The following is a 109,508-nucleotide window of genomic DNA, read 5'->3' as shown; positions in this document are numbered from 1 at the left end:
AAACCGTCGTTCGGTCTTTCGGCGTCTGCTCAACTACATGGGCAATCACCGGCTGACGTTTTTGCGGTCGGCCTTCTGGTTACCGTTTCCGGTCTGGCCAATCTGGCTGGAACGTATATGATTCGCCCGATCGTCAATACAGCCGGCGAGGGCAATACGAACGGCGTGATCCGGCTTCTGGTGATCATGGGCGTCATTTATCTGACCGGCGTACTCAGTGCGTGGGGCTATACGCAGCTGATGGCCAAAGGCGCCCAGCAGGTCGTCAAGGAAATCCGGCACGATCTGTTTGTCCATATGGAATCTCTGCCGATCCGCGTATTCGATACGATAAAACAGGGCGATCTGATGGCGCGCTTCACTTCGGATGTCGATACAGTCAGCGATGCACTCAACAACTCGTTTGCATCCATGATTCAGAACTTCATTCAGGCATTTGGTACGCTGCTTCTGCTTTTCGTGCTCAACTGGAAGCTTTCGCTGATCGTCGCTGTATTCTACCTGTTCATGTTCGCGTACGTTCTTCTCGCCAGCAAGACGAGCCGGAAATACTTCTCTTCCAGCAGAAATACATCGGCGCGCTGAACGGTTTTGCGCAGGAAGCCATCCACGGTCTTCGCGTCATCAAAGTATTCAATCATGAAGACGCCAGTATGGAGCAGTTTAAGAAATACGATAAGAATCTCTATGCGGCTTCGAAAAAGGCGCTGTCCTATTCGCAGACGATGGTCCCCTTTATCGTTTCTGTTTCCTATATTAATTACGCCATTGTAGCGATTACCGGCAGCTACATGGTTCTGCAGGGTCAGGCGGACGTCGGTTCGCTGGCCAGCTATCTTGTCTTTGTTCGGCAGGCAGCAGCACCGATTAACCAGTTCGTTTCCCAGGCAACGCTTCTGCTTTCGGCCCTTTCGGGTGCGGAGCGCATCTTTGATTTTATGGACATTGCGCCGGAAGCCGATCAGGGACACGTGACCCTCGCTTACGGAATTCAGGACGAAAATGGCAAATGGATGGAAAGTTCCATTCCGCAGAAAAACTGGGTGTGGAAACATCCGCGCCCGAACGGTTCCGTGGAATGCGTACCTCTTCGCGGGGATGTGCAATTTCGTCATGTCGATTTTGGCTATGTTCCGGAAAAGCAGATTCTTAAGGATGTTTCGCTGTTTGCCAAGCCCGGTCAGACGATTGCTTTAGTCGGTGCGACTGGCGCCGGAAAAACGACGATTACCAACCTGCTCAACCGTTTTTATGACATTTCCAAAGGAAGCATCTTGCTGGATGGCATCGACATCAAACTGATCGCCAAAGACGATCTGCGCCGGTCGATGGCCATGGTTTTGCAGGATACGCATCTGTTTGCGGGAACGATTCTCGATAACATTCGCTACGGCCGTCTGAACGCCAGCGATGAGGAAGTCATCGAGGCAGCCAAACTGGCGAATGCCGATTCCTTCATCCGTCGTCTGCCGGAAGGCTACCATACGCGTATCAGCTCCGATGGAGCGAGCCTTTCCCAGGGTCAGCGGCAGCTGCTTTCCATTGCGCGAGCAGCCATTGCAGATCCGCCGGTGCTCGTTCTTGATGAAGCCACATCGAGCATCGATACCCGAACGGAAAAACAGATTGAAGAAGGCATGAAGCATCTGATGGATGGACGAACGACGTTTGTGATTGCGCATCGTCTGTCGACCGTGCGCAACGCCGACTGCATTATCGTGCTCGATCAGGAAAAATCGTTGAGCGCGGCAGCCATGAAGAATTGCTCGAACAGAACGGCTTTTACGCCAGACTGTATAACGGCATGTTCGAACTCAGCTGATTGTTTTTGCAATTAGTAATACAGATCTCGCATGCGAAAGCGGCGGTTCCATACGACTTTCCCTAGGAAAGCGTGAAACCGCCGCTTTTTACAGGATACAATGCACGGGGAAATGCTGCCGGAATGCCGGCGGCTGCGGAGAATTTCCGGAAGATTCGTTTCACACGTAGATCGGGCACGTCTTGCAAATATATACAGACGTTTAGTCTGAAAAAGCCGGTCCAGGACCGGCTAAATGAGAAATCGATGAGAGTTAAATCCAGGTTACTTTGCTTTCCTTGCCGGCGCGAACTTTAAGAATGTTCGATTTGTGCCGGTAGATGATCAGCGCGGTCAGCATCCAGCTCCCGGCGATCAGGAGCAGATCCTGCGAATTGGTCGACCAGTTCATGGAAAGAATCTGCAGGGAACTGGCGAGTGCCGCACAGATGGAAGCCACGGACACCCATTTGTATAAATACAGAATGATGAAGAACATCAGAAACGGAATGAGGAAATACAGTCCGTTATGGAAGACAAACAGGGAAATGCCAAACAGGAAGCCGTACATGCTGGCGACTGCCTTGCCGCCTTTGAAATGAGCAAAGATCGGATAGCAGTGACCGATGCAGCAGGCCAGTCCGCTGACCAGCGCGCAGGCCGGAGAAACGAGGGCGCCGATGCCAATGGCAGCAACAACTTTTAAGGCATCCATGAAAATGACGAGAACGCCGACCTTTTTGCCGAGAACGCGTCCCGCATTGGTACCGCCAGGATTGCCGGATCCTTTTACGCAGATCGGTATGGAAGAAGACTTTTCCGATGACCAGCGCGAACGGAATGGACCCCAGCAGATAGCCGATGATAAGACAAAGAATAAACCAGAAAATTTGCACAGATATTCACCTCTAAATATTCGTCTATCCCGATGCAGAGCATCGAATGCAGTTCCTGTTTCGAAAAGAAGCACAGGATCAAACGCGGGCAAAAGCCGACTGGAAAAGATGGCCTCCTGCTGCTTTAGACAGACAATTTACTGTACACCTATTGTATCAGTCCGAGCGATTTCTAGCCGTGCAGAAGGAAAAACAGATTTCCTGGTTTTCAGAGATCCTCGGGAAGAACCTGCTGCAGGACGCGAAAAACGTTTTCGCCCATGACTTTGGCAATGTCTTCTTCACTCCAGCCCGCTTTTTCTAAGGCGTCCGCCAGCTTCTGCATCTGCGAAGCGTCTTCAATTTCGACTTTGGAGTGAATGCCGTCAAAATCTGTACCGATCGCGCAGACGTCAATTCCGCCGGCTGCCCGCAGATGTTCAAGATGACGAATCATGTCTTCAAGCCGCGAGAGGTCTTCATCGTTTTCCCGTAAAAAGTCGGCACAGAAATTGAGACCGATCACGCCGCCCGTTTTGGCAATGGCGCGAATCTGCTCATCGCTGAGGTTGCGGCTGACTTCGCATAACGCCCGACAGTTGGAATGAGAAGCAAGGACGGGTTTAGAGGCCATTTCCATCACATCCCAGAACGCCTTGTCTCCAAGATGCGAGACATCGATTAAAATGCCGAGTTCTTCGCATTTGTGAACGAACTGTTTGCCGTGTTCGGTCAGTCCCTTTTCTGTTTCTACGCGAAAAAGGGAGCCGGTTTTCGGTAATCGACATCCGCAAGATCCGCAAAGGAAATGTTGGGGTGACCGATCGCGTTTGGATAGTTCCAGGTCAGCGCAATGAGCCGAACGCCCATGCGCTGCCAGAATTCGAGCAGGTCCAGATCCTGAAACATCACATCGCCTTCTTCCAGAGAAAGCAGAACGCCAGTTTTCGAAGAGTTTTGTAAAGCATCCAGATCCTTGCGGGTAAAGATCGGAAGCAGAAAAGCACGATGTATGTGCATCTGCTTCTGAAATTCGTTCAGCAGACGAAGCGCTTCGTGTTCGGGCTGACGGCCGTTGCCGCGATCAGTAAACAGCGCAAACGTCTGCAGCGCCACGCCGCCTTTTCGAAGTTTTTGAATATCGATGCAAAGATCGTTTTTGCCAGAGAGGCGTCCTGATTCTGATCGCGGCGTTCGCGCAAAGCGAGAATGGTATCGCAGTGCAGATCGCATACGGGATACGTTTTTGTCATGGATCGTTTTTCCTTTCCTGCCGGGTATGAAATCGAATCGAGAGGGATATGGACCCGGCTTAAACCGTGTTCGTCTTTGATTTTAACGGCTGCACAAAAACAGGCGATCCTCTCGAAGCAAAATGACAGAATTGTCTGAACCTGTACATTATCCAATCTCGTGTCCGTCCAAAAGAGTTTTCCTTTTTCGAGGGCGTGTAACGCGCTACTATATTTTCTAAAGTTTCTCTTTGTGTTGTCCTTTCACGGACTGTACCCCGAAAAGTGGACACGAAAGAGAGGATCATCCTGGATCCTGCATATTTACAGAATTCCATAGAAAGGAAACAGTCCCTTAAGACCTTAAGAAACGCCAATGTATACGATTCGATTTGCGAAAAAGGAAGAGGCCAGAAGACTTCTGGAAATTTATAGACCGTATGTGGAAAACACGGCGATTACGTTTGAGTGGGATGTACCTACCCTCGAAGAGTTTGAACACCGTATTGAAACCATTCAGAAGCACTATCCGTATCTGGTTCTAGAAGAGAAAGGCAAAATCATGGGCTACGCCTATGTCGCTCCATTTAAGGAAAGACAGGCATACGCCTGGAGTGTCGAAACCAGCATTTATCTGGATCGAAATTCCCGTCACAAAGGGTATGGCTCCAGACTTTATGAGGCCCTCGAAGAAGAATGCCGCAAAGCTGGATTCATCAATTTTTACGCCTGTATTGCCATCCCTTCCTGTAAGGACGATCCGTATCTGAATCTGGACAGCGTTCGTTTTCATGAAGCCAGAGGATTTAAGGAGTGTGGCCGCTTTGACAACTGCGCGTTCAAGTTTGATCGTTCCTACGGCATCGTCTGGATGGAACATCGCATTCAGGACTATACGCTTCCTCCCAAACCGGTAAAGACGATCGGCTAAACCTGCCAGTCGAAACTTTGCACAGGCAAAAGAAAGGGAAGAAAAGAAAGGGAAAAGGGAAGACAAAAAGAAAAGAGGCATAAGAAAAGGCTGTTCATGCAGGAATGCACGGGCAGCCTTTGGCATTATTTTGATCTGAATAAGATTTTGTGCTGGCTTATTCTGGATGGGAAATGGATTGGAATTATTCAACAACCCACCAGGCAACGCCTTCACCGAGCCATCCGCTGGAAATGAGGAATACATTTTCCTTGCGGCTTGTTGTGAAGTGGTGCGAGCCGGCCTGATCGGCGTTCGGATTGTATGTACGGAATACAGGTACGCCTTTTCCAAGCGCGTTGGAGTACCAGGCGATGCCTTCATATTTCCAGCCGAGATCGGTAAGAACGTTCATTTCCTGCTCATCGAGCGTGAAGTGATGATCGCGGTTGTTCGGGTTGTACAGACGGTAAACCGGTTCGCTGGATGTTTCCGGGGAAACCCAGGCCAGACCTTCATCATACCAGCCGATCGCGGACAGGTAGTTTTTCTCGCGGACATCCTGAGTAAAGAGGTGTTCGCCCGTGTTCGGGTTGTAAACGCGGTAGAGGTTTACCGTTGGGCCAACTTCTTCTTCTCCGCCGGTATCCACGGTTTTGTCGAAGGTATAGGTGTAGGCAGCATCGTATTCCTCATTGGAGAGAACAATGCCGTTTTCATCGGTGTTGATTTCTTCGGTCCAGCGGCCTTTGCTCTGGTCAAAGCCTTCGAGAGCAACCATGCCGGTTGGAATGAGAGACGCATCGAGGGTACCAGCAGCGTGTGCGCCGTCATTGGTTTTCACCATGTCCATGTCGATCTCTACGACTTTCGCATCGGCGGAACCGTCATCCCAGTTACCGTTTTCTACATGGAAAGCCACTTTGCCGGACGGTACGTCCAGTTCGAGACCGGTCTGGTCAATTACGCCGGTGAAGCGAATCGGAACGATCAAGGCCATCCAGGGATCCAGGTCAATGTTTCCGTGGAAGGTTGAGGTGCTCAGAATCGCCTGACCGCCTTTCTGGAAGTTTTCGTCCTTAATGAAGAGCGCGCCTTCTGGAGAGTAGGCATGGATTGTTTTCGGCTGTGTTGTTTTGTCGTCATCGAGCGTCTTGCAGGATACTTTGCCTGTTCCGTTTTCGTTGATTTCAAAGCGAACGGTGATTGTACCGGTCGTCGCATCATAAGAAGCCTGGGTACATTTCATGAACTTGAAGAAGCCTTCGGCAGCTGCGCCGCTTCCTTCTTCAAATACCTTCTGCCATGCCGATGTGTCGCAGAGAATGTCTTCGTTTACCGATACGATTTCCGGATTGATCTGGAACGTATAGGTGTAGCTTCCCTTGAGGGATTTTGTGTAAAACTGAGGTTTGCTGTTGGCCATGATGTACGCCAGACGGAAGGTTCTGTAGCTGTTCCATACGTTGGTCATGTCCAGATCGCCGCCGATCTGCACCTGACTCTGACCTTTACCTGGCTGATAGAGCAGGGAGTCCATCGGAGTGCCATCTACTAGCGTATCGATCGTCAGATCGCAGTTTACGTCGGTACCTTCGCGGTATGTCGCAGGAAGGTCACTGGCCAGAATCATTTTTCTTCTTCCGAAAGCGTTTCGTTGATGTCAGCCTGGCTGTTTTCCGACAGGGTGAAACTTTCCATCTGAGTCATTTCCTCTTCCTGAGCAAACGCCTGAACCGGAGAGAGGGTCATTGCAGCGGTGCTAAGGATCATAGAGGTACTCAGAGCAAGTTGTAAAAATTTGTTCTTTTTCATATCATTTCTCCTATAAATCGCTGTATTTGAATTGAACTTGCGTAAACAAGTCGCAATCACTTCGTATTCTAAGTATTATAATATAATTTAATATTCATTCATCGATGCGACGCAAATCATATCATGAAGCCATACTCCATGCGACATGAATACTGCATTTGAAAGCGGATCATATAATTTCACACAAAGGATACAAAATTGTTCGAATAGCAAATAAAGATCACATTAATGAAAAGAAGCGCAGCCGGCCTGCGCTTCTTTTTGAAGAATATGGGAAAGACGACAGTCCGAAAGACTCGCCTGTGCCCGGAACATCCTTCTCAAAACCAAAGAAAAAGATCGGCCGTTTCCATTGCCGATCTTCTGGTCTGTCTCATTCCTGTTTGGTCGGTTCGAACAGACGGGAAGTGCTGTTTAGATTGCTGATTCCGGTATCCAGGAAAAGCCGTCTGTTCAATTTCGATCTTCGGACTGGATCCATTTTCTATTTTCCGAATGCATCCATCAACAGACGGAATTCCTCTTGTGCCTGGCGTTATTTCCGATCTGTCTCATCCCGTTCGTGGATCGGACCTTATTTCGCTGCGCTTACTGTCTCAGGCTTGTTTCTCTCCGTTGGCAGAATGAGCGTCGGACTGATTTCGTATCAGGCGATTTTTTCGTCGGTCCAGCCGGCATCGCGGGTATGTCAAAAATTTTGTGTAAATTCGTTTTTGGTAGTTGAAACATTTGGCCGTTTCGAAGGCTCAAAACACCTCGCTGGACGAGGAGCGAGTGAAAATTTCTGGAGCGGCCCTTTATAGCGGGCGCCCCCTGCTAGACTTGTGACGTCCCTGCCAGGGTGGCATTTTTCGACGGCGGGGACGTCTTCAGGGGGCAGGGGAGCGGGGACCCGCTGTAAAGGGTTTAAGCGGAAGAAAATTTCATGAGCGGATTTCGGATCTGCCGCTTATCTGGCTGAGTACTTCTCCAGCCTGGCGCCCAGTTCTTCCTCGCACAGGAGCTGATTGCGTACCATTGCCCAGTTTTGAACCGTTCGTCCCTGCCATTTCTTCTCAAGCTCCACAATGCGTAGATACAAAGCCTTGTAAACTGAATCCTCATTTGGAAACGAGCCCTTTTTGTTACTTTTCGCAGGCTGGAGTTAACCGACTCAATCGCATTGGTTGTATACATTATCTTTCGGACAGCGCTGCCGTGGTTAAACAGCTGGAGTACGTGATGAAAGTTACGTTCCCAGACGCTCACGGAACCAGGATATTGGCTCCATTTCTCCTTAAATTCATCGAAAGCACCCTCTGCTTCTTTAGCGTTCAAAGCACCGTAGACTCTCTTGATATCCTTGCAGAAACCAGCTCTTTCTTTGTTTGGAATATATTTAAGCGAGTTACGAAGAATATGAACAATGCAGCGCTGCACAGTAACGTTCGGAAATACAGCCTTAGCGCCGCTTTCAAGCCCGCTTACACCGTCCATGGACAGGAAAAAATGTCTTCTATGCCTCGTGCCTTCAGTTCGTCAAAGATCTCCATCCAAAAGTGCCTGGATTCGCTCTCGCCGATCCAGATGCCAAGGATATCTTTGCAGCCTTCCGTGTCATAGCCAAGAACCACATATACAGCCTGTTCTTTGGCACCATGATCGGTTTTCACTGATACGTAAAGGCAGTCAACGAATACGAAAGGATAGCACTTCTTCAGGGGACGATGACGCCACTCATCAACAACCGGATAGACACGATCAGTGATGTTTGAAATCGTATCCGCAGAGACCGGGAAGCCATAGATATCCTGGATGATGTCGGAGATGTCGCGCTGCGACATGCCCTGGCCATACATACGGAGTATTTTGTCCTCGATATCTGAAATATCCCGACTGCCTTTAGGAACTGCCTGAGGCTGGAATGTACCAAGGCGATCACGAGGAATACGAAAAAGTTCAGACCAAACTGAGCGAAGAATACAATGCACTGGAAAACCCGGATGAAACGGTCGTTCTTCGCTACTCGCTCAGTGAAGAAAACAATCTGGCCAATACGCAGTACGAACCGAACACGGATATAAGTTCTCGATTACGTACCGCATCTGGATCGTCTGCTGATCTTCAACTCGCCGCAGGAAACGGACGCTTACTACAGTGCAGCTGCCAGGAGGAGGGTCATGCCGTTAAGCCGCTGTCGAGTTTTGTCAACGTAGCCAAACCAGTCAACCAGCCAAAAGAGATACAGTTTCGATTCCTGTAGAAAAACAATGGAAGGGAACGAAACAGCAGAAGTCAACATCGAACTTTTGAGGGATGGCGTGCTTCAGTTCAATACGCTGACTCTGAACGATAAGAACGGCTGGAAAGGCACGTTCGAAAATCTGGATGCGGTCTATGAAAACGGCAACGCGTACGTCTATACCGTTCAGGAAGCCGGAGAAGAACCGAAAGAAAAAGCGGATCATCCGCAGGTTCTGCTCGAAGGCGTCCTGTATGAAGTCGAAATCGCCGGCGATGCCCAGAACGGTTTCGTCGTTACGAATGCCGAAACGCTGCACACACCGAATAACGACATCGAGGACAGTGAGGACAGTAGCCACTCCTCTTCTCAGAGCTCCGAGGATTCCAAAAGGACACGTCCGACAGCAAGTCCCCTACAGAAGATAAGTCCAGCACATCGTCTTCTTCTTCCAAATCGACTTCGCAAAGCAGCGATTCCAGCCAGCGTGATCCAAAATCGAGTGCGAACGCTTCGAAAAACAGCGTTCACACCGGTGTAGGAAACGACGTATTCGACTATGCGGCCGCCTTTGGCGTCAGCGCAGCCGTCCTGGCCTTTGCGGTTGTCGCGATGAAGAAACACTAAATCAAAATACAGTTTTTGATGAAAACAGAGAAATGCTCTTCTGGAAAGAACCTCCCGCATTGGAGCATGAATCTCTGCTGAATCAAAAACCAGACCGAAAGCCCCAGTGCAGCCGCGCTTTCGGTCTTTTATAATGCTGGAGATCACAGAAAATGACTATGGTCGGAAAATCGTACGAATAGACAAAAAGATTTAACTTCCATACATAAAATCGAAATGACTGTTTCAGTTTATAGACGCACCCCGGTATACTGTTTTCAGGAAAACAGGAACCGCTATGAAGAAGAACAGAAAGAAAATCATTTTATTTCTGCTGAGTGCCGTGATGATGACCGGCTGCACGTCGCCTTCTGCCAGAACGGACGATTCAAAATCGTCAGACCAGAAGAAAACCGAAGAACAGATCGACAAAACGACATCGAGAGACGCATCCAGTACGGAATCTAAGACGGCTTCAAACACGGAATCCAAAAATGCGTCCGACAGGGAATCGAATTCGAAAACGGAAAGTATCGGATCGGATGAAAACGAGCCAAGCGATATGGAAAGCCCGATCGTTACTCCTGACGTTAGAGAACAGCCTGCCTCCGCCGATTCGATCCGGCTGGCCGTCCCGCAGTTCGTTCAGGAAACGAATTATTACTGTGCGGTTGCCTGCCTCCAAATGGTCCTGGCGTATCACGGTATCAATGTCAGCCAGAGTACGCTGGCAGCCGGTCTGAATACGAGTCCGGTTTCCGGTACCGAATATGCGGATCTGGCAAGAGAAGCATCCAAATACATTTTTGGAAAAGCACCGGAAAATGACACGGAGCCCGGCTATCGTGCGCTCCTCTGGACGCGCAATGCGGGCACAGACCAGATGAAAGAGCAGTTCTTCGCTCGAGCTGTGGCAGATCTGCGCTCCGGCGATCCAGTCTTTGTTTCCATCAACCCGCATCTGGCGTATGGAGAAAGCGTCGAAACCGTCCATGAACTCGTTTTATACGGTGCAGACTTTGATGAACAGGGAAACGCGACGCATTACTACTGCATTGATCCGTATGGAAAATATCAGGACAGCGCGTTTGGCGGCAAAAGTATTTACAGCCGATGAGCTGTGGAATGCCATGAACAATAACCCGGAACCAGGCTACGTCTGGTAAAACCGGGATGACCCACTTTCTCAATTTTCATAAAAACGATAAAAACCCGATCAGAAGCAGCGGATCCTCGTGGAAGGAGGCGTCGCTTCTGACCGGGTTTGTTTTATCTGAAAATAAATCGTGTGAGGACTGGATAGATCCTGTATCCCAGGCATACCTGCATGTATTGAATTACATGTGCAGGAGATTGATCAGGAAAATCCAGGCCAGACCATAGTAGGTGACTACGCCGACCATATCGTTGACGGTTGTGATCAGCGGTCCGCTGGCTACGGCCGGGTCAATGCCGATTTTCTTGAAGAAGATCGGGATCGTCGTACCGGTCAGCGAAGAGATGATCATCGCCAGCCAGAGGGAGAGGCCGATGCAAAGAGAAATCGCGTAGGCAGGGCCCCAGGCATAGCTCTTCGCAAAGTGAACGTACAGACCGAGCAGAAGGAAGGCGCACGTACCGATAATCAGACCGTTCATGGCGCCGACCCGGACTTCTTTCCAGATCAGGTAAAGCTTCTGCTTGCGCTCGAGCGTATCGTCCATCAGGACGCGGATGGTAACGGCCAGCGACTGGGTACCGACGTTACCGGCCATGCCGAGAATCAGAGACTGGAACGCCATGACGATTGTCAGCTGGGCGACGACGGTTTCAAACATCGAAACAACCGTCGAAACGCAAAGGCCTAAAAACAGCAGGATGAGCAGCCAGGGAAGACGCTTTTTCAGCGACTGGAACAGAGATTCTTCCAGGTCTTCTTCAGCGGCCAGACCGGCGAGTTTGGCGTAGTCTTCGCCCATTTCCTCATCCATGACTTCGAGCAGGTCCTGCGAGGTGATGACACCAAGAAGCAGGTTGTCGTTGTTTAGGACTGGAATGGAGTCTTCGTTATAGTCTTTCAGTTCTTCGACGACCCGGTCGATCGGTTCGCCGGCGTAAACGTACGGATAGCTGGTCGCAATGATTTCATCGAGCGGGAGATCCGCACGGGAAATGATCAGATCCTTCAGGAAATGGCACCGTAGTACATGCCGTTTTCATCGCGAACGTAAATCGTTGTGATGTTGTCGTTTTCCTTTGCCTGATTGATGACTTCGCGCGTGGCCTGCTTTACGGTCAGGGCCTTGTCGACCTCGATGTAGTTGGTCGTCATGCGCGAACCGATTTCGTCTTCATCGTAGGAGAATATGACCGAAATCTTTTGCGGACTTCCGGTTCGAGCAGTTCGAGAATGATTTCGCGTTTTTCCTTATCGATTTCCTTAAGCAGATCCGCCGCTTTGTCCGTCTCCATTTCGTTGATGATGGCGATCGTCTTGCGGATGTTCATTTCGCTCAGGAACTTAGCGGAATCGTCTTCATCCATGTATTCGAGAATTTCGGTCAGACGTTCCGTTCCGAGCATGCGATAGAGCTTTTCGCGTTCAAACTGAGTCAGTTCGGAGAAGGCTTCGGCGATATCGTTGGCGTGGTAATCGTCGAGCTTGTCGCGAAGCAGCTTGGGCGAGTTGACGGTCCGGATAATTTCCAGAATTTTCTGCTCGTAGCGCGGGCGGGAATGAACGACTTCTTCGGCGGATGTTTCCTGTACGGATGCGGCTTTGTTTTCTTCCATACTTCTCGCCCTCCTTTAAATGTGCAGCATCTGAATCAGGAAGATCCAGACCATGGAATAGTACGTGGTGGCGCCGATCAGGTCGTTTAATGTCGTAATTAACGGACCGGACGCGGCAGCCGGGTCAATGCCGAAATGCTGGAAAAGAATCGGGACGGCCGTACCCGTAAACGAGGAAATGACCATACTGACGATCATCGCAACCGCAATGCAGCCGGAAATCGCATACGATTCCATCCAGCCGTACCCGGCGGACAGGTGAATGAAAATGCCAAGAACCAGTGCAGAGCCGGCGCCGATGATGACGCCGTTCACAAAACCGGTACGCATTTCTTTCCAGACCAGAAAGAGCTTCTGCTTTCTTTTCAGATCCGGATCGGCCAGAACGCGAATGGAGACGGCCAGCGACTGGGTACCGACGTTTCCGGCCATGTCAAGAATCAGCGACTGGAAGACGACCGCAATCGTCAATGCCGCAACAACGGATTCGAACATGGAAATCACAGCGGAAACGCCAAGGGAAAGTGCCAGCAGCAGAAGCAGCCAGGGGTACGCTTTTTCAGAGATTCAAACAGAGTTTCTTCAAGATCTTCTTCAGCAGAAAGACCGGCCAGCTTGGCGTAGTCTTCGGAGTTTTCCTTTTCGGCCAGCTCAAGAAGATCCTGACGGGTAATGATGCCTTCGATCTGGTTGTCGTTGTTGAGAATCGGGATCGAGTCTTCTTCGTAGTCTTTCAGATCGTCCATGATCGAGTCGATCGTTTCCGACGCGTAGACAATCGGGAAGTTGACTTCGATGATGTCCTCAAGCGGTGTGTCCGCACCGGCCGCAAACAGATCCTGAATGTGGATGGCGCCGTAGTAGACATTGTTTTCGTCCACGACGTAAAGAATCGAAAGGTTATCGGTATTGCTGATGCGGGCCTGATCGCGCAGGGAGCGCATCGCGGCTTTTACATCGGAATTTTTACGGATCTTAATGAAATCCGTACTCATTTTCGAACCGATCTCATCTTCGCCATAGGCGGCGATACGGGCCAGCTTGCTGCGCAGTTCTGGATTGAGCAGTTCAAAAATGACATCCCGGCGAGTGCGGTTCATATTGCGCAGGACTACGCCAGCATCCTGGGGTTCCATTTTGGAAAGGATGGCGATCGCCTTACGGATGTTGATTGCCGAAAGATAGTCGGCCTGTTCGTCTTCTTCCAGATACGGAATGACTTCAGCCAGACGCTCGACATCGAGAAGACGGAAGAGCTTTTCCTTGCGCGTATCGTCGAGATGACTGAAGGCATCGGCGATGTCGCTGGCATGGAATTCTTCCAGCTTGTAGTGCAGCGCTTTGGGAGAGAGATTCTGGTCCATCAGCTGCACGATTTCAACGTCGTAATCGGGACGCACGGCAGGCTCTGTCGTCGTCACGCGTTCGTTTTCGCTCATAAAAACCTCCTTGGGGCAGAAGGTCCATGGGGAATACAAAATGGTCAGTCGGTTTAGAATCCATCTGGAAAGAAAAGCAGACACGGCGAAATACCGCAAAGGAATTTTGCCTGGAAACGAAGTATTTCCGTGGCTGCAAAGATTAAAAATTCTCATTTTCCTCTGGAAAAACGTTTTGCGAAAAGCTGGAAAAAGACCAGACGGCTCAAAAATTATAACGGCAGCCGGACCGTAAAATGCGCGATTTTTCAGAGAAAAAGGAAGGATCGGATTTATCGATCGTTGAACAGATGGAAAAAGACCTGAGGTTCTGCCCCTGAATTTGTCGTGACAGGAACAGGGGCCGGATCATCATTTGTCATGGGGCATCACCTCCTTTACGCTCTTTTCATTATAGGTCACAAAATGGGCAATTACGGGTAAATTGCCGGGCGGAAATTGTTCTTTTCTTGCCAAACGTGCGATCAAAAGAGAGCTCATTCAGTACGAGATCTAAATCGCTTTCTGTGCACAGTTTTGACTCGAAAACCGGGCAGAACGCGGACGAATGCCTGCCATTGAAAGTCGGATCACCGTTTCATCCTCGTCTTCCGACCGGGTTACGGCAGAGAAAAGGGCTAAATGAATTCGATTTTCTGCATCTATGTCAAAATAAAATCGTCTGAACCCCAGAAACGGGGAAATCCCCCAAACTGCATGGCGAAAACGGAAGGAATCTTGCCTAGTATTCCTCCATCCATTTTTCGGACCATCCAGTTTTTCTATGCTTCAGGACAGAAACGATTCAAATCTGGAAAGGATGAATATCCAATGTTTAAATGTCCCGTTTCCAAACAGTGCGGCGGCTGCGAACTGCTGCACGTTCAATATGAAAAGCAGGCTAAGCTCAAGCAGGAGCAGGTACAGGATCTGCTTGATCAGGCACGGCTGAAAATGACGGCCATGCCGCCGATCATGGCCGAAACTTCGATGTACTACCGAAACAAAGTCATTTACGGCTTTGCCAAGGATAAAAATAAGAAAGTGTATTCCGGCCTGTATGCGCCAAAATCCCATCGCGTCATCCGCACTTCCGGATGTGCGATGCAGCCAAAGCTGGTAAACGACATTCTCGATGAAATTACCAAGCTGGTCGATTCGATGAAAATCGAACTGTATTCGCCAAAAACCGGAACCGGTCTGCTCCGGCATGTGCTGATTCGCTACGCACAGGAAACCGATCAGGTCATGGTCGTTTTCGTTACGTCGCGCAAGGAATTCCCGTCGCGCAAAAATATGGTCCGGGCCCTTCGTGAAAAATTCCCGCAGATCAAAACGATTTTGCAAAACGTCAATCCGCGCGATACGTCCATCGTCCTGCAAAACGAAACCCTGATTCTTTACGGAACTGGAACGATTACCGATATTCTCTGTGGTCTGCAAATTACGTTTGGACCGTCTTCGTTTTATCAGATCAACCATGACCAGTGTCAGGAACTGTACACCAAGGCCCGCAGCATGCTGCAGCTGAAGAAAACGGATACCGTTCTCGATACGTACTGCGGCGTCGGAACGATCGGTCTGGTCATGGCGGAAGACGCAAAGGAAGTTACTGGCGTTGAACTCAATAAGGACGCGGTCGAAAACGCGCGTCTGAACGCCCATTCCAACGAAATCGAAAACATTCGCTTCCTGGCCATGGATTCCACCCGCTACATGCAGGAAGCTGTCCGCAATCATACCCATTACGATGTGATCATTCTTGACCCGCCTCGTGCCGGTACGACCAGAGACTTTATCCAGGCGGCATCCCGTCTGAATCCGGAAAAGATTCTCTACATTTCCTGCGATCCAAAAACGCTCGTCCGGGATCTGGTCTTCTTCAGACAGAACGGCTACACATCCAAAACGGTTGAGCTGGTGGACATGTTCCCAAATACCAGTCACATTGAATCGCTCGTACTGCTTCAGAAAGATCCAAAAGCTGCAAAGAAGCCGGAAAAAGCCGGAAACGCTAACGGAGGAAGAGCCCAAAGAAAGCCGGGTCCATCCTGCGGCAATACAAAACCGGAATCCCGTCCGGCAAGAGAGCTCAATCCGTACGAAAAGGCACTGGCCGAATATAAAGCGTCTTTACGCAATAAGCGAAAGAAATAAGAAAGAAATAAAAGGAAAGAAATAAAAGAAGGAACAGAAAAGGAACTGCAAAACGGAATACAGAAAAAGCCGAGCCGTTTTGCCGTTCTGCTTTGAACTGGAAGACAATTCCAGGTTTTCTTTTCGTCTTTATGGCGGCAGAATTTTTCACCTGCTTTTTAGGAAAGGACAAACGTTCGTTCCAATACAATCAGCACGTTTTCTCGGACAGATCCTGCCTCAGATATTCTGGAAAACCGTGCAGGAAAATCCGAAAGATAAAGGAGTTATGTATGATAAAAGCCGCTTTTTTGATATTGATGGAACACTGCTTTCGCACGAGCTTCATGATGTACCGCAGTCTGCCAGGGACACGGTAGAAAAAATGAAGGAAAAGGGCATTCACTGCGTCATTGCTTCGGGCCGTTCGATGGTCGAATACGAAGCACTGAAAATCGGAAATATGAAATTTGATGCCTACATCCTGCTGAATGGGCAGCTGATTCTCGATGCCGGCAAGCAGGTTCTTTTGAACATCCCATTACAGGCGAAAGCAGGGAGAAGATTCTGAAGCTTTTTAACGCGAAGGAAATTCCGATGGTTCTCGTGGAAAAGAGAGGATTTACATCAGTTTCGTCAACGATCACGTCCGCTTTGCGCAAAAGGCGATTTCCACGCCGGTTCCGGAAGTCCTCGAATACACAGGCAATCCGATTTATCTCGCAATCGCGTTTATTCCAAAGGAAATGGAAAACGAAATGCGCGCTAAACTGCCGGACTGCATGCTGACGCGCTGGAATGACTACGCGATGGATATCGTTTCGAAAGAAGGCGGAAAGAAAGCCGGCATTCTTGAGTATCTGCGCCAAATGCACATTGATCCGTCCGAGACGATCGCGTTTGGGGACGGTGAAAACGATTTTGAAATGGTTGAAAGCGCGGGAATCGGTGTGGCCATGGGCGATGCGGAACCCCATATTCGAGAAATCGCCGACTATGTTACCGCAGCGGTCGAAGACGACGGCATTGAAAAAGCCGCTCTGCATTTTGGACTGATCGATCCAGAATAAAACAAAACAGCGGGTGGAGATTTTTATGATTTATGTCACGGGCGATACGCATGGGCGAAAGAACAAATGGACAGAACAGATTGAACCGGTTCTACACGATGGCGATACTGTGATTGTCTGCGGCGATTTTGGCGTCGGCTTCTGGGCTGAAGACAGAGAAGGGAAGAAGCCTTTTACGATCATCTGGCCAGTCAGAACTATACAGTTCTTTTTCTCGATGGAAATCATGAAAACTTTGATCAGCTCAATGACTATCCGACGCAAGTGCGGTATGACGGAAACGTTCACGTCCTCCGAGACAACGTTCTTCATTTGATGCGCAGCGAAATGTATGAGATCGAAGGGGTGAGGATTTTTGTCTTTGGCGGCGGTCATTCCATGGATCAGGCGTTTCGAAAGGAAGGCGTTTCCTGGTGGCCGCAGGAAATGCCCAGTCTGACGGAATACGAATACGCAAGACAAAATCTGAAAAAGGCCGAAAATTGCGTCGATTATATCCTGACGCATACCGCACCGTCTCAATCCGTTTATTACCTGTCTACCATCCGCTCGCTTGGCATCAAAAGCGTCAATCCAAACGAGATGGAACTGACGACTTTTCTCGATGAAATTCAGCGCAGCGTCTCCTATATGCACTGGTATTTTGGCCGTCTGCACGTCGATTTCGATTTATGGAGGGAGCAGACGGCTTTGTTCAACACGGTGCGCGAAATGAAAAGCGGCTGGATCGTTCGTAAATGGTCCGCCTATGAAGAGCAGTAGCACCCGAATATCGCTGCTGCAGACCTACAGCTCATTCGATCAGAATCCCGAATCCATATTTGAATCCTTAAAAGAACAGACAGAAAGGCGCCGGACGGCACGCTTTTTCATTGGAAAGCGAGAAGTCGGACGCCCGTTTTCGTCTTTGAAGGGCAAAGGCAAAAGGACTTCTTTCGCACACTCAAAACGAAAGAAGTCCTGGAGAAAAATTATATAAAAGGGAACAGGCCGTCAGACAAGTCCCTCGTAAAAGGAGATCAAAGAAAGCTTTCAAAATCAATCCAAGAGATTTCGTAAGCTTTCGAATCGGACCAGGATTGGACAGATTGGTCCAGGGCAAGCCGTCGGTTCGGGCAAAACCGGACGGTTTAAATTGAAATCTTGCAGATGATTAAAGGAAAAATGAGAAATTAACAAATGAGAAACAGAAAGGGTGGAAACTTCCATTTACGCTGCGCTCGGGCAATTAGCGCTGTACGCGTCCGGAACCGTCTCCGCCAGCGAGTTTGAGTACTTCATCTTCGCTGACAAGGTTGTAGTCGCCTTCGATGGAGTGCTTCAGGGCAGAAGCAGCTACCGCGAATTCGATTGCCTTCTGATCGTCGAAGTCGCTCATCAGGGCATGGATGAGGCCGCCGCCGAAGGAGTCGCCGCCGCCAACGCGGTCAACGATGTTCAGGTCATACTTCTTGGAGAAAACAGGAGTTTGTGTTTTGCCGTCGAAGAGCATGGCAGACCAGAGGTTGCGGTTGGCGTTGATGGACTCACGCAGGGTGATCGCAACTTTGTCGAAACCGAACTGGTCTTTCATTTTTTCGCTACATCGATGTAGCCTTCGTGGTTCAGAGCACCGCTTGTGATGTCTGTGTTTTCTGCTTCAATGCCGAAAACGTCTTTTGCATCTTCTTCGTTGGCAATGCATACGTTTACGTATTTGCAGATTTCGGACATAACTTCATTGGCTTTGGCTTTTGTCCAGAGCTTGTTGCGGTAGTTCAGGTCGATGGATACAGGAATGCCTTTTTCCTGGCATTTCTTAACAGCTTCCAGGGTGATGGCTGCTGCGTTGTCGCCAAGAGCAGGCGTGATTCCTGTCGTATGGAACCATTTAACGTCCTTGAGAATTTCATCCCAGTTGAAGTCAGCTGGATCAGCAAGCGCCATAGCGGAGTTTGCACGGTCATAGATGACTTTGGAAGGACGCTGAGAAGCACCTTTTTCAAGAAAGTAGATACCTACGCGATCGCCGCCGCGAACGATATCTTCGGTGTTTACACCGTATTTGCGCAGAGAGTTTACTGCAGCCTGTCCGATTTCGTGAACAGGGAGTTTGGTAACGAAGTGCGCATCATGACCGTAGTTGGCCAGGGATACAGCTACATTGGCTTCACCGCCGCCGTAAGTTGCTCCGAAACGGTCAGCCTGCACGAAACGCAGGTAGCCTTCCGGAGCAAGACGAAGCATCAGTTCGCCAAAAGTAACAACTTTATCTTTGTTGGACATGTTTATAAACCTCATTTCAGACCGGATCATTGCCGGGAATCGATTCAGACTGGGCAAGTCTGCTTAGAGTATACACAATAGAAGGTATTCAGACTTGCCCGATGCTGAATCACAACTGGATAGTTCCAGAAAATCCTGACGGACTTACTTGTTTACCGCTTCGTGAACGGTTTTGCGGATTGCGCCTTTGCCGTTGGTCAGAGCGGTTACGTATTCAACGACTTTGTCGCCGAGTACGGTTTCGGTCAGATCCAGACCAAAGATTTTTTCGTTTTTGAGCAGCGGTTCGATAATGGACGCTACATCCTGATCTTCTTCCAGGCTCAGCTGATCGGCGATCGGCTTCACTTCAGAAATCAGTGGATCCGGGGAAAGGTCGAAGACGTTTCCGTTGTCATCGAGACCCATCAGGTAACGAATCCATCCAGCCTGTACGAGCGGAATCAGGTTCAGATCGTTCAGGTCGCGGTTTTCACGCAGGTAGGACTTGATGGTTTCGCCGAAGCGAACAGCCAGTTTCTGCGAAGTATCGGTAGCGATACGCTGCGGAGTATCCGGCATGAACGGGTTCGGGAAACGAACGTTGATTACGGTATCGATGAATTCTTTCGGATCGAGTACGCCTGGGTTTACAACTACAGGCAGACCTTCGGTGTAGCCGATGCCGGAGATCAGTTTGGTCAGATCTTCGTCTTTCATTTCTTCGCTGATCTTGTCATAGCCAAGCAGGCAGCCGTATACAGCCAGAGCGGTATGCAGCGGGTTCAGACAGGTGGTAACCTTCATCTTTTCTACTTTTTCAACCGTGTCGCGGTCGGTGTAGATGATTCCGCCTTCGTCGAGAGCCGGACGGCCGTTCGGGAAGGAGTCTTCGATTACGAGGTATTCGGTTTCTTCCGCGTTCGTGAACGGAGCAACGTAGGTGTTCTTGGATGTGATAACCGGTTCGAGTTCTTCGATGGCATCAGCAGCCAGCATTTTTCTACGCCAGCGTCAGGACGCGGAGTGATTTTGTCGATCATGGTCCAGGGAAGGAAACCATGTTCGGGTTTTCGAGGTAGTCTACAAAGCCCTGTTCGGCTTTGCCGTTTTTAACCCAGGCTTTTGCGTAGGCAAGGATGGCATCTTTCAGACGGTCGCCGTTATGGGAGCAGTTGTCCATGGAAACCATAGCCAGGGGAGTTTGCCGTTCTGGTAGCGAACGTAGAGCAGAGCAGTAACTTTACCGAGGTAGGAAGCGGCTTTTTCCGGGCCATTTTCGAAGTCTGCAGCGATTGCCGGCAGGATTTCGCCTTTCGCATTGGTGAGCGAGTAGCCTTTTTCGGTAATGGTGAAGCTGGCCATCTGCAGGGAAGGCGCTTTGAAGATTTCCTTGAGACGATCGAACTGTTCTTTGTTTGTTTCGTCGAGAACAAGGGATTCAGCAACGGAAGCCACAACGTCCTTGTCGATGGTTCCGTCGGATTTCAGCGTTACGACCAGAGAAAGGCTGTCGTGCGGCCAGTTCATTTTTTCAACGATTTCGTAGTCGAAACCTTCAGCGGCAATAATGCCTTTGTCCATTTTGCCCTGGTTGAGCAGTTCCTGAGTCAGACGGGTGTGGAAAGCCTTGAACAGGTTTCCGGCACCGAAATGGATCCAGGTCGGCTCTTTACGGGTGTTTTCATGAACTTCAGTGATATTGAATTCAGGCAGGTTGTAGCCTTTTTCTTCCCAGGCTTTACGGTCCTGAATTCCTTCAAGATTAAGTTTCATTGGTAATCCTTCTTTCCAAGCCGGCAGACCGTTCCCAGACACAAATCACGATCTGGTCTGGAACGGCTATCGGCAAATGGTAATGCAGGAAGGAAGCGATACGCGATCGCTTCCTTCAAAGAGACAGGTTCAGAAGCTGCCCAAATTGGGGAAGGCCGGTTCTGTTCCTGGTTTAAAACGTGTTCCTCTGATGGCTGCTGCGCATCGATCGAGCGCTCAGACGGTTTGGGCGAGGTGACCATTTCAAAGCTTTTGTTCGGTTTCTATTGTCTGGATCCTTATCTGTACAGTTCGAGTAAGTTTCGACGGGGGCCTGTGCGGATCCAGATCGGGCGGTTCAAATTTCAAGCGGGAACACCATGGGGTGATGTTCACTTTGCGTCCTGCGAAAACTTACTTGGAAAGTTTTGCAAGAGCGTCGGCGTTGGCGCCTTTTACATCCGCATGGTCTCTGGCTTCGGATTTGTCAACCGCTTCCCAGAGGCCGTTGATGTAGGTTGCACCGAGCGCGCGGTCATACAGACCGTAGCCTGGCATGCCGATTTCGCCCCAGATCATGCGGCCGTGGTCCGGACGGATCGGTCCGTCGAAGCCGATGTCGTGGAGGGCTTTTACGATTTCGTACATGTCGAAGTTGCCGTCTGTGGAAAGATGTGCAGCTTCTTCGAAATCATCCTCGGAGTTGAACTTCAGGTTTCTTATGTGCGCGAAGTGGATGCGTCCCGGGAGGGAGCGGATCATATCCGGCAGGTCGTTTTTCAGGGAAGTTCCGTAGGAACCAGCGCAGAAGGTTACACCGTTGTGCGGGTTGTCTACAGCGTTCATAACTTTCAGGATGTTTTCCTTGGAAGTGATGATGCGGGGCAGACCGAAGATTGGCCATGCCGGATCATCTGGATGAATCGCCATGTCGATGTTGTACTGATCGCATACCGGCATGATGCGGTTGAGGAAGTAGATCAGGTTTTCGCGCAGAGTTTCTTCGTCAACGTTTTTGTATTTTTCGAAGAGATCCTTAACGATTGCCATACGTTCTGGTTCCCAGCCTGGCATAACGGTTCCGTTCATGTCGCCGGCTACGGATTCAAACATTTCTTCCGGGTTCAGGTTGTCTACAGCTTCCTGGGTGTAAGCGAGAACCGTTGAACCGTCTGCTCTTTACGAGCGAGTTCTGTACGTGTCCAGTCGAACACAGGCATGAAGTTGTAGCATACGAGGTGGATGCCTTCTTCACCGAGGTTCTTCAGCGTTTCGATGTAGTTGTCGATCAGCTGATCGCGGTTTGGACCAGCGTATTTGATTTCGTCGGCAACGTTTACCGATTCGATACCGGACAGGTTGAGACCGGCATCTTCAACGATTTTTTCAGGTCGCGGATTTCTTCGCGTGTCCAGACTTCGCCAGGTTTCTTGTCGTAGAGCGTAGTGATTACGCCGGTAACGCCCGGGATCTGGCGGATCTGTTCAAGGGTAACCGTGTCATGACCAGGTCCGTACCATCTAAGTGTCATTTCCATGTGTATATCCTCCTGGCAGCCTTAGCGGCTGTCTGTTTTTCTGCTGGCAATGAGAAATACAATTCCATTTTTTTCTAGACCTTTTTAACGGGGAAATCTGAAATTTCTGGAATGGGCTTTCATTGCTGAGATTTATCATCTGTTTAACGATGTTTATTATAGGAATCCGGTTTATTTCAGGGTATTTCTAAATTTGAGTTGTACTTTGCAAAAATTGCGTGAGCACGGAATGATCCCAAAATAAAGTCGGACTTATACTTGGGGTATGAAGAAAAACCTATCTACCCCTTTTCTAAGAGGCAAACGATGCAGAAACCGCGTTATGAGGTTTACTACTACAGCGATAAATCGCTTTCGCATGTGGAAGTGCATAAGCACGACTTTTTCGAACTGACCGTTTTTCTCTCCGGCAAGGTTCGAATGAATATCGCAGGCAAGGAATACATCTGCCGCAACGGCGATACGGCGCTCATTCCGCCTGGACTAGTTCATGAAAACGCCATTGATCCAAGCGTTTCCTATGAGCGCTTTGTCATATGGCTTTCCAAAGACTATGTCGACGAGCTCTGTACCAAGAGCGATGACTTCAAAAACTGTTTGATGCCTGCCGCAGTACGAGAAACTATGTGAAGCATTTCGAGTTCGCGATTTTCTCGACCCTCTGCAGCCTGATCAGCGCCATTCTGGAAGAACAGGTTCGATTCGGGTTTGGATCCCGCGAAATCCAGGACTGCTCGCTTGAGATTCTGCTGCTGTGGTGGAGCCGTTATTTCTTTGACTTCACCGCGCAGGTTCAACCCGATCGGCAGAACGTTCTCGTTTCCGGACTGCTTTCCTATATTGACGATCATCTGGGCGATGACCTTTCGCTCGATGCGCTGGCTTCGCGTTTCTTTGTTTCGAAGTACCATCTGTCCCATCTTTTCCGTTCTTCCATGGGAACGACCATCCATCAGTATGTTCTGAAAAAACGTCTGAAAGCGGCATCGGCAGCCGTTATGGCCGGCGATGATCTGAATAAGGCAGCCGTGGACTGCGGCTTTGAAGAATATTCGAGTTTCTATCGGGCGTTTTACAGAGAATTCGGCATGTCGCCGTCCAAATGGAGAGCAGAACAGATCGATCGCTACAAACGCCTCGATGCCATGAAAACCCAGACTCAGAAACTGGATCAGGAAGCCGAAACAGCCAAATAATACCGGCGTGGGTGCAATATACTGACTTAATCCTTTTCAAGTATAGATCGATTTGAAAATCTGTACTAATGTGATGAATAACTATCCTTACTGCTTTATTTTGCAGGGCAAAGACAGGGATTCATCTTTTTATTGCCCGAAAGAGAACTGCCCAGTCAGCTCACAGTACGGACTACGCAGGACATTCAGTTTTCGGCTGGTTTCCTTTCCGCTTTTTGATTATGTCTTTCCTCTCTTGCAAAGGAAAAGCCGGTCTTCGTGAGCAAAACGGCTTCAGAAGACCGGCTTTGAATTTCTCCATTCCCATTTTGAAAATTCGGCGGAAATACAGGGTGCGGAATACGGAATACGGAATGCGGAATATGGAATATGGAATAGGGAATATAGAAAAGAGAAAGGCGAGATGCGATATTCGGATTATGGAATCGAGATACGGATTAAGAAATATTAAAAGAGCAGGGATAAACGAAGGCGATCCGCTCTAGCGGAAGGCGTTCGTATAAAATTCGTCGATTTTCGCGAACGGAATGATAGCCATCTGATCGTACAGATCGGTATGGGAGGCGCCTGGAATAATCAGAAGCTCCTTGTTCTCCCCTTTGAGATGCGAGTACGCTTCTTTGGAATAGGACAGGGAATGCGCCTTTTCTCCATGGATCAGAAGGACAGGGGCTTCAATTTCATCAATATACGTATTGAGCCGCATATTCAGAAAGGAAGCTGTACCGGTCACGTTCCAGCCGTCGGTACAGTTGCCGGAACGGGGGTGATAGCCTCGCGGCGTCTTGTAGTAGTCGTGATAATCCTTTATAAACTGCGGTGCATCTGTGGGAACGGGATTGACGACACCGCCGCCGCGTTTCTGGTCACGGTTTTTAAAATCGATCGTTCTCTGTCTTGCGATCGCGGCACGTTTCGCGTTGCGTGCTTCTTTGGAATCTTCCGTGTCGAAGTAGCCTTTCGAAATATTTTCGGACATGTTGTACATCGTGCTCGTTACGGCAGCTTTGATATGGGGATCATTGCTGGCGGCATTTAACGCCATACCGCCAAATCCGCAAATGCCAAGAATGCCGATCCTTTCTGGATCGACTTTGTCGGTATTGGACAGGAAGTCAACGGCGGTACTGAAGTCTTCCGTATTGATATCCGGGGAAGCCACACGACGCGGGAAGCCGCCGCTTTCTTTGGTAAAGGACGGATCAAAGGCCAGGGTGCAATAGCCCATTTCGGCAAGTTTCTGCGCGTACAGTCCAGAGGCCTGTTCTTTCACCGCCCCAAATGGGCCGCTGATGGCAATGGCAGGCAGTTTTCTCTCTGCCGTCTTCGGTTCATAGACGTCGGCAGCCAGAAGGATGCCGTAACGGTTTGGAAAGACGACTTTATGATGGTTTACGCGATCGCTTTCTGGGAAGACTTTGTCCCAGTCTTCGGTAAGCGTCAGTTCAGTACTGGATACTGTGTTCATAAGTTCCTCCTTGTATGATGACGAGCAAAGGGTATACCCTGAACCTGACTTCAGCTCAAGGAGGAAGCACTCGAAAAATGAAAAAGACAGAAGCATCGATTGGACAGGTCAGCGCAATGTTTGGGATACCAATTTCCACGCGGCACTATTATGACCGGCAAAACCTGATTCCGAATCTGTAAAAGACCAATGGAATCCGTTCATTTTCAGAAGAGAATATTGAATCGATTCGCGTCATTCAGTGCCTGAAAGCGAGCGGACTGGAAATTCGGGACATTCAGACGTTCATGGAGATGGCTGGACAGGGAAGCAAAACGTTCGCAAAACGCAAAGCGCTTTTTGAAAAGCGAAGAAGCGTACTGGAAGAGAAAATCGCTGAACTTCAGCAGGAAATGAACATGATTCAGTTCAAGTGCTGGTATTACGAGATGGCTCAGGAACTCGGCAGTGAAGAAGCGGTAAAAGCTATGATTCCCGATCAGCTGTCCGAAGAAGTCCGTACGTATTATGAAAACAGTCATGGACAGGAATTCATGAACCTCCCAGGACAGGGCAAACCAGAGGAAACCTCCGTCGTTTCAGTTTTAGACGCGGAAACTGTCGAATACAGTTAAAAGACAGCTTTGAACCAAACCGCAGACTGGAAAAGGCGAAAGGGGAAAAGCAGAAACCGGCAAGTCCAGAACCAATTAGAACAGGAAAATACAGAAAAACGGCCCGCAAAAATGCGAGCCGTTTCGTTTATATGGGGTGAGATTCAGTCCGTCTGCAGTTTGGATGGAGCGAAAACTCCCTTTGATTTCTTCTGATTACTTCTGTTCGAGATCGAAGCCGAAGTAGCGAAGGGTGTTGTTGTAGGAGATGCCTTTGATGATCGGAGCAAGCAGATCATCGTCTGCCGGGAACTCGCCGTTTTCTACCCATCCGCCAACGAGGTTGCAAAGAATGCGGCGGAAGTATTCATGACGCGGGTAGGAAAGGAAGCTGCGGGAGTCGGTGAGCATGCCGATGAAGTTGCCAAGCAGACCAAGGTTGGCCAGGGCAGTCATCTGCTTGATCATGCCGCTCTTGTTGTCGTTGAACCACCATGCAGAACCCTGCTGGATTTTGCCGATGGCATCGCTGTTCTGGAAGCAGCCGATCACGGTGCCGATCATTTCATCATCGGCTGGATTGAGGGAGTAAAGAATGGTCTTGGGCAGGCCGCCGTTGGATTCCACATGGTTGAGGAAACTGGTGAGCTGGCTGGCCGGGGTGTAGTTGGAAATGCAGTCGTAACCGGTGTCGGCGCCAAGCTTTTCAAACATCGGGGTGTTGTTGTTGCGCAGGCAGCCGTAGTGCAGCTGCATCACCCAGCCGCGGTTTTTGTATTCTTTGGCCAGAGCGGCAACCAGAGCGGTCTTGAACTGATCCGCTTCCTGAGTGCTGAGCGCTTCGCCGTTTCGTTTCTTCGCGAAGATCGCTTCCACTTCTTCTTCACTTGCCGGCGCATACATTACGTAGTCCAGACCGTGGTCGGATACGGAGCAGCCGTTGGCAGCGAAGAATTCCAGACGCTTGGAGAGCGCTTCTTTCAGATCGGCATACGTTTTGATTTCCATTTTGGAAACTTCAGCTAGCTGATCGATGTAGCTGTTGAAGTCATCCTTGTTGATGTTGACGGCACGGTCCGGTCTCCAGGCGGGAAGAACCTGCACGTCAAAGCTTTCGTCTTCCTTGATCAGCTTGTGCCATTTGAGATCGTCGATCGGATCGTCGGTCGTGCAAAGCAGGGTAACGTTCGCTTTCTTGATCAGGTTGCGTGCGGACATTTCCGGGCTCTTGAGCTGTTCGTTGCAGAGCTCCCATACCTCTTTCGCGGTCTTTTCGCTCAGTACGCCTGTGCAGCCAAAGAAGCGCTGAAGTTCGAGGTGAGACCAGTGGTAGAGCGGATTGCCGATCGCCTTGTCGAGAGTTTTCGCGTAGGCGAGGAATTTTTCCCAGTCCGATGCGTCGCCGGTGATGAATTTTTCATCGATGCCGTTGGAACGCATCTGGCGCCATTTGTAGTGGTCGCCGCCCAGCCATACCTGAGCGATATTGTCAAACTGACGGTCTTCGTAAATTTCCTGCGGATTGATGTGGCAGTGGTAATCCACAACCGGCATCTGCTCGGCAAAGTCATGGAAAAGATGTCTGGCTTCCGGGGTTTCCAGCAGGAAGTCTTCATCCATAAATTTTTCATAGTGAACTCCTTTAATTCGTAATTCGAAATCGGGTACAGCATTCCTTGCTGCGCTTGAAACGATCCGCACCTTCAGACATAAGATCTCTCGATGCGAGTGTATCGCTTCAAGCGGCAGCGGCGAGGGCATCCTGCAGAAAACGGTTTGGAAAGCCTTTTTGAAATGCGTTTCGGAAAGGCTTTCTTGAAAACGTGTCCACTGGAAACGGAAAAATTCGAAACATCATCCGTTTTGCAAAGCGGCTTCTGACGGATCGACGCGATTTTCGCATGGCCCGTTTTGCCTTCCTTTGTCGCGGCAGCGAGCGGTCTGTACAAATTCGGCAATCGTTGCGTAGGAGGAAAACAATACATACGGGTACGTTTAAGCGCGTTTTTTGCCCTGTCTGCTGGTACTTACAATAAAAGGGCCGTTCAATGCCTGAAAGGGGCACGGATTTCTCTCGCAAGAATTTCAAGGCATCACGCAAAGAATGCGATGAATTTCCAAAGGGAAATGAGTAGAATACAGACATTGCCAATGCCCGTAATACAGCCGGCAATCACATCAGGCAAGTTATGCGCGTTCACGATGTACTATTAGTACAGGCTTTTAGTACAGGCTTTCGAAGCCGGTGCAGGCGTGATTTGCCATGCTGGCTGTCGATGTTGGATAAAGAAAGAATCAGGTGACCCATATGAATGCAACGTTTGAAAAATTTGAACAGATCGGAATTATCCCTGTTGTCGTACTCGAAGATGTAAAAGATGCCGCTCCCTCGGCAAGACTCTGCTGGCCGGCGGCCTGCCTGCTGCCGAAGTAACCTTCCGTACCGCAGCAGCTAAAGATTCCATTGCCGTTATGCGCAAGGAATGTCCGGAACTGCTCGTTGGTGCCGGAACCGTTCTCACAACCGCTATGGTTGACGAAGCTCTCGAAGCTGGTGCTCAGTTCATCGTATCCCCGGCGCTTGATGCAGACGTAGTAAAATACTGCATCGAAAAGAACGTACCGGTTCTCCCAGGAACCTGCACCCCGACCGATATTCAGCAGTGCTACGTACTCGGTCTGCGCGAAGTAAAATTCTTCCCGGCTGAAGCTTCCGGCGGTCTGAAAATGATCAAGAACATCGCTGCTCCGTTCAACATGATGCGTTTCATGCCGTCTGGCGGAATCAACGAAAAGAACATGGAAGACTACCTCAAGGATGACTGCATCTTCTGCGTAGGCGGAAGCTGGATGGTTAAAACGGATCTGATCAAAGAAGGCAAATTCGACGAAATCGAAGCCCTCTGCAAAAAAGCCGCTGACAAATTCCACGAAATCAAGAAGTAAGCCTTAAACCAGACCTGTAAATACAAAACCGAACCATAAGAACACGAAGACCTTTTCTGGATCCATATTTCCGGAAAAGGTCTTTTCTTTATGCCAAAAGGCAGGGAAGACTCAGCTTTCTCTTTGTCCAAAAACCAGCTTCGCAACGCTTACGGGTTTACATAGATTTTACAAAAGCTTTTCCAAACGCAGATAGAGCCGAAAATGGGGATTTTTACTATGGGAGTACAAGGAGGGATCCAGGTGAAAGAAATGATCTTCGTGCTTGTCGTCTTTTCTGTGATCGGCTTTTGTGCTCTGCTCATTGAACTTCTGTATCGCAACGTAAAAAAGCAGGACCGGCTTCAGCGCCTCTGTCGCGAAAACGCGCAGAGCCGGCAAAAGGAAAAACCAGACGGTGCTGTATACAAAGGAGCGCCGCAAAGCAAGCTACCTTGTCATAAGGACGCCCTGCGGGCGGACCGAGGAGTGTAATTCATGAATTTAGAAATGATCAAGACCCTGCTGCTCTTTGCGGGCGGTCTGGGGATGTTCCTGTATGGAATGGAACTGATGGGCGAAGGCCTGCAGAAAGCCGCGGGCGACAAGACCCGGCGCCTGCTCGAATCGCTGACTAAAAATCCACTGATGGGTCTGCTGGCCGGCGCGCTCGTGACCGCCATCATTCAGTCTTCTTCCGCAACGACGGTTATGGTCGTCGGTTTTGTAAACGCATCGCTGATGTCGCTGACCCAGGCGTGCACGGTCATCATGGGCGCTAATATTGGTACGACCATGACCGGATGGATCGTCTCGATGGGCGAGTGGGCTTCCTTTCTCAAACCGGAAATGATTGCCCCGATTCTGCTCATGAGCGGTGTCATTCTTTCTATGACGGTCAAATCGAGCCGTCTTAAGGACGGAAGCAAAATTCTGATCGGCTTTGGCATTTTGTTTCTGGGGCTTTCGTCGATGTCCGGATCGATTACGCCCTATGCCGATTCGCCGGTTTTCACCAAAGTGTTTGAAGTGCTCGGATCGAATCCGCTGCTCGGCGTTCTGGCCGGCGTTGGCGTTACTGCCATCATTCAGTCTTCTTCGGCTTCGATGGGTATTTTGCAGACGATGGCTATGGCCGGCGCGGTCAACTGGGGTTCTGCCGTATTTATCGCGTTAGGTCAGAACATCGGTACCTGCGTGACCGCTCTGCTTTCTTCGCTTTCCGGCGATACGAACGCGAAGCGCGCCGCGATGATTCATCTCGAATTCAACGTGATCGGGGCACTCATTGTCGGCGCTGCCGCGGTGGTATTTTTCATGTTCCAGCCGTCGCTTATGATGGCCGGGGTCAGTTCGTCTTCGCTTGCGCTGTTCCATACCGGCTTTAACGTGGCGGTAACGGCCATTCTGTTTCCGTTTCGAAAGCAGCTTGTGGAACTTTCCAAAATTCTGATCAATCCGGCCAAGCACCAGAAAAAGCATTCCGCCGCTCTGCTCGATCCGCGTCTGCAGTCCATTCCGAATGCGGCGATTCAGGCTCTGTTCGCCCAGCTCGACGTTCTGAAAGGCAAATGCCTCTCGTTAATTGATCTTTCCCGGGAAGTGCTGATCGATTCGAAAGACAACGGCAAGCTCCACGAAAAGGGTGCGAAAATTCTTGCCGACTGCATCAAGGTCAAGGAATACTGCAGCGGCGTCGATTTACAGACACTGAACGAATCCGAGCAGAAACAGCTGCAGCGCATTCTGCTTTCCGCCAGAGACCTGCACCAGATTGCCATGAACTGCATTGCGATCGGTACGATGAAAGAAGATTCTCTGGGCGATCACGCCCTCAGTGAATCGATGAAAGAAGATATCAATACGCTCTCCACACTGTGTAAAGAAGCGCTCTTTCGGCTGCAGATCGGCCAGGAAAGAGTATGCAGACTTCGCCTGAAGCGAAAGAAGCGATTTTGCGCGTTCAGCAGGAAGTGGTTTCCATTCAGTCCAATATCGAAGAACGCCGGCGCGCCCATTTCCAGCGGGCACAGAAAAATAAGGAACATGCCGAAACGAGCTGGCTGTTCTTCGATGCTGCAGAGTGTTACGAACAGATCGCCCTGCGTACCCTGCGTCTGGCCGATGAAGATGCCTGGCAGAATACTCTGCATCGTCAGCCGGAGCTCGGAGCGAGCGCAGATTCTGCTGGACTGGTTTCTTCCGCATCGCCGGCGTCCTGTGCCCTCGTGCGCATCGAACGCTGAAATCATATAAACCGGTTCCACAAAGAATAAAACCGTATATCTGAATCGGATCTGAAAGAATACGCCGTACTGGATCCGTTTCTCTGCACTTTCTCACCTTTGGGAAAGTGCTTTTGCACGTTATGAACCCGCTCAACGGAAAGCCGGACGGCTCTCTGCCCATGGCCGTTTACCATACGCTTTATACTGAGAAATAGATCGGTTCTGGATTCGCGCAAATGCGATTTCTCTCTACCCGTGTTTATACAAAGCAAATCTGTACGCTTTCGATCTGCAAGAATGCAGAACAGCCCGTCCTGTTTCGGGGCAAAGGAGGAAAAATGGAACAAAACCGTATTTGGTGCGTCGAAGACGAAACCAGTATTCGAGATATTCTGATCTACACCCTGAAATCCTGCGGATTTGACGCCGAGGGATTTGAAGACGGCGCAGCGTTCTGGCAGGCGATGAACGAAGCCGAGACAAAACCGGATCTCGTGCTGCTGGACATCATGTTATGGCAGAGCGATGGCCTGACGATTTTGCAGCAGCTGCGCCAAAATCCGGACACCGCACAGATTCCGGTCATTATGACGACCGCCAAAGGGCGGGAAAGCGACAAGGTCAAAGCGTTTGAATATGGAGCGGACGACTATCTGGTCAAGCCCTTTGGAATGATGGAAATGGTTGCCCGGATCAAAGCGGTCCTGCGCCGCTGTCAGAATGCGGGTTCTGCCGAAAGAAAAATTCGATTCTAGCGCTGGGGATATCCGCCTCGATCCTTCGAGTCATAAAGCGTGGCTGGAAAAGAAGGAAGCGGAGGGAAAACCAGGCGAAGACAGGAAAATCGAACTCGAGCTGTCCCGCAAGGAATTTGATCTGCTCGCCCTTTTTCTGGAACATCCGCGAAAAGCGTTCAGCCGCGACGATCTTCTTTATGAAGTATGGAAAACGGATTTTGCGGGCGAAACGCGGACGGTGGACGTTCACATTCGATCCCTTCGCAGCAAGCTGCTCTGGGAAGGCGATCGAATCGAAACGGTACGCGGGATCGGCTATCGCATGAGGGAAGACGCATGACGCGCAAAATCTTTCAGTCGATTTTCGGCGCCTGTCTTCTCGTGCTCTCTCTGGCGGTTCTCATCTCGGTACGGATCATGTATCGCGGCTTTGTAGACGAACAGATCGGCAATCTCGACAGCGAAACCGCCCGGGTCGCTTCGGTACTCAACCGATCGGACGTGCAGGAACAGATCGATCTTCTGGATGAAGATTTTGAGCTGTTCAACCAGGGCGACCTGCGGCTGTGTCTGATCGATCCAGACGGGGAAGTCGTCTACGATTCCTTAAATATCGCCCACGAGAGCAATCATAAGGACCGTGAAGAAATCGCCGAAGCCAGAGAAAGCGGCAAGGGATTTTCGATTCGTCACTCCTCGACATCGAATACGGAAACGTACAACGCAGCCATGCGTCTGGCCAACGGAAGAATTCTCCGGCTGTCCCAGACCCATTCCTCGCTGATCATGCTTTTTGGACAGATGGTCATGCCGGTTCTGATTCTGATTCCACTTCTGCTGCTTCTCAGCTATATTCTGGCTCGCCTTTTATCGCGGCACATCGTGACCCCGATCAATGCCATCGATCCCGCGAAACCGCTGGAAAACATTCCGTATGAACAGCTTCGTCCGCTTCTGGAACGTCTGGATGAAAACAACCGGCAAATTGCCGAGCAGATTGACGCGCTCGAAGAAAGCCAGATGGAATTTGATGCGCTGAGCGATTCGATGGATGAAGGGCTGATCATGGTCTGGAAAACGGGACGGGCAACGCTGATCAATCAGGCAGCCCGTGAGATTTTCGCTCTGCCCATGCAGGAAAAAAACAAAGGCTGGAAACGTAGCGTATGCAGCAGCTCAAAATCTTGATCCTTTAAACGATCAGTACACCCAGGCAGGAGAACAGACCGCCGAAGGGAAAGCCAAACCGAAAGGAAGGCTGAAAACGGAAGACGGTATTGATCTGTACGGTCACAGCCGTCAGCTCCGTCAGCTCATTCAGTGCGCGCTGGCAGGAGAAAGCCTGAAGGAACTTCGGCATAAAAAGGAAAAATCTATTCGCTGGAAGCCCAGCCGATCTGGAAAAATCAGGAAGTGATCGGCGCCATGGTTCTCGCTCTGGATATTACGGACCGCCAGCAGGCAGCGATGCGCCGTCAGGAGTTTACAGCCAACGTCACGCATGAGCTCAAAACGCCGCTGCAGACGATTTCCTCAAGCGCAGAACTTCTGGCCAGCGGCATGGTCCGCAAGGAAGACGAATCCAGATTCCTTGGCTACATTCTTAAGGAATCCCGTCGTATGACGGAAATGGTCAGCGACATCATTACGCTTTCCCGGCTGGAAAACGAAAGAAAAGAAGGCAATCCCAAATCCGATCTGTATGGGGCGGCCAAAGAGATCAGTGAAAATCTGAAAAGCGCAGCGGATCTGAAATCGATGACGATCGAATGCACCGGTGCATCAGTGGATGTCTGCGCCACCCGCACAGATCTGGAACGGATCCTGAAAAATCTGATGGAAAACGCGATCCGCTACGGCTTTGAAAACGGGCATATTCAGGTTTGCGTATCCGTACTGGACGCGAATACCGCCCTGGTCGAAGTGGCCGATGACGGGCCGGGCATTGACGAAAGTCTGCAGGATCGAATTTTTGAACGCTTTTTACCGCCGACCCTTCCCGATCGAAAACGGGAACCGGTCTTGGTCTGGCGATTGTAAAACATACCCTCGAGAAGCTTTCCGGAACGATTCGTCTGGATTCCCAGCCGGGAAAGGGAAGCCGCTTCTTTGTGGAAATTCCGCGCTGGAAGCCGGAAGACGACATTCTGTACTGATTCCGAACAATTGAGACCAGAAGAAAAGTTCTGTCCCTCGCAATCGACGGGCAGAACTTTTTTGCGGCGGTTTTTCGATTTTTGAAGCGGCATTCTGGGCGCAATCCGCCTGGAACAGGGAAGAAACGCTGGCCGGACGGAATCGCTCAGTCCAGTGAATCTCTCTTTCGTGCGATTCGTTTCTGTCTGAATTTCTCTATGCCGTTTTTGTAGACTATGTACATAAAGCCGTCTCCAGACTGCCAGGCGCATACTTTCAGAACGTTCAGACACTGCTCCAGATCGAACAGCAGGTCCTGGGATTCGAGTTCCTTTCGAACATCCAGCAAAATTACCAGAGCGTTCCAGGCGTTCTCTTCCGCATCGGCATATTCCTCCTGTTCAAGAGCAATTCTGGCGAGCAGATTCCATGTCCTGCCGGCCTGAAAATAGTGAAAGGAGGTTTTATTGATGTCATACATCATCGCGAAGAGACTGAGAGCCTGACTGGCGTGTTCATCGGCCTGCTCATACAGATGAAGATCGGTTTCGATGCAGACCTGCCGGTAGGTAATCCGGTCAAACAAAAACAGTCCGCGTAAATCTGTGATCCCAGATTCAGTCATTCCGCCTGATCCAGGGCAATCCGATTGATGCGCAGCGCCTGTTCAAGATCGTTCAAGGACAAACACGCTTTGACAAGACGATCGAGCTGGATGCAGAGCGATCGGGTGCCTTCCACTGTACGGTTTTCTCCATAAAGCGACTGAAGAATCGTGCAGCTCTTCTGGTACAGTTCAATGGCTTCTTCTGTTTTCTGGCGGGCTCAAACGACATCCCCCAGTCCGGCGAGACTTTCTGCTTCATAACGCTGCAAATCCAAAGAGGGGCTGTTTTCCTTAAGCTCGCCGTACATCCGCAAAGCCCTGGAATAATACGCTTCGGCTTTATCCCAGTTTTTAGACAGCGCCTGGGCCTCGGCTGCCTGCAGACAGGCACAGGCAAATTCCTGTCTGGTTTTCAGACTGCAAAATTCTTCCATATTGGATTTGGCCATCTGCAACCCCCGGTACGCAAAATACACGGACACGATGAAAAGATCCTGGTCCCTGTAAATCCAGCTGAGTTTAAGAAAAACTGCACGCAGTCGACGGAGCATCATGCACCGGGGATAAATCCGATGTTCGAGCAGTCTCTGATAATTCGAAAGCGCGTTCTCGTAATACGATTTCGCCTTGATCAGCATGTCCTCACGGTGCTGGACATACAGCGTCTCCCAGTAAAAATACAGGTCGCCAAAACATTCCTGAGCATACGAAAAATGATACAGAGCCAGAGAGGAACTGTCGTGTCCAAGTACAGTGACGCTAAGCTCATCCGCATGCCGATAGCTGCGTTCGGCTTCCAGATTTCGGCCGTTCTGGCGCGCAATTTCTCCTAAAGCGAGATATGTCGCCCACAAGTGCTGCCGGATTCGATCCATTTCCTCGTTATTTGGAACGATCAAATCGGCATTCTCTGGCCAGATGGACTTGTTTTGCCCATTCGACTCCCGGATCTTCAAGATTTCTTGATCCAGTACGAGCGACTGATTGATGTAATATTTCGAAACGGAGAAATCCTTCTGTCTCATGCAAAGTTCGGCGATAAAACGAAAAAGCCAGGAAGACTTCTGCTTCCATTCCAGAACGACCGGATCATCTTCTACAAAACGGGAATGGGGATCCGGATTAGCGGAGTCTAAACACGAGAGGGCATCCAGTGCGTGGAGAACGGCTTCATGAAGCTGGTCTTTTTCAGTTCGAAGCCGGGCTGCAAGCAGATGGGAAGGATAGTCGGGGTGCACCTCCACTCGTTTTTCGGCCCATTGTATCGCCTCATTGAGACTTGCCGGGACGCCTTTTCCGTAGAGATGAAGGAAAATCATTTCGTCCATTGCACTCGTGTGGTTCATTTCAGCTGCTTTTTGAAGGCAGGCGATGCCTTTTTCATAGTCGATCGGTCTTCCAATTCCGTTCATGCAGGCAAGACCCGTTCGGTAAAGCTGCTGAGCGCTGTCGGTAAAGGGATTTTGGGGTCAGCCGGATTAAGTACAGGAAAATGGAGACTTTCGTTTTCCTTTTGGTTCTGGAAACCGAAAGAGTCCTCCAGGCAAAAGATGCGGCAAGGATCTGCATCCAACATCTTTTTCTGGGTAAGCTGCCAGACGGGGATGAGCATTGCGTCCTGTTTCAGAAACAGGAAGCACCGCATTTCCCAGCCCGGATTTTTCTGAAAACGAAGCGAAAAAAGGCGGTCGGAAATGGATCAGATAGAATCGTTTCCTGTGCAGCGGTGCGGCTTTCTGTCCTTTTGGCAAGGAGGTTCGAATACTTTGAATACAGGAAACGGGCAGCCTCAGGAAACCGATAGCAGAGAGTTTCGCCGGAGTCGTTGAATGGATCGGAACAGCCCGTATCGACATTTTGCATCCACAGATTTTGAGACAGAGCGGCCTGAACATCCTGGATCTGTCTGGAAGAAGGAAAAAGCGTATTGAGATAGTCCTGAAGCTTTTGTAAAAGGACGGCTCTTTCGGATCTTCGCAAAAACGGGCGAGGGCGTGAAAAGCCGGAATATATTTCTGGAGAAAAGGAAAAACGTCCTGGTCGGCACAGATCGGAAGAAAGGGCAGGTGCAGCTTTTCAATCAACCGAAGAATCCAGTCGTGCGCAAAGCTTTCTTCACGTAAAAATTTCTGCGTGATCGGCAGGATAATCAGATTCATCTGCGAAAGATCCGAGACAAAACGGGAAAGGTCTTCGGGATGATCGGGATCTGGATCGTAATAAAGAATACATTGAGTAAGATCAAACAGATCTTGCCGGATGCTTTGAAAATGCGCCTGGAAATCTGCTGGATGCGCAGAAATATAAATCATTGGCCGGTACTCTCTCGAATAAACAAAATTTTGAATCGATTTCATGAAAATATCCTTTCTCCATTCCGCGCGCTTTCTCTTACAAAAGAATACCGATATAAACCATCAAAAATAAAGCCAGTTCATTTATGGATAATAAAGGATTAAGAATTGTCCTGTAATCGGAGGAAAGCGATCTGCACATTTCCAGAAAACAAAAGAGTCAGAAATTTTCATTTCATCAAAAGAAAAGCACCAGATATCCAGTCCCGTCTTCCATTCACAACCTGCAGAACCGGTCTGCAAAGTCTTGAACAGAGACAGAGAAAGGAAATCTGGTGCTTTGTTTTGTCAGCGGCTAAAGGGCTGTTCCTCGTGCACAGGATCGATCGAGATTCCAGACCGTCTGGAAGGGAAAGCCGGTATTCTCAAAACAGCGTGTATGCCGCGTAAGCAGAAAGGAAATTAGAAGCGCAGACCGAATCCGTACTCGTAGTAGCTGCCTTCGGAATCACGGTAAGCGTATGCTTTTCCGTTTTCATCCTTGAGTTCTTCCGGCATGAATTCGTCTTTGGCATAACCCGGGATGTCGTTGTGGGAAATGCAGACACCTTCATTGTTTACTGCGATGACTTCATCGTTTTTCGGCAGCGTGATCGGCATTTTGCCAACCGGGCTGAAGCGGTTGAAGATGACATCGAGGTAAGCGCTGGTGTATGTATCGAATCCGGCGAGCAGAGCGTCACAGAACGGTTCGAGGTTCCCCGGCATCCAGGGCAGGGAAATGTTCAGCGTGCCGATGACTTTGCCGCCATGCGCATGAACGGCTTCAGCAACAGCCGGAATGAGGTTGATGCCGGCAGCTGTCGTTTCTTCGTGCGTGGTTTCGAGCGGTTTGCCGTCTTCGCTGAAGTCAGCAACAACTTTGCCATCGCAAAGATCGATTTCGAGCAGACCTTTGGTTGCGGAGAAGTAGTTGCCGGACTGCGGGAAACCATCAGAATCGCGTAATCGGCTTTCGCATAGTCATCCGTAAGGGTGACGTTTTCCTTAGCGAATTCTTCTCTCAGGCTTGCGGTCCATTTTTCGCTGGCTTCAGCGGTCTGGTCGAAGCCTTCGATGTAGAACAGCTTGCCTTCGGTTTCCACAACGGGAAGGGTATTGTTCGTGTTCTTGAGCAGAACCACAGACTGACGGTGAACGTTCATCGCCTTGTCCCAGTCATTGCTGTGGGTGATGGCCTGTTCGGATACCTGCGGATCGCGGTATGGGTTTTCGAACATGCCCAGCGCGAATTTTTCTTCGAGCGTCTTTTCAACGGCACGGTTCAGTGCATCTTCACCGAGAGTGATCTGTTCGATCGTGTAGCCTTCTGGGATCGGGTGCGTATCGTAGTAGCCGTTTGTCGCGCGTTCCATCGCTTCTTTTGCGTAGGAAACGCCGTAGGATTCGGAAATCATATCTACGCCGTTGTTAATGGCCAGCGCAATACGTTCCGGACGGTCGAGAGCTTCTACGCCCCAGCCCATGTTGTCGATGATACCGGAGTCGGAGTTGATGTAGCCTTTGAAGCCGTGCTGATCTTTGAGCAGGTCGTTGATCATGTAGTCGTTGAACGCAAAGCCAACAGGAATCCAGCGGATTTCCTTGCCGTCCTTGCCGTACTGCGGTGCGCTCTTCTCTTTAGAAGGCTTCGCGTAGTAAGGCATGATCGAGCCGGCGTTGTAGCGAATGGCTGGGCCAAATCCTTTTGTGTGGTACTTTTCGAGAGATCCTTCGGTTGCGTATACGTTCCACTGACCTTCTTTGTAGTGCGGGTCGAAGCCGTTTTCACGAGCTCCGCCGCCTGGCCAGTGCTTGATCGTGAGCGCTACGCCATCCTGGGTAACGCCTTCCTTGGATCCCTGAACTGCAGGTACGAGTTCTTCGAAGATGGACTCGATCAGTTCTGGATTTTCGCCAAAGGTACCGTAAATACGCTGCCATCTTGGATCGGTAACGACGTCAGCCATGTACATGTAGCCTTTGCGCAGACCGGCTGCGTACCATTCCTTGCGGATGGATTCGCCAAATTCTTTTGCGATGCCCGTATTGTCGGTGCCAAGTACGGCAGCGGCAATACCCATTGTTCCAGGCCATGCCGGGAACGTACCAACGGAATCGTTCATACCGAATACGACTTTACCGTTTTCGTTACGGGAGTTTGTGGTCACCAGAACCGGGATAAAGTGTTCGTTGTTTTCCGCCTTGTTCTGCATCTGGTTGAGCCAGTCGGTCAGCTGTGCCGGTGTCGGGTTCGTACGCAGGATGAAATTTCTCATTCTGTCCTGACGTACGGCCTCGGTGGTTCCTGGCAGACGGTAGCCGGCGAAAATGGATACATTTTCGAGAATGTTTTCATCGAGCAGTCCGGTTTCGTCACTGAGGTTTTTCCCATCGGAACCGCCGGCAGGACGGCCCATGTACCCTTCGGTCGTGTACGGGTTGCGGCTGGTAACGAAAATCTGGCCGATTTTTTCCTCAGTGCTCATGGCATAGGTGAGGGCTTTGGCACGGGTTTTCGGATCAAGACGCCAGTCGGAGAAGGCTTTGAGCTCGCCGGATCCGTCAACGTCCTTAAAGAAAAGTCCTTCGGATTCGATGACCGGCTGATCGACAGTTGTGATGTCCGGTCCGTTTTCGTTATGGAAAGTTCTGATTTGTTCTGTTGCTTTCATTTTTACTGTTCCTCGCTTTCCGCTCTCCTGCAAGGGCTGCAGAAGAGTTTTATTCTGGCAAGACCAGAACTGAATCCGGAGTTTTACAAAGCTGCCAGAAGATTAAAGACAGCTAAAGAAGCCGTCGATATACGTTCTGTACAGCCTGAAAAATCCCTGAAAAAATGAATGATTCCTGAGATCTAGACAGCTGAGAATGTCAAGAAAATACTGATTCATCGGATTCGCTTTCATTGTAGACATTCACGGGCAGAATCTCTTTTGCAAGCCTGCTCGAAGCAAGAAATGCAAGGTTTTGAGCAAGTCTTTACAAGTGGAAAACGCGAACGAATTTCCATTTTCGGCTGCGGATTTTCCACAAAGGGACGGAACTGGAAAGTCAGAGAACGGAAGGCGGAAAGACAGCGGACAGGATGTCAATTCGAATGTTCTGGAAAAAGAAACCGATTTCCGTAGTGAAGTCCGGTCTGGACTTCTCATGAGATTCACATAGTTCAACCTTGCAGAAACGGCTCAATTGTTTGGAAAAGCAGTCGAGTCGTTTTGCTTATATATAGATCAGCAAACGGAGCCATTTTCTTTTCGTAAAGTCAATGTGCTCGACACATGCCCGACTTTGTGGAAAGCAGGACGAAAGAAGGAAGATGACCTGTGCAGCATGTAAACGGGCAGTCGTAAGCAGGGAAACAATAGAACAAAAAATAATGGACTTGTTCGATTCGAATAACGGGATTTCAAAATACTGTTTAAGAGATCGGATGATATCCAATCCCAATCCGCAGACAGTAAATAAAATTCAACGCTCGTATTCCTTTTTTGGCCCAGAACGCATGTCCGATCAAAGGGGAATTCTGGAAAGCCAGACGGAATCGGCGACATTTCTTCAGGAGACTGGATATCCTTTTTCCGATCATAAGTTCTCGAAGAAAATGGGAGGTGCTGTGTCCGATGGCAAAAATGCCTCCTGTATGAAAGGGGAAACAGGAAACTGTAAAAGCCAGGAATCCATATCAGCAGACGCTTGGAAGTGCGCAGGAACCGCAATATACACAACAGGAAACACAAACCCGAAAATTCGCGAAAAGACGCCAAATCCGCCTTCTGCACGCCTGCAGAAGACGGATTTTTCAGGTGCGGTACTGGACTTTTTCGAAGGATTTCAAAAGCCGGTCTGCAGCCGGGGCTTCGTTGACAAAACGGAAACAAGGGAATCCCTCCAGGAATGCCCGCAGCAAAATTCCCTTGATCCGTTTTTTCTGTACTCAAATGGTTTGACGGTGGGATAGCACAATCTGAAACAATTTAATTCACAATCTCATAACAACAATAAAGTATGTAAATAAATTAAGTTTTATAAACGGAGCGACTATAATCGGAACCGCAGGAAAATGAAACGATCGGCACAAAATGCAGTTCGTTCTGGGAAGGACATAACCCCCAGAAAACGGCACAAACGTTCACATTTTTCAAAAATGACAAACCCTTTCATTTCTTTCCCTGGCCAGCACCGTTCAACTTCGGCGGCCTGGATGTGCAATCCGGATATCAAACAACTCGAATAGAACTAATTAAAATTCAAAACGTCGACAAATACGGAAATCCAGTGGGAATCCCGCCTTAGCTGGCGCAAGAAATTCAATGTTTGGCACAATTTAAACAATTTCGATAAAGCGTTTGCACTTTTAGAATGTGAACATAAAGTTAATGAACAGGAATAATAAAAGCGGTTACAAGGCTGTTTCACTCAGCAGCATTCAGCTTTACTTCTCTTTAACTTTTTAGAACAAGTACAGACGTACAGAAAGGACAGAACATGAGAAATTACCTCACCTTAAACGAAGGCTGGCAGTTCTCTAAAGAAGCTCCCAAAAATTTTGTGGAAGTTTCCGAAACTGCTTACTCGGTAGATCTGCCTCACACTTGGAACAAGTATGACGGAACAGACGGCGGTTCGGATTATCAGCGTGGAACTTTCTACTACACGATTGATGTTCCGACATTCGAAATGAAACCGGGAAGCCGCGTTTACATCGAATTCAAAGGGCAAACTCCTCGGCAGACATTTATGTCAACGGAACGAAGGCCGGACGTCATGAAGGCGGCTACTCCACTTTCCGCTTCGACATCACAGATCTGCTCAACAAGCAGCTCGGTGCTGACAACATCATCACCGCTGCAGTGGACAACTCCGCAAATCACATCTACCCCCAGACAGCGGACTTCACGTTCTACGGCGGCCTCTACCGCGGTGTAGATCTGATCGTTGTGGAAGACACTCACTTTGATCTGGATTACCTGAGCGGACCTGGCTTCGCAATGGATTCCAAAATCCTCAACGAAAACAACGATGCAAAAGTCAATGTAACCACTTATGTAACGAATCCGAAAAAGATCAACCGCGCAGAAGTAACCATCTACGACGAAGAAGGAAACATTGCTGCAACACAGACCAAACCGGCGAAAGAAACGACTTCCTTCGAGTTTGATCTGAAAAACGCGCACCTCTGGAACGGCGTAAAAGATCCTTACCTCTACACCGTTGTATGCCGCGTGATGGAAGACAACGAAACGGTTGACGAAGTTTCCGGCCGCCTCGGTATCCGTGAATTCCACGTAGATCCGCAGAAAGGCTTCTTCCTGAACGGTGTTCTTACTCCGCTGCGCGGCGTGAGCCGTCACCAGGACCGTGCCAGCAAAGGCAACGCACTCGATTACGAAGATCATCTGGAAGATGCGCTTCTGATCAAGGAACTCGGCGCCAACACCATCCGTCTGGCTCACTACCAGCACGCTCAGGAATTCTACGATCTCTGCGATGAACTCGGTCTGATCGTATGGGCAGAAATTCCATTCATCTCCGCGGAAATCGCAGGCGAAAACGCCTTCGAAAACGCGAAAGAACAGATGAGAGAGCTGATTGTTCAGAACTACAACCATCCTTCCATCGTTACCTGGGGCATTTCCAACGAAATCACCATCGGCGGTGAAAACGAAGGTCTCTACGAGCACCTCTGCGAGCTGAACGACATCGTTCACGAAATGGATAAAACCCGTGTTTCCACAATGGCACAGGTTTCTCCGCTTCCTATGACGAGCAACCACAACCAGCTCACGGATATCCTCTCCTACAACCATTACTTCGGCTGGTACGGCGGAACCGTGGAAGACAATGACGGCTGGTTCGACACATTCCACGCAAACTACCCGGAACGTGCCCTCGGTATTTCCGAATACGGCTGCGAAGGCAACATTTCCTTCCATTCCGACAAGCCTTGCCGCGGCGACTACTCCGAAGAGTATCAGGCTCTGTACCACGAACACATGGCCAAAATGATCGACGAGCGTCCATGGCTGTGGGCTACTCACATCTGGAACATGTTCGACTTCGGTGCGGACAACCGTGACGAAGGCGGAGTAAAAGGCCGCAACAACAAAGGTCTGATGACCTTCGATCGCAAAACCAAGAAAGACTCCTACTTTGTTTACCAGGCGTACTGGTCTGAAACACCGATGATCCACATCGCTTCCAAACGTTTCAGAAACCGTGCAACAGACACCATCAATATCAAGGTTTACACAAACCAGAATGCTCCGGTTGTTCTGCTGCGCGACGGCGAAGAAGTAGCTTCTCTGCCTGCTGCGAAAGTTGTTGAGTTCAAGGACATTGCTCTGCACGACGGCGAAAACCATTTCACGGTTCAGTGCGGCAATCTGACAGACCGTGCTGTCTTTGAAAAAGTGGCTGAACCGGAAGAAAGCTACATCTACGTGGATGAAAACCCAGGCGGCGTAACCAACTGGTTCGACGATCTGAACCTGGATGAAGTAGAAGCCGTAACCATCAACCCGGACTTCTACTCCCTCGAAGACACCTTTGGCGACATCCTCAAAACGAAGAAGCTACGCTGGTTCTTTCCAACGGACTTTCTTCCCTGGCCAACATGAATATGAAACCGGCTATGCTCGGCATGTTTGTAACGAAGAAATTCTCGGATCTTGCCACGATGATGACTGGCTTTGGAGGTCAGGCACCGGATCCAAAAGTGCTCGAAGGCAAGATCAACTACATCAACTCTCAGCTTCAGAAAATTATGAAATAAGGGTAATCCCGCAGTTTCATTAATGCGCACGTTTTACCGCTTTACGTCTGCCGTCCTGGCCGGAGCTGCTGATGACTCCAGAACTCTAGTCAGGAAAAGGCGGGCTTACAGATTGATTCAATCCGCATCTTAAATACGAAAGGTTATATCGCATGAAAATTGAAAATCCTGCAAATATTACCCTGAAGCCGTTCGGTCTGAAAGACAAAATCGGCTACATGATGGGTGATTTAGGCAACGACTTCTTCTTTATCATGGCGTCCAGCTTCCTGACGATTTTCTACACAAACGTCCTGGGTGTATCGGGAGCCATTGTCGGAACTCTGTTCCTCGTAGCACGCTGTGTTGATGCCTTCACCGATATCGGTATGGGTCAGCTCGTAGACCGCGCTGTCGCTCACGCTGACGGCCGCTACCGCGTTTGGATCAAACGCATGATGATCCCGGTGGTATGCTCCGGTATCCTTCTGTTCGTACCATGGGTAGCTAACCTGCCTATGGCATGGCGAATTGTTTACATCTTCGTTACTTATATTCTCTGGGGAAGCTTCATGTATACCTCCATCAACATTCCTTACGGATCGATGGCTGCTGTACTGACTGACGATCCTGTTCAGCGTTCTTCTCTCTCTACCTTCCGCTCCCTTGGCGCTGCGTTCGCCGGTGCTATCGTTGGTTCTCTGACACCGATGATCATCTACGACAAGCTGCCAGACGGCGATCAGGTTATGAACGGCAACAAAGTCTTCATGGTTGCCTGCGTATTCGCGGTACTGGCTCTGATCTGCTACTACCTCTGCTACTCCTGGTCCACAGAGCGCATCGTTGTAGATAAGCCGGAAGGCAAGAAACAGACGATGGGTGACATTGTTAAAGCGCTCGCTACAAACCGCGCGCTCGTTTCCATCATCGCTGCAGCCATTCTCCTGCTGCTCTCGATGCTTCTGACTCAGTCTTTCAACATGTATCTTTACCAGGACTACTTCCGTGATATCACGGCAATGTCCACTGCCGGTCTGCTTTCCACAGCCTGCACGCTGATTCTGGCTCCGTTCTCCGGAACGCTGACCAAAAATTCGGTAAGAAAGAATCTGCATCCGCTGCCCTGATTTTTGCCGGCGCCCTGTATCTGATCATGTTCTTCCTGAAGATTTCCAACCCATGGGTATTTGTTGGATTCCTGCTCTTTGCAAACATGGGATCCGGTCTGTTCAACCTGATGATCTGGGCGTTCATCACCGACATCATTGACTACCAGACGTATAAAACAGGCCACAACGATGGCGGTACCATCTACGGCGTATACTCCTTCGCTCGTAAAATCGGTCAGGCTCTGGCCGGCGGCCTTGGCGGTTTCGTACTGACCTGGATCGGCTACCAGTCTTCCACAGCTGGTCAGGTTGTTACGCAGACTCCGGAAGTTCTCAACAGCATCTACAGCGTTGCGACTCTGGTTCCTGGCATCTGCTACATTCTGATCGCTCTGATCCTCATCTTCTGGTACCCGCTGGGCAAGAAGAAAGTACTCGAAATCAAAGAAGCGCTCCACGAAAGAGCACAGGCTTCGAAGTAATTCGATTGCACAAACTGAATTCTCACTGAAGGCGTTCCCTGAAAAGGCGAATGCCTTTTTGGATCTCCAGAACTTCGCAGCAGGTTTACCTGCGGCTGTGAATGTTCATGCCTTTTCCTCTAGCCTGTCTTCTTGTCGCGTTTAGTGCGTTGTCCGCCTCTCCGGTCTGCTTGCTTTGCCGCTTGTGGCCCGTCTTTGAGCGAAACTTCGGACGCAATTCGAAAAGGTCAAAGTAAAGCAAAAAGTCAGATGGGCGATTTATCATAGAAGACAGGAGGGAAACCAGGATGGAACAAATTCAAAAATCAATTCGCGAAGCTTTAAGTGAAGAGATCTTAAAGCAGGTCATCGCGGATACGTATAAAGCGATGGAAGCCAATTACAAGGCGATCAGCTCCAAAGCTTCCGGCATGGCGGATGTGCACACCTATCAGGAACTTCTTGATTACTGCTACCAGCAGGTCGGTCTGTATCTCGACAACCCAGATAATATGAAAAAGGTACTGCTCGAGACCAATAACATTCCGACTGCCTATCATTCCATGACCGAAGCGGAAGCCTTCAAGGAAATCTGTACCGAAGAATACCGCGGCTTTCCGCGTGTCATTATGATGACGGTTCTCGCCGGCAGCGAAGCCGCAGCAGCGTATGCGGCTGCGCAGTACTTCGAAGACAACGGCTTTGATCTTTCCTTTGTCGAATACGAAGACCGCATGGGCGCCACCTATCAGAAATACGTGAAAGATGCGATTGCCTACGGCCGCGGCGACGACAAGAAAGTCGTTTTCACCGGAGAACAGCAGTAAGAAGAAACGATCGGCATGCCGGAACTGCCTGCCGGATCCCGCTAAGAAGTTAAACAGCGAAGAGCGTATGCAAACCGTCTCTTCGCTGTTTTCGTTTCTGTTCAACAGACAGAAGATGCCCGCAAATACAACCCGGATCCAATCGAAAAATACGGGTTTGCCTGATCGTCGGACCAGGGCAGGAAAAGCAGATCTGTCCATGGGAGATTATCGGTTTCCATTCGGTATGCAAAAGTGAATTTCTTTGACTGAAAGGTCTGGAAATTCCTTTAGATTCCCTGTAAACTCTGAATCCTGACCGTTATTTTTCATCGCCCTGCGTGTATGATTTTCTTTACATTTTTCGGTGGGTTTCCTCTGAAAAAATGAGGGGTTCCGTTATGGAATTTATGAAAGATTTATCCTGCCGTAAGAAAAAACAGACTCCGGGCGTCAGAAAATTTTCTTTTTGTCTATCTATACTGAACACTGCCAGTGAGGCAAAAACAGCGGTTCAAATCGTCCAGTTCAGAAAAGCGTTTTCTGAATTCAATTCTTTACAGAATAATATTCAGTAATCCGTCGTTTAAAATAATCCAAATCCGTAATGTTTTCTTTTCCTTAGGAAAGCGCGTCTCATTTCTGCGAAAATCATGATTCCTGAACGGGAAATACGCATTTTTCTTAGATACCGGCATTTTGACCGTCATTTTATGGCGTCTGTAATAATTAAAGATTATATTGAATGTAAAGAACGGATAAAAACTGGAAGGAAGAAAAGGAGGGGTGGCAATGAAAAAGTCCAGCAGCCCTGCCGTTCAACGCTTTTTTCAGGTTCTGGTCACTCTGGCTGTCTGTGCGGCAGGCATTCTGATCGGACAGCTGCTTCGCGAAACCGGCGCCCCGGCAGAAACCATCGTCTGCATTTACATGCTTGTCGTCGTGATCTGCGCTTCCGTTAGCACCGGTTACGCGTATGGAATTCTCTCTGCGCTGATCTGCACGTTCGCCTATAATTTCTTCATTAGCGTACCGCATTACTCTCTGGCTCCGATTTCTCCCTATTTCATTCTGGCCGCCAGTGTCATCTTTATCGTTTCCATACTGATTTCTTCCATCACCAGCAAAGTCAAGGAAGGGGAAGTCCTTGCCCGCAAGTGGGAAGAGGAAACGAACGTTCTCTATCATCTCGCCAGAGACCTTTCCGGCGAGATGTCCATCGATGCTGCCATCGAAATTACCCTTACCAATATAGCCAGCGTATTTCAGACCGACTGCCGCATGCTTCAGTTTGACGAAAACGAAGTTCCGCTGCGCACGTTTGTTCTTCTTGAAGACTCCCGACTGAATAAGGAGGCTGTGACGAATGTCGATCGCGATTTTGCGGAATATAAAAGCCGTCCGGCAAAAGGCTATTACGTTAACGAAACACAGTACGAATGGCCGATGTATTCCCAGAACGGAAAAGTCATCGCCGCGGTCGCCATTCCCGTCGAGACGATTCATCGCATGACTCCTCTGGACATTCAGATGGTTTCTACGATGGTCGAAACAGCCGCTATTGCCTTTGACAAAATCATCCTGGCGCGTATTCAGCAGCACGACCAGCATCTGGTCAGCCAGGAACGCTATCGCACCAACCTGCTGCGCTCCATCTCGCACGATCTGCGAACGCCGCTGGCCGGCATTTCCGGAACCGCGGAAGTACTTATGGAAGAGCTCGAACCGGGAACATCGCCGTACGAGATGGCCCATAACATTCGAAAGGAAACAATCTGGCTTTATAATCTCGTCCAGAACGTTCTGTCCTTAACCAAGCTTCAGAACAGCAACTTCGCCATCAAGGCACAGGTCAACATTTTGGAAGAAGTCGTAGATTCGGCTGTGGAAACGATGGAAATTCGACTGCCGGAACGCAAGCTCAACAAGATTTATACCGACGAGCTGATCGCCTGCAAGCTCGATCCTTCGCTGCTCAAGCAGGTCGTGATCAACCTGATCGATAACGCCAACAAGTATTCGCCGGTCGACATGCCGATCGAAATCGTCATTCGCCGCTCAAAAGGAAATCCAGCGAGGGCCGAAATTCTCATCCGGGATTTTGGCGATGGTCTTTCCCAGGCGGAACTCGATAAGATTTTTGAAATGTTCTATACGACGAAGGCGAAAAATAAGAAAGCCATTCGCGGCTATGGACTTGGTTTGCCGATCTGCGATTCCATCATGAAAGCGCATGGCGGGTCGATCCAGGCCCGCAACCGGGAAGACGGAAAGCACGGCGCTGTGTTCATTCTTGAACTGCCAGTCGCCGATCTTTCTGGAACAGTCGCTCAGGCCTGAGTCGCTTCTTCGCCGCTTTTCTCTTATTGTGAAACAAAACAGCCGCTCGATTTGCGCGTGCATCGTCTCTTGACGATCTGCATTCGGATCGAGCGGCTTTTTCTATGCTACAGATTCCATATGAATCGTCGTCAGAAATTAAAACGAGAATGCCGCTGAAACAAAAATAGGGTGAATTATAAACAGGATTGGACAAAAGAAATATCGCAGGCAATCTTCAGGAGAATGTAAAGTGTTTTCATAAATTTATGTATTTTTAACGAGTTCTTTAAAGATCCCAAGTAAAATGAACTCATCCTATAATTATTCGTCCTGAGATTTAAGGACAAGAAAGGTGTTTTATGACGAGTTTCAAATCCGCCTGGAATCAGGCGATGAAACAGAAGAAAAGTTTCTTCCTGTTTATTGGACTGGCCGTTGCAGTCAGTTTTCTCATGGGCCTGTGGAGCCTGCTGCTGAACTGGATCTTTGGCAAGTCCAGCTTCTTAACGTTTTTTCTGTCTGTGCTGAACTTCTGCGTCAGCTACTTCCTGGTTGTATCTGCCTTCCACATTCTCAAGGAGACCGTTGTGGATCAGAAACCGATGGATTTTCAGCAGATGATTACTGCGTTTTTCGAATATCCGTGGAAAAATCTGAAAACGTTCGCGGGTACCTATCTGATCTGGTTTCTCGCAATTCCGTTTGTGGTCGAACTGCTGATCGGCGTATTCTGCGGCGTGTTTATCGTCCTGATTGCCTCCCTTCTGGGCTATGGCTCGATCGAATATTATCTGTATTACTTTTTAAATGATCCGTTTTCAGGAATGCTGGGCGGAGCGACCGTTCTGATTCTTCTGATGGTCTTCCTCTTCCTAGCGCTGAATATTTTCACCGTGACGATCGAGTATTACGGTCTGTATAAGCTCGGTGCCATCGCAAATGAGAATAAAGGCTATAAGCCGTCCGTCTCCGAATGCCTGAAGCTTGGCCTTGTTCCGCTGGCTATAGTCGCGATCAGCGTTGCGCTTGCCGTCGTACTGATTCTGCTTGCAGCTCTTCTGGGCCTGCCGGCCGTACTGGTCGTTCTGATCATGTCATTTCTCATCGTCCTTTGCGTGGCGATCTGCGTATTCGCACTGATCTATCGCTACGCTGCCATGGTAAAAATTCTCATGGACACAAAGCCTTCCACAGAAGCTCCAATGGCTCCTCCAGTGATGAATCCGAATCATCCTGTTCCAAACGGCGGACAGGCCGTTCCTCCAGTCAGAGAAGAAGTGAATTCTGCTCCGGCTTCGAATCCTTTACCGGTTATTCCCACATCAGACCATGCGGCATCAGAAAAGAAAGCGACGCCGGTTTCTGAAGAGAAAAGCCGGAATCCATCAATCCGTACGCGCTGCACGCACAACCTGCTGCAAACAATCCGGCTGCAAACAATCCGGATCCAGACAAACCAGCCAAATCGGATGGAAAACCGGATCTGACGAAAACGGCCGAAGAAGAAACAGATGTCGCTGCAGTAGAGCAGACCGATCTGGAAACTCTGACCAGCGGCAAGGAAATTGAGATCGAAGAATCGGCAGCTGTCAAAGAAGAGACAGAATTCAGCCATCCTGCAGAAGATCCAGAATCGGGAAATTCTTCCAAACACGAGCAGCACGCTGCACGTCTTGCACCGCGCGATGAAGCAGCCAACGCCGCTGCAAGTTCCTTTGGTCTTCATAACGATCAGGGAAACTGATTTCAGGCTTAAAACTTGTTACTAATCCTTGTCGAAGGATCGAAATTCCATTTCAAAACCAAAGCGGGCGGCTGGCCAGTAAACCAGTCGCCCGCTTTTCTTATGCATTGGGAAAGAATGCCTCCTTATGCCCAAATTTTCAGGATTGAACGATTCCTTGCAACAGGACTGCATTTTGCAGAAGCGCTAATATATCGCTTAATGAGCTGTTGAAAGGCACAAAAAAGCTGGGATCAGCCAGCCAGAAAAGTCTGCAAAGATGTCCATAATGCGGGAAGAAGATCTTTATACCAGAACAGCACAATGAAAATGGCGGCGCCGGCGATAATCGAAGAAGCGAGCTTGCTGAAGCAGTTGATCGATAGATACAGGATGCCGCAAAGAAAGCAGACCGTAATCAGTTTGGCCTGCGGAATGGACTGAATGAAGCTGTTTAAAAGGGGATAAAGGAAAGCACGTTGGAAGCCCGTACACCTAGTACGCAGAAATAGATAACGACAGCCAGAAGGGTGGCGTTCACAATGCCTTTCAAGAGAGGTTTTTCTTTTCTTTCCTAACCCTTATCATACAAGGGAATAATCAGAACGCCTAACTCAAAATCGTGTTTGGAAACAATGGCCGCCTTTGTCACAGCAGAGCGGATTTCCATGGCGCAAAGAAAAGCTCCCGTAAGGGAGCAGAATCTGTGATTGGATTTTCGCAGCGACAGGGAACCTACGCGTTCTTTTCGTCGACTTTTTCGTCTTCCTTGAGTGCTTTCAGAACGGACTCGCTGTCACCCAGAGCATGCTCGAGTTCATCGTATACCGCAACCAGGGAGTTGAGTTCGGATGCCAGATCCAGTTTATTATCGGCGTTCTTTTCTTCGATGGAATTGCTGACGAGATCCAGAACGGACTGTGCCTTGATCAGGTGGTTATAGATTTCCTCAGCCAGATCAACGGCTGGACGTGTCAGCTCAGACTGTGTTTCAAGAACAATATCTTTATTCATAGGTATAAAGCCTCGCTTTCTTCCTTACACGAATATTCTAGTCTTCCCATCAGGAAAAACTCTTTCTAATGCCTGACTGGAATCGGCTAGGACCAGAGCTTGAGCAGGGCGGTCCAGGCGGGGAGCGTGACCATCGAAAGAACGGTAGAGAGGAAAATCATCTTGCTGGCGAAGGCTTCATTGACCTGATATTTCTGCGAAAGCATGGCCATTGTCACCGGTGCCGGCATGGCCATTTCCAGCGTTACGATCATCAGAGGCATGGCACAAACGTGAAGAAGAGCGAGGATCATCAGGCAGACGGCAGGAATGATCACCAGACGCAAAGCAGTATAGAGAAGAACGGAAGGTTCAAAAGATCCTTTACGGAAATATCCGAAAGAATGATCCCGATCACGAGCATGATCAGTACGGTATTGCAGCTGCCGATGGAAGCGATGATTTTGTCGAGCATAGCGGGCAGAACCCATCCGAAACTCTGAGCAGTCATCATCAAAATTCCCGCGAAAATGGCGATCATGCATGGATTGGTCAGGGTTTTCTTCAGAAGCGCAGAAAAGCGTACGGTGCTTTTCGAATTGTAGAGCATCAGTCCATAGGACCACATCACAATGCGAAGGGGAATGGCATAAATCGACGTATACAAAGCGCCTTCCTGCCCGAAAGCGGCCTGGCCGACGACAAGTCCAAGCGTCCCCGCATTATTGGATACCGTACCGTATTCAAGATTCAGACGCTTTCCCGGATCGGATACGCATTTCCAGATCCATCTCGACAGAAAGATGAACAGAATCTGGCTGAGGATCGCAATGATCAGAATGGAAAAGGTAGACTGCAGAATTTCTGTCGTCAGCGCGGTCTGAAACGAATGAAAAATGGAGCAGGGAAGAATCAGATTCATGACCAGGGCATTGATCTGCGTCGCACCAGATCGGGAAATGATCTTTCGCTTTCCCAGAAAATACCCGATCAGCAAAAGGCAAGAAGCTGGATTTGAAGCTCAATCATAAAACCTCCAGAAGTTCCGCCAAAAGACGAGTGACCTCTCTTATTGCGGATTGGAATCAAAAAATGAATGGATTGGAATCAAAAAATGAATATGGTATTAATCTAGCGCGTATACCTCACCTTTAAAATGAAATCTGGAAATTTGCAGAAAACGGATTCGTATTTCCCGATTTATGCGGGATCCGATGCTTTATCAGATCCGGGGACGGCAGCACAATTCAGACGAAATAAAGACGCGTAAGAGGCTTAGAAATGGTGTTTGCAAGGAGAAAAGGAAGGGAATGAATTTGTATCCCTTTAATGAAGAGATCTGTATTTTAAACGTTCTGCCAGGATGCAAACAGAATGTAAGGAGCCTGGTCAGGACCGGAAAAACGGATAGGATGATTTTCTTAAAGAAATTCTATAAAATAGGTGAGGCCCGCTTTTCGAAAAGAAAACGGGGTATAAAAACTATTCCCGCTTTCAGGGGTTCGCAAACCCTGTTGGCATCTCAGTGTGAAAGGAGGAAAGAAAATGAAACGAATTCCCGTATGCCTCTTAGGCGGTCTGCTCGTTCTTGGCGGCTGTTCTTCTCATTCGGATCGTTCATCTTCTCTTTCTTCCCAATCTTCGGTTTCGTCCGTATCGGTCGCAAAAGCCGATCTTGTTCCGGTCCTGGATCAGAACACCCTGAATTCCATACTTTCCAATGCCGAATGGTATGTGGAAGTCGGACAGCCAGGCAGCACCTCGATTTTTGGAGATAGTACCCCCACAAACCTGACTATGGGGCAGTACTCTACCGAACAAGGTGAAAAATGGGGATTGTCTGCGCCTGGTTTGCGGACGAAGAAGCCGCCGGCAAAGCGTTTGCGTATCTCCTTCCAAAAGAAGAAAGCGCCTATGAGCTTTCAAAAGAAGGGGAGCATATTCAGGAAGTTTGGATTGCCATGCCGGAAACCAGCTGGCTGATTCGTCAGCAGGGCAAATGCATCTATGCGGCCTTCACCAATTCCGTAACCACCAAGAAATTTCTCATGGATCAGTTCAGTGCGCTGAAGCCATAATCTTCCGCGAATTCTTACTTAGAAATTTGCGCTTTCTTTCGCTGGACACAGCTGCACAAGCCTGTCGTTCTGAGAAAGTCGGATGAATGAAAACAGTAAATGCAGCAGCTGAGGGCCTCGTTTGGCCGTTCTTGCTGCCTTTACGCTTTCCATTCATCCGTTTTTTTGTTTTTAACGAAAGACAGGACAAGGAAAAACGAAGTTCGGATCTGCAAAATCCGAACTCCGGCTGGATTGGCTTTTATTTGAAGTTCCAGTCATCCTGATGCAGTGAATCGCTCACAGCACCGGTTGAAACGTTGACATACACGTCCATCACGGCAACGTTTGCGGAGACCATGAGGCCGGCTGCTTTGCGCCTTGCGACTTCTTCCTCACCGTCCGAATAACGAAGGGTACAGGTGAATACAGGGCCGTTCTGCTGAACATCTGTGATACAGGAATAGAATCCAGAAGGTTCGTTCAGCCACATATAGTGGTCGATAATAATATCCTCAAAACGTTCTTCAAAAGTGCTCGTATCGGAACACGTCAGATCCACTGGCGCGCGTACATATACTCATCATCCTGCAGACAGATATACCGACCATCCCAGAGTTTGCCCCATAACGATCCGTCTTTGGCCTGCGAGGTTTCCTGAACAAGAAGATAATGTCCTGCCCTGCAGAGACCTGTGTCTGCGGAAGAACGGTCAGGCTGGCTGCGTATCGTCATATCGTAATTGGTCAGATAACCGGCAAGTGCTGTCTGGTTCTTTTTTCAAAATAGGGCTCTACGATTTCGGGTTCTTTAGTGCTGGAATAACTGGCATTCTGCAGCTCATTAAGATCCACAAGCTGCCAGGTTCCGTTTTGGAGAATCGGAACATTGGAACCGATCGGCATAGCGCCGCTCTCAATGTCGGCGCAATAGATCGGATCAAGATTTTCATCAAACAAATACCAGGTTTCGCCGGTTTTGCCGGCAATGGCATCGAAGTCCACAAAGTCGCCCTGGTCAAAGCCAAGGACGGCCTTATTTACGCGGGCATTGAGCAGCATATACTCTTGACCGGCGTGAATGCAAAGCAGATTCGATAATTCCTGTCTTATATAGGCGGTTGACTGTCCGCTCGCTGTTGTTTCCTGACCCAGACAGAGTGCCTGGTCTGGACTGTACGGCCCGCTGATCTGATCGAATTCCGGCAGCCATAGGTAGTATTCTGAGCTGGCTTCATCCTCCACTTCTGTACCATCCATACGGAGACGCATCATCGCAGACGGCGCGAAGGTCGGAGAACTGAGCAGAGCCCCGTATAATCTCTGAGAATGACGCTGTGGTCGTCTGTCAGATAGTAGCGCTGCGTCTGGGCCGTGCCGCCTCCTCCAAACGCGCCTTCTGGCGGCAGCGCTGTAGGAAGCAGGGCGGAGTGATCCCAATCGTCGTCATTGATCAGAAGACGGGATTCAATATGAGAAAAATTGGGCCGGTGAAATACTGCATATTTTTGTACTGACAGTCGACGACGGTTTCTCCATTCTGATCGACTTATCCATACAGACCGTCCTTTTTGATAATCCATCCCTGATCCTGAAAGCGTTTGGGATGTTCATCCAGTTTTCCCAAATCTGCTTTAGCAGCAAAAACCGTTTTATTCGAATTTTCTTCTGCGCTCGCTGTCGGCTGCGTGAAAGACTGCTGTTCCTCTGGCTGAGCAGAAGTATCTTTTGGTTTTGCTGAAGTACATCCAGTCATCGTCAGAACCATCATGAGCAGTACCGCTTTTTCATTCGCTTCATTTTCTGCATTTTTCCTTTCTATCGTCCACGGATATTCCAGTATCCATTCGCTTCCTGACAAAGCAGCCATACCTCAGGGGTGAATGTACCTGGAGTGTAGCAGTATCCCCAGAGATTGCCGTCCAGGTCTACAGTGAAAGCCGCAAGCAGAACGGAAGCGCCTGCTGGAAATTTCAGACCGCTGTCTGTATCCGATGCCAGATCGGGTTCGGAATATCCTTCGAGATCGCTGGTCAGAATATTTGTGCCAGGATCGGGAAGGTTTCTTCTTAGACGAAAGGTGTTAATTCCCTGCGTTTCTTCAAGCAGCAGATCGCCATCGGGCAGGGTGGTAGTGTTAAAAATGACATCTCGAAAATAGATGGAGTTCTCATCCCGAATGCTCCACAGGGTACTGTCCCGTTCGCCAGAGTGGAAACCATTGCTGTCATCAAGAGTCACTTCCACTTCATTATCACGGAAGACCCATTCCGCCTGATTGCCGTGCTAGACACCGCCGATTCGATCCATCATGTTCTGGCGAACCTCATCTTCGTCTGTCCAGCTCATCAGGTACGTCCCTCCGGCATCGCTTGTACAGATCCAGAAGTCTTCCTTCGTCTGTGCCCAGACAGAGTTGCCTTCGGAAACAAATTTCACGATATCGACCATGTCGCCTCCGGAATAGGTAGGCATGATTACACCAAACCCTTTCCCGTCTTTAAAGTCGGAATAGGCTTACAGAGATTTTTGAACTTCATAGCGGCCGATTTGCCAGTCCACTGTACTTTGTGACCGCCCTGTGCTTTCAAAAGGATTTGAAAAGGAGCTTTCTTCACTTTGACTGGCGGCAAGGAGGCTGTCTTCATTCTGGGCGGGACGCTCCTGCTGATCGGCTGAAGAAGTCTGAGCACATCCTGACAGAGCCATGACGCTGATCAGGCAGATGCCCCTGAATCTGTAGCTGTTCTTCATATTTTTCTTCCTTTCCGGGATCTTCCATTTAGTTAACAGTTACAATTCAAAGTAATAACGACAATAGTAAAAGATCACATCATTCTTTCAAAAGAAGCAAAATCCGCATACGATTCGTCATATGCGAAGACTTAACGCGGTCTGAATTGCCGGAAGGGCAGGGAGGGTGAAAAGGGAAAATGTTCGGGTTTCCTGGAAAAGACAGTGAACTGAATGGAGCGAGCACTGACAGATTTGGAAGGAATGAACATGTGTTATCTCGATATTGTTGTATTGTTGTCTGGTCTGTCAGTCCAAACTTGTATGTTCTCGAATACCTCCTGGCTAACTGGAATGCTAATGTCTGGATGGAATGACTTAGGTTAAAATCGTCTAACTGGAAAGTGAAAAATTCTGGATCAATTCATTGCCTTTTCAAAATAAAGTGATAATATAAATCACGCACGACAGGATGTAGCTTAGTTTGGTAAAGTGCTTGGTTCGGGACCAAGAGAGCGCGGGTTCAAATCCCGCCATCCTGACCACGAATATTCAGCCCCTTTATATAAGGGGCTTTTTATTTTGATTAGTCCAATGTCTTAAAAATGTCTTATTTGAACTTGAGGGCGTTCATGATATCGTCGTCTTCTTCATGCAAAAGGTGCCCATAAATGTCCGTTGTCATCGACACTGAAGAGTGCCCAAGACGCTTCGAAATCTTGAAAAGCGGAACTCCAGCGTCGATCAGATTGGACGCATGAGAGTGTCTGAAACTGTGAATCTTGACTCTTGGCAGGCCTGCATCATCAAGCGCTTTGTTCTTGATTCGCTGTACAGTTGTGTAAGCAAGCTGACGAGGTCCGCCGAAGATGAACCAGTCTTCGGAAAAGTGTACGAAGGTTTCGTAATGTTCCCGGATCCGATCGACGACATCGAGAAGATCATCGTCGAGCTGAACAGCCCGCACACTTCCTTTGGTCTTCAGCTGCTTGAATTCGCTTGTATCTTTATCCCACTGCCGCCAGACTTTAGCGCGGCCTCGCTGGATATCTGAGAACGTCAGAGACATCGCTTCGTTCGCTCTCATACCTGTCCAGTACAGCCAGAAGAACAGATCGCGGTAGATCTGATGATTATCCGGAATTGCTCCAAGAAACTCCGCGAACTGGTGACGATCAAGAATCTCAACTTCTTTCAGCTTTTCTTTCGTTGTTTCCTTGAATCGTGGAAATCCCTTTAACGGGTTCCTTGGCAACCCCCAATGGACACAGCCGTACTCCAGGCATCCGTTCAGATCGGTGTAGAGCTTGTTCTTCCGGTAGCTCGAAAGAGTGATGAAGTGCTCATCTTCCAAAATGCTTCGAATGTCCGCTGGTGTAATAGTGAAAACGTTCTTATCCATGATTGACTGGCAATACAGAGTCAGGATCCGGCGCTTATCATCTCTGGTTGCGGCAGTATTATCTCTCCCACCTTCCAGGATCCACGCATCCATCAATTTAGAGAAAGTCTTGCCCTTCTTTTCAGCCTGGACTGGCTGACTTAAAAATTCTCTTTCTGCTGCTTCAGCTTCTTTCTTTGAATCGTACCACTTTGAGTTTTTCTGGCGATGGATACCGTCTGGAGTATCGTAGTACGTCCTGAAGCGATAACGCATCTTGCCTTTGAACTTCTCTTTTGAATTGCCATAATATCAATGTCCTTTCGTCGCGATTGGATACTTTCCCTGTAGTGTGGCCAGCACTTCAGGGAATTTTTTATTTTCTAAGTAATTCGATAATTAAGTTGTTCTGCTCAAATATCTTTTTAATAGTTCGTGATCAGACATTTGCAAATTCTGATTGATTGATCCGTTCGCTATGGTTACATTGCCAGCAAATGACTGCGTTTGAACTGTTTTACTTGATTTAGAGAAATCATCAAAACCAACGATTATTGCTGGTGAGATTTCCAGTATTTCTGATAGTTTCGCAATTTTTGTTCTGCCCATTTCGCCGATCATTCCGCGTTCCCAGCGAGAAACTGTACTTTCGCTGACTCCAACGTATTCTGCTACTTTTGATATGGTCAGTCGCTTTTCTTCTCGGCGAGCGCGCAAATACTCTCCAATATTCATAATTACCTCCTTCATTTGTCTATCAGTTTACACAATGGGATTGCGTAAACGCTAGTAAATTTACGTATTCGCCAATAACTTGCGGATAGGCCTTGTAAATTGCGTAAAGGCAAATTATACTGAAGATGCTTCACTTAGTTTTAGACATGAAAGGAGACGATCAAATGGACAGCTTAAAACTTGATTATCTGGCCAAACGAAAAGGGTATACATCAAGCAAGATGGCTGACGCTCTCGGAATTGATGAATCGACATATTCACGGAAAAAGTCCGGAAAGAGCGATTTCACCCGAAATGAAATCAGAATTATCATCGATACACTTGGCCTGACTGCGAAAGAAGCGTGCGAAATTTTTTGACCTCAATATTGCGTAAAGGCAATAGAAAATGCATATAAGCAAATAGGAGAAGAGATGACCAACGAAGAGCGACTGGCAATTCTTGACCAGCCATACCTGAAAACCAAAGAAGTCTGCCTGCTGATTGGCCGATCAAAGCCGACAGTAAACAAGAAGCTTAAAGAGCAGGGAGTTCGCAAAACAGAACTCGGATACCTGACCGACGAAATCATCAAAGCGTTTCAGCTCCAGGGCGCAATCAAGCGCTGGAGAGCATCGACATAGGAAGGAGGACGCATGAAAGAGAAAATCATCCGGTTCTGCGAGAACTTCGCCGACCGAGTCGAGAACGACAGCATGACGGTCGGTGAGCTCGTTAGATACGCCCTCGAAATCGTCGGCGTGATTGTAATTGTTAGATGGATTTGGCAGCTGATCTGCCTCGTATTCATCTACGAATAGAAAGGAAACAGTGATGACAGTAAAAATCACCAGCTTTGAAGCAGAAAACGTTAAGCGGATCAAAGCAGTACAGCTTGAGCCGTCACCGAATGGACTGACCATCATCGGCGGGCGAAACAATCAGGGCAAAACATCAGTTCTTGATGCAATCGCCTGGGGGCTTGGCGGCAACAAGCTGAAACCTTCAGATCCCCATCGCGCTGGATCCGTACAAGATCCAGAAATCAAGATCACGCTCAGCAACGGCTTGATCGTTGAGCGCAAAGGCAAAAATTCTGACCTCAAGGTCACAGATCCGACTGGTCAGAAATCTGGCCAGAAAATCTTGGACTCTCTTATCGGAGAAATGGCGCTGAACATTCCGCGCTTCATGGAAGCTACTTCCAAAGAAAAAGCGGAGTATCTGCTTTCCATTATCGGCGTAGGCGATCAGCTTACACAGATGGAAAAAGAAGAAAAGGAACTATTTGATCAGCGGACATGGGTCGGCCGTCAGGCACGAGCCAAAAAGCTCACGCTGAAGAAATGCCGCAGTTCCCTGGAGTAGGAGAAGTTGAGCTCAGCGCCGCCGATCTGATTCAGCGTCAGCAGGAGATCCTGCTTAAGAATGCGGACAACGCACGCAAGCGCCAGAACGTAAGCAAGTACGAGCAGCTGCTCCCTAGGTATCAGCAGAACGTTGCTGATGCAGAGCAGGCGCTTGAACGAGCAAAGGCGGATCTCTCAAAACTTCTTTCTGACTTGGAAATGGCCAGACGTGACGCGCTCGATCTGTATGACGAGAGTACGGAAGAACTGGAGAAAAACCTCCGTGAAATTGACTCAAAGAATCAGCAGATCCGCACAAATCGCAGCAGATCGGAAGCGCTCAAAGAAGCCGAAGATCTCGTCCTTCAGTATCAGACGCTGTCCAATGACATTGATCAGATCCGGGCAAAGCGACTAGATCTGCTTAGATCTGCATCGCTTCCGCTGCCGGATCTGACTGTTGAAAACGGCGAGATTCTCTACAAAGGGCGGCGCTGGGACAACATGAGCGGCTCGGATCAGCTGAAAGTCTCAGCAGCAATCTGCAGAGCAATGAATCCAAACTGCGGCTTCGTCCTCCTGGACAAGCTCGAACAGATGGATCAGCAGACCATGGAAGAGTTTGGCCAGTGGCTTGAAGCTGAGGGTCTGCAGGCGATCGCCACACGAGTTTCAACCGGGGATGAGTGCTCAATCATCATCGAAGATGGAACAGTGGTGACAGTCGCTAAAGCTCAGCCGACGCCAGCTCATCCCGCATGGAATGGAGGAGATATCAAATGGTAAAAATCCGTTTGCCATGGTCGTTTTTGGCCAAGAAGGAGTCGGGAAAACAACTTTTGCAAGTCTTTTCCCTCGTCCATGGTTTATCGACTGTGAAGGATCGACCAAATGGATCGACAGTCTGCAGGATCGTCAGTACTACCCGCGCCCGAAGTCTTGGGCGGCAATTAAAGGCCAGATCGAACAGTTTAAACGTGAACTTCCAGGTGACACCCTTGTCATTGATACCGCTGACTGGCTGGAAAGCCGCTTTTGAAAGATCTTTGTATCAACAATCATTGGGACAGTCTTGGAGGCCAGAACGATCACGGAAAGTCTTACAACATCCTAGATAAAGCATTCCGTGAGTTTCTGGACGAACTGACAGAAATTGAAGAGATGGGAGTGATCATTCTGATCACCGCCCACTCTACTATCAAGCCGTTCACGGCACCAGATGAACAGGGAGCCTGGGACAGATATCAGCTCAAGCTCCAGAACAAAACTTCAGCGGCACTCAAAGAGTGGGCTGACGGAGTTTTCTTCCTTAAGTTCGACGATATCGTCATTCAGACCGATAAAAGGGCGAAAAGTTCAGAGCTACAGGAACAGGCGGACGGATCATCCAGACTGAACATTCCGCCATGTGGGACGGAAAAACCGCTGGGATCTGCCCAGTGAAATGCCATTTGAAAACAAACAGCTTCCGCAGCCGCTCATCGATCTGATCTCGAAGTGTTTGGGCACCCCTGATCCGGCGCCTTCACCAACCCCCACACCGACACCATCGCCAGCGCCTGCATCGATTCAGCCAACGTCAGCGCCACAGCCGCAGGCCATGACATCGTTTCAGACACTCTGTGAGCTGATGGAGCAGACAGGCATCACCGCGCAGGAGCTTGAAACGGCAGTAGACAGACAGCCTTTCTTTGGCGGTCAGCATGTCGAAATGACTGCATATCCAGCGGATTTCATTGAGCAGGTGTTGATCGCTCAGTGGGCTGGGCTTAGCCAGGCGATCCTGTCCCGCCGGACCCCAGAAGAGGAGAAAATGCTCAGCATCGACAGCGATGACCTGCCTTTCTAAATGACAAATAAAGGAGAAAAGAAAAATGGAAAACAATACTTTTATTTCACTTACCGAGGGAGAAGAAGTCTCCGCTTCTTCTGCACTTCCTGATGGGCTCTACGAGTTCAAGTATCAGGGAGTTACAAATGGACAGCACGAGCCGACCGACTACGATCCAAACACCTATCCGACAGGCATTGTTGACATGCTCGTGTATATGCCTGATGGCCATACAGAACAGAGAAAAGAAACATTTAAGCTGCTCGACACCAAATATAACCAACAGCGCATCGCATCTTTGTTCAGGGCGCTTGGCGAGCCTGTAGGACCAAATGGAAAAGTGAAGGCTAAATGGAGTAGTTTTATTGGTCACAAAGGATGGATGAAACTCGAAACAAAAAAATGAATAACGGTGGAGACTGGCAGGGTATGACATTCATTTTCCCTGAAAACGTCGAAGCCGAAAAACAGAAATACCATTACCAGGCAAGTGTGGCAATTCAGCCAGTACAGTCAGTACAGCCAGCATGGCAGGCGCAGAATCCAGCTGCTACATCAACAACCTGGAATAGCGGTACTACCAAATGGTAATGATCCATGGAGCTGAGACCGTATCAAAAGCAAGCGGTTGAATCGATTTTCCAAGAGTGGGAGCAGGGCCATCGCAAAACGCTTTTAGTCCTGGCTACTGGCCTAGGCAAAACTATCGTTTTCTGCAACGTAATCAAACGGTTAGTAGAAAACGGCGAAAAGGTCCTGATTCTTGCTCACAGAAAAGAGCTGCTGGATCAAGCATCCGACAAGCTCAAGAAAACGACTGGACTCGATACAGCCCTTGAAAAGGCAGAGTTCAGCTGTCTGGATGAGCCGGCAACGCCCGTAGTTGTCGGCTCTGTCCAGACACTTCAATCTCCCAAAAGACTTTCAAAGTTTCGCAGAAATTACTTTGACACCATCGTAATCGATGAGGCCCATCATACCCTCTCTGACGGCTATCAAAGAGTGTTAGAGCACTTCGATCAGGCAAAAATTCTGGGCGTAACCGCTACGCCAGACAGAGGCGACAAGCGAAATCTTGGAAAAGTCTTTGATTCGATCGCTTTTGAATATTCCATCGCTCAGGGGATCCGCGATGGATATCTCTCAAAAATTAGAGCATTAACGATCCCACTCGACATCGACATCAGTGGCGTATCTCAAAGCAGTGGCGATTTTTCAGCCGGAGAGCTTGAGAGGCGCTGGATCCGTACCTTGAGGCCATCGCCGACAAAATGACGGAGTACTGCAGAGACCGGAAAACCATCGCTTTTCTGCCTCTGATCGCAACCAGCAGAAAGTTCAAAGAGATTCTTAACCGCAAAGGGTTCCACGCGGAAGAGATTTCCGGGACTGATTTCCCGGAGGCCAGACAGCGTAAGCTTAGAGATTTTGAGGAAGGCAAAACCAACGTCCTGTGCAACTCGATGCTGCTGACGGAGGGCTTTGACTGTCCATCAATTGACTGCGTGATCTGCCTCAGACCGACCAAGATCCGCGCACTCTATACCCAGATCGTAGGCCGTGGCACCCGTCTGGCACCTTGTAAAGAGTATGTGCTGCTTCTTGATTTCCTTTGGCACTCGGAACGCATGGAGCTCTGCCATCCTGCCCATCTGATCTCAGATGATGCAAAGGTTCAGAAAAGGATGACTGAGATCCTTGAAGACAAAGCGGACGATCCCATGCTCATCGAAGGTTTAGACATTCAGGAGCTTGAGGTTGAGGCAGAGTCTGACGTAGTTCGGCAGCGTGAAGCGGCTCTGGCTGAGCATCTGCGAGAGCTGAAAACCAGAAAATCAAAATTTGTGGACCCGCTTCAGTGGGAGATGTCCATCAGTTCAAATGATTTGGCCAGCTACGAAGAGACATTTGCATGGGAGCTCAAGCCGATGACCGACAAGCAAAAGGCATCTTTGGAAAAATGGGGCATCAACCCGGATGAGGTAGAGACATGCGGAAAAGCGCGTCTCATTCTGGACAAGCTTCAGAAGCGCAGAGAAGCAGGGCTCACGACACCAAAGCAGATTCGGATGTTGGAACGCAAAGGATTCCAGCGTGTCGGCGAATGGCAGTTCAGTGAGGCTTCCAAATTGATCGATGAGATCGCGCAAAACGGCTGGCGGGTACCTTACAGCTTTGGAAGGCCTGCCGACTATGTTCCGCTCTCTATGAGATCTAAAGCCGCACGCCAGCGCCGCAGAGTGGATGGCAGACAAGAGTGCATACAGCAATCAATTGGTAGGTTAGAATAGATGGCAATCGACAAAGAAGCATTGATCAAAGACATGCTGGCCTATATTGATCCCGCAGCTCTCAGCTACTCGGAGTGGGTCGAGGTCGGCATGGCCATCAAAGCGGAGGACCTGCCGGTGAACATCTGGGACAGCTGGTCGCGCGCAGATGATCGCTATAAAGACGGCGAATGTGAACTGAAATGGAACACATTTAACAGCTCTGGCACTACCGGAGCAACGATCACTCACCTGGCAAAGAAGGGCGGATGGCAGTCCAAGAAAACGCCAGACAATGCCGCCATCTCTTTTCTGAGCTTGGAGGAAGGCGAAGAGTACGCTCTTGAGAACTATCAGATAACTATCGATCCTACAAAGCCGATGGTTGCTGATCCGGCAGAACAAGCACGTCTTCAGCTGCAAGCGCTTTTTGACCCGGATGACCAGGTCAATATCGTCACTAAAGCGATCTATAAAGAAGACCGTGGAAAGTGGGTGCCGGGAAATAAAGGTTTTTCTTACTCGCTTTCCCAGATTCTCGATTTCCTGAAGGGCGGCCTTGACAGTTTCATTGGTGACAGAAATAAGCAGGCAGGTGTATGGTTGCGGCTCAATCCGATGGACGGAAAGGGTGTAAAAACGAGAACACAACCAAGTTCAAGCACGTCCTGGTTGAGTCGGATTCGATGCCTTTGGATAAACAAATTGAGATCTACAAGCGGCTTGAGCTGCCAATCACGACGCTCACACTGTCCGGCAGTAAAAGCGCTCATGCTCTGGTGAAGGTAGACGCCCAGAACGCGGCGGAGTACGCGGAGCGGGTAAGAGTCATTTTCAAAGCCTGCACCGATCAGGGGCTTGTCCTCGATAGTCAAAACAAGAATCCTTCCAGACTGACTAGACTGGCTGGATGCGAACGAGGCGACAAACAGCAGTCTTTGCTGTCGGTCAATATCGGTAAGAGGAGCTACCAGGAGTGGGCTGAAAACGTCCAGATCGACAGCCTGCCGGAGTATGAATCACTGGCGGATATCTTTAAAGATCCGCCAGAACTGCCGCCGGAGACCATCAGAGGCGTGCTGCGGAGAGGCGAAAAGCTGGTGCTCACAGGACCGTCGAAAGCCGGCAAAAGTTTCGCGCTGATCCAGCTGCTGGTGGCTCTAGGCACGGGCTCATGGTGGATGGGGCGCTTCCAATGTGCAAAGCAAAGAGCCGTCTACATCAATCTTGAGTTGACCAAAGAGAACAGCGCTGTGAGGGTCATGGACGTATGGAAGGCGCTCAGGCGGTCCAGCATGGACGGCGTGGAAAACGTCTCAATCTGGAATCTTCGAGGCTCATCGGTGACTACAAAGTCCATGGTGGACAGCATCATAAAGCGCCACAAAAGCATGGCCAACCCGCCAGATTTCTACATCGTCGATCCGATCTACAAGATCCAGGCTGGCGATGAAAATGCGGCTAAGGACGTAAACGAGATGTTAAGAGAGTTTGACCGGCTTTGCAAAGAAACCGGAGCCAATTTGGTGTACGCCCATCATCACGCGAAAGGCAGCCAGTACGGCAAGCGGGCGCTTGATAGAGGGTCCGGATCTGGCGTCATCGGACGCGATGTAGACGCAGCCATTGACCTTGATTTTCTCTTCGTCCCGGAGGCCATTCGAAAGAAAAAGGCCGCCCAGAAGGGGACCAGTCATGGATGAAAGCGACCGGCCTGCGGGTAGAAATGACCCTCAGAAACTTCGAAAGCAAGCCGCCGTTCAACGTCTGGTTCAACTACCCCATTCACGTATGGGACTCAGATGAAGAGTTCCAAGCACTGCGTGGAGACAGTGAAAAGACGCCCCTTAACAAGGCTGAAGACGGAAAAGCAGCTAAGAAGATTGATACGGATAAGGCCATCAAAAGAACAGTTGATGACCTCATCGAAGAGTCTGGGTCAGCTCAAATGAAAGATATCGAGGAAGAAACAGGGCTCAGCAGAAAAAGAATTAGACAGTTTTTGAACGAAAACACAGACCAATACCTCCGAAATGACGGGCAGGTTACGAGGGTGGGATTTTCTGAAAAATCAGAAAGTCCTAGCTAACGTAATTTTAGGTGGGATTTTCCTGAAATTACGTTAGTCCTACCCTCGAAAAAACAGGGTGGGATTTTCTGAAAAATCAGAAAGTCCTAGGGGTGGGATTTTCCTACCCCTAAAGGGGTATGAGTCCCAGTCCCACCCTGACAGGTCCCAAGTCCCTAACCGTCTGGCTGAAGCCGCCGGACGGGACAAGGGACTGTCAGGACCGAGCGCAGAAAAGCACAAGAGAGAAAAATCATGAGAATTTCAATTTGGCTGCCTGGTCAGCCTGACCGGGTGACACATCAGAGCGGTACTCGATACAAACGGACAGGCGGCACTTACAAGACACCGCAGCTCAAGCAATGGGAACGAAAGCTGAAGACAGCACTCGAACCGAATAAACCGAAAGCACCTATCATGGGTCCTGTCCTCCTGCAGGTGACATGGGGATTTAAAGCCCCAACGAAAAAGCTGCTCTTCACATACAAGCTGACTCGTCCGGATACAGACAACATGATGAAAACTCTGAAGGACGTGATGAGCGAGCTGCAGTTTTGGGAAGACGATGCACAGGTCGTGATCGAGACTGGTAAAAAGCTTTGGGTTGATGAGCCTGGAATCGTGATCAACCTTGAAGAGCTTGGCGGACGGTGCGAAGACTGGAGAATCGAAGAATGATCTACGAAGGAACGTCTATGAGCGGCAAGACCGTCAGAGGCGAAGAGCTGACGGTGGATCTCAGCGGTACATGGATCACGCATCGGGAATCGCACGGATACAGATCGACGAAGATCGATCCGAACACGCTTGACGTGATTGAAGACGACTTGGAGGAAGAAGGAAATGAGAATGGCAATCGAAGCATATGGAGATCGATTTGTTGTAATCGAAGATGAAGAAATCGTGGGCATCTTCAAGACGGAAATGGCGGCGCTTGACGCGGCGCATCGATGGAATCGGAAGATCTGGAACTGGACGAGTCTTCTCGACCAGGAGGCGGAGTGAGAGATGAAAGCTACTAAAAATACCGACAGGGTAGTCGTAAAGCGGCTTGCGTACAGAGACTGGGTAGTACTTCTTGATGATAAGGTTGTTTCTCGCGTGACATCTGGGGAACTCGCTTATGCCGCCGCAACCGACATGCTTGATGAAAAAAGGAGGATCGCGTCCGCGCCCTGTCCGCTGTGTCGAAACGGGGACCGAGTTTGATTCTACTTCGATCGCCATGGACGAAATGGGGATTTCTGATCTTTTTCGGCTCTGGCCAACGGAGGAACAGCCGGAGGCCTTCACTGGGAGTACGTCAATCCAGAGGATAAGATCCAAAGACTGTCGAGGCGCTCACCGCGCGTGAAAGTCAAAGTCAAGTGCGTCGAGACTGGAGAAGTTTTCAAGTCTCTTAGAGAGGGATCCGCGAAAACAGGAGCTAGTCGCAGTTCGCTGTGCAGAGCTTCGCTTCCTGAAAACTCGCATCTCACGGCAGGCGGATATCATTGGACTCGCGTCTGAGAGGAGGCAACAGCATTGAACGCATACGAAGTACGATCGGTAAAACGGCGACTTGAATCCTACTCTGATCTGCTGGCTATGGCCCGCGAAAAGGACCGCGAGGCACTAATGCTTCAGGCCAAGTACGAAGATCTGGCGACGCCTGGAGCAATCGGCTACAGCCACGAGCCAGGCGGATCCGGAAGACCTAAGGAATCGGCCTATCTTGAGATCTTCTCGGATCAGCTTGAGGCAGAGCGTAAAGCCGCACAGTATCGCCTGCAGGCCGCACAGATCGAGAGGTTCATCGGCATGATCGAGAGCGAAAGCCAGCCAATCCTGCAGGCTGCATATATCGAGGGTAAGCGTTATTGGGAGATCGGTCAGGAGATCGGGTATACAGCCTCAGGAGTAAGGATGCGGATTATCAGATGTCTTGAAAAGATTCCGCCATCTCTGGCGGTGGCAAGCGGATTGCTCTAAACTGTGCACAACGCACACGATTCAAGGTGCTAAAATGATAGTGTTGAAAGTCGTCCAGAAATGGGCGGCTTTTCTTTGCCGGATTGGCCGAGTGGTTTAAGGCAGCTGTCTTGAAAACAGAGGATCCGAGAGGGTCCGGGAGTTCGAATCTTCCATCCGGCGCCATATGGCGGCTAGTAGCTCAAGCGTAGAGCCCTCTGAGGGGAGATCCGGGTTCAAGTCCTGGCTTGCCGCCGTCTTCTGAAATGCGTATCCGAACCGTCCGATTTCTTTCTCTGATACCGCAGGCCCGAAGCGGCTGTGAACAATTTTTTCATGCAGTGACGGGATCGGGTACGTTTTGAGAAGAAAGGAGGTCTGAGAGATGACTGAAAAACAGAAACAGTTCTGCGATGAATACTTAGCCAACGGTCTGAACGCCACTCAGGCCTACCTGGCTGTTTATAAGAACGTGAAGAGCACTGACGTTGCAGGTGCTGCAGCTGCAAGGCTGTTAGGAAATGTTAGCGTCAACGAATACATTAACGTTGCCCTGGCTAAGATCCACGACGAAAAGACCATGGATGCCAAGGAGGTCATGGAGCGTCTGACAGCGATCGGGCGCGAAGAAACAACGGATCAGCTGCTGACGATGGATGGCGACATCAAAGAGGTTAAATCCAAAACGCAGGATCGCATCCGGGCGCTTGAGCTGATCGGCAAGGCGTACGGCATGTTCAAGGACAAAGTCGAAATGGAAGTCGCTACGCCTGTCTTTGCAGGAGAAAGCGATCTTGAAGACTGAGAAGATCTACCTGCCGGACATTGTCGGAAAAGGCTATAAGACGTTCTGGAATTTCAAAGGTCGCTACCGGGTTGTCAAAGGCAGCCGAGCGTCCAAGAAGTCCAAGACGACGGCGCTCTGGTTCATCTACAACCTGATGAAGCACCCGGGATCCAACCTGCTGGTTGTCCGCAAGACGTACAGAACGCTCAAAGACAGCTGTTTTACGGATCTGCAGTGGGCCTGTCAGCGTCTGAAGTGCTCCCGCTTCTGGGAATTCAAGCTGTCGCCTCTGGAGGCCACATACAAGCCTACCGGGCAGAAGATTCTTTTCCGTGGCCTGGACGATCCGCTGAAGGTTACGTCGATCACAGTGCCTGTTGGATCTCTTTGCTGGGGATGGATCGAAGAAGCCTACGAGCTGACCAGCGAAGAAGATTTCAGCACGCTGGATGAGTCGATCCGAGGCGAACTGCCTGACGGACTCTGGAAGCAATGGACGATAACATTCAACCCGTGGAATGAGCATCATTGGCTCAAAAGCGATTTTTGACGCTCCTGAGAGCGAAAACATCCTTGCCCTTACCACAAACTACCTTTGCAACGAATGGCTGGATGACGACGATTTACAGCTGCTTGAAGACATGAAAAAGCGCAATCCGAGGCGCTATGAGGTTGCCGGATTGGGCAACTGGGGAATCGTGGATGGTCTCGTTTATGAGAACTTCCACATTCGGGATTTTGAAATTACCGACATTGGAGACGCAGTCACCGTAAGCGGTCTGGACTTTGGTTTTACCAACGATCCAACCGCTTTTTCGTGGGCTTCGCTGACAAGGCAAATCGAAAACTCTGGGTGTGGGATGAGATCTACGAAAAGGGCATGACCAACAGCCGGATCTATGAGCGGATCGAGGCTCTGGGATATTGCAAGAACCGGATCGTCGCCGACTGCGCAGATCCAAAGTCAATCTATGAGCTTGCCCGTCTGGGCTTGAAAATCAACGGATCGAAAAAGGCGCCGACTCCATACGAGCCGGCGTTCAGTTTATCCAGGACTACGAGATCATCATCAAGCCGCGCTGCGTGAACTTCATCACGGAGATTCAGAACTACCAGTGGGACAAAGACAAGTTTGGCAATTCGATCAACAAGCCAATCGATGATTTCAACCATTTGATGGACGCCATGCGCTATGCGATGGAGCCCATCCAGCGCGGATCTGTGAAGGTTCGTTCGATCAAAGGAGGATTCTAAATGAGTACCAAAAGACCATATCAGCTTCCGGAACCTCTGATTTGCGAGACAGATGTGAACCTTGACTATGCGCTGGTCAAGCGGTTCATCGACAAGCATGCCAGCCGGATGCAGCGCTACAAGTACCTTGAAGAAATGTACAAAGGCTTCCACAGCATTTATCAGCAGCCAGATAAGCCGGACTGGAAGCCCGATAACCGGCTGGCGATCAATTACCCGCGCTACATCACAGAAACGTTTCTGGGATACGCCTACGGCATTCCAATCAAGGAAAGCCATCCAGATGATACGGTAGCCGAAGCCATGCGCGAATTTCAGAACGAAAATGAACTGTCTGATCATGAATACGAGCTCTTTCAGGATGTCTGCATTTATGGCCATGCTTTCGAGTACCTCTACCAGGACGAGGAAGCAAAGACCAGAATGACAGTCTGCACGCCGAAGGAGCTTTTTATCGTTTACGACGATACAGTCCGGAACAGAGCCTTGTTTGCGGTTCGCTATGCCGTTCATGAGATTGAAGGCAGCCAGGGCGAACTGTTTGGCGAAGTGCTGACCAGAGATCAGATCATTCGCTTCGACAAAGGAAAGTTCATTGAAACGCTTGACAATCCATACGGACTGATTCCGGTTGTCGAGTATCTGATGAACCGTCAGCGCCTTGGTCTGTATGAGAACGTCACCGGCCTGATCGAAGCCTATAACCGAGCAATCGGTGAAAAAGCCAATGACGTTGACGCCTTCGCCGAAGCTTACATGAAGCTGATCGGCGTGGATATCGACGATGAAGAAGTGAAACGGATCCGTGAGAACCGGATCATCAACCTGCCAATCTATGGCGATACGACGGGCACGCAGGTTGATTTCATGGCCAAGCCGACAGCTGACTCCACGCAGGAAAATCTGCTGGACCGTCTGGATCGGCAGATCTACCAGATCTCGATGGTGGCCAACATCAGCGATGAAAGCTTTGGCAATGCCTCAAGCGGAACCGCCCTGGCTTACAAACTGCAGGCGATGAGCAATCTGGCATCCGGCTTTGATCGCAAGATTGAGAAGAGCCTGCGCAAGCGCTACAAGATCTGGGCGACTCTCAAGACCAACGTCAGCGATGAGAACACATGGAAGGAACTGCAGGTAACAACAAGCCGCAACCTTCCCAAGAATCGCCTGGAAGAGGCACAGACAGCTGCACAGCTGTCCGGCATCGTCTCCCATGAAACACAGCTCTCATTACTCTCGATCGTGTCGGATCCGAAGGCAGAGCTTGAGAAAATCGAACAGGAACAGGAGCCTCAGCCGCTCATGGACTTCGATTCTCACCCGTCTGTGACCCCGGAAGAGGAAGACAGCCTGGAAGAGACGGAGGGCGGTTATGGCCTCCAGTAAGTACTGGCAGGAGCGGGAAGACGACTGGACGAAGGAGTGCCAGGCAAACAATGTGCAGTGGCACCAGAAGCTGCAGGACATCTATCAGACGATGAACGATGAAATCAGCGAACAGATTGCGGTGTTCTATCAGAAGTACGCTGATGAAAACGGCCTGACCTATGCCCTGGCGAAGCAGTATCTGGATCGGACCGATATCCGCTACTATTTCCGTCTGGCCAAACGCTACTGTGAAGATGCAGCAAAAGACATGGCGGCGGGAACGTGGGCGCATGACGCAGCCAAAAGCTACTTCACCCAGCAAGCCGATCAGGACATGAAGCGCTACAACACCGCCATGAAGATTGCCCGTCTGGATATGCTCAAGCGCCAGATCAGCCTGCGGATTGCCAACGCCCAGCGCAAAGCCTGCAGCGTCGTTGAGGACGCTCTCAATGACCGCATCCTGCAGACCTACACAAGACAGGCCGGCATTCTGGGCGATACGGTACTTACCAACCTGAAGCACGTAAGCACCATCGCTCACGCGTCCTTCCATGGAGCGACCTTCTCCGATCGGATCTGGGGCACCCAGCAGGCGAAACTAAAAAAGTCCTGAACAAAGCGCTTCAGGACTGTTTGATTCTGGGAAAGGGTGCGGCACCGTTCACCAGAGAGCTAAAAAGGCAACGGGGAAAACAACCCGAGAGTGCCAGAGGCTCATTTCGACGGAGCTGAGCCGGGTGAGAGTTCAGGCATCCCTGGATTCGTTTAAGGCCTGTGGATTTGATGAGTTCCAAATCATTGCCAATCCAGACTGCTGCAAAGAATGCCAGGCAATCAACGGGGAGCACTTCCCGCTGCCACGACTGGCATCCGGCGAGAACGCTCCGCCAATGCATCCAAACTGCCGCTGCTCCATTGCCCCGTATGAAGCCAGAGACGAAGACGGCGATAAGGACTTTGATGAGGCTGCGTTCGATGAATGGTGCGACTATATGGAAGAGCATGAGGACGACGAGGACGCACTGACGTGGGAAGAGTGGGAAGCGCAGAACCATGAAATTGAATTCAAAGCGCATCAGGAGGAGCAGGAATATAAGACTGTTAGTTTAAATGCAGAACAGCCTGAAACGTTTACAACGAATTTTCGAGAAGAGCGAAAAGCCTATCCAATTGAAGAACGAAAAACTGGTATGTAGAAGAAGGCGTTCATGTTAAATCGCGACAGGTACATGAGGTCAATAAAGCGGTTCAGACGGCCATGAAGGCTCACGGCCTAAGCGATTTGGGGAACACAAAAATAATCATTGTCAACGATACAACACTTAGTACAGGAGCATTGGCGGCTTACGATCCGGTACAGGACGTTTTAAAACTAGGTTATTATCTGACGAATAAAACTGCCTTTGAGCTTGATCCTAATGACAAATCCTTAATGCCGCATAACCTGGACGTGACGATGATTCACGAGCTGTTTCACTGGAAAGATGCTAAAGAATATCGGGAGAAGATCTGTGAGATTACTCAAGAAACCAGAAACGAATATTTTTCCTATCGGCATCGATATGCTGAAGAAAAGGTCTTAAAATATCTCCCAAAGTACGATTTAGAAAATATTAGTGCTTATTCTGCAAAAACACTTGGTTTGGGAAAGTATGATGAAGTATATACTGAATTGAGGACCTTTTACTTAGTGGAGGACGATATGAGCAAATTCGAAGAAAGAAAATTACTTGAAAAAGATGAATACGTGGTTGCTAAGGCGAAAGAAGATGAGCTCTACGAATTGCTGAAGCCCTGGTTCGACTATTCTCGTCCAAATCATTTAAAGTCTAATGCACCAAATGGATATGAAGAGTTATTGGATGAACTTCGAGAAATTGGCCAGAACGTTTACTACACTGAATTTATGAATGGAGTTGCATATTAGAGCCGCTAACCGGCTCTTTTCTTTTGCTCGAAAGGAGGGTAACAGATGGAACTTCTGGAATTCAAAGACAGATTCCTGCGTATGCTGGAAACCGATAAAGTCGAAGAAGTACCAGAGATTCTGAATCGCAGCAGTTCGGATCTGATCGAAAGGTACCAGGAAGAGTTCGGAACAGATCGGGATTGGATCCGTGAATTCTATCAGTACTATCTGGCGGATCGGGAAGGGCTGAAACAGGACTATACGCCGCCTTCGCTTTCAAAGCTTCTGCTACATCTTGTCGGACCATGCAGGACGCTTGTTGATCTGTGCGCAGGAACCGGATCTCTTTCTCTCTATGCTGATCCAGACACAAAGATCAAAGCAATCGAGCTGGATCCAAAAGCAGCGGCCTGCCTTCGATTCAACTATGCGGTTCATGGACTGGATGCTGAAGTTGTCCAGGCTGACGCACTGACCTTTCTGACAGATCAGACAAAGGCGGACGGGGCTATCTCGAATCCGCCTTTTAACATCCAGCCCGCAAGCCTTTGGCCGCCCGCAAATACGGGTAACTGGTCATTTGTATTGTCTGCGCTCGATCGAACGGCAAGAAGAGCCGCAGTGATTCTCCCGGCGGGAATTCTCAACGAGACGAAGGATAAAAGCGTTGTTCGTTCGCTTCTTCAATCCGGGCGCCTGAAGGCTGTCATCAAATGCCCTGAAAAATGTTTCTTTCTACATCAATTCCTGTCTGTGTTCTGGTTCTCTCTCATGAACCCGCTGATCACGTGATGCTGATTGATGCCTCAAGGCTGGCTTCAAAAGAAGTTCGTGAGCAGAGAGGACAGTACGGAGGAACATCGCATACCGGGCGGATCTATCGCAAAGAACTGAACGTTCTGAATGATCAAGCAATCGAAAACATCACGAAGGCTGTCAATTACCGTCTGGATACTGATTTTTCGACTTTTCGGAGCGCTGATTTACTGATAAAGAATGATTGCCGTCTTTCGCCCGGTCTTTATCTGAATACAGATCCAGACGAACAGGAGCAGACCAAACTGGAATGGATTGCAGAACGCTATAACTCTATTGTCAGACAGAAAAACGCCTGCAAACTGACCATCAACGAAACGCTGGCTAAAGAACTAGGTTTTGAGAAGGATTTATGGGAACAGCAGAAAAAAACAGCGATGAAGTAGCGAACATGATTCAGAAGTTGTCTGGGATCAAGTTGGAATCGGAAGACTATTTAACATTTACCAGAAGCCGAGAACTTACCATCCGATTCAAAAGCAAGGAAGTTCTTCCCGAAATTTTTACCCAGTTTATGCAGATGTGGGTAAACAGAGTCGTGCTGCTCAACAACTTAGAGAATGAAATGCTGGCACAGATGAGAGACTATCTGCTGCCTAAACTGATGAGCGGCGAAATCGAGATTCCCGAAAGGAGAAAAAATGAACGATAACAAACAGAGCGGTGGGATCGGCTTTTGCGGGCTGCTTACCATCGCTTTTGTTGTGCTTAAACTGACCGGATATATTACCTGGTCATGGTGGTGGGTGCTGGCACCTATTTGGATCCCGCTAGCAATCGTTGTGATCTTTGCGGCGATCCTGGCGATCCGCAAGGTCATGGAGTAAAAATGACAGAAGAAGTATTGAACCGAATCGTCATCTGCTTGCTTGGCGGATCGTTGGCGCTGCTTGCAGCTGCTTTTCTCATTGGAGGTGTGGTGATCGCATTGCGTTGGATATGGCAGTTTTTCAAAATGCTGTGGGAGGAATGCAATGACTGAATTCTTGCTCTTCCTACTGATCGTTCTGATCTACGCATTCCTTCTCTTTGAATTTGCCTGCGGATTGACCGAGGAAGCTGAAGAACGGATCAGAATTGACTGTATCCACGCTGAAGTGCTCCGCCAGGCTGCCAAAGAGAGCTCTAACAATGATCACTGTTAAAACAGATCTGCGCTCCTACATCTCGATTGAAGGTCATGCGGGCTATGCACCAGCCGGATCGGATATCGTATGCGCCGCGGTTTCTACCCTGTATGAAACGCTCAAAAGAGCTCTGCCGAAGTGTGTAGTCAAAGCCATTACAGAGAATGAAAAAGTATCTGTAATTAAGATCACCCCTGATCCGATCATCAGAGGGAGGGAAGAGGAGGAAGCAAGGGATTATCTGAACTTCTTTCTCACAGGTATTGAGGCTCTTGAACAGGCCTATCCCCAATATGTTCAACTGAAGATTGGGCGGGCTTAACGGTCCGCTTTTTCTATGCCCAGGCAGGGACGGCATTAAAAGCTCTGGAAGAATCGTCCGACATGACGTTAAACCGGGAGGAACATCATGGAAAAACTGAATCTTCAGCGTTTTGCTGACGAAGCAGACAACGCCCCGGCAAATGAGCAGGGCAAACCGGCAGAAGGGCCAAAAGGCGAAGCTGCCAAGTATACAGACGCTGATCTGGACAAGATCATCAGCGCAAAATTCGCTAAGTGGGCGGCTGATCGGGATAAAGCCGTTGATGATGCCCGTAAGGAAGGCGAGAAGCTGGCGAAGATGAACGCGGACCAGAAACGCGCCTATGAACTGGAGCAGGCTCAGAAAGAGGCGCAGAGCCTCAAAGAGCAGGTGGCCAAACTGGAACAGGCACAGAAGCAGGCGGAACTGAGAAAGAGCGCTGCAGAGATCTTTTCGAAAGACTACAAGCTGACTGTGTCCAACGATGTACTCGATTTCGTTGTAGGCAAGGATGCCGAAGACACGAACGCCAACATTCAGAAGATGGCGGCACTGCTTCAGGCAGAAAGACAGGCAGGCGAAAAGGCAAGAGCAACCGGTTCTACGCCTTTTGGAACATCCATCAATCACGAGCCTGTCAGTCCGTTCCAGAAGAAACTGGACAAATGGAAATAGGAGGAACCATGAACGAATTTAAACTTCAGCGCTTTGCGGAAGGTGATGGAACTAGTACGACAACCACACCGACAGGCGCAAACAATGAAAAAGGCGTTCGCACTTACGGCATGCAGTTTAAAGAGCTGCTGCCCGCAGTCTTTGCCAAAAGTCATACTTCAATGACTTCTTTGTCGGCGGCCTGGAGGCGCTTGATGGCGTCGCTTTCAACAAGAAAGCATTCAGCGTAAAGACCTGTGATATTCCGGTGGCGATTGGTACCGGCTACGACAAGACGGATACCAAAGCATTCAAGACTGGCACAGGAAACTCGAACCGCTTTGGAAACCGTACGGAAATTACGTATGAAGACGAGGATGTCGAATACACATGGGGATGGAACTTTCATGAGGGAATCGACCGACACACCGTCAACAACAGCCTGGAACAGGCCATTGCCGACCGTCTTGAGCTTCAGGCTCTGGCCAAAACGGAAATGTTCAACAAAGCTCACGGCAAGTTCATTTCCCAGTCTGCCGGCAAGACGATTACCACATCGGCAACAACTCTGTCTGATTCGGATCCGAAAGCACTGTTCAACGAGCTCTCGAAATACTTCACCAACATCGAGGCAGTCGGCACGCGCTATGCCAAAGTCACCAGCGATCTGTACAACCTGATCGTGGACAGCGCTCTGGCCACGACAAGCAAAAACAGCAGCGTGAACATCGATGAAAACGGCATCGTGAAGTTCAAAGGCTTCCTGATCGAGGAAGTGCCGGACTCCATGTTCCAGACCGGCGAGATCTGCTATGCCTACGTCGGCGGAATTGCCAAGGCCTTCACCGGCATCAACACCGCGCGGACCATCGAGTCGGAAGACTTTGACGGCGTAGCCCTGCAGGGTGCAGGCAAGGCAGGCGAGTACATCCCGGCCGACAACAAGAAAGCCGTTGTCAAAATCAAGATGAAAACGGCATAGGCGGGGCAGTGTCTATGCTTGACCAGGTAAAAACGCTCCTGGGACTGAGTGATGAAAGCCAGGACGAAAAGCTGAAGTCCGTCATTACGCTGACTTCAGCCCGTCTGGCCTCTTTGCTTGGTGTCAAAGACGTACCGGAAGAGATGAACTACATCGCCGTTGAGGCGTCTGTGCGGCGCTTTAACCGGATCGGATCCGAAGGAATGCAGAGCCACAACGTGGAAGGCGAAAGCATTTCCTACAAAGACAATGACTTTGCCGACTTCATGGACGACATTCAGGACTGGAGATCCAGGAATGAAAACCCAATCCGGAGGCTTCGGTTTTTATGAGATATGACACGAAAATCGAGCTGGTCCGCTCAGATCCGGGCCATTTCAACCCAGATACCTGCAATTACGAGGACCGGGCAGAGACAAAAACAGCTCTGTACGCATCCGTGATGGATACCAGAGCGGAAATGCTGAAGCTGGTTTATGGAAGCCTGAAGCAGGGGAGCCTGACGATCCATATCCAGAACCACACAGACATTGTGTTCGATCAGATCGAGGTAAGAGGGCGGCGGTACAAAGTAGATTTTCGGCGCCGGCTCAGAACCAAGGAGTCGTTTATCGTATCGGAGGTGCAGACATGAGACTGAATGCAACCATCGGCGGCCTCAAGCCGTTTCAGAAAAAGCTGCTGGCCAAAGCCAATCGCAGCGCTATTCAGAAGGTGGTCCGGCTCAATACGGCAGAGCTGACCGCAGGCGCTCAAAGAAAAGCCCCGGTTTCGACCGAAGAGACCAACCCCGGCGGCCATCATGGACAGCTGCGGGAAAGCATCACCCCATCCATGGAGCAGGACGGCATGGCCGGTGTAGTCCGTGCCGAAGTGGACTACGCCGAATATGTGGAAAAGGAACCCGCTTCATGGCTGCGCAGCCGTACATGAAACCGGCATTTGAAGAGCAGAAGCCGAAGTTTCTGCGGGACCTGAAAAAGGTGATTGCCAAATGAACCCGGCAATGGAGCTGTTCGGGGCTTTGCTTGTGCTGCTGCGCAAGACGTATCCGGATATTGTTTTCGATACATTCCTGCCGCCTGAGAGCACGCCGTATCCTTTCATCTTTCTCAATGACGGGTATGAAATTGAAGATTTTCGGATGAAGGGGGCCTATTTTGGTCAGACATCCATTTCGATTGATGTATGGCATAACGATCCAACACAGCGGGGGACAGTGGATTCCCTGCTTTTTGCTGTCCGGCAGATCTGCCGACGCATCGACCAGACAAAAACGTACAGCTGGTGCCTGTCGTCCTGCACTCTGGAATATCTTCCGGATACGACAACCAGCCAGCCGCTTTACAGAGGGATTCTCACCCTCACCTACAAACACTACAGGAGGAAATGAAATGAATTTCAATCTTCAGCGTTTTGCCGATCCCGTTAAGGGCGACAAAATCATCTACCTGGTGCGTCGTTATTCCAAACGCACAGAAGAGGGCGCAGCCGTAATTGCGCTTCAGATAGAAGGCAGCCGCAGCCTTTCCAAAGACGCCGATTCCGTTGCAACAAAGGACGGAACGATCCGTGTACCAGGAGCGGGCGAATGCGAGATTTCGGTTACCTCTCTGGTAACGAATGATGACGGCATTGCGGATGATCTTACCGAAGCGATGGAGAAAACGATCTCATGGAGATCTGGGAAGTCGACACGTCCAAAAAGGCGTCGACACCAATGCAGAGAAGTACAAGGCCCGCTACCATCAGGGATACATTACGAGTCTGGAGCTGTCTGCCGGAGCAGAAGACTTCGCTGAACTCTCTCAGACCTACTCGATCAACGGCATGGGCGTATCCGGATGGGTGACCCTGACTCAGGAACAGAAAGATCTTGTACAGTATCTGTTCGCCGATACGACTCAGGCAGCGGAATAGCAGCAAAGCAGGAGAAGAAAAATGGAAATCAATGTAAATGGAACGCTTTACCCGCTTAAGGCGTCTATCGCTTTTCTTAACGAAATCGAGAAGACCAGCACCCGAACAATCAGCGGGAAACGATGGAAATGGGGCTGGTCAATGCGGTGATTTCGATCCGCGACATGGGCGATGTGCGCGTGCTGATCGACACAATCATGGCACTGAACATCAGGCAGACCCCGCGTCTGAACAAGGACGAACTGACGGAATGGTTCGAAGAAGGCGAAGTCGATCTGGAGAAACTCGGATCGGAAGTGATCGATTTTTATCGACAGCGAATGTCTGCAAAGGAAAGCTGAAGAAACTCGGCCTTCTGAACAGTCCGGTCCCAAAAGCCTGAAAGAGCTGACGGACTCGATTGCCGTAGACTGTTTTCGCTATTTCGGTTTTAAGTCTATTGAACAGGTGCTCCTGCTCGATCTGCGGGAGTACCGCCTTTATGCCGTGCGCATCGTCTGCAGATGGCGGACCGCTACTACTGGAGTGCGCAGAACGCATTCGATACAAATCGTGCAGGCTTCCGCAAGAAGAATGGCCATCTGGTCTATCCAAGCGTTAAGAAGCTTTTCGACTATGAGAAGGCCCAGAAAGAGGCAATGCAGGAGAGATCGGAAGCGAGAGTGTAAGGTCTTTTGTGTAAATTCCATCAAGGCATCAGGCTGATACAATCAGCTTGAGCCTGACAAATTTATACAAGGAGACCACTTATGCCACGTAAAGCTAAAGCTGCACCAACCCTTCAGGAACAGATTGCTTCAACCATCGTTAAGGAATACAAGCCTAAGACGTTTAAAGAAGCCTCAGACCTCATCAAGGAAATCTTTGGCCCTGTCCTTGAACAGATGCTCCAGGGAGAACTTGACTCGCATCTCGGCTATACCAGCGGATCGCATGCTCCTAAATCGACGGACAACCGGCGCAACGGCTATTCTGAGAAGACGGTAAGGTCTTCTCAGTGCGAACTGGATCTGCGTATTCCTCGTGATCGCCTTGGTACATTCGAACCACAGGCAGTTCCTAAAGGCAGCCGGGATATTTCAGATATCGAGGACAAAATTTTTGACATACCCATCCCACACCGGAAACCGAAGAGTATGACATTCCGTTTGATGTAACTTTAACTTCCAAGAACAATAAGAAAGTTAAGAAAAACTGGGATACATACAAGTACATTTCTTCTTATCCAAAACACCCTGAGTTTTCAAACGGTGTAACGGAGCTGCCCCTCCATGGAAGAGCAGTCAGATTTAAGGTTAAATGCGGGGAAAAAGAGTCCTTTATTACACTCTTTACCAACCTCTCTGCTGATTCCTTCAGCACGGATGATCTGAAGGAAATCTACCGGCTGCGCTGGCAGATCGAAATCAGTTTCAGAGACCTCAAAAGAGAGCTGGGCCTGGAACATATTCATGGCAGGAAGAAAGAACTGGTCATTGGAGAGGTCTACGCCAAGAGGACCATTTACAACATGAATTCGAGAATTCGTAATCACGTTGAAAAAGGAAGAAGATTCGCCTTCAGCTGGAACGGGCTGTGAAACGGAAGGCTGAACGAAAAATCGACTTTACCTTTCTTACGGCTGCAACTCGATCGTTCTTCTGGAATGAAGGAGCGTATACCGGAGCAGGGCTTGTTAAACTTCTGGAACGAAAGACAGAATCTGTTCGCCCTGGTCGACCGCGAAGGTAAAAGGAAAAGGCAAAGATATAGGTAGAACAGTTTGATAAAACACTAATTGACGATCAGGTGATTTTTTGAACACGAAAAATTATCCTTTTCGTCATGCTTCCTCTTCTTAGAACAATCCCTCTACTCCTCTGGTGCAGGAACTTCAGCGAGGTTTACGATTTTAACTTAATGACATTGGACAAGGACTAAAGGAAAACTGCACCCGTCCTGTTGCGGGCATAAAAGCATGCGGCTTGAAACCATCCTTTTCGTGTTTTAATGTCCATCCTTGCCTCGGTCTGTGAGCAGCTGTCGGTTTTTCGCTGCAGTGAAAGAAAAAGGCGCCAAAATTTTCAAAAGTCTGAAAAATTTCAGGCCTCATCTTAGAACTTGGATACAATAAACGCATGTCATCTTTAAGAACCCGCGTAAAAGACGCGAAACGAATTGTTGTGAAAGTCGGCTCTTCTTCTCTGACTTACCCAGAGACCGGCCGATTAAATTTTGATAAGCTTGACGTTCTCGTCCGGCAGGTCTGCTCTTTGCACAATGCCGGCTACGATGTCGTCTTAGTTTCTTCGGGAGCCATCATGGTCGGCTCCCAGTATCTCGGTCTGCCCAAGCGGCCGCATTCGGTTTCCGCAAGCAAGCCTGTGCCGCTGTCGGTCAGGCACGGCTGATGATGCTGTATCAGAAAATATTTGCGGAATACGGTCTGAACTGCGGCCAGCTGCTTCTGACCAAGCACACAATGCGCTATGAAAAAGACCGCTTTAACGCAAAAATACGTTTGAAGAACTGTTTGATCTCGGCGTCATTCCGATCGTGAACGAAAACGATACGATTGCGACCGATGAAATTGAAATCGGCGACAACGACTCGCTTTCCGCGCTTGTAGCGGCGCTGGTTAAAGCCGATCTGCTCGTCCTGCTTTCCGATATCGACGGGCTGTATACCGACGATCCGTCCAGAAATCCAGACGCCCGTTTCATTGACGAGGTAGCCGAACTGAATGAGGAAATCTGCCAGCTGGCCAAAGGCCCCTCAAGCGGAGTAGGTACTGGCGGAATGACGACCAAAATTCACGCGGCACGGATTGCAGGCGCCATCGGCTGCGACATGATTATTGCGAACGCGAAAGACTTTCGAATTATCGAACATCTTGTGGCCGGAGAACCGCTTGGCACGTTCTTCGCCGCTAACCCGGTTTCCGGACTGGGCTTTGATGATCTTCTGGAGGAACTCGAATGACAGACTGGATGAATGAACTCGGCGAAAAGGCGCACCGCGCCGCCGGAATTCTGAATACCCTCGATACCAATACAAAAAACCAGGTGCTGCTCGATGCGGCCAATCGTCTGATCGCCAGTACCGATCGGATTCTTGCTGCCAACGCGAAAGACCTGGAAGCCGCCCGGGAAAACAATATGCCCCTCCCGCTGCAGGATCGTCTGATGCTTTCGGCAGCACGCATTGAATCCATTGCGCAGGGCATGCGGGAAGTGGCCGATCTGCCCGATCCCGTCGGCAGCGTTCTGGAAATGAAAAACGTCCGAACGGACTTCTGATCGGAAAACAGAGAGTTCCCTTAGGCGTCTGCGCGGTCATTTATGAAGCCCGACCAAACGTTACGGCGGACGTATTTGCGCTCTGTTTCAAGAGCGGAAACGCGGTCATTCTTAAAGGCGGAAAAGAAGCCGCAAATTCCAACGCGTCGATTGTGGAAGTCCTCCAGGAAAGTCTGGCGGCATTTGATCTTCCTATGGAAGCGGCGTCTTTGCTGAAGGACAATTCCCGTGAAGCATCCCGGGAACTCATGCGCTGCTCGCGCTGGGTGGATGTCCTCATTCCGCGCGGCGGAGCCGGTCTGATTGCTTCCGTTGTGGAAAATGCGACCGTACCGGTCATCGAAACTGGAACAGGCAACTGCCACGTGTATGTCGATGAAAGCGCCGATTTGGATATGGCCGTTCGCATCATCATTAACGGAAAGACGCAGCGCGTCGGCGTCTGCAACGCCGTGGAATCGTTGCTCGTGCACAGAAATGTCGTCGATGCACTCCTTCCCAGGCTTGAAGAAAAGCTGGCGGAACATCAGGTGCTCATTCACGCCCAGAAAGAACTTCTGCCGCTGATCGATCATGCCAAATCCGTAGAAGCGAGTGAAGAAGACTGGGGACGGGAATATCTCGATTATGAAATTTCCGTCAAGACGGTAAATTCGGTGGACGAAGCCATCGAACATATCAACGCCTACAACACCGGCCATTCCGAAGCCATCGTGACCAGAGACTATGCGAATGCCCGAAAATTCCTGAATCAGGTCGATGCCGCCGCGGTATATGTCAACGCTTCGACGCGCTTTACCGATGGACACGAATTCGGTCTTGGCGCGGAAATCGGCATTTCCACCCAGAAACTGCATGCCAGAGGTCCGATGGGTCTCGAAGAGCTGACCACAACCAAATACATCATTTTCGGCGACGGTCAGATTCGTCCCTGATTATTCCACGCCAAGGTAATGGCTTAGGCAGACTGGGTCTTTTCCAGAACGGAAAAGAAAATGTAATGTATAAAAAATTCCTGAGACCTGAAAGCGGCAGAGCGTCTGCCGCTTTTTATGGAACTGACGAACCGGCGCATATCTTTTTCGATCATTCCTGGAAAGCCGTACTATCCCTCAAAAACGGCACGGAACATTACCGCCAGTAAAATCACAAGAATGATCAGCGCAATCGTGATACTCAGTTTTCGGATTCGATCAAAATGCATAGTCCGTCCTCCTTGTCCATGCCTTCGTCTGCCCATTTGAAGACAGGCATGATGAATGGGTTTTCGTATTTGCCTTACTATAATGAATATAGAATATAAGGTTCAAAGGAGAAAGAGCATGAAAAAGATTATTGTGGTGAATTCCTCTCCCGGGAAAACGGAAACTGCGATCTGCTTTGCACAGAATTCATTCGCGGCGCTTCCGAAAATCCGGAAAATCAGATTGTACGGATCAATCTGAAGGACCAGAATTTTGACTTTTACCGGGAAGACCAGCAGCCCGATGATGTCGATCAGTACGTATCGCTCATTCAGGATTCGGATGTCATCGTTCTGGCAACTCCGGTCTATTTCTATACGATGTCCGGCATGATGAAAACATTCATCGACCGCATGACCCCTTACTTCAGCGGCTTCGACGCCAAGGACTTCTACTTCTTCCTGACCGCACCGGTTAACCGCTCGGAAATGGAAGAAGCCGTGAACTCTCTGACCGGCTTTACGGATTCGCTGCCGACCAGCCGTGTCGTTTCGATCGTTTATGGATCCAATGTCATGCAAAAAGGCGACATCATCGCCCATCCGGCTTATCAGGAAGTGTATCGTCTGGGCATCTCCCTGTAACTCGCCATCCTTATCAATTCGTTTATCCTTTCGAGATCGAAGGATGAATTTCAAACCGAATGCAGAAATCAGGAGCCGTATGCACGGTCGACCAGCCGTGTCGAATCGTTCAATCGGCTCCTTTTTCATGGATTTTTCTCGGGTTACAGCGGCTCAACTTGCTGTTTGGAACGACAGGGCTTTTTGCGAAAGAAGGAGAAATACAGCGTCGAATGCGAAAATACAAAGCCGGCGCTTATACTGAAATCATGAGTGAATTGGAAAACAGAGCAGAAACACCCAGCCTGTCGCTGTCCAGGCTGATTTCGCTTTTGAAAAACGGAAAGATTCAGGCGGTCTGGATCGATATCGATCAGACGCTGCTGAGTTTTGATCTGTGCGCGCGGGACGCGATGGTTTATGCGTTTCAAAAGTTTGGCATCGAATGGACGGAAGCGTACTATCCGATCTTTTAAGAGAAAACGCCTGCCTGTGGGATCACATCGAATCGGGAGAAATGACGCGCGATGAAATGCGCAAAACCCGGTTTGTCCATCTGTTCAAGGCGTTTGGTCTTGAGCGGACCGTACCCGAAGGCTTTGAGGAAACGTTCCACCATCAGCTTTATGAAGGAAACCATCCGATGCCCAAAGCGCTCGAAGGACTAGAAGCTTTGAAAACAGCCGGTCTGCCGTTATTTATCGTGACTAACGGCAAGCAGAGCGGTCAGTATAAACGGCTGAAAGCGGCGGGAATGGATACGCTGTTTACGGAAATTTATACTTCGGACGAATTTGGCGTTTCCAAACCGGACTTGTCGTATTTTCAAAAGTGTACGCCCGCACCTGCAAGGCGCTTGGCAAGACGCTGTTGCCAGATGAAATTCTGGTCATCGGCGATTCGTGGAAAGCGGACATTCTCGGTGCGATCGCCTTTGGCGCGCCGTCCTTATGGATTCGCGTCAACCGCCAGCACGATCCGTTCGAAAAGAGAGTCATCCGACGGTCTGCGAAATCCATGACTGGAATGAATTTCTTCAGGCCTGGCAGGACGCCGGACATTAAAGTGTTCCAGAAAAATTCTTAGAATTCGCTTAACCTGTCGGGTTTGTTTCGCGGGATATCGTTCATTTTGCGTGGAAAACGGATGAACCTGTACAGGCTGCGAAACGATAGATTGTTTGACTATACAAAGTATGAAATCCTGTTTCTGAAGCGGAAGGAAACAGGATTTTTCTGTATTCCCAATGCAAAGTTAAAAAGGGAGATACGTATGAAATATGAAATTGTCGGCGGTGACTTTCCCTGTGTCATCTGCCACCTTGAAACGAACGAATCCATGATCACGGAAAAAGGATCCATGATCTGGATGACACCAAACATGAATATGGAAACGCGCGGAACCAGCCTCGGGAAAGCTTTTGGCCGCATGTTTACCGGCGAAAGCATTTTCCAGAACGTCTATACCGCAATGGACGTTCCGGGTATGGTGACCTTTGGCTCCTCCTTTCCAGGAAGCATCACACCGGTAATTCTGGCTCCAGGCGAATCCATCGTCGCGCAGAAGGGGCGTTTCTGGCCAGCACGCCGGAAGTAACGCTTTCTACCTTCTTTCAGAAAAAGGGCATGAGCGGATTCTTCTCCGGGGAAGGGTTCATCATGCAGCAGATCACCGGTCCGGGTATTGTGTTTCTGGAAATCGACGGATCCGACTACACGTATACGCTGCGTCCAGGCGAAAAGCTGATCGTCGATACCGGAAACGTAGCAATGATCGATTCGACCTGTTCGATCGATGTGGAGACGGTTAAAGGCGTAAAAACAAACTGTTCGGCGGCGAAGGCTTCTTCAACACCGTCATTACCGGTCCTGGCAAAGTCGTTTTGCAGACGATGCCGCTTTCCAACCTTGCAGCAGCCGTGGCTTCCTGCCTGCCTTCCAGCAAGTAATTCAAAAGCGATCGCTTTTTGCCAAACGGAAAGTTCGATCGCTGGCTGTGTCCAGTTCAAAAGAGCTCTGCTTCGCTTTCCCAAAGAGGAAAGGCGAACGCAGAGCTCTTTCTGTTTCATTTTGTTATTCGTTGAATCAGGACTGGAAAAAGTCGCCGTGATCCGAATTGTCTTTGGGTGTATCGGTTTCAGGTGAAATCACGCGGACTTCCTTTTTCGGTTCCGGCTCGATGAGCGTTCCGGGCAGATTAGAAATTTTCAGCTCGTCGGTAATTTCAATGACGAGGCAGCTTTTTCCATCGATTACCCGGGTCTGCACCTGATCGAGGGCATCGTCCTTAATCGAGACTGTAATGGCTGGGGATTTCAGGCTGACTTTGCCTTTTTCCACGAGGTTGACGGCAGCCAGTTCCTGATCTTCCAGAATGCGGGTATACGCGGAATCAAAATGTTCCATGTTTTCCGCCATTGCTCCGGACGCATCGAGCAGATCGTGCACTCTCGCTTTATCGACTTTGACGACCGCGTCTTCTTCCGTTCCCTCTTGAATAAAGTCGGAGACGTTGCGGTGGAACTGAATGGCCGTTTTGACATCAAGTCCCTGCGGGAATACATCCGCAATGACCTGCGCAAAGCCGTCGGCCTGTTCGGGTGCCGTCGACTGGAACGGAATGTGGAAAAACTGTTCAATCAGATCGATGTTCGGCTTTTTCGCGGTTTTGGAATGATAAAGGAAATGGTTGACGTCTGCGGCGCGTTCGCTGAAGGATGGATACAGGAACGCGTCGAGCGGGGAAGGAATGATCTGCATTTCTTCGTTAACCTTGCGGGAAACGCAGTTATCCTTTGTGGAATAGAACAGACCGATATCGGTCAGTCTGGCTTCGCTGATGGCGGTAATCATGAAACGATACGTCGTATTGCCTTCCAGTTCTTCCCGGTTCGCATTCAGATTGGGTGCAGCGTATTCGAAGATGCCGACCGTTACATATACGCTGTTTCGATAATTACCTTTTTCAATCAGTTCGGACGCATAGCGGTCGAACACTTCCGGCTCGAGCAGGGTTCCGTTGCGGTAGTCAAACAGTGTTTTCTGCAGTTCGACCGCCTGCGGATCCATGGGATCAAACGTATATTCCATCAGGTTTTTGCCCGGCGTTCCCGAAAGACTTTTACGGAAAATCTCAAAATACAAGTCTTCTTCTTCTGTGCTGAGCGTTTCCGGATCGATGAGGCGGGTAAAGAGAAGGTGGGCTTCTTCATCCCGGTATTTTCCATAGGCTTCCTGAATGCCCTTTAAAATCAGGCGCTCATTTTCGGGCTTGAGCTGCCGCTTGATTTCGGAGAGATCTTTTTATTCATACTTCCGTCTTCCTTTCGTTAAGGCGTATTGCGCGTTTTTAAATGAATCCGGTCGGTTTGGACCGGTGCTTTTTTGTGACAAGAACCATATTAACCTTTTTCGCCTGCATCGTAATCCTTAAGATGATTCGCCTTGTCCGGGATTTTGCTGCACAAATCGTTTTGGAGAGGACAGCGTGTCTTCATCGAACCGAATCGAGCAGAACGCAGGATCGCAGCTCAAACAGAAAAGCCGGCCAGAGCCGGCTGATTTCAGGATTTGTGATGATGCGAGAAGAGGCGTGCAAACAGGGAACTCATTTTGGGAGCAGGAGCTGAAATGTACTTGTATTCCTTCGCCTTTTCGATAAAGGCCTGCTGGCTGTTGATCATCTCATCGCCTTCGGGCGAAATTTTCGTATAGGAGCCGGAAGGGAGCAGACGGCGTCCTTTCAGACTGTCGTTAAACTGCGTTTCAAAATACTCGAGCAGCTCCTTTTTCAGCTGCGGATCTTCGATGGGAACACCGACTTCTACGCGGCGCTCGGTGTTGCGGGTCATGAAATCGGCGGAAGCGATGTACACTTCGCACGATTCGCCGATGCCGAAGATGTAAATGCGTCCGTGTTCAAGAAAGCGGCCGACTACGGAGTGAATTTCAATGTGATCGGTATAGCCTTCGAGTCCGGGCAGAATGCAGCAGATGCCGCGAACGATCATTTTAATATCGACCCCAGCCTGAGAGGCTTCGGACAGTTTGGCGATCAGATCGAGGTCGGTCAGCGAGTTCATCTTGAACCAGGCTCTGGCCGGCTTTCCGGCTTTTGCGAGCGCAATCTGTTCGTCCAGCTTCTGTAAAATCGCGTTTTTCAGACCGAACGGGGAAACGATCAGCTTCTTGTACGAACCGGCCAGGTTGCCGACGTTCATGTTCTTGAAAAATTCAGTCGCGTCCTGACCAATCTGCTCATCCGCGGTAATGAGCGAGAAATCCGTGTACTGCCGGCTCGTTTTCTCGTTGTAGTTGCCGGTACCGATCTGGGTGATCGTACGGATTTTTCCGCGGGATTTGAGGGTAATCTGCATGAGCTTGGAGTGGACTTTGTAGTCTTCAAAGCCGTAGAAAACGCTGACGCCGCTTTCTTCGAGACGTTCAGCGGCCTGAATGTTGTTCTGTTCGTCAAAGCGGGCACGCAGTTCCATCAGGACGGTGACATTTTTGCTGTTTTCCGCGGCGCGGCAGAGGGCCCGGACAATTTTGGAGTTTTTCGCCAGTCGATAAATGGTGATCGAAATGGAGAGCACGTCCGGATTTGTCGCCGCTTCATCAAGCAGTCGGATGAACTGATCAATGTCCTGATACGGATAGGAAAGCAGAACGTCATGATCGAGAATCTGCGGAATGAGCGGTTCTTCCGGATTCAGACGGCGGTCCGTCTGGGCGACAAACGGCTTGTAGGAAAGGGCCTTGCGAATATCCGCGGGCAGCGCGTCGATCAGCGGGAAAACGTACGAAAGATCGAGCGGGGAACGCTTGGACAGGAAGACCTGCGCCTTGGACAGATGCAGCTGCCGGCAAAGATAGTCCACTGCAGCTGGATCAGTATCCCGGTAGATTTCCAGACGAATCGGAGAAAGACGCATGCGCTTTTTGAGAATCGTCTTCATGTAGGAGCGATAGTCTTCATCGTCTTCAATGTCGGCGCTGTTCAGGTTGATGTCCGCGTTGCGGGTTACGCGAATGATCGTCTTGAAGGGAATCCGGGATTTAGGAAACATCTTTTCGAGAAAGGCGAGGACGACATTTTCAACGAGCATGAATTCGGTTTCTCTTCGTTGAGATAAATGATGCGCGGCAAATAGGACGGAATCGGAACGATGCCGTAGCGCGTCTTTCCGTTTTCGATAATCGAAAAGAAAATGTACAGTTCCTTGTTGATCAGAAACGGGAAGGGATGGTGAACGTCGATGATCTGCGGAGCGAGAAGCGGAGCCAGATCGCTTTCAAAATATTTCGCGATCAGCTTGGACTGCTTCTTGTTCAGATTTTTCATGGACATCGGCTGGATCTGGACTTCGCGAAGCGTCTTGCGCAGATTGTGAAGGACGTTGTCCCGCATTTTATACAGTCTGGCGGATTCTTCGTAAATCGCCTGCAGCTGTTCGGAAGGGGACATGCCGCTTTTGAATCGATCTGATCGTTATCGACCAGAGACATATCCATTAAGGATCCTGCCCGGACCATGAAAAACTCATCCAGGTTGGACGTGAAAATCGCCGCAAATTTCATGCGTTCCAGAAGTTCGACCGACGGATCGGCAGCTTCTTCGAGAACGCGCTGGTTGAATTTCAGCCAGCTGATTTCGCGGTTCTGGGTAAAGGGGTATTTCTTAGTTTTCATAGGAGATACACTCCTTGTACTGTGTATGGTTAAGGGCTGAATGCAGCCGTATGCAGCGCGAAGGCCAGACTCAGGTTTCGCATCAGACAGGATATTGAATCCTGCTTTTGAAAAAAATTTTCCTGTTTTCTTTTTATCAGGTATACAGACTCTGCAATTCTGTCGGCTTGATCAGACAGGTTTTTCGCAGGGCGCGCCGGCCTTTGACTGCGCTCATCGATATTGTAGTGGATTTTTGACGGTCTGCCGGCTGATGCCGGCATTTGGGCGCTTTGTGATGCATGAGTGGATGTCTGGCGTCTTTTGAGGTTTGCGAACTCTTAGCAATCCCTTAAGAATTCCCTAGGGAAACTCCGTGGAAAGCTTGTTATACTAAGTCAATAGTGAATTGTTCACATGTTTGAAAAGAGGAGGCAGAGTGTGAAGTTTTTAAGAAAATTCTAAAGTCCAAAGCCCTGTATCTGGCTGCGGCTTTAGCCTTTCAGCTGCTGATCCTGCTTCTTTTACTGACGTATTTTTCCCATGAGTTTCTTCCTGTTTACTATACGATGCTCGCGCTGAGCGTCGTTGTCTCCATTGCGGTCATCAACCGCGATTCGGACTCGTCGTCCAAACTGCTCTGGGTCTTTGTGATCATGGCCCTTCCGTTTTTTGGCGGCATGCTGTATCTGCTCTTTGGCGGTACCAAGATTCCGAAAGCGCTGATGATTCAGGACAGACAGGCCTATGCGGACTATCAGGAATACGCGGAGCAGAATCTGAAAACCCTCAACCAGTCCGAGATCCAGGATCCGGTGCTGCGGCGAATGACCGACATGGCCTGGAACAACGGCTATTTCCCGGTCTATACCAATTCCGCCGTCCGGTATTTTCCGACCGGCGAAGCGCAGTTTGAAGGCTTCATGGAAGCCATTCGCAAGGCGGAAGAGTACATCTTCATCGAGACGTACATCATCGACGAAGGCAGCGTGCTCGATGAGCTGCTCGCCGTTCTGGAGCAGAAAGTGGCCGAAGGCGTCGATGTCCGTCTGATCTACGATGACTTTGGCTGCCTGATCAACATTCCGGAAGACTTTCAGGCCAGACTGAAGGCGAAAGGAATAAAAGTACACGCCTTTAATCCGATCCATCCGCAGCTGGCGATGCAGATGAACAACCGCGACCATCGCAAGACGATCATCGTGGATGGAAAAATCGCCTTCACCGGCGGAAGCAACATCGCGGACGAATACGTAAACCGCATTGAACGCTTCGGCTACTGGAAGGACATGGGCGTCTGTGTCGAGGGCCCGGCGGTCGAACCGTTTGTCATCGCGTTTTTGCAGATGTGGAACTACGACTCGCCAGAAAACACGCCGTATGAATTTTATATCCGGCACGAAAGCGAGTTTCCGCGGCTTAAAAATCAGGGCTTTGTCATTCCGTTTTTCGATTCGCCGACCGACGACAAGACGCTTGGCCGCAAATTCCATTTCAACCTGATCAACTCCGCCAACCGTACATGCTGGATTACTACCCCGTATCTGATTCTGGATTCCGACATGGTCAGCATGCTGGAGCTGGCCGTACAGAACGGTGTCGACGTACGCATTGTCGTTCCTGGTATCCCCGACAAGAAAATTGTGTATGAAGTCACCAAGGCCAACTCCGAAATTCTTACGAAAAAGGGCGTGAAGGTGTATGAATATACCCCAGGATTCATACATGGAAAAGTCACGCTTGTCGATTCGAGACATGCGCTGGCCGGAACGGTCAACATGGACTTCCGCTCCTACTACACCAACTACGAATGTGGCATGTGGATGTACGATCCCGCCTGCATTGACGAAATCGAACGCGATTTTGAACAGATCTTCCGTGATTCCAAACTGATTACGCTCTCTTCCATTGAAGAGACCAACTGGTTTGTTCGTCAGTATCGTCTGTTCCTTAAAATTTTCTCTCCGCTGCTCTAAAAGCGGGATCAAATACGGGCGAGCTCTATTCTGTAGAAGACTTGCACCGTTTCCATTTTGAATGTGTACGAAGGCCAGATTCTTTGCGAGAGAATCTGGTTTTTCTTTGGCAAAGGAAACGGCAGGGAAAGCAGCCGGGCCAGGGGATGAAAATCTCTGCGACCAGCGTTCTTTCTTCTCAGGCCGCCCTTTCGATCTATGGATCTATGACGATCGTCCTTGATTTCTGTGCGATGTCTTTCGTAAATGCGCAGTGAAAAGGAGACTTTCCTCTCTTGCATTCAGCGAAAGGGATGAGATGTTGCCGGACTGTTTTATACATATATAGTTAAAAATAAATTATTTGATATACGATCGGCTTCTTAAGTACTGTGTAGTACGATGTATATACAGGAGATACCGTACATGAATATTGAGGATTGGAAATCCCAGATTAAGCGCGGGACACTGGAATTCTGCGTTCTGGCAATGATAAAGCAGCAGCCATCCTATGGATATGAAATGATCAGCACACTGGAAAAGTATCCGATTCTGGCCGCAAAAGAGAATACGATTTATCCGCTGCTCAGACGGTTAATGAAAGAGGAATATATCTCCTCGTTCTGGCAGGAGAGTTCTGAGGGCTGCCGCCGCGAAAGTACTATTCCATTACCGAAAAGGAATGGAATATCTTTTGGCCATGTCTGAGGAATGGGAAAATCTGCAAAACGCGATTAAGGAAACCAAAGGAGCCAAAGACCATGGAACTGGAAAAATCACTGAATGAATATCTCGAAAAAATCGACACCAGTCTGAACCCAATGACTGCTTGCGAACGTGCCGACATTGTAAAAGAAATCAAAAGTGAAATGCTGGAACTGCATACCCGCGGAATGTCCGCAGAACAGATTCTTAATCGCCTGGGAAATCCTAAGGAACTTGCTAAAGCGTATTCAGGAGAAGCTGTTGCCAAAAGCAGAGGCTTTAGCTGGCGTAGGCTGAGTGCTGTAATTGCTTTTACAGCCTTGCAGGATTTGGCGGTATGTTTGTTTTGCCCATTACAGGCCTTAGCGGGATCGGCTTTATGGCAGCTGGAGCGCTTTTTCCGCTTGCGGGCGTGGTCAAACTCGCAGCCCATTTCATGGGATATGAAATGAAAGAAATCGGAATTCACATTGGCTCGTATTCTGCAAGTGCCATCGAATTTCTTCCCTTTCGATTTTGATGGGGGCTATCGTTTTTGTCCTTGGATGGCTGTTCTGGAAACTTACCCTGGTGATTGTTCAGTCTATGCGCCAGACAAAGAAAAAGCTGGATTGTATATAACTGAATCGAATATAACGAGAAACGCCGGACGCGGCGGCCTGATGGCCTTGCGTCCGGCGTTTTTCTGAAGATTTGATTTTGCACGAAGCTTATCATCGAATTCGTGCATTTCCCGCCATTTGAATCGTTCAGCGCTTTCCGACAAACAGTCGATTCATACTGGATACCTGATCTTATTTCTGAAAGCCAGAGCTGAAGACGTTCTGGAGGATCGAATATCCTTTGGATTTTTGAGGGGCTGGAAGATGGGGCAGCCGCGTCGAAAATCGGATGGTTTAGCGCACCATTTTTTCCGGACGAACGAGTTCGTCAAAGGCGGCTTCATCGAGAAGGCCCAGTTTCAGCACCGCTTCCTTGAGCGTCAGATTGTTTTCGAAAGCATATCGGGCGGCCTTGCCTGCGTTTTCGTAGCCGATGACCGGATTCAGGCACGTCACGAGCATCAGCGAGTTTTCGAGGTTTTCCTCGGTTTTCTGCCGGTTGACTTTGAGTCCTTCCAGGCAGTTGCGAGTAAACGAGACGATCGCATCGGCCAGAAGGCGGATGGACTGGTTGAGGTTGTAGGCAATGACGGGCATGAAGACGTTCAGTTCGAAATTGCCCTGACTGGCCGCAAAGCCGATAGCGGCATCGTTGCCCATGACCTGTACGGCCACCATGGTGACGGCTTCGCACTGGGTCGGGTTGACTTTGCCCGGCATGATGGAAGAACCAGGTTCATTGGCTGGAATTTCCAGTTCGCCAATTCCGCAGCGCGGACCGCTGGCCAGGAAGCGGACGTCGTTGACGATTTTCATCATGTTGGCCGCCAGCCCTTTGACGGCGCCGGAAAGCAGGGAACAGGCGTCCTTGGACGTAAGGGCGTGGAAATAGTTGGGATCCGGTTTGAAGTGAATGCCGGTCATGGAATCGAGAATCGCACAGACATCTGCGCCAAAGGTTTGCGGCGCATTGAGTCCGGTGCCGACCGCGGTCGCCCCGATGGCGAGTTCGTTGACGAAGGGAAGAACCGCTTCGATATGACGGCGGGAATGTTCCAGCATGGACCGCCAGCCGCTGATTTCATTCGAAACGTACAGCGGGGTCGCATCCTGCAGGTGCGTCCGTCCAATTTTGATAATGCCTGCGTTTTCTTCTTCCAGGCGTTTCAGAACGTCCACGCATTCATCGATTGCAGGAAGAAGCAGCTTTCGCGTCATGGACGAAGCCATTATGTGCAGGGCACTCGGGAACGTATCGTTGGAAGACTGGGACGCGTTGACTGTATCGTTTGGATGAAGAGAGAGTCCGGGATGATTTTTCATGCCGACATGTGCGATGACTTCGTTCACGTTCATGTTGGTCTGCGTCCCCGACCCGGTCTGCCAGACGGCCAGCGGAAATTCGCCGGTCAGCTTTTTGTTCAGAATGGCCTGACACACTTCGACGATGGCTTCTTTTTGCGCCGGATCGATTTTGTGATTGCGTTCATTGACAATGGCGCAGGCCATTTTCAAATACGCAAAGGCGTCAATGAGTTCAGTCGGCATCTTTTCGGTGCCGATTTTAAAGTTTTCCAGCGAGCGCTGCGTCTGGGACATCCAGCACGCATCCGCCGGAACTTTGACTTCGCCTAAAACGTCGTGTTCGATTCTGTATTCCATGAGTTCTCCTTTTCTCTTTCTTCTTTTTGCTTATGTATGAAATCTGTACCGGAGACCTGCCCTGGAAAGGGAATTTTTCCAGACTGCGCAGGGGCATCGGGCGAGCCCCTCGTTTTCGACAGGCTCTTATCCCTGTCATTTTATCCATACGAAATCGTTTCGTCCTGCTTTTCCAGACGTTCCTGAATTTCGCCGGCGCTTTCTTGCGTACTTTGGCGCGCAAAATGAAGAAAAGAGTGTTTGCGTACGCTCTCGTGAATGCCGGCAGCGAGAAGGAGAGACTGGATAGAAAAATCAGGATTTCTTTGAAAACAGCGCGCTGCTGGACAGCAGGAGGATGTCTTAATAGCGCAAAAACGGGTGTCTGGAGTACATCTTTTCTTCAAATCGGTAGGATCAGAAGAGGAAAGCCTCGCCATCGACAGTCTGGAACACTCCAGCTCGAAAATACTGGATCCCATTCTGATGGGAAAGCGCGTACGAAACGTCGGTTGAGGACCATTTTTAACAAAGCATATGAAGACCTGGTTTGAAATGTACAAACTGATCTGTGATTTCTGTAAAGTAATTCCGGGTCAATCGCATTATTTTTAACTTGGAATATCGTGTTTACGTCCGATGTTTCTTTGGTAATACTACGTATTGATATAAGTTCTCGTTCAAAGCGGGAAGAAGCGGAAAAGAAAATCGATCTTCTTGTCTTCCGGAATCAATGCTTGTATGATCAGTCATTGAATTTCATTTTGTTGAAAACGACAAAATTCAGCCCGTTTAGCCTCTGCCGCTCTGCGGTTCTGAGGGTTGTGACACAGGCAAGGAGATGCCTATGAGAATGAAGGATAACCTGGAATGCTATATCGATGGATATAACTGCGTCCATGTTTATATAGACAAGAATTTTTATCAGGGAAACAGTCAGACCTTTCATCTGAAAGATGAACACGGTGAAATTGTTCCTCTGACCATACAGGAAAAGACAGATAATATTACCCACATTCGGTATACGTGTACGGTGGATGCCCCGCTGGAAATCGGACGGGACTACGTTCTGTATTCCGGACACTGCCGGACCGCACCGGCCAAATACAGCCATATTGTTAAGACGCCGGAATTTGCGAACGCCTGGCCGGCCGTCGATCTGAATACGCTTGGCTGTCACTACACGCCTGAGCAGACGATTTTCCGTTTCTGGTCTCCCGTCGTCAGCTGGGCGGAACTTGTTTTACTCGATGAAGAAGGAAACCGGCAGGCTGTCCCGATGGAACGGGATGAAGAAGGCTGCTGGACCGTTTGCGTCGAAGGCGATCTGCTGCATAAGCTTTACCGCTATCGCATGAACGTCAACGGCAGCATTCGTGAATGCCACGATCCGTACAATCTTTTACCGGCGTCAATACGAGCTGCTCGCAGGTCAACGATCTCTCCTTGCTGAAAATGCCTGAACGCTTCAAACCAAAGCCGATGGCGCACCAGACCGATGCGATCATTTACGAATGTTCCATTCGGGATATGACCGCCCAGAAGGAAATCGGCGTTGAAAATCCGAAAACCTTCCCGGCGTTTGTACAGGAAAACGCCACAACCAGACAGAAACGTACAGGCCTTTCGTATATTCGGGAACTGGGCATTACCCACGTACAGCTGATGCCGGTTCTGGATTTTGGCAGCGTCGACGAAGAGTATCCGTCGCTCTATTACAACTGGGGCTACGATCCTGCGAACTACCGCGCGCTGGAAGGCTCGTATTCGACCGATCCGTTCGATCCGGAACGCCGCATTCTTGAATTCGCCCAGATGGTACAGAAGCTTCATGAAGCGGGCATTAAAGTCACGCTCGATCTCGTATTCAACCACGTATGGAACCGTGACGGCTACGCGCTGGAAAACATGGTTCCGGATTACTTCTTCCTGATGGACTCCTTAGGCAATTATTCCAACGGATCGTACTGCGGAAACGATATCGATTCCCGTCCGGAAATGAGCCGGCGCTACCTGATCGATGCGGCCATGCAGCTGATTGACGTCTTCGATGTCGACGGCTTCCGCTTCGATCTGATGGGCGTACTGGACTGCTCGCTGCTCAACACGATTGCCGAAGAAGCGAAAAAGCGCAAACCGGATTTCATGATTTACGGGGAAGGCTGGGACATGCCAAGCTTTGTACCGCACGATATCCGGGCTTCCCAGAACAATCAGGCCAAAATGCCGCTGGTCGGTCATTTTTCGGACCGCTTCCGCGAAGTCATTCGCGGCTCGTCGGGTCAGATCAGCGACGCCGGCTATCCGGCAGGCAACCTCGGCCTTCTGCATGATGCCAAGCAGGTCATGTGCGCATCGGTTCTCGAAGGCCGATACGATGCGCCGTTTAAAGCGGTCAACTACATCGAATGCCACGACAACCATACCCTCTGGGATAAAAACCGCAAGGCATGCGAAGGCATGCCGCGCAGCGAACGCATACGCCGTCAGGTTCTGGCGAACGCGATGGTTCTGTTTGCGCAGGGCATTCCGTTCATTCATTCCGGCCAGGAATTCGGCCGGACCAAAAACAATCTCGACAACACGTACAATCGTTCCGATCATTACAACATGATCGACTACCATCGCCGCGATACGATGGAGCCGATGGTCGATCAATTCAAGGAACTCGTTAAAATCCGGCGCGAACATTCTTCGCTGCGTCTGACGAGTAGCGAAGCGATTATGCATAACGTTCATGTATCCGATCTCGATTCGAAAGTGCTCGTGTATCAGACGCAGGATGAAAACGAGAAAATGATTCTGTTCTTTAACCCGACGCATGAGACGTTCCATTACGATCTGACGAAGGAAGGGGAAGTTCTCTACGATGTGAACCATCTGAACGAGAAACAGGCCCGTCATATTCAGATTGGACCGATCGGCACTGTCGTCGTTCTCGAAGAGACGTTTGAAAAGCCGCAGACGGCTGAAGAAGCTGAAGCTTCCGTGTCCAAAGCTGCATAAGACGGCCGGATCCAATCGAGTGGAAACGGGCGAAAGTCGGGCCAAAACCGGAATAATGCCCGAAAGCTTTCCATTTTCAGTCCTTTTCAGGAGCGAAAGGGCATTTCATTTTGTTTCTTAAATTGAAAAATTTGTCAAAAAGCAGAGGTTTGGCCTCTGCTTTTTGACAGGACGGCGCATCCGCATAAAATAGAGAAAATGAGATTTGGCCGAAGTCGGCCAGCAGACAGAAATCCCATTCGAATTGCATGCATACAGGAGGAACAATATGGCAAAATTTTTCAGCGAACCTTCCCGCACTTTTGCGGAATACCTTCTCGTTCCAGGCTATACCGGACCAGAAGATACCCCGGATAAAGTCAGCCTGAAAACGCCGCTGGTGAAATTTAAAAAGGGGAAAAGCCGGCGCTTTCCCTGAACATCCCGCTGACCAGTGCGGTCATGCAGGCGGTGTCCGGACCGGATCTTGCGGTCGCTCTGGCTCGCGAGGGCGGTGTCGCCTTTATTTTCGGTTCTCAGCCGATTGAAAGTCAGGCTGCGATGATTCGTCAGGTCAAGGCCACCAAAGCTGGATTTACCGGCAGCGATGCGAACGTTTCTCCTGATGATACGCTGCGCAAAGTAATCCAGATCCGTCAGCAGACCGGACATTCCACAATGGCCGTTACGGAAAACGGCAAAAAGACGGCGTTCTCGTCGGCATTCTGACTTCCCGTGATTTCCGCGAAACCCGCGTAGATCTCGACAACACGAAAGTCAAGGATGTCATGACGCCCTATGACAAGCTGATCGTCGGCGATGAAGGTCTCACGCTTGGCGAAGCGAACGACATCATCTGGGACAAGAAACTGAACCAGCTGCCGATCGTAGACAAGGATCGTCGCCTGAAAGCGTTCGTTTTCCGTAAGGACTACGAACAGCACAAGGAAAACCCAAACGAAGTTCTGGATGAGCACAAACGCTACCTCGTTGGTGCAGGCATCAACTCCCGCGACTACAAGGACCGCGTTCCTGCTCTTGTAGAAGCCGGTGCGGACATCCTCGTTATTGACTCTTCCGAAGGCTATTCCTGCTGGCAGGCCGATACGATCAAATGGATTCGCGAAAAATACGGCGACACCGTTAAAGTCGGTGCCGGCAACGTTGTTGACGGCGACGGATTCCGCTTTCTGGCTGAAGCCGGTGCGGACTTCGTTAAAATCGGTATCGGCGGCGGTTCCATCTGCATCACCCGCGAGCAGAAAGGCATCGGCCGCGGGCAGGCGACCGCGACAATCGAAGTCGCCAAAGCGCGGGATGAATATTTCGAAAACACTGGAATCTACGTTCCAATCTGTTCCGATGGCGGTATCGTTCAGGACTACCACATGACGCTCGCCCTTGCCTTTGGTGCAGACTTCGTTATGCTGGGCCGCTACTTTGCCCGTTTCAAGGAAGCGCCGAACAAAGTAGTAAGCGTAAACGGAAACTACATGAAGGAGTACTGGGGCGAAGGAAGTGCCCGTGCCCGCAACTGGCAGCGCTATGATGTCGGCGGCGAAGGCAAGATGTCCTTTGTCGAAGGCGTTGACTCCTACGTACCATATGCCGGCGCACTGGCGGACAACGTCGGTCTGACGATTTCCAAGATCAAGCACACCATGTGCAACTGCGGCTTTACCAACATCCCGGATTTCCAGAAAAACGCGAAAGTTACCCTGGTTTCGGCTGTATCGATTTCTGAGGGCGGTGCCCATGACGTACTCGTCCGCGATGATAAAGTCGACGCCGGGCAGATGTAATTCCAATCATTTTGTTAACTGGACAGGCAGACCCCGGCGGTCTGCCTTTTAAATGGGAAAAATTAAAATGCAGATTTCACAGGCGGAAATCTGCAAAAACTGAGTGATAAGCCGGCTGACTGATCAGAAGAAAAGAGACGTCGGAATCAGCAGCACATAAGGTGCGGTCGCTATGGAGATGATCAAAGCTGCTTTCCGTCTGCCTTTGACGGAAAGCCCGCTCTTTCGAAGAGCCAGGCGGGAATCGAGAAAATAGAGCGCAAATCCTGCCAGGATAATCGTCAGGCAGACCAGAAGCAGTCCAACCGGATGGGACCAGGGGTTGTAGTATACCGCCATTTCGATGGGATAGAGGGTTTCGGAATAGGGAATAAAACCAATCGCAAACAGAATCACGCAGCCCAGAACGTCCCCAGATACCCAAGCAGCCAGACCTTCCACCAGGTCTTTTTAAAGCCCTGCTTCCAGTTTCGAGGATTGAAGCGCTTAAGACAGAAGCGGAGAACGGCGCAGTCGATTGCCAGATTGCCGAAAATGAACAGCGGCCAGATCCAGGTGATTGGAACTACAAAGAAGAAAAACAGAGGGAAAATGAGATTGTAAAGCCGCAGGGAAGAAGAGCGGGGCAGTGGAGCAGGATGGATTGTTTTCACAGGGATTCTCCTTGCTGGAATTTATTTTAAATTCCATTTCTCATGAATTGAGCTTATCATCCATCATGGCGTCTTTCGATAATGTCCGTCTAAACATATTCTGAAGTTTTTCTCATCAATAGTCTGCCATTCGACAGGCAAATGTATTATACGAGCCGTTCATATCCGTCGGTAAAATGTCCTTTCGCTGATAGACTGAAAGCAGTTTTTCTGCCGGAGCCGCTTTTCTTTTTAGCCGGTTTTGTGGAGAACCGGCTTCAGTAATAAATGGAGGATCTGCAATGAACAGTATTCTGCTGGCAGCCTTTATTCCGCTGCTTGGAACTGCTGCTGGATCAGCATTTGTTTTCTTTGTGCGCAAACCGCTCTCACAGCTGGTAAATCGCTGCTTTTCCGGCATTGCGGCCGGAGTAATGACTGCCGCTTCAGTATGGTCATTGCTGATTCCGGCCATGGAACAGAGTGAACCGATGGGCAGAATGGCCTTTTGCCGGCTGCCGGCGGTTTTCTGCTGGGCATTCTTTTTCTGCTTGTGCTCGATGCCATTACGCCGCACATTCATCCGGGATCGCTGGAAGAAGAAGGCCCGCATTCGAGTCTGAAAAAGCGTACGAAACTGTTTCTGGCGGTCACTCTGCATAACATTCCGGAAGGCATGGCGGTCGGAGCGACGCTGGCTGGCATGCTGAACACGAATCTGATCTCGTTTTCCGCAGTTCTGGCACTGTCCCTTGGCATTGCCCTCCAAAACGTTCCGGAAGGCGCGATCATTTCGATGCCGCTTCACGGCAGCGGCTATTCGCGCTGGAAGGCGTTCTGGTTTGGCACGCTCTCCGGCGCTGTCGAACCGCTGGCCACTGGGCTTACTCTGGCCATGCAAAGCTGGATCGTTCCGCTGCTTCCGTGGTTTTTAAGCTTTGCGGCTGGGGCGATGCTGTATGTGGTAGTGGAAGAACTCATCCCGGAAATGGTGCAGGGCGAACATTCCAATCTGCCAACGCTCTACTTTTCGGGCGGCTTTGTACTGATGATGATTCTTGATACGCTCCTTGGCTGATTCGGCGTAAGCGTCAAATAGAACCCGTCTAGCGCCACCCCTCCGATCTCGGAAAATTATTCTGAATCGGAGGTTTTTATGCAACTCGAAACCCTTATGAAGTGGGAAACACTTCTCGAAGATTTCTATCTTCATCCCGAACTGACTATGAAACAGTTCTGTCGGACTCGAGATCTGGACTATACCCGTTTTCGACGCATGGTTCATTGCGTCGAATCGGTAGAAAAGCTTGAACAGAAAAAGGCGCCAGAGCTTTCAGATCTGGCGTTCTTCAAAGTCGTCATTCAGGAGGAAAAATAAGATGGAATCAAAATTCAGCTTCACCAATCGCTCAAAGGGCCGCATCAAGTGCCTGTACTATGACGGAACGGGAACCTGGCTGTTCTACAAGGTTCTCAACTCCGGACATTTCGACTGGAGAATTACAGGAGATGGGATCGTGTCGATCACATCCCAGCAGCTGAACTGGCTGCTGGACGGTCTGAACATGGAGACGGGAAAGGTCTACAAGAAAACGACTCCCTGTTCCTCTGATCTGACGATTCTGCATATCCTTTCGATATAATCTGCTTATACTAAATAAGAATAATATTAATTTTATAATATTCAATATTAATTGATATAGATGGAATTATATGATATAGTTAAGGCATGAAAAATGATTTCTCCAGCCTGCTCCGTCTTATTCAAAGCCCGGATGGAGTGAAACAAGAAGATGTTTTAGAGATGTTCAAAGATGCTTCCAAAGAAGAACTTCTCAAAATAACCGCTCAGATTTCCGAGATGTTCAATTACAACTTCATCAAGAGAATCAAGAGCAGGAATGAGCGGTTTGGGACTTCTTCGGAGGGAATGCCTTCTCTGTTTGAGAACCTTCCTGAAGGGCATCTTGATGCCAATTCTAAAGCAGCGTCTGTCCTTGAGAATCTTTCTCAAGAACAGGAGGATGAGGAAATCGTTCAGACTCAAAAGGGCAAAAGAAAACTCTTCACGACAATATCAATGATCTTCCTAAGATCACCAATACCATCGAACCGACCGGTCCAGAGTTTGAAGCGGTTAAAGATAAATGTGTCCAGCTTAAGTCTGTTGTTTATGACCAGATCGTTCACGTTCCTGCACAGTGGTATGTACAGCGCGATATTTACCCTGTTTATTTGTATGAAGACGAAAACGGAGAGACACATATTTTCCAGGCTAAGCCAGAAACATCCAAGCTGTTTCCAGGAAGTTATGCTTCCCCTTCTCTGACAGGGAAAATCATTTCCGACAAAGTCGTGCTTGGCCTTCCGTTCTACCGTCAGGAGCAGGATGTCAACAGGCAGGGGCTCTATCTGACCAGACAGACAATGAGCAACTGGGGAATAGAAACTTCGGAACAGTATCTGGAGTCGATATACAACCGCATGGTAAAAGATCTGAAACACAGCGGACACATTCATATGGATGAGACGCCTTTACGCGTATTAGAAAGCTCGAAAAGCGGGGGCAACAAGATGGGGACCATTATTGTTACCCGTACCAGCTGGGCGGAAAATCACCAGCTGGTCGTTTATCACGCCACCGAGCGCAAAGATAAGCAGGCGTTTGCGGATTTCCTTTCTCCGGACTATTCCGGAACAATCATCTGTGACGCAGCGGATGTACACAGGATATATAAGGACGCCACGCTTGCCTTCTGTATGGCGCATGCCAGACGCAAGCTCACGGATCACCTCAAAACACGCAGGGATTACAAAGCGTATCTGAAACTGAGTGATGAAGAGAAAACGAAGTTTCTGGAGGAGGAAGAGAACCTGGGCCTGAGCCTGACCCTGAAAGCCCTCGCTCTGTTCCAGAAGCTTTATAAAATCGAACGGACAGCCAAAAATCTGCACGAAACCCCTGAGCAGATTCAGATCCGCAGAGATAAGGAAAGCCGTCCCGTGTTCGAAGCCCTCGAAGCCCTGATGTGGAAAATCTACGATGGCGCAGCCCCAAAGTCAGAATTGAAGAAAGCTGCAGAATACTTCGTCAAAAATCGAAAAGAATTAGCTGCTTTCTTAGAAGACAGAGCAACTCCAATCGATGACAATGCGTGCGAGCGAATGGTGAAGCCATTCGTAATGGCCAGAAAGAACTTCCTGTTTTCCAATACGTTCAGAGGAGCCAAAGCCACAGCCATCTGCTTCACGATCCTGCAGAGCGCTATTCTCAACGGCCTGGATCCAAGAAAGTATCTGGTCTATGTTCTGGATGTTTTATCCACACAGGGACTCCAGGACCATATCGTTGAGGGGCTGCTTCCATATTCGAAAACGCTGCCGGCTGATCTGTATGTGGAAAGGGAAGAAAATTAGAGAGATCCGAAAAAGCCAGAAGAAATTCTGGCCTTTTCTCGTGGCCAAACGCTTTTCGCAGACAAAAGCCTTCAAACTGCTCAACCAGCAGCCCACTGGGCAGTCGGTCGAGCAGTTTTTATAAAGAAGAGCGCAGACGTCTTCACGGAAATTGTGAAGGAGTCTGCGCTCGATTTCTAGACGGGTTCTATTTGACGCTTACGATTCGGCCAGTCCAAAATCGCCATAAAGAAAAACAAACAAACCGGACTCTGCCGGATCGAAAACGATCGGAAAAGTCCGGTTTTTCTGCGGATGGAGTCGGCAGGAGGGATTCAGCCGGAAGGCGTCATCCTCTGTCGCGAAAAGAGAATCGCAAAAATCCATTGCGAAAAGGATACAGGTACGCTTAATATTTCAGATTCAGCAGCAGGACATTGCCCTGAAAGTGCATTGGTTTGCCTGCAGTAAAGGAAGGATGATCCTTGCTCGGTCGTCTGGGCAGCCGTTTTGCTTTTTTCAGACGTCTTGGCGCAAGAAGGACCTGACGGCGTTTCGGTGTCTGATGACGGGAGCGCGGAAGCAGCACCGCGTCGGTTTTGAGAAGAGAACGGGAAGTTGAAGCGTATGTCTGGTTTTCCTCTTTTTCATATCGTGTACCTTATCTGGTTTTGCTTCGGTCAAAAGGGAAGCTTCTCTTCCTGAACAATCAGCGCAGTCACAGAAGAAGTCAGGGCAGGGACCAAGAAATCCGGCTCCTGCTGCGCCTTCTGGTGTTCTTCGATAAATTTCTGATTGAGCAGGGCTGCCTGATTGAGCGCGTACTGCGCTTTGCGCCGCCATTGCAGGGCACGCGGATCGGTGGTCGGCGTCAGCCGGTCGAGCACCGAGCGCGGACAGTGATATTCGCGCGGGTCTTCGTATTCAAAACCGTGCACGATTTTAAACGTCGGCTTTCCGGTAAGGCTGTTTTCGCCGTCGATGTAGTAGACCGAAGTGATGTAGGCTTTCACATCGCCGGTAATCTGACTTTTCAAAGCCCAGTAGTAGCACTTGTTTTTGTCGCGGCTGAATTCAAGTAGTTCATAGACATTCAGGTCGATTACGCTGAAGCATTCCAGACAGATGTCGGGTTTTCCATCGGGTTTGTAGTATTCGATTTCCTTAAATGTAAAATGCATGCATTTTCCTCTTTTCTCCAGCCAGCGCCTAAAGCAGCGGTGCAGATCGGCTGCCTAAACGACCGCAATTTTAACGAATACGAAATAATACATTCGTAAACATTCAAGATTGCCTGCGCTGAATATCAAGCGACTGGACAGACCGATTCAATTATAGGGAAAGCGGGAGCGCCTTTTCTATATTTTTCTAAACATCCCTGAATTCAGCGGCTTAACGTAAAATCTGGCCGGGATCGGTCCTATAATCAAATTAATTCAGCCGAAAGGCAGGAAAGGAATGAAACTATGCCGCGCTATGTAGGAGAAATTCGAACCAGCGGATTTTATGTGAATTTTTATCCGACGTACATTTATGAAAAAGACAAATTTATTCGTTTGAGCGATGAAGATGTGGAGAAGATTCTTCCGGGATCGCAGTATCCCAACCTGAATCTGTTTTCCTCTTCGACATCGATGCGTTTAGACGATCTGTTTCAGGACGGAGACGACGTCATTATTGATTTTCAGAGCGATAAGCTCATTCCAAATTTGAAAAGCGATGGGAGCGTCTATCCTTCCGCCTGGAAACTCGATGTGTTCAAGCAGTATTCCGGATCGATTCTTCGCATGGAAGATGTGGGCTGGTACTATGCGCTGCCCCAGGAAGCCGTAGAAGGGGACTGGCGTAAAGATTCAACGGTGATTTTGAATACCCGCGACGTCAACGAAGATATGCGGGTCATGATTCCAGGTCCGATCGAAAATACGCTCGTCGGTCCGTTTCGGGTCCGTTACGACGAAGATCTCGATGAACTGGTGATCTATCCTTCGCTTGATCAGAAAAACTCCATTATTTCCGGCTATCTGTATTCGCCTTCTCTGGCGGATCGGATCCATACGCTGGAACAGATCGATGTGACGCGCGGCTATGTCCGCATCGAAGGCGAAGGCATCGAACCGTGTCCGACCGACACCATTTCCGATGAGGAACTGATCGAAAACTTTACCGCATCCATCAAGGGAAAAACGGCGAAAACTATCGGTGTCGATCCCGCCGCGTTTGCGAGTCTGCTGGCCAGTTACCAGAACTCGCTGATCAGCGGCAAGGACATTCCGGCCGCACTGGCTGCGGAGCGGGTAAAGCGGCTTCAGGCGATCTTTGAATCGTCCGCAAAAACGGCGAACTTTTTAATGAACTTTCCTCGCTCATTCCGGAAATGTTCAAGGCCCGCAAGGACGATCCTGACTATATGGATATGGTTCATGAGCTGCTCGAAAATGAGGAATTTGTCGAAGCGCTCCCTGCGTATTCGGAATACGTCACGTTTACAAGCCAGCTCAAGCAGAAAAACAGCGAACTGAAGGCGCAGAAGGAAGAACTCCAGAAAGCCGTCGATGAGCTGGAAATCCTGCAGCCAAAGCAGCAGCTCGAACGCTATCAGGAAGAGCTCGATCAGCTCAAGTCCATGAAAGCCAAAGCCGAAGAAGAATTCCAGGAAGCGCTGCGGCAGGCCAATATCGGCAAGGATGTGGCCAACCTGGAAGCAAGATCGTCCTACTTGCAGGAAGAAATTGCGCGTCGTGAAAAAGCATTGCCGATCTCAACGTACAGATGGAAGGCCTGCAGGGAAAACTCGATGAACTGCTCGAACGCTCCAGCCAGAAAACGCTGGAAATCTCATTTGACGATATGATTTCCGAACGCTTCATGGAACATACCGCCCGTCTGGAAAATGCCAGACGGCTGGAAATTTACCAGCAGGCGTCCCGCGCCATTGCGGCCATGCCGCGATCCTTCCTTTCGAAGGAACAGCTCGTGGACTATCTGGTGTTCACGATGCAGAAAAGCCGTCCGGAATATTCCCGCAATGAAATTCTGAACATTCTCATCTGCCTGACCCAGGGCTTCCTGACTATCTTTACTGGTCAGCCAGGCTCTGGAAAAACGTCGATCTGCCGCGTTACGGCGCAGGCGCTTCACCTCGATCAGCCGGCAGAACTTGAAAAAGTCATCCGCAGTTTCCGTACTGCTCCCGTTTTGTCTCCGTCAGCGTCGAACGCGGCTGGTCAAGCCGCCGCGATCTGATCGGCTTTTACAACTCGCTGACCCGCTCCTTTGAAAAAGCGGATCCGCGTCTGTTTGATCTGCTCAGCATTCTGAATCAGGAAAGCCGCGGAAACAGCGGCTCGGATTCGCTCCCGGCGCTCGTCCTTCTCGACGATGCCAACCTGTCGAGCATGGAATACTACTGGGCCGACTTCATGTCCATGGAAGAAAACGCCGCCATCCGCGGTACGATCGCGCTGGGCGACACGTATACGTTTGAAATTCCGAGGACTCTGCATTTTGCGGCTGCCATTCAGTCCGACCACACGACCGAACCGTTAAGCAGCCGTCTGCTGGACCGTGCCTGGGTCATTACGATGCCGGAAAAGCGTCTGCTGCTCAAGCCGGCCAGACCGCTTCTGGAAGACGAATTCCGCTCTTCGCTGATTACGCACGAACAGCTTGACGAAGTGTTCCTGCCGCAGGAAGACAGCCAGACGCTGCCAAGCGCGCTTGAAGACGTGTATCAGTCGCTGGCCGCTCTGTTCAAGGAAGCCGGACTTACGGTTTCCATCCGTTCGGAAAGCGCGCTGCGCAAATACGTGCTGACCGCTCTGCGCTGGTTTGTACCCGATGAAGACGAGGCCTATAGTGATGCCGGCACGATGGCGCTCGACTACGCCGTACTCCAGCGTCTGCTTCCGAAAATCAACGGGTCTTCGCACCAGTTCCGTACCATTCTGGAAAAATGAAAAAGTCTGCGAAACAGGCGGACTCATTAAGTGCGGCAGAAAACTGAAGGAAATCATGGAAAAAGGAGACGGTTCCATGCAGTTCTATCAGTTCTTCAGCTGATGTCCGAAAGCGTACTGCGGCTTTATGACGACTACCGGGCGGAACTGATCGAAGTTCCGCTGCATCCGGCCGATGAAGTACTGCCGCTCTCCTATTTGTTAAAAGCGCAGAAAGCCCAGGTGTATGCCACGGGATCGTATTCGGCGCAGCTCAGCGTTCCGCGTGCCGGCTACATACGGCATGTGGAAGTTCAGCTGAACCACTATCCGATCAGTGCCACCTACTACGCCAATACCAACCGTCTCTACTTCGCGCCCGGCGGCCGGTCGAAATCGATTTTCGCCGATGCCTTTGGCTTTGCGCGCTTTACCATCCGGGTGACTTACGCCAGCGGACCGGCTCAGATGTTTTACTCCGACTACATCGAAGTCATCACGCCGCTGACGGACGAAAACTATTCCGTCAATTCCATGGGCGCCTATATTGCCCGTCACAATCCGATGCTCTTTTACGGAACCAGGGAAGACTACGATACCCGGGAAGGATCTAAAGGGCCCGGCTACTATTCGCTTGAAGACAAGATCCGTCAGCTCAAGCAGACCGCGACGCTTTTTGAACGGTCCTGGCGGCTCATTCGCCTGCGGCCAAGAAAAGCTGCGCTTCACTCTCAGAACGGCAGCAGCCAGTCCATGCAGGCCAGCGTGCGGTATTTGCTGGGACATCCAGAAGCCCTGCATCGTGTTCGCGATTCCCGCGTCGGTCTGCGTATTGGAATGAACACATATATTCCCGATCTCTCGCACGTCGATCAGACGCTCAGTACGACGGATGTGTACGAAAATCAGGTCACTCTCTCGTTTCTCAAGGGTGTCTGCGACGATATTGAAGCCATGATTCCCGAACTGGCCAGGGAGAAAAAGCTGATTCCTGCCCGGTCGGTTCTTCATGACAAGACGATCACGAACATGCAGAACTCTGCGGCCTTCCTGTACGAAGTCATGAAAAACTCGTTTGATTCGACAGAAAACGAACTGCGGGATCTGCTCGCGGGGTTCCGTTATCTGTATCAGGTGTATTCCCGTGCCATTCCGGCCAGACTCATTGAACTGAAAAAGCGCCGACGCTGACCCCGGCGTTCCGTCAGCTGCCCGCATACCGTCTGATTTACGAAAGCATCAGCCGCTGCTTCGCGAGGAAAAACGTGAGTGTCGGCGATCTTCGCTTCGTTCGAACGTTTTTGCAGATTACGGAAATGTATGAAGTGTACGTTCTGACGAAGCTGGGCGAGTTTTTCGAAAGCAGCGGCTTTCAGCGCACCCGTTCGTACCGGGTCAACTACACGTTTGAAAGCGATACGTTTTATAAGAACACCGAGATCAACAACGTCTACATTTATCAGAAGGACGATCTGAAAATCACGCTTTACTATCAGCCGGTCATCTACAACCACAAGCATCCAGACCGCGCGATTACCGGCCTTGGCCGCTCCACATCGATTTCGATGCCGATCAAGGGCAGTGAAGAATCTTCCTATGGAACGTACTACACGCCGGACTACGTATTCCGCATTGAAAGTCCAAAGTGGAAAGGCGCCCGCTACATTCTCGGCGATGCCAAGTACTCCACGTCGCACGATGTCAAAAAGCAGAAAATTTTCCCGCTGATCTTCAAGTATCTGTTTTCCATTTCGCCGATTCATCCGGACGATCAGATTACCGGTCTTTACGTATTCAATGGACGAAATCCGGAAGTACAGACTCGTCTGCGCATCGCCCGCTCGATTTACGATCTGGTCCGCGATTCGGAGTCGATCTTTCCGCAGGTCGAAATCATTTCGCTTTACGAATATCCGGGAACCCGGCAGGCCGATCAGTTTGAAGCTTTGCAGCGTCTCTTTACCAATCAGATCGAAAAGGCCCGAGCGATTTACGAGCGGCCGCTAAATGTTTCGGACAGCGACAGTCTGCTTCCCGCCAATCTGGATTCGCAATCGCCGCTGGCCTCGCTGGCACTACTCTCGCAGGCGTCTTTGTTTGATCCCGATGAGGCTGACCCCGAAGATCCGTTTGAGGAAGACTTCGAAACGATGGAGGCCACGGAAGATCAGGAAGCGTTCCCGCCTATGACCCCATCTTCGCTCGATTCGGATCCGGCACAGGATAATCCGGTCGAGGAGCCGGTCGATCGCTCTGTCGATTTTTCCGGACTGGAGCCGGAAAACGGGATCGACGAAAATACAGCGCAAAAAACGAAGAACCTCTAAACGACGCAGTTCATTCGGATTTATCCGATTGAGTGAGCGGCGATTAAGTGAGCGGATTGATTTCATTGTTCACCCCGCATAACAAAACGCGCAGATTTCCGTATGGATCTGCGCGTTATTTCGTTTCATAAAAATCCCCAGATCTGGGGACTGAAGTTCGAAAATGGTGCCCACGGCCGGACTCGAACCGGCACGACATCGCTGTCGATGGATTTTGAGTCCACTGCGTCTACCAGTTTCACCACGCGGGCAACGTGTTCATTATAAAGAAATCCAAAAGGGATTCAACGGAAAGATCAAAAGCCGCCAGAGCCGACGAATCGGACAGGCACGAGGACATGTTTCGCAGCCTGGAAGGAATAGCGTGATATTCCACAATCCAGCGGGCACTCCGTGCGAACGAAGCAAGGCGGATCCTGCGCAGTCCAGAAAAGGGGAAGAAGATAGAAGGTTCCAGATTTTGAACAGAAAACAGAGAAGACGCTCTTTTATCCGAAATGAGCAGG

At 49.7% G+C, this 109,508-nt stretch carries 133 protein-coding genes, 4 tRNA genes and 18 pseudogenes (1 of these 155 cut by a window edge); 109 read left to right on the top strand and 46 right to left on the bottom strand.

The features are described 5' to 3' along the window. The 3 genes and pseudogenes from KWG61_RS11570 to KWG61_RS11560 all read left to right on the top strand — a co-directional run. On the top strand, window positions 1-121 hold the 3' portion of the coding sequence (locus KWG61_RS11570; RefSeq protein WP_242743853.1) for a hypothetical protein. 32 nt of this gene lie to the left of the window's left edge; 121 of the gene's 153 nt are visible here — the last part of the coding sequence; its start codon lies beyond the left edge, outside the window; its stop codon occupies window positions 119-121. Continuing rightward, a pseudogene (locus tag KWG61_RS11565) lies at window positions 118-794 on the top strand (ABC transporter ATP-binding protein); the annotation flags it as partial. The gene KWG61_RS11570 and the pseudogene KWG61_RS11565, both read left to right, overlap by 4 nt. After that, window positions 792-1,838, top strand: a complete 1,047-nt coding sequence (locus KWG61_RS11560; RefSeq protein ID WP_367614377.1) for an ABC transporter ATP-binding protein — start codon at window positions 792-794, stop codon at window positions 1,836-1,838. The pseudogene KWG61_RS11565 and the gene KWG61_RS11560, both read left to right, overlap by 3 nt. A gap of 237 nt (window positions 1,839-2,075) precedes the next feature. Here KWG61_RS11560 and KWG61_RS11555 read toward each other — a convergent pair whose 3' ends face one another. The 4 genes from KWG61_RS11555 to KWG61_RS11545 form a co-directional block, all read right to left on the bottom strand. Then, on the bottom strand, window positions 2,076-2,771 hold the full coding sequence (locus KWG61_RS11555) for a glycerol-3-phosphate acyltransferase (protein WP_367614206.1): 696 nt from the start codon (window positions 2,769-2,771) through the stop codon (window positions 2,076-2,078). Window positions 2,772-2,905: 134 nt separating this feature from the next. Continuing rightward, window positions 2,906-3,412 (bottom strand): dipeptidase, encoded by a 507-nt coding sequence (locus tag KWG61_RS16410; protein ID WP_256460876.1) that lies wholly within the window; start codon window positions 3,410-3,412, stop codon window positions 2,906-2,908. Between the two features lie 14 nt (window positions 3,413-3,426). After that, window positions 3,427-3,816, bottom strand: a complete 390-nt coding sequence (locus KWG61_RS16405) for a membrane dipeptidase (RefSeq protein ID WP_256460875.1) — start codon at window positions 3,814-3,816, stop codon at window positions 3,427-3,429. Next, complete coding sequence (locus tag KWG61_RS11545) at window positions 3,714-3,929, bottom strand: hypothetical protein (protein WP_242745744.1); 216 nt, start codon at window positions 3,927-3,929, stop codon at window positions 3,714-3,716. Before KWG61_RS11545 ends, KWG61_RS16405 begins: the two co-directional genes overlap by 103 nt. Before the next feature lie 355 nt (window positions 3,930-4,284). On the opposite strand from KWG61_RS11545, the gene KWG61_RS11540 reads away from it, so the two are divergent. Further along, window positions 4,285-4,839: a GNAT family N-acetyltransferase gene (locus KWG61_RS11540; protein WP_230267879.1), complete on the top strand. Its 555-nt coding sequence runs from the start codon at window positions 4,285-4,287 to the stop codon at window positions 4,837-4,839. A gap of 184 nt (window positions 4,840-5,023) precedes the next feature. Here the strand turns inward: KWG61_RS11540 and KWG61_RS11535 are convergent, their stop codons facing one another. The 3 genes and pseudogenes from KWG61_RS11535 to KWG61_RS11525 form a co-directional block, all read right to left on the bottom strand. Further along, a complete protein-coding gene (locus tag KWG61_RS11535) occupies window positions 5,024-6,451 on the bottom strand; it encodes a hypothetical protein (RefSeq protein WP_242743851.1) in 1,428 nt (475 codons plus the stop codon). Next, on the bottom strand, window positions 6,448-6,633 hold the full coding sequence (locus tag KWG61_RS11530; RefSeq protein ID WP_242743850.1) for a hypothetical protein: 186 nt from the start codon (window positions 6,631-6,633) through the stop codon (window positions 6,448-6,450). The genes KWG61_RS11535 and KWG61_RS11530 overlap by 4 nt, the downstream gene beginning before the upstream one ends. A 949-nt stretch (window positions 6,634-7,582) precedes the next feature. After that, window positions 7,583-8,561: pseudogene (locus KWG61_RS11525) on the bottom strand (IS256 family transposase); the annotation flags it as partial. Between KWG61_RS11525 and KWG61_RS11520 the strand changes: the two are divergent. The 3 genes from KWG61_RS11520 to KWG61_RS11510 all read left to right on the top strand — a co-directional run bounded on the left by KWG61_RS11520 (window position 8,537) and on the right by KWG61_RS11510 (window position 10,577). Continuing rightward, on the top strand, window positions 8,537-8,875 hold the full coding sequence (locus KWG61_RS11520) for a hypothetical protein (protein WP_242743848.1): 339 nt from the start codon (window positions 8,537-8,539) through the stop codon (window positions 8,873-8,875). The pseudogene KWG61_RS11525 and the gene KWG61_RS11520 overlap by 25 nt on opposite strands. 7 nt (window positions 8,876-8,882) lie before the next feature. Beyond that, on the top strand, window positions 8,883-9,395 hold the full coding sequence (locus KWG61_RS11515; RefSeq protein WP_242743846.1) for a Cna B-type domain-containing protein: 513 nt from the start codon (window positions 8,883-8,885) through the stop codon (window positions 9,393-9,395). A 363-nt stretch (window positions 9,396-9,758) separates the two neighbouring features. Beyond that, window positions 9,759-10,577 (top strand): C39 family peptidase, encoded by an 819-nt coding sequence (locus KWG61_RS11510; protein WP_242743844.1) that lies wholly within the window; start codon window positions 9,759-9,761, stop codon window positions 10,575-10,577. Between the two features lie 220 nt (window positions 10,578-10,797). Here the strand turns inward: KWG61_RS11510 and KWG61_RS11505 are convergent, their stop codons facing one another. From KWG61_RS11505 to KWG61_RS11480, 6 genes and pseudogenes are all read right to left on the bottom strand, one after another. After that, window positions 10,798-11,430 carry a magnesium transporter gene (locus KWG61_RS11505; protein WP_242743843.1) on the bottom strand — a complete coding sequence of 211 codons (633 nt, stop codon included), beginning with the start codon at window positions 11,428-11,430 and terminating at the stop codon, window positions 10,798-10,800. 57 nt (window positions 11,431-11,487) lie between these two features. Continuing rightward, window positions 11,488-11,541: pseudogene (locus KWG61_RS11500) on the bottom strand (hypothetical protein); the annotation flags it as partial. Between the two features lie 83 nt (window positions 11,542-11,624). Beyond that, complete coding sequence (locus KWG61_RS11495; RefSeq protein ID WP_242743841.1) at window positions 11,625-11,771, bottom strand: hypothetical protein; 147 nt, start codon at window positions 11,769-11,771, stop codon at window positions 11,625-11,627. Next, a complete protein-coding gene (locus KWG61_RS11490; protein WP_242743839.1) occupies window positions 11,768-12,232 on the bottom strand; it encodes a hypothetical protein in 465 nt (154 codons plus the stop codon). Before KWG61_RS11490 ends, KWG61_RS11495 begins: the two co-directional genes overlap by 4 nt. A 15-nt stretch (window positions 12,233-12,247) precedes the next feature. After that, window positions 12,248-12,727, bottom strand: coding sequence for a magnesium transporter (locus KWG61_RS11485; protein WP_242743837.1), 480 nt, complete (start codon window positions 12,725-12,727; stop codon window positions 12,248-12,250). 5 nt (window positions 12,728-12,732) lie between these two features. Continuing rightward, window positions 12,733-13,671 (bottom strand): CBS domain-containing protein, encoded by a 939-nt coding sequence (locus KWG61_RS11480; RefSeq protein WP_242743836.1) that lies wholly within the window; start codon window positions 13,669-13,671, stop codon window positions 12,733-12,735. Window positions 13,672-14,292: 621 nt separating this feature from the next. On the opposite strand from KWG61_RS11480, the gene rlmD reads away from it, so the two are divergent. The 5 genes from rlmD to KWG61_RS11455 all read left to right on the top strand — a co-directional run bounded on the left by rlmD (window position 14,293) and on the right by KWG61_RS11455 (window position 17,618). Beyond that, entirely contained in the window at window positions 14,293-15,807 is a 1,515-nt protein-coding gene (gene rlmD, locus KWG61_RS11475) for a 23S rRNA (uracil(1939)-C(5))-methyltransferase RlmD (RefSeq protein WP_367614205.1), read from the top strand. 268 nt (window positions 15,808-16,075) lie between these two features. Continuing rightward, on the top strand, window positions 16,076-16,357 hold the full coding sequence (locus tag KWG61_RS11470) for an HAD hydrolase family protein (RefSeq protein ID WP_242743835.1): 282 nt from the start codon (window positions 16,076-16,078) through the stop codon (window positions 16,355-16,357). 175 nt (window positions 16,358-16,532) lie between these two features. Continuing rightward, complete coding sequence (locus tag KWG61_RS11465; RefSeq protein ID WP_242743834.1) at window positions 16,533-16,856, top strand: HAD hydrolase family protein; 324 nt, start codon at window positions 16,533-16,535, stop codon at window positions 16,854-16,856. Between the two features lie 25 nt (window positions 16,857-16,881). Continuing rightward, the gene (locus KWG61_RS11460; protein WP_242743833.1) at window positions 16,882-17,172 is read left to right on the top strand and encodes a hypothetical protein; all 291 of its coding nucleotides are present in this window, start codon (window positions 16,882-16,884) and stop codon (window positions 17,170-17,172) included. An 11-nt stretch (window positions 17,173-17,183) separates the two neighbouring features. Continuing rightward, window positions 17,184-17,618, top strand: a complete 435-nt coding sequence (locus KWG61_RS11455) for a hypothetical protein (protein ID WP_242743832.1) — start codon at window positions 17,184-17,186, stop codon at window positions 17,616-17,618. Between the two features lie 466 nt (window positions 17,619-18,084). On the opposite strand, the pseudogene KWG61_RS11445 reads toward KWG61_RS11455, so the two are convergent. From KWG61_RS11445 to uxuA, 5 genes and pseudogenes are all read right to left on the bottom strand, one after another. Continuing rightward, window positions 18,085-19,121 (bottom strand): annotated as a pseudogene (locus KWG61_RS11445) (PfkB family carbohydrate kinase). Between the two features lie 144 nt (window positions 19,122-19,265). Next, on the bottom strand, window positions 19,266-20,099 hold the full coding sequence (locus KWG61_RS11440; RefSeq protein ID WP_242743828.1) for a hypothetical protein: 834 nt from the start codon (window positions 20,097-20,099) through the stop codon (window positions 19,266-19,268). Between the two features lie 40 nt (window positions 20,100-20,139). After that, a complete protein-coding gene (locus KWG61_RS11435) occupies window positions 20,140-20,283 on the bottom strand; it encodes a hypothetical protein (RefSeq protein WP_242743827.1) in 144 nt (47 codons plus the stop codon). Then, window positions 20,250-20,876: a hypothetical protein gene (locus KWG61_RS11430; RefSeq protein WP_242743825.1), complete on the bottom strand. Its 627-nt coding sequence runs from the start codon at window positions 20,874-20,876 to the stop codon at window positions 20,250-20,252. Before KWG61_RS11430 ends, KWG61_RS11435 begins: the two co-directional genes overlap by 34 nt. Before the next feature lie 393 nt (window positions 20,877-21,269). Further along, a pseudogene (gene uxuA, locus KWG61_RS16710) lies at window positions 21,270-22,386 on the bottom strand (mannonate dehydratase). Window positions 22,387-22,698: 312 nt separating this feature from the next. Between uxuA and KWG61_RS11420 the strand changes: the two are divergent. Both KWG61_RS11420 and KWG61_RS11415 read left to right on the top strand, forming a co-directional pair. Beyond that, complete coding sequence (locus KWG61_RS11420; RefSeq protein ID WP_242743823.1) at window positions 22,699-23,022, top strand: cupin domain-containing protein; 324 nt, start codon at window positions 22,699-22,701, stop codon at window positions 23,020-23,022. Then, window positions 23,019-23,588, top strand: a complete 570-nt coding sequence (locus KWG61_RS11415) for a helix-turn-helix domain-containing protein (protein WP_242743821.1) — start codon at window positions 23,019-23,021, stop codon at window positions 23,586-23,588. The genes KWG61_RS11420 and KWG61_RS11415 overlap by 4 nt, the downstream gene beginning before the upstream one ends. A 481-nt stretch (window positions 23,589-24,069) precedes the next feature. Here KWG61_RS11415 and KWG61_RS11410 read toward each other — a convergent pair whose 3' ends face one another. Beyond that, window positions 24,070-25,056 carry an alpha/beta hydrolase gene (locus KWG61_RS11410; RefSeq protein ID WP_230267102.1) on the bottom strand — a complete coding sequence of 329 codons (987 nt, stop codon included), beginning with the start codon at window positions 25,054-25,056 and terminating at the stop codon, window positions 24,070-24,072. Between the two features lie 77 nt (window positions 25,057-25,133). On the opposite strand from KWG61_RS11410, the gene KWG61_RS11405 reads away from it, so the two are divergent. Beyond that, window positions 25,134-25,238 (top strand): MerR family DNA-binding transcriptional regulator, encoded by a 105-nt coding sequence (locus KWG61_RS11405; protein ID WP_230267101.1) that lies wholly within the window; start codon window positions 25,134-25,136, stop codon window positions 25,236-25,238. A gap of 12 nt (window positions 25,239-25,250) precedes the next feature. Further along, window positions 25,251-25,670: a MerR family DNA-binding protein gene (locus tag KWG61_RS11400; RefSeq protein ID WP_367614376.1), complete on the top strand. Its 420-nt coding sequence runs from the start codon at window positions 25,251-25,253 to the stop codon at window positions 25,668-25,670. Window positions 25,671-25,865: 195 nt separating this feature from the next. On the opposite strand, the gene uxaC is transcribed toward KWG61_RS11400, so the two are convergent. After that, on the bottom strand, window positions 25,866-27,269 hold the full coding sequence (uxaC, locus tag KWG61_RS11395; RefSeq protein ID WP_242743819.1) for a glucuronate isomerase: 1,404 nt from the start codon (window positions 27,267-27,269) through the stop codon (window positions 25,866-25,868). A gap of 688 nt (window positions 27,270-27,957) precedes the next feature. Here uxaC and KWG61_RS16390 point away from each other — a divergent pair. The 7 genes from KWG61_RS16390 to KWG61_RS11365 all read left to right on the top strand — a co-directional run bounded on the left by KWG61_RS16390 (window position 27,958) and on the right by KWG61_RS11365 (window position 32,727). Further along, window positions 27,958-28,083, top strand: coding sequence for a hypothetical protein (locus KWG61_RS16390; RefSeq protein WP_256460677.1), 126 nt, complete (start codon window positions 27,958-27,960; stop codon window positions 28,081-28,083). Then, window positions 28,050-28,595: a bifunctional 4-hydroxy-2-oxoglutarate aldolase/2-dehydro-3-deoxy-phosphogluconate aldolase gene (eda, locus tag KWG61_RS11390; RefSeq protein WP_367614375.1), complete on the top strand. Its 546-nt coding sequence runs from the start codon at window positions 28,050-28,052 to the stop codon at window positions 28,593-28,595. The genes KWG61_RS16390 and eda overlap by 34 nt, the downstream gene beginning before the upstream one ends. Before the next feature lie 243 nt (window positions 28,596-28,838). After that, a complete protein-coding gene (locus KWG61_RS11385) occupies window positions 28,839-29,069 on the top strand; it encodes a hypothetical protein (RefSeq protein WP_230267098.1) in 231 nt (76 codons plus the stop codon). Window positions 29,070-29,072: 3 nt separating this feature from the next. Then, entirely contained in the window at window positions 29,073-30,830 is a 1,758-nt protein-coding gene (locus KWG61_RS11380) for a Na/Pi cotransporter family protein (protein ID WP_242743818.1), read from the top strand. A 310-nt stretch (window positions 30,831-31,140) separates the two neighbouring features. Further along, window positions 31,141-31,557 carry a response regulator transcription factor gene (locus KWG61_RS11375; RefSeq protein ID WP_242743816.1) on the top strand — a complete coding sequence of 139 codons (417 nt, stop codon included), beginning with the start codon at window positions 31,141-31,143 and terminating at the stop codon, window positions 31,555-31,557. After that, window positions 31,523-31,879, top strand: a complete 357-nt coding sequence (locus KWG61_RS11370) for a winged helix-turn-helix domain-containing protein (RefSeq protein WP_242743815.1) — start codon at window positions 31,523-31,525, stop codon at window positions 31,877-31,879. Before KWG61_RS11375 ends, KWG61_RS11370 begins: the two co-directional genes overlap by 35 nt. Beyond that, on the top strand, window positions 31,876-32,727 hold the full coding sequence (locus tag KWG61_RS11365) for a hypothetical protein (protein ID WP_242743814.1): 852 nt from the start codon (window positions 31,876-31,878) through the stop codon (window positions 32,725-32,727). The genes KWG61_RS11370 and KWG61_RS11365 overlap by 4 nt, the downstream gene beginning before the upstream one ends. 4 nt (window positions 32,728-32,731) lie before the next feature. Here the strand turns inward: KWG61_RS11365 and KWG61_RS11360 are convergent, their stop codons facing one another. Beyond that, complete coding sequence (locus KWG61_RS11360) at window positions 32,732-32,899, bottom strand: hypothetical protein (RefSeq protein ID WP_242743812.1); 168 nt, start codon at window positions 32,897-32,899, stop codon at window positions 32,732-32,734. 53 nt (window positions 32,900-32,952) lie between these two features. Between KWG61_RS11360 and KWG61_RS11355 the strand changes: the two genes are divergently transcribed. Next, window positions 32,953-33,579 (top strand): cell wall metabolism sensor histidine kinase WalK, encoded by a 627-nt coding sequence (locus tag KWG61_RS11355; RefSeq protein ID WP_242743810.1) that lies wholly within the window; start codon window positions 32,953-32,955, stop codon window positions 33,577-33,579. Beyond that, a complete protein-coding gene (locus KWG61_RS17675) occupies window positions 33,567-33,695 on the top strand; it encodes a hypothetical protein (protein WP_367614374.1) in 129 nt (42 codons plus the stop codon). Before KWG61_RS11355 ends, KWG61_RS17675 begins: the two co-directional genes overlap by 13 nt. Window positions 33,696-33,841: 146 nt before the next feature. Here the strand turns inward: KWG61_RS17675 and KWG61_RS11350 are convergent, their stop codons facing one another. The 4 genes and pseudogenes from KWG61_RS11350 to KWG61_RS11335 all read right to left on the bottom strand — a co-directional run bounded on the left by KWG61_RS11350 (window position 33,842) and on the right by KWG61_RS11335 (window position 39,290). Beyond that, window positions 33,842-34,300, bottom strand: a complete 459-nt coding sequence (locus KWG61_RS11350; RefSeq protein ID WP_242743809.1) for a hypothetical protein — start codon at window positions 34,298-34,300, stop codon at window positions 33,842-33,844. A gap of 200 nt (window positions 34,301-34,500) precedes the next feature. Continuing rightward, window positions 34,501-35,703 (bottom strand): annotated as a pseudogene (locus KWG61_RS11345) (hypothetical protein); the annotation flags it as partial. Between the two features lie 1,335 nt (window positions 35,704-37,038). Next, complete coding sequence (locus tag KWG61_RS11340; RefSeq protein ID WP_242743805.1) at window positions 37,039-37,344, bottom strand: hypothetical protein; 306 nt, start codon at window positions 37,342-37,344, stop codon at window positions 37,039-37,041. 17 nt (window positions 37,345-37,361) lie between these two features. After that, window positions 37,362-39,290, bottom strand: coding sequence for a glycoside hydrolase family 3 protein (locus KWG61_RS11335; protein WP_242743803.1), 1,929 nt, complete (start codon window positions 39,288-39,290; stop codon window positions 37,362-37,364). 710 nt (window positions 39,291-40,000) lie between these two features. Between KWG61_RS11335 and KWG61_RS11330 the strand changes: the two genes are divergently transcribed. From KWG61_RS11330 to KWG61_RS11290, 8 genes and pseudogenes are all read left to right on the top strand, one after another. Beyond that, on the top strand, window positions 40,001-40,576 hold the full coding sequence (locus KWG61_RS11330) for a hypothetical protein (protein ID WP_242743802.1): 576 nt from the start codon (window positions 40,001-40,003) through the stop codon (window positions 40,574-40,576). Window positions 40,577-41,103: 527 nt separating this feature from the next. Continuing rightward, the gene (locus tag KWG61_RS11325) at window positions 41,104-41,544 is read left to right on the top strand and encodes a hypothetical protein (RefSeq protein WP_242743800.1); all 441 of its coding nucleotides are present in this window, start codon (window positions 41,104-41,106) and stop codon (window positions 41,542-41,544) included. Further along, a complete protein-coding gene (locus KWG61_RS11320) occupies window positions 41,469-43,235 on the top strand; it encodes a glycoside hydrolase family 2 protein (protein WP_242743798.1) in 1,767 nt (588 codons plus the stop codon). The genes KWG61_RS11325 and KWG61_RS11320 overlap by 76 nt, the downstream gene beginning before the upstream one ends. 2 nt (window positions 43,236-43,237) lie before the next feature. Next, window positions 43,238-43,390: a hypothetical protein gene (locus KWG61_RS11315; RefSeq protein WP_242743796.1), complete on the top strand. Its 153-nt coding sequence runs from the start codon at window positions 43,238-43,240 to the stop codon at window positions 43,388-43,390. Between the two features lie 152 nt (window positions 43,391-43,542). Continuing rightward, window positions 43,543-44,963: pseudogene (locus KWG61_RS11310) on the top strand (MFS transporter). A 287-nt stretch (window positions 44,964-45,250) separates the two neighbouring features. Next, window positions 45,251-45,769, top strand: a complete 519-nt coding sequence (locus tag KWG61_RS11300) for a hypothetical protein (RefSeq protein WP_230267088.1) — start codon at window positions 45,251-45,253, stop codon at window positions 45,767-45,769. Window positions 45,770-46,540: 771 nt separating this feature from the next. Beyond that, window positions 46,541-48,088 (top strand): ATP-binding protein, encoded by a 1,548-nt coding sequence (locus tag KWG61_RS11295; RefSeq protein ID WP_230267087.1) that lies wholly within the window; start codon window positions 46,541-46,543, stop codon window positions 48,086-48,088. A 341-nt stretch (window positions 48,089-48,429) separates the two neighbouring features. Then, on the top strand, window positions 48,430-49,557 hold the full coding sequence (locus KWG61_RS11290) for a hypothetical protein (protein ID WP_242743794.1): 1,128 nt from the start codon (window positions 48,430-48,432) through the stop codon (window positions 49,555-49,557). Window positions 49,558-50,528: 971 nt separating this feature from the next. Here KWG61_RS11290 and KWG61_RS11285 read toward each other — a convergent pair. The 3 genes from KWG61_RS11285 to KWG61_RS11275 form a co-directional block, all read right to left on the bottom strand. Further along, window positions 50,529-50,807, bottom strand: a complete 279-nt coding sequence (locus KWG61_RS11285) for a hypothetical protein (RefSeq protein WP_230267084.1) — start codon at window positions 50,805-50,807, stop codon at window positions 50,529-50,531. An 86-nt stretch (window positions 50,808-50,893) separates the two neighbouring features. Next, window positions 50,894-51,124, bottom strand: a complete 231-nt coding sequence (locus KWG61_RS11280) for a hypothetical protein (protein WP_242743792.1) — start codon at window positions 51,122-51,124, stop codon at window positions 50,894-50,896. Further along, the gene (locus tag KWG61_RS11275) at window positions 51,121-51,783 is read right to left on the bottom strand and encodes an AEC family transporter (RefSeq protein ID WP_242743791.1); all 663 of its coding nucleotides are present in this window, start codon (window positions 51,781-51,783) and stop codon (window positions 51,121-51,123) included. The genes KWG61_RS11280 and KWG61_RS11275 overlap by 4 nt, the downstream gene beginning before the upstream one ends. An 832-nt stretch (window positions 51,784-52,615) precedes the next feature. Between KWG61_RS11275 and KWG61_RS11270 the strand changes: the two genes are divergently transcribed. Then, the gene (locus KWG61_RS11270) at window positions 52,616-52,864 is read left to right on the top strand and encodes a hypothetical protein (RefSeq protein ID WP_242743789.1); all 249 of its coding nucleotides are present in this window, start codon (window positions 52,616-52,618) and stop codon (window positions 52,862-52,864) included. 241 nt (window positions 52,865-53,105) lie between these two features. On the opposite strand, the gene KWG61_RS11265 is transcribed toward KWG61_RS11270, so the two are convergent. The 6 genes from KWG61_RS11265 to KWG61_RS11240 all read right to left on the bottom strand — a co-directional run bounded on the left by KWG61_RS11265 (window position 53,106) and on the right by KWG61_RS11240 (window position 55,596). Next, window positions 53,106-53,405: a hypothetical protein gene (locus KWG61_RS11265; RefSeq protein WP_230267081.1), complete on the bottom strand. Its 300-nt coding sequence runs from the start codon at window positions 53,403-53,405 to the stop codon at window positions 53,106-53,108. A 184-nt stretch (window positions 53,406-53,589) separates the two neighbouring features. Further along, window positions 53,590-54,117 (bottom strand): hypothetical protein, encoded by a 528-nt coding sequence (locus KWG61_RS11260; protein WP_242743787.1) that lies wholly within the window; start codon window positions 54,115-54,117, stop codon window positions 53,590-53,592. A gap of 274 nt (window positions 54,118-54,391) precedes the next feature. Then, on the bottom strand, window positions 54,392-54,613 hold the full coding sequence (locus tag KWG61_RS11255) for a hypothetical protein (protein ID WP_230267079.1): 222 nt from the start codon (window positions 54,611-54,613) through the stop codon (window positions 54,392-54,394). A gap of 47 nt (window positions 54,614-54,660) precedes the next feature. After that, the gene (locus tag KWG61_RS11250) at window positions 54,661-55,089 is read right to left on the bottom strand and encodes a hypothetical protein (protein ID WP_230267078.1); all 429 of its coding nucleotides are present in this window, start codon (window positions 55,087-55,089) and stop codon (window positions 54,661-54,663) included. Window positions 55,090-55,128: 39 nt separating this feature from the next. Then, entirely contained in the window at window positions 55,129-55,317 is a 189-nt protein-coding gene (locus KWG61_RS11245; protein WP_230267077.1) for a hypothetical protein, read from the bottom strand. A gap of 42 nt (window positions 55,318-55,359) precedes the next feature. After that, the gene (locus KWG61_RS11240) at window positions 55,360-55,596 is read right to left on the bottom strand and encodes a hypothetical protein (RefSeq protein ID WP_230267076.1); all 237 of its coding nucleotides are present in this window, start codon (window positions 55,594-55,596) and stop codon (window positions 55,360-55,362) included. A 447-nt stretch (window positions 55,597-56,043) separates the two neighbouring features. On the opposite strand from KWG61_RS11240, the gene KWG61_RS11235 reads away from it, so the two are divergent. Then, window positions 56,044-56,120, top strand: a tRNA-Pro gene (locus KWG61_RS11235). A 65-nt stretch (window positions 56,121-56,185) separates the two neighbouring features. On the opposite strand, the gene KWG61_RS11230 is transcribed toward KWG61_RS11235, so the two are convergent. The 3 genes and pseudogenes from KWG61_RS11230 to KWG61_RS11225 all read right to left on the bottom strand — a co-directional run bounded on the left by KWG61_RS11230 (window position 56,186) and on the right by KWG61_RS11225 (window position 57,691). Further along, window positions 56,186-56,977 carry a site-specific integrase gene (locus KWG61_RS11230; RefSeq protein ID WP_242743786.1) on the bottom strand — a complete coding sequence of 264 codons (792 nt, stop codon included), beginning with the start codon at window positions 56,975-56,977 and terminating at the stop codon, window positions 56,186-56,188. Window positions 56,978-57,124: 147 nt separating this feature from the next. Then, window positions 57,125-57,232: pseudogene (locus KWG61_RS17670) on the bottom strand (Arm DNA-binding domain-containing protein); the annotation flags it as partial. Window positions 57,233-57,355: 123 nt separating this feature from the next. Then, window positions 57,356-57,691, bottom strand: a complete 336-nt coding sequence (locus KWG61_RS11225; RefSeq protein ID WP_242743784.1) for a helix-turn-helix domain-containing protein — start codon at window positions 57,689-57,691, stop codon at window positions 57,356-57,358. A gap of 125 nt (window positions 57,692-57,816) precedes the next feature. On the opposite strand from KWG61_RS11225, the gene KWG61_RS11220 reads away from it, so the two are divergent. From KWG61_RS11220 to KWG61_RS10960, 57 genes and pseudogenes are all read left to right on the top strand, one after another. Next, the gene (locus KWG61_RS11220) at window positions 57,817-58,050 is read left to right on the top strand and encodes a helix-turn-helix transcriptional regulator (protein WP_242743783.1); all 234 of its coding nucleotides are present in this window, start codon (window positions 57,817-57,819) and stop codon (window positions 58,048-58,050) included. Window positions 58,051-58,104: 54 nt separating this feature from the next. Further along, window positions 58,105-58,314, top strand: coding sequence for a hypothetical protein (locus KWG61_RS11215; protein ID WP_230267072.1), 210 nt, complete (start codon window positions 58,105-58,107; stop codon window positions 58,312-58,314). Window positions 58,315-58,326: 12 nt separating this feature from the next. After that, window positions 58,327-58,491, top strand: coding sequence for a hypothetical protein (locus KWG61_RS11210; protein ID WP_230267071.1), 165 nt, complete (start codon window positions 58,327-58,329; stop codon window positions 58,489-58,491). Between the two features lie 13 nt (window positions 58,492-58,504). Continuing rightward, window positions 58,505-59,038 (top strand): AAA family ATPase, encoded by a 534-nt coding sequence (locus KWG61_RS11205; protein ID WP_242745679.1) that lies wholly within the window; start codon window positions 58,505-58,507, stop codon window positions 59,036-59,038. After that, window positions 59,017-59,805, top strand: coding sequence for a hypothetical protein (locus KWG61_RS11200; RefSeq protein WP_242743781.1), 789 nt, complete (start codon window positions 59,017-59,019; stop codon window positions 59,803-59,805). The genes KWG61_RS11205 and KWG61_RS11200 overlap by 22 nt, the downstream gene beginning before the upstream one ends. A 13-nt stretch (window positions 59,806-59,818) precedes the next feature. Next, window positions 59,819-60,058: an AAA family ATPase gene (locus KWG61_RS16385; RefSeq protein WP_256460676.1), complete on the top strand. Its 240-nt coding sequence runs from the start codon at window positions 59,819-59,821 to the stop codon at window positions 60,056-60,058. Continuing rightward, window positions 60,055-60,462 (top strand): AAA family ATPase, encoded by a 408-nt coding sequence (locus tag KWG61_RS16380; protein WP_256460675.1) that lies wholly within the window; start codon window positions 60,055-60,057, stop codon window positions 60,460-60,462. The genes KWG61_RS16385 and KWG61_RS16380 overlap by 4 nt, the downstream gene beginning before the upstream one ends. 1 nt (window position 60,463) lies before the next feature. After that, a complete protein-coding gene (locus KWG61_RS11190) occupies window positions 60,464-60,868 on the top strand; it encodes a hypothetical protein (protein WP_242743779.1) in 405 nt (134 codons plus the stop codon). A 25-nt stretch (window positions 60,869-60,893) separates the two neighbouring features. Beyond that, on the top strand, window positions 60,894-61,256 hold the full coding sequence (locus KWG61_RS11185; protein WP_242743778.1) for a hypothetical protein: 363 nt from the start codon (window positions 60,894-60,896) through the stop codon (window positions 61,254-61,256). Then, entirely contained in the window at window positions 61,253-61,441 is a 189-nt protein-coding gene (locus tag KWG61_RS11180) for a hypothetical protein (RefSeq protein ID WP_242743776.1), read from the top strand. Before KWG61_RS11185 ends, KWG61_RS11180 begins: the two co-directional genes overlap by 4 nt. A 6-nt stretch (window positions 61,442-61,447) precedes the next feature. Beyond that, complete coding sequence (locus tag KWG61_RS11175; RefSeq protein ID WP_242743774.1) at window positions 61,448-62,125, top strand: DEAD/DEAH box helicase family protein; 678 nt, start codon at window positions 61,448-61,450, stop codon at window positions 62,123-62,125. Beyond that, window positions 62,122-63,141 (top strand): helicase-related protein, encoded by a 1,020-nt coding sequence (locus KWG61_RS11170; protein WP_242743772.1) that lies wholly within the window; start codon window positions 62,122-62,124, stop codon window positions 63,139-63,141. The genes KWG61_RS11175 and KWG61_RS11170 overlap by 4 nt, the downstream gene beginning before the upstream one ends. Further along, window positions 63,142-63,903 carry a PriCT-2 domain-containing protein gene (locus KWG61_RS11165; RefSeq protein ID WP_242743771.1) on the top strand — a complete coding sequence of 254 codons (762 nt, stop codon included), beginning with the start codon at window positions 63,142-63,144 and terminating at the stop codon, window positions 63,901-63,903. Then, complete coding sequence (locus KWG61_RS11160) at window positions 63,813-64,823, top strand: AAA family ATPase (protein ID WP_242743769.1); 1,011 nt, start codon at window positions 63,813-63,815, stop codon at window positions 64,821-64,823. The genes KWG61_RS11165 and KWG61_RS11160 overlap by 91 nt, the downstream gene beginning before the upstream one ends. Beyond that, complete coding sequence (locus KWG61_RS11155; RefSeq protein WP_242743767.1) at window positions 64,820-65,209, top strand: hypothetical protein; 390 nt, start codon at window positions 64,820-64,822, stop codon at window positions 65,207-65,209. Before KWG61_RS11160 ends, KWG61_RS11155 begins: the two co-directional genes overlap by 4 nt. A 234-nt stretch (window positions 65,210-65,443) precedes the next feature. Then, window positions 65,444-65,866 carry a RusA family crossover junction endodeoxyribonuclease gene (locus tag KWG61_RS11150; RefSeq protein WP_230267065.1) on the top strand — a complete coding sequence of 141 codons (423 nt, stop codon included), beginning with the start codon at window positions 65,444-65,446 and terminating at the stop codon, window positions 65,864-65,866. Between the two features lie 171 nt (window positions 65,867-66,037). Next, entirely contained in the window at window positions 66,038-66,193 is a 156-nt protein-coding gene (locus tag KWG61_RS11145) for a hypothetical protein (protein WP_242743765.1), read from the top strand. A gap of 582 nt (window positions 66,194-66,775) precedes the next feature. After that, window positions 66,776-67,159, top strand: coding sequence for a hypothetical protein (locus KWG61_RS11140; RefSeq protein ID WP_242743763.1), 384 nt, complete (start codon window positions 66,776-66,778; stop codon window positions 67,157-67,159). Window positions 67,160-67,236: 77 nt separating this feature from the next. Continuing rightward, window positions 67,237-67,324: transfer RNA gene (locus KWG61_RS11135), tRNA-Ser, on the top strand. A 4-nt stretch (window positions 67,325-67,328) separates the two neighbouring features. Then, window positions 67,329-67,394, top strand: a tRNA-OTHER gene (locus KWG61_RS11130). A gap of 129 nt (window positions 67,395-67,523) precedes the next feature. After that, window positions 67,524-67,943, top strand: a complete 420-nt coding sequence (locus KWG61_RS11125; RefSeq protein WP_230267061.1) for a terminase small subunit — start codon at window positions 67,524-67,526, stop codon at window positions 67,941-67,943. Continuing rightward, on the top strand, window positions 67,933-68,475 hold the full coding sequence (locus KWG61_RS16375) for a PBSX family phage terminase large subunit (protein WP_256460674.1): 543 nt from the start codon (window positions 67,933-67,935) through the stop codon (window positions 68,473-68,475). The genes KWG61_RS11125 and KWG61_RS16375 overlap by 11 nt, the downstream gene beginning before the upstream one ends. Beyond that, the gene (locus KWG61_RS16370) at window positions 68,444-68,809 is read left to right on the top strand and encodes a phage terminase large subunit (RefSeq protein ID WP_256460673.1); all 366 of its coding nucleotides are present in this window, start codon (window positions 68,444-68,446) and stop codon (window positions 68,807-68,809) included. Before KWG61_RS16375 ends, KWG61_RS16370 begins: the two co-directional genes overlap by 32 nt. Further along, window positions 68,743-69,179: pseudogene (locus KWG61_RS17665) on the top strand (terminase large subunit). The gene KWG61_RS16370 and the pseudogene KWG61_RS17665 overlap by 67 nt, the downstream one beginning before the upstream one ends. Continuing rightward, complete coding sequence (locus KWG61_RS11105) at window positions 69,180-70,568, top strand: phage portal protein (protein WP_230267059.1); 1,389 nt, start codon at window positions 69,180-69,182, stop codon at window positions 70,566-70,568. Further along, the gene (locus tag KWG61_RS11100; protein WP_242743759.1) at window positions 70,555-71,166 is read left to right on the top strand and encodes a hypothetical protein; all 612 of its coding nucleotides are present in this window, start codon (window positions 70,555-70,557) and stop codon (window positions 71,164-71,166) included. Before KWG61_RS11105 ends, KWG61_RS11100 begins: the two co-directional genes overlap by 14 nt. A gap of 16 nt (window positions 71,167-71,182) precedes the next feature. Further along, window positions 71,183-71,749: a minor capsid protein gene (locus KWG61_RS11095; RefSeq protein WP_242745674.1), complete on the top strand. Its 567-nt coding sequence runs from the start codon at window positions 71,183-71,185 to the stop codon at window positions 71,747-71,749. 62 nt (window positions 71,750-71,811) lie between these two features. Next, window positions 71,812-72,480, top strand: a complete 669-nt coding sequence (locus KWG61_RS11090; RefSeq protein ID WP_242743757.1) for a hypothetical protein — start codon at window positions 71,812-71,814, stop codon at window positions 72,478-72,480. Window positions 72,481-72,525: 45 nt separating this feature from the next. Beyond that, a pseudogene (locus tag KWG61_RS17660) lies at window positions 72,526-73,664 on the top strand (N-6 DNA methylase). Next, window positions 73,631-73,930, top strand: coding sequence for a hypothetical protein (locus tag KWG61_RS11075; RefSeq protein WP_242743753.1), 300 nt, complete (start codon window positions 73,631-73,633; stop codon window positions 73,928-73,930). The pseudogene KWG61_RS17660 and the gene KWG61_RS11075 overlap by 34 nt, the downstream one beginning before the upstream one ends. Further along, on the top strand, window positions 73,920-74,105 hold the full coding sequence (locus KWG61_RS11070; RefSeq protein ID WP_230267056.1) for a hypothetical protein: 186 nt from the start codon (window positions 73,920-73,922) through the stop codon (window positions 74,103-74,105). The genes KWG61_RS11075 and KWG61_RS11070 overlap by 11 nt, the downstream gene beginning before the upstream one ends. A gap of 2 nt (window positions 74,106-74,107) precedes the next feature. After that, window positions 74,108-74,260, top strand: coding sequence for a hypothetical protein (locus KWG61_RS11065; RefSeq protein ID WP_230267055.1), 153 nt, complete (start codon window positions 74,108-74,110; stop codon window positions 74,258-74,260). Between the two features lie 149 nt (window positions 74,261-74,409). Further along, window positions 74,410-74,727, top strand: a complete 318-nt coding sequence (locus KWG61_RS11060) for a ribosomal-processing cysteine protease Prp (protein WP_230267054.1) — start codon at window positions 74,410-74,412, stop codon at window positions 74,725-74,727. An 87-nt stretch (window positions 74,728-74,814) separates the two neighbouring features. Next, entirely contained in the window at window positions 74,815-75,384 is a 570-nt protein-coding gene (locus tag KWG61_RS11055) for a DUF4355 domain-containing protein (protein ID WP_230267053.1), read from the top strand. 8 nt (window positions 75,385-75,392) lie between these two features. Beyond that, entirely contained in the window at window positions 75,393-75,614 is a 222-nt protein-coding gene (locus KWG61_RS11050) for a hypothetical protein (RefSeq protein WP_242743752.1), read from the top strand. 17 nt (window positions 75,615-75,631) lie between these two features. Further along, complete coding sequence (locus KWG61_RS11045; protein ID WP_242743751.1) at window positions 75,632-76,345, top strand: hypothetical protein; 714 nt, start codon at window positions 75,632-75,634, stop codon at window positions 76,343-76,345. 14 nt (window positions 76,346-76,359) lie between these two features. Then, the gene (locus tag KWG61_RS11040) at window positions 76,360-76,677 is read left to right on the top strand and encodes a phage head-tail connector protein (protein WP_242743750.1); all 318 of its coding nucleotides are present in this window, start codon (window positions 76,360-76,362) and stop codon (window positions 76,675-76,677) included. After that, window positions 76,674-76,979, top strand: coding sequence for a hypothetical protein (locus KWG61_RS11035; protein ID WP_230268535.1), 306 nt, complete (start codon window positions 76,674-76,676; stop codon window positions 76,977-76,979). Before KWG61_RS11040 ends, KWG61_RS11035 begins: the two co-directional genes overlap by 4 nt. Next, entirely contained in the window at window positions 76,976-77,278 is a 303-nt protein-coding gene (locus KWG61_RS11030; protein WP_242743749.1) for an HK97 gp10 family phage protein, read from the top strand. Before KWG61_RS11035 ends, KWG61_RS11030 begins: the two co-directional genes overlap by 4 nt. 61 nt (window positions 77,279-77,339) lie before the next feature. Next, complete coding sequence (locus KWG61_RS11025; RefSeq protein WP_230268538.1) at window positions 77,340-77,738, top strand: hypothetical protein; 399 nt, start codon at window positions 77,340-77,342, stop codon at window positions 77,736-77,738. A gap of 1 nt (window position 77,739) precedes the next feature. Then, window positions 77,740-77,958 (top strand): annotated as a pseudogene (locus KWG61_RS17655) (phage major tail protein, TP901-1 family); the annotation flags it as partial. Between the two features lie 28 nt (window positions 77,959-77,986). Then, window positions 77,987-78,265, top strand: a complete 279-nt coding sequence (locus KWG61_RS11020; RefSeq protein ID WP_242743748.1) for a hypothetical protein — start codon at window positions 77,987-77,989, stop codon at window positions 78,263-78,265. 21 nt (window positions 78,266-78,286) lie between these two features. Next, window positions 78,287-78,415 (top strand): hypothetical protein, encoded by a 129-nt coding sequence (locus KWG61_RS16365; RefSeq protein ID WP_256460672.1) that lies wholly within the window; start codon window positions 78,287-78,289, stop codon window positions 78,413-78,415. Further along, the gene (locus tag KWG61_RS11015; protein ID WP_242743747.1) at window positions 78,394-78,606 is read left to right on the top strand and encodes a tail assembly chaperone; all 213 of its coding nucleotides are present in this window, start codon (window positions 78,394-78,396) and stop codon (window positions 78,604-78,606) included. Before KWG61_RS16365 ends, KWG61_RS11015 begins: the two co-directional genes overlap by 22 nt. Window positions 78,607-78,768: 162 nt before the next feature. Beyond that, window positions 78,769-78,933: a hypothetical protein gene (locus KWG61_RS11010; protein ID WP_242743746.1), complete on the top strand. Its 165-nt coding sequence runs from the start codon at window positions 78,769-78,771 to the stop codon at window positions 78,931-78,933. Between the two features lie 81 nt (window positions 78,934-79,014). After that, the gene (locus KWG61_RS11005; protein WP_230268134.1) at window positions 79,015-79,422 is read left to right on the top strand and encodes a transposase; all 408 of its coding nucleotides are present in this window, start codon (window positions 79,015-79,017) and stop codon (window positions 79,420-79,422) included. Further along, window positions 79,407-79,844 carry a transposase gene (locus KWG61_RS17650; RefSeq protein WP_367614373.1) on the top strand — a complete coding sequence of 146 codons (438 nt, stop codon included), beginning with the start codon at window positions 79,407-79,409 and terminating at the stop codon, window positions 79,842-79,844. Before KWG61_RS11005 ends, KWG61_RS17650 begins: the two co-directional genes overlap by 16 nt. A gap of 538 nt (window positions 79,845-80,382) precedes the next feature. Beyond that, the gene (locus KWG61_RS10995) at window positions 80,383-80,655 is read left to right on the top strand and encodes a hypothetical protein (protein WP_242743745.1); all 273 of its coding nucleotides are present in this window, start codon (window positions 80,383-80,385) and stop codon (window positions 80,653-80,655) included. After that, window positions 80,655-80,804 carry a hypothetical protein gene (locus KWG61_RS10990; protein ID WP_242743744.1) on the top strand — a complete coding sequence of 50 codons (150 nt, stop codon included), beginning with the start codon at window positions 80,655-80,657 and terminating at the stop codon, window positions 80,802-80,804. The genes KWG61_RS10995 and KWG61_RS10990 overlap by 1 nt, the downstream gene beginning before the upstream one ends. Continuing rightward, the gene (locus KWG61_RS10985) at window positions 80,801-81,226 is read left to right on the top strand and encodes a hypothetical protein (protein WP_242743743.1); all 426 of its coding nucleotides are present in this window, start codon (window positions 80,801-80,803) and stop codon (window positions 81,224-81,226) included. Before KWG61_RS10990 ends, KWG61_RS10985 begins: the two co-directional genes overlap by 4 nt. Further along, window positions 81,223-81,543, top strand: coding sequence for a hypothetical protein (locus KWG61_RS17645; protein WP_367614204.1), 321 nt, complete (start codon window positions 81,223-81,225; stop codon window positions 81,541-81,543). The genes KWG61_RS10985 and KWG61_RS17645 overlap by 4 nt, the downstream gene beginning before the upstream one ends. Further along, entirely contained in the window at window positions 81,453-82,478 is a 1,026-nt protein-coding gene (locus KWG61_RS10980) for a glutamate-5-semialdehyde dehydrogenase (RefSeq protein ID WP_367614372.1), read from the top strand. Before KWG61_RS17645 ends, KWG61_RS10980 begins: the two co-directional genes overlap by 91 nt. Before the next feature lie 431 nt (window positions 82,479-82,909). Next, a pseudogene (locus KWG61_RS10975) lies at window positions 82,910-83,371 on the top strand (flavodoxin family protein); the annotation flags it as partial. 212 nt (window positions 83,372-83,583) lie between these two features. Beyond that, window positions 83,584-83,826 (top strand): hypothetical protein, encoded by a 243-nt coding sequence (locus tag KWG61_RS10970; protein WP_242743742.1) that lies wholly within the window; start codon window positions 83,584-83,586, stop codon window positions 83,824-83,826. Continuing rightward, window positions 83,796-84,173, top strand: a pseudogene (locus tag KWG61_RS17640) (HAD family hydrolase); the annotation flags it as partial. The gene KWG61_RS10970 and the pseudogene KWG61_RS17640, both read left to right, overlap by 31 nt. 8 nt (window positions 84,174-84,181) lie before the next feature. Continuing rightward, complete coding sequence (locus KWG61_RS17635) at window positions 84,182-84,436, top strand: HAD hydrolase-like protein (protein ID WP_367614203.1); 255 nt, start codon at window positions 84,182-84,184, stop codon at window positions 84,434-84,436. A 60-nt stretch (window positions 84,437-84,496) separates the two neighbouring features. Next, window positions 84,497-85,298, top strand: a pseudogene (locus tag KWG61_RS10960) (TIGR00266 family protein). Between the two features lie 136 nt (window positions 85,299-85,434). Here KWG61_RS10960 and KWG61_RS10955 read toward each other — a convergent pair. The 3 genes and pseudogenes from KWG61_RS10955 to KWG61_RS10945 form a co-directional block, all read right to left on the bottom strand. Further along, window positions 85,435-86,640 (bottom strand): annotated as a pseudogene (locus tag KWG61_RS10955) (DUF4317 family protein); the annotation flags it as partial. Window positions 86,641-86,912: 272 nt separating this feature from the next. Beyond that, window positions 86,913-88,693 (bottom strand): annotated as a pseudogene (gene ppk1, locus KWG61_RS10950) (polyphosphate kinase 1). Then, window positions 88,690-89,040 (bottom strand): hypothetical protein, encoded by a 351-nt coding sequence (locus KWG61_RS10945; RefSeq protein WP_242743740.1) that lies wholly within the window; start codon window positions 89,038-89,040, stop codon window positions 88,690-88,692. The pseudogene ppk1 and the gene KWG61_RS10945 overlap by 4 nt, the downstream one beginning before the upstream one ends. 548 nt (window positions 89,041-89,588) lie before the next feature. Here KWG61_RS10945 and cls point away from each other — a divergent pair. From cls to KWG61_RS10925, 4 genes are all read left to right on the top strand, one after another. Next, complete coding sequence (gene cls / locus KWG61_RS10940; RefSeq protein ID WP_242743739.1) at window positions 89,589-90,995, top strand: cardiolipin synthase; 1,407 nt, start codon at window positions 89,589-89,591, stop codon at window positions 90,993-90,995. Between the two features lie 405 nt (window positions 90,996-91,400). Continuing rightward, window positions 91,401-91,682, top strand: a complete 282-nt coding sequence (locus KWG61_RS10935) for a PadR family transcriptional regulator (protein ID WP_242743738.1) — start codon at window positions 91,401-91,403, stop codon at window positions 91,680-91,682. Between the two features lie 53 nt (window positions 91,683-91,735). After that, window positions 91,736-92,131 carry a DUF1700 domain-containing protein gene (locus tag KWG61_RS10930; RefSeq protein ID WP_242743737.1) on the top strand — a complete coding sequence of 132 codons (396 nt, stop codon included), beginning with the start codon at window positions 91,736-91,738 and terminating at the stop codon, window positions 92,129-92,131. Window positions 92,132-92,149: 18 nt separating this feature from the next. After that, window positions 92,150-92,368, top strand: coding sequence for a hypothetical protein (locus KWG61_RS10925; protein WP_242743736.1), 219 nt, complete (start codon window positions 92,150-92,152; stop codon window positions 92,366-92,368). A 207-nt stretch (window positions 92,369-92,575) separates the two neighbouring features. Here the strand turns inward: KWG61_RS10925 and KWG61_RS10920 are convergent, their stop codons facing one another. After that, a complete protein-coding gene (locus KWG61_RS10920) occupies window positions 92,576-93,943 on the bottom strand; it encodes a lyase family protein (RefSeq protein ID WP_230268122.1) in 1,368 nt (455 codons plus the stop codon). 826 nt (window positions 93,944-94,769) lie between these two features. Between KWG61_RS10920 and KWG61_RS10915 the strand changes: the two genes are divergently transcribed. From KWG61_RS10915 to KWG61_RS10905, 3 genes and pseudogenes are all read left to right on the top strand, one after another. Continuing rightward, window positions 94,770-95,375: a hypothetical protein gene (locus KWG61_RS10915; RefSeq protein WP_242743735.1), complete on the top strand. Its 606-nt coding sequence runs from the start codon at window positions 94,770-94,772 to the stop codon at window positions 95,373-95,375. Beyond that, entirely contained in the window at window positions 95,303-96,928 is a 1,626-nt protein-coding gene (locus KWG61_RS10910; RefSeq protein WP_242743734.1) for an alpha-amylase family glycosyl hydrolase, read from the top strand. The genes KWG61_RS10915 and KWG61_RS10910 overlap by 73 nt, the downstream gene beginning before the upstream one ends. A gap of 268 nt (window positions 96,929-97,196) precedes the next feature. Then, window positions 97,197-98,709: pseudogene (locus tag KWG61_RS10905) on the top strand (IMP dehydrogenase). A gap of 123 nt (window positions 98,710-98,832) precedes the next feature. On the opposite strand, the gene KWG61_RS10900 reads toward KWG61_RS10905, so the two are convergent. Together KWG61_RS10900 and KWG61_RS10895 are read right to left on the bottom strand one after the other, a co-directional pair. Beyond that, window positions 98,833-99,105, bottom strand: a complete 273-nt coding sequence (locus KWG61_RS10900; RefSeq protein ID WP_242743733.1) for a hypothetical protein — start codon at window positions 99,103-99,105, stop codon at window positions 98,833-98,835. Then, the gene (locus KWG61_RS10895) at window positions 99,102-99,362 is read right to left on the bottom strand and encodes a hypothetical protein (RefSeq protein WP_242743732.1); all 261 of its coding nucleotides are present in this window, start codon (window positions 99,360-99,362) and stop codon (window positions 99,102-99,104) included. The genes KWG61_RS10900 and KWG61_RS10895 overlap by 4 nt, the downstream gene beginning before the upstream one ends. 281 nt (window positions 99,363-99,643) lie before the next feature. Between KWG61_RS10895 and KWG61_RS10890 the strand changes: the two are divergent. The 4 genes and pseudogenes from KWG61_RS10890 (at window position 99,644) to KWG61_RS10875 (ending at window position 102,758) form a co-directional block, all read left to right on the top strand. Further along, a pseudogene (locus tag KWG61_RS10890) lies at window positions 99,644-100,419 on the top strand (ZIP family metal transporter). Window positions 100,420-100,497: 78 nt separating this feature from the next. Further along, window positions 100,498-100,719: a hypothetical protein gene (locus tag KWG61_RS10885; protein ID WP_230268117.1), complete on the top strand. Its 222-nt coding sequence runs from the start codon at window positions 100,498-100,500 to the stop codon at window positions 100,717-100,719. A gap of 1 nt (window position 100,720) precedes the next feature. Beyond that, complete coding sequence (tnpB, locus tag KWG61_RS10880; protein WP_242743731.1) at window positions 100,721-100,984, top strand: IS66 family insertion sequence element accessory protein TnpB; 264 nt, start codon at window positions 100,721-100,723, stop codon at window positions 100,982-100,984. A gap of 433 nt (window positions 100,985-101,417) precedes the next feature. Next, a complete protein-coding gene (locus KWG61_RS10875; protein WP_367614319.1) occupies window positions 101,418-102,758 on the top strand; it encodes an IS66 family transposase in 1,341 nt (446 codons plus the stop codon). Between the two features lie 388 nt (window positions 102,759-103,146). Here the strand turns inward: KWG61_RS10875 and KWG61_RS10870 are convergent, their stop codons facing one another. Further along, window positions 103,147-103,326, bottom strand: a complete 180-nt coding sequence (locus tag KWG61_RS10870) for a hypothetical protein (protein ID WP_242743730.1) — start codon at window positions 103,324-103,326, stop codon at window positions 103,147-103,149. A gap of 91 nt (window positions 103,327-103,417) precedes the next feature. Continuing rightward, window positions 103,418-103,918, bottom strand: coding sequence for a hypothetical protein (locus tag KWG61_RS10865; protein WP_242743729.1), 501 nt, complete (start codon window positions 103,916-103,918; stop codon window positions 103,418-103,420). 285 nt (window positions 103,919-104,203) lie between these two features. On the opposite strand from KWG61_RS10865, the gene KWG61_RS10860 reads away from it, so the two are divergent. The 6 genes from KWG61_RS10860 (at window position 104,204) to KWG61_RS10835 (ending at window position 109,002) form a co-directional block, all read left to right on the top strand. Further along, a complete protein-coding gene (locus KWG61_RS10860; protein ID WP_242743728.1) occupies window positions 104,204-105,259 on the top strand; it encodes a hypothetical protein in 1,056 nt (351 codons plus the stop codon). Then, the gene (locus KWG61_RS10855; protein ID WP_242743727.1) at window positions 105,148-105,591 is read left to right on the top strand and encodes a hypothetical protein; all 444 of its coding nucleotides are present in this window, start codon (window positions 105,148-105,150) and stop codon (window positions 105,589-105,591) included. The genes KWG61_RS10860 and KWG61_RS10855 overlap by 112 nt, the downstream gene beginning before the upstream one ends. Then, window positions 105,510-105,983 carry a hypothetical protein gene (locus tag KWG61_RS10850; RefSeq protein WP_242743726.1) on the top strand — a complete coding sequence of 158 codons (474 nt, stop codon included), beginning with the start codon at window positions 105,510-105,512 and terminating at the stop codon, window positions 105,981-105,983. The genes KWG61_RS10855 and KWG61_RS10850 overlap by 82 nt, the downstream gene beginning before the upstream one ends. Window positions 105,984-106,135: 152 nt before the next feature. After that, window positions 106,136-106,696, top strand: coding sequence for a hypothetical protein (locus tag KWG61_RS10845; RefSeq protein WP_242743725.1), 561 nt, complete (start codon window positions 106,136-106,138; stop codon window positions 106,694-106,696). Between the two features lie 102 nt (window positions 106,697-106,798). Continuing rightward, the gene (locus tag KWG61_RS10840; protein ID WP_242743724.1) at window positions 106,799-107,866 is read left to right on the top strand and encodes a hypothetical protein; all 1,068 of its coding nucleotides are present in this window, start codon (window positions 106,799-106,801) and stop codon (window positions 107,864-107,866) included. A 74-nt stretch (window positions 107,867-107,940) separates the two neighbouring features. Next, on the top strand, window positions 107,941-109,002 hold the full coding sequence (locus KWG61_RS10835) for a nuclease domain-containing protein (protein WP_242743723.1): 1,062 nt from the start codon (window positions 107,941-107,943) through the stop codon (window positions 109,000-109,002). 164 nt (window positions 109,003-109,166) lie between these two features. Here the strand turns inward: KWG61_RS10835 and KWG61_RS10830 are convergent. Next, window positions 109,167-109,253 (bottom strand) — tRNA-Leu (locus tag KWG61_RS10830). Window positions 109,254-109,508: the final 255 nt, after the last annotated feature.

The organism is Allobaculum sp. Allo2, assembly GCF_022701175.1.
Lineage (GTDB): Bacteria > Bacillota_I > Bacilli_A > Erysipelotrichales > Erysipelotrichaceae > Allobaculum > Allobaculum fili.
The sequence above is the reverse complement of the archived record's forward strand: the minus strand, read 5'-3'. Positions and strand labels throughout refer to the sequence as shown.

Coding starts and splice junctions, on each gene's coding strand:
- KWG61_RS11560 (WP_367614377.1), top strand. CDS start 792: ATGGTTCTGCAGGGTCAGGCGGACGTCGGTTCGCTGGCCAGCTATCTT.
- KWG61_RS11545 (WP_242745744.1), bottom strand. CDS start 3,929: ATGACAAAAACGTATCCCGTATGCGATCTGCACTGCGATACCATTCTC.
- KWG61_RS11540 (WP_230267879.1), top strand. CDS start 4,285: ATGTATACGATTCGATTTGCGAAAAAGGAAGAGGCCAGAAGACTTCTG.
- KWG61_RS11535 (WP_242743851.1), bottom strand. CDS start 6,451: ATGATTCTGGCCAGTGACCTTCCTGCGACATACCGCGAAGGTACCGAC.
- KWG61_RS11530 (WP_242743850.1), bottom strand. CDS start 6,633: ATGAAAAAGAACAAATTTTTACAACTTGCTCTGAGTACCTCTATGATC.
- KWG61_RS11520 (WP_242743848.1), top strand. CDS start 8,537: ATGTACCAAGGCGATCACGAGGAATACGAAAAAGTTCAGACCAAACTG.
- KWG61_RS11515 (WP_242743846.1), top strand. CDS start 8,883: ATGGAAGGGAACGAAACAGCAGAAGTCAACATCGAACTTTTGAGGGAT.
- KWG61_RS11510 (WP_242743844.1), top strand. CDS start 9,759: ATGAAGAAGAACAGAAAGAAAATCATTTTATTTCTGCTGAGTGCCGTG.
- KWG61_RS11505 (WP_242743843.1), bottom strand. CDS start 11,430: ATGGATGAGGAAATGGGCGAAGACTACGCCAAACTCGCCGGTCTGGCC.
- KWG61_RS11495 (WP_242743841.1), bottom strand. CDS start 11,771: ATGACGACCAACTACATCGAGGTCGACAAGGCCCTGACCGTAAAGCAG.
- KWG61_RS11490 (WP_242743839.1), bottom strand. CDS start 12,232: ATGGAAGAAAACAAAGCCGCATCCGTACAGGAAACATCCGCCGAAGAA.
- KWG61_RS11485 (WP_242743837.1), bottom strand. CDS start 12,727: ATGTTCGAATCCGTTGTTGCGGCATTGACGATTGCGGTCGTCTTCCAG.
- KWG61_RS11480 (WP_242743836.1), bottom strand. CDS start 13,671: ATGAGCGAAAACGAACGCGTGACGACGACAGAGCCTGCCGTGCGTCCC.
- rlmD (WP_367614205.1), top strand. CDS start 14,293: ATGAATTCGATTTTCTGCATCTATGTCAAAATAAAATCGTCTGAACCC.
- KWG61_RS11470 (WP_242743835.1), top strand. CDS start 16,076: ATGTATGATAAAAGCCGCTTTTTTGATATTGATGGAACACTGCTTTCG.
- KWG61_RS11465 (WP_242743834.1), top strand. CDS start 16,533: ATGGAAAACGAAATGCGCGCTAAACTGCCGGACTGCATGCTGACGCGC.
- KWG61_RS11460 (WP_242743833.1), top strand. CDS start 16,882: ATGATTTATGTCACGGGCGATACGCATGGGCGAAAGAACAAATGGACA.
- KWG61_RS11455 (WP_242743832.1), top strand. CDS start 17,184: ATGTATGAGATCGAAGGGGTGAGGATTTTTGTCTTTGGCGGCGGTCAT.
- KWG61_RS11440 (WP_242743828.1), bottom strand. CDS start 20,099: ATGCTGGCTGCTGATGCCATCGAAGAACTCGAACCGGTTATCACATCC.
- KWG61_RS11435 (WP_242743827.1), bottom strand. CDS start 20,283: ATGGACAACTGCTCCCATAACGGCGACCGTCTGAAAGATGCCATCCTT.
- KWG61_RS11430 (WP_242743825.1), bottom strand. CDS start 20,876: ATGAAACTTAATCTTGAAGGAATTCAGGACCGTAAAGCCTGGGAAGAA.
- KWG61_RS11420 (WP_242743823.1), top strand. CDS start 22,699: ATGCAGAAACCGCGTTATGAGGTTTACTACTACAGCGATAAATCGCTT.
- KWG61_RS11410 (WP_230267102.1), bottom strand. CDS start 25,056: ATGAACACAGTATCCAGTACTGAACTGACGCTTACCGAAGACTGGGAC.
- KWG61_RS11405 (WP_230267101.1), top strand. CDS start 25,134: ATGAAAAAGACAGAAGCATCGATTGGACAGGTCAGCGCAATGTTTGGG.
- uxaC (WP_242743819.1), bottom strand. CDS start 27,269: ATGGATGAAGACTTCCTGCTGGAAACCCCGGAAGCCAGACATCTTTTC.
- KWG61_RS16390 (WP_256460677.1), top strand. CDS start 27,958: ATGAATGCAACGTTTGAAAAATTTGAACAGATCGGAATTATCCCTGTT.
- KWG61_RS11380 (WP_242743818.1), top strand. CDS start 29,073: ATGAATTTAGAAATGATCAAGACCCTGCTGCTCTTTGCGGGCGGTCTG.
- KWG61_RS11375 (WP_242743816.1), top strand. CDS start 31,141: ATGGAACAAAACCGTATTTGGTGCGTCGAAGACGAAACCAGTATTCGA.
- KWG61_RS11370 (WP_242743815.1), top strand. CDS start 31,523: ATGCGGGTTCTGCCGAAAGAAAAATTCGATTCTAGCGCTGGGGATATC.
- KWG61_RS11365 (WP_242743814.1), top strand. CDS start 31,876: ATGACGCGCAAAATCTTTCAGTCGATTTTCGGCGCCTGTCTTCTCGTG.
- KWG61_RS11360 (WP_242743812.1), bottom strand. CDS start 32,899: ATGCCGAAGTTCCTTCAGGCTTTCTCCTGCCAGCGCGCACTGAATGAG.
- KWG61_RS11350 (WP_242743809.1), bottom strand. CDS start 34,300: ATGACTGAATCTGGGATCACAGATTTACGCGGACTGTTTTTGTTTGAC.
- KWG61_RS11340 (WP_242743805.1), bottom strand. CDS start 37,344: ATGCCGGGGAACCTCGAACCGTTCTGTGACGCTCTGCTCGCCGGATTC.
- KWG61_RS11335 (WP_242743803.1), bottom strand. CDS start 39,290: ATGAAAGCAACAGAACAAATCAGAACTTTCCATAACGAAAACGGACCG.
- KWG61_RS11325 (WP_242743800.1), top strand. CDS start 41,104: ATGAGAAATTACCTCACCTTAAACGAAGGCTGGCAGTTCTCTAAAGAA.
- KWG61_RS11315 (WP_242743796.1), top strand. CDS start 43,238: ATGAAACCGGCTATGCTCGGCATGTTTGTAACGAAGAAATTCTCGGAT.
- KWG61_RS11300 (WP_230267088.1), top strand. CDS start 45,251: ATGGAACAAATTCAAAAATCAATTCGCGAAGCTTTAAGTGAAGAGATC.
- KWG61_RS11295 (WP_230267087.1), top strand. CDS start 46,541: ATGAAAAAGTCCAGCAGCCCTGCCGTTCAACGCTTTTTTCAGGTTCTG.
- KWG61_RS11290 (WP_242743794.1), top strand. CDS start 48,430: ATGACGAGTTTCAAATCCGCCTGGAATCAGGCGATGAAACAGAAGAAA.
- KWG61_RS11285 (WP_230267084.1), bottom strand. CDS start 50,807: ATGAATAAAGATATTGTTCTTGAAACACAGTCTGAGCTGACACGTCCA.
- KWG61_RS11270 (WP_242743789.1), top strand. CDS start 52,616: ATGGGGATTGTCTGCGCCTGGTTTGCGGACGAAGAAGCCGCCGGCAAA.
- KWG61_RS11260 (WP_242743787.1), bottom strand. CDS start 54,117: ATGATGCGTCTCCGTATGGATGGTACAGAAGTGGAGGATGAAGCCAGC.
- KWG61_RS11255 (WP_230267079.1), bottom strand. CDS start 54,613: ATGATGGTTCTGACGATGACTGGATGTACTTCAGCAAAACCAAAAGAT.
- KWG61_RS11245 (WP_230267077.1), bottom strand. CDS start 55,317: ATGCCTACCTATTCCGGAGGCGACATGGTCGATATCGTGAAATTTGTT.
- KWG61_RS11240 (WP_230267076.1), bottom strand. CDS start 55,596: ATGAAGAACAGCTACAGATTCAGGGGCATCTGCCTGATCAGCGTCATG.
- KWG61_RS11230 (WP_242743786.1), bottom strand. CDS start 56,977: ATGGATAAGAACGTTTTCACTATTACACCAGCGGACATTCGAAGCATT.
- KWG61_RS11225 (WP_242743784.1), bottom strand. CDS start 57,691: ATGAATATTGGAGAGTATTTGCGCGCTCGCCGAGAAGAAAAGCGACTG.
- KWG61_RS11220 (WP_242743783.1), top strand. CDS start 57,817: ATGCTTCACTTAGTTTTAGACATGAAAGGAGACGATCAAATGGACAGC.
- KWG61_RS11215 (WP_230267072.1), top strand. CDS start 58,105: ATGACCAACGAAGAGCGACTGGCAATTCTTGACCAGCCATACCTGAAA.
- KWG61_RS11210 (WP_230267071.1), top strand. CDS start 58,327: ATGAAAGAGAAAATCATCCGGTTCTGCGAGAACTTCGCCGACCGAGTC.
- KWG61_RS11205 (WP_242745679.1), top strand. CDS start 58,505: ATGACAGTAAAAATCACCAGCTTTGAAGCAGAAAACGTTAAGCGGATC.
- KWG61_RS11200 (WP_242743781.1), top strand. CDS start 59,017: ATGCCGCAGTTCCCTGGAGTAGGAGAAGTTGAGCTCAGCGCCGCCGAT.
- KWG61_RS16385 (WP_256460676.1), top strand. CDS start 59,819: ATGGTCGTTTTTGGCCAAGAAGGAGTCGGGAAAACAACTTTTGCAAGT.
- KWG61_RS11190 (WP_242743779.1), top strand. CDS start 60,464: ATGCCATTTGAAAACAAACAGCTTCCGCAGCCGCTCATCGATCTGATC.
- KWG61_RS11185 (WP_242743778.1), top strand. CDS start 60,894: ATGGAAAACAATACTTTTATTTCACTTACCGAGGGAGAAGAAGTCTCC.
- KWG61_RS11180 (WP_242743776.1), top strand. CDS start 61,253: ATGAATAACGGTGGAGACTGGCAGGGTATGACATTCATTTTCCCTGAA.
- KWG61_RS11175 (WP_242743774.1), top strand. CDS start 61,448: ATGGAGCTGAGACCGTATCAAAAGCAAGCGGTTGAATCGATTTTCCAA.
- KWG61_RS11170 (WP_242743772.1), top strand. CDS start 62,122: ATGACGGAGTACTGCAGAGACCGGAAAACCATCGCTTTTCTGCCTCTG.
- KWG61_RS11165 (WP_242743771.1), top strand. CDS start 63,142: ATGGCAATCGACAAAGAAGCATTGATCAAAGACATGCTGGCCTATATT.
- KWG61_RS11155 (WP_242743767.1), top strand. CDS start 64,820: ATGAAAGCGACCGGCCTGCGGGTAGAAATGACCCTCAGAAACTTCGAA.
- KWG61_RS11150 (WP_230267065.1), top strand. CDS start 65,444: ATGAGAATTTCAATTTGGCTGCCTGGTCAGCCTGACCGGGTGACACAT.
- KWG61_RS11145 (WP_242743765.1), top strand. CDS start 66,038: ATGGCAATCGAAGCATATGGAGATCGATTTGTTGTAATCGAAGATGAA.
- KWG61_RS11140 (WP_242743763.1), top strand. CDS start 66,776: ATGGCCCGCGAAAAGGACCGCGAGGCACTAATGCTTCAGGCCAAGTAC.
- KWG61_RS11125 (WP_230267061.1), top strand. CDS start 67,524: ATGACTGAAAAACAGAAACAGTTCTGCGATGAATACTTAGCCAACGGT.
- KWG61_RS16370 (WP_256460673.1), top strand. CDS start 68,444: ATGAGCATCATTGGCTCAAAAGCGATTTTTGACGCTCCTGAGAGCGAA.
- KWG61_RS11105 (WP_230267059.1), top strand. CDS start 69,180: ATGAGTACCAAAAGACCATATCAGCTTCCGGAACCTCTGATTTGCGAG.
- KWG61_RS11100 (WP_242743759.1), top strand. CDS start 70,555: ATGGCCTCCAGTAAGTACTGGCAGGAGCGGGAAGACGACTGGACGAAG.
- KWG61_RS11090 (WP_242743757.1), top strand. CDS start 71,812: ATGAAGGCTCACGGCCTAAGCGATTTGGGGAACACAAAAATAATCATT.
- KWG61_RS11075 (WP_242743753.1), top strand. CDS start 73,631: ATGGGAACAGCAGAAAAAAACAGCGATGAAGTAGCGAACATGATTCAG.
- KWG61_RS11070 (WP_230267056.1), top strand. CDS start 73,920: ATGAACGATAACAAACAGAGCGGTGGGATCGGCTTTTGCGGGCTGCTT.
- KWG61_RS11065 (WP_230267055.1), top strand. CDS start 74,108: ATGACAGAAGAAGTATTGAACCGAATCGTCATCTGCTTGCTTGGCGGA.
- KWG61_RS11060 (WP_230267054.1), top strand. CDS start 74,410: ATGATCACTGTTAAAACAGATCTGCGCTCCTACATCTCGATTGAAGGT.
- KWG61_RS11055 (WP_230267053.1), top strand. CDS start 74,815: ATGGAAAAACTGAATCTTCAGCGTTTTGCTGACGAAGCAGACAACGCC.
- KWG61_RS11050 (WP_242743752.1), top strand. CDS start 75,393: ATGAACGAATTTAAACTTCAGCGCTTTGCGGAAGGTGATGGAACTAGT.
- KWG61_RS11040 (WP_242743750.1), top strand. CDS start 76,360: ATGCTTGACCAGGTAAAAACGCTCCTGGGACTGAGTGATGAAAGCCAG.
- KWG61_RS11035 (WP_230268535.1), top strand. CDS start 76,674: ATGAGATATGACACGAAAATCGAGCTGGTCCGCTCAGATCCGGGCCAT.
- KWG61_RS11030 (WP_242743749.1), top strand. CDS start 76,976: ATGAGACTGAATGCAACCATCGGCGGCCTCAAGCCGTTTCAGAAAAAG.
- KWG61_RS11025 (WP_230268538.1), top strand. CDS start 77,340: ATGAACCCGGCAATGGAGCTGTTCGGGGCTTTGCTTGTGCTGCTGCGC.
- KWG61_RS11020 (WP_242743748.1), top strand. CDS start 77,987: ATGATCTTACCGAAGCGATGGAGAAAACGATCTCATGGAGATCTGGGA.
- KWG61_RS16365 (WP_256460672.1), top strand. CDS start 78,287: ATGGAAATCAATGTAAATGGAACGCTTTACCCGCTTAAGGCGTCTATC.
- KWG61_RS11015 (WP_242743747.1), top strand. CDS start 78,394: ATGGGGCTGGTCAATGCGGTGATTTCGATCCGCGACATGGGCGATGTG.
- KWG61_RS11010 (WP_242743746.1), top strand. CDS start 78,769: ATGGCGGACCGCTACTACTGGAGTGCGCAGAACGCATTCGATACAAAT.
- KWG61_RS11005 (WP_230268134.1), top strand. CDS start 79,015: ATGCCACGTAAAGCTAAAGCTGCACCAACCCTTCAGGAACAGATTGCT.
- KWG61_RS10995 (WP_242743745.1), top strand. CDS start 80,383: ATGTCATCTTTAAGAACCCGCGTAAAAGACGCGAAACGAATTGTTGTG.
- KWG61_RS10990 (WP_242743744.1), top strand. CDS start 80,655: ATGATGCTGTATCAGAAAATATTTGCGGAATACGGTCTGAACTGCGGC.
- KWG61_RS17645 (WP_367614204.1), top strand. CDS start 81,223: ATGACAGACTGGATGAATGAACTCGGCGAAAAGGCGCACCGCGCCGCC.
- KWG61_RS10970 (WP_242743742.1), top strand. CDS start 83,584: ATGCGAAAATACAAAGCCGGCGCTTATACTGAAATCATGAGTGAATTG.
- KWG61_RS10945 (WP_242743740.1), bottom strand. CDS start 89,040: ATGAAAACTAAGAAATACCCCTTTACCCAGAACCGCGAAATCAGCTGG.
- cls (WP_242743739.1), top strand. CDS start 89,589: ATGCTCGCGCTGAGCGTCGTTGTCTCCATTGCGGTCATCAACCGCGAT.
- KWG61_RS10935 (WP_242743738.1), top strand. CDS start 91,401: ATGAATATTGAGGATTGGAAATCCCAGATTAAGCGCGGGACACTGGAA.
- KWG61_RS10930 (WP_242743737.1), top strand. CDS start 91,736: ATGGAACTGGAAAAATCACTGAATGAATATCTCGAAAAAATCGACACC.
- KWG61_RS10920 (WP_230268122.1), bottom strand. CDS start 93,943: ATGGAATACAGAATCGAACACGACGTTTTAGGCGAAGTCAAAGTTCCG.
- KWG61_RS10915 (WP_242743735.1), top strand. CDS start 94,770: ATGAGAATGAAGGATAACCTGGAATGCTATATCGATGGATATAACTGC.
- KWG61_RS10910 (WP_242743734.1), top strand. CDS start 95,303: ATGCCACGATCCGTACAATCTTTTACCGGCGTCAATACGAGCTGCTCG.
- KWG61_RS10885 (WP_230268117.1), top strand. CDS start 100,498: ATGCAACTCGAAACCCTTATGAAGTGGGAAACACTTCTCGAAGATTTC.
- tnpB (WP_242743731.1), top strand. CDS start 100,721: ATGGAATCAAAATTCAGCTTCACCAATCGCTCAAAGGGCCGCATCAAG.
- KWG61_RS10865 (WP_242743729.1), bottom strand. CDS start 103,918: ATGCATTTTACATTTAAGGAAATCGAATACTACAAACCCGATGGAAAA.
- KWG61_RS10860 (WP_242743728.1), top strand. CDS start 104,204: ATGCCGCGCTATGTAGGAGAAATTCGAACCAGCGGATTTTATGTGAAT.
- KWG61_RS10855 (WP_242743727.1), top strand. CDS start 105,148: ATGGATATGGTTCATGAGCTGCTCGAAAATGAGGAATTTGTCGAAGCG.
- KWG61_RS10850 (WP_242743726.1), top strand. CDS start 105,510: ATGGAAGGCCTGCAGGGAAAACTCGATGAACTGCTCGAACGCTCCAGC.
- KWG61_RS10845 (WP_242743725.1), top strand. CDS start 106,136: ATGGAATACTACTGGGCCGACTTCATGTCCATGGAAGAAAACGCCGCC.
- KWG61_RS10840 (WP_242743724.1), top strand. CDS start 106,799: ATGTCCGAAAGCGTACTGCGGCTTTATGACGACTACCGGGCGGAACTG.